Annotated in this window: 93 protein-coding genes, 5 tRNA genes and 1 pseudogene; 53 read left to right on the top strand and 46 right to left on the bottom strand. The window is 71.4% G+C overall.

All coding sequences use genetic code 11. From position 1 onward, the window contains the following. From RBXJA2T_RS19255 to RBXJA2T_RS20895, 6 genes and pseudogenes are all read left to right on the top strand, one after another. Window positions 1-697, top strand: a pseudogene (locus RBXJA2T_RS19255) (cobyrinic acid a,c-diamide synthase); the annotation flags it as partial. Next, entirely contained in the window at window positions 694-1,581 is an 888-nt protein-coding gene (locus RBXJA2T_RS19250; RefSeq protein WP_009859107.1) for an ABC transporter substrate-binding protein, read from the top strand. The pseudogene RBXJA2T_RS19255 and the gene RBXJA2T_RS19250, both read left to right, overlap by 4 nt. Beyond that, window positions 1,578-2,498: an adenosylcobinamide-phosphate synthase CbiB gene (gene cbiB, locus RBXJA2T_RS19245; protein WP_009859106.1), complete on the top strand. Its 921-nt coding sequence runs from the start codon at window positions 1,578-1,580 to the stop codon at window positions 2,496-2,498. Before RBXJA2T_RS19250 ends, cbiB begins: the two co-directional genes overlap by 4 nt. Next, a complete protein-coding gene (locus RBXJA2T_RS19240; RefSeq protein ID WP_009859105.1) occupies window positions 2,486-3,487 on the top strand; it encodes an aminotransferase class I/II-fold pyridoxal phosphate-dependent enzyme in 1,002 nt (333 codons plus the stop codon). Before cbiB ends, RBXJA2T_RS19240 begins: the two co-directional genes overlap by 13 nt. A gap of 96 nt (window positions 3,488-3,583) precedes the next feature. After that, entirely contained in the window at window positions 3,584-3,886 is a 303-nt protein-coding gene (locus RBXJA2T_RS19235) for a hypothetical protein (RefSeq protein ID WP_009859104.1), read from the top strand. An 11-nt stretch (window positions 3,887-3,897) separates the two neighbouring features. Beyond that, window positions 3,898-4,032, top strand: coding sequence for a hypothetical protein (locus RBXJA2T_RS20895; protein ID WP_009859103.1), 135 nt, complete (start codon window positions 3,898-3,900; stop codon window positions 4,030-4,032). 2 nt (window positions 4,033-4,034) lie between these two features. Here RBXJA2T_RS20895 and RBXJA2T_RS19230 read toward each other — a convergent pair whose 3' ends face one another. Both RBXJA2T_RS19230 and murI read right to left on the bottom strand, forming a co-directional pair. After that, window positions 4,035-4,658, bottom strand: coding sequence for a YitT family protein (locus RBXJA2T_RS19230; RefSeq protein ID WP_009859102.1), 624 nt, complete (start codon window positions 4,656-4,658; stop codon window positions 4,035-4,037). A gap of 116 nt (window positions 4,659-4,774) precedes the next feature. Then, window positions 4,775-5,599: a glutamate racemase gene (gene murI / locus RBXJA2T_RS19225; protein WP_029718314.1), complete on the bottom strand. Its 825-nt coding sequence runs from the start codon at window positions 5,597-5,599 to the stop codon at window positions 4,775-4,777. Between the two features lie 155 nt (window positions 5,600-5,754). Between murI and RBXJA2T_RS19220 the strand changes: the two genes are divergently transcribed. Genes RBXJA2T_RS19220 through RBXJA2T_RS19210 form a run of 3 tightly spaced genes read left to right on the top strand, consistent with a single transcriptional unit; the run spans window position 5,755 to window position 10,257 of the window. After that, a complete protein-coding gene (locus tag RBXJA2T_RS19220) occupies window positions 5,755-7,824 on the top strand; it encodes a c-type cytochrome (protein WP_009859100.1) in 2,070 nt (689 codons plus the stop codon). A gap of 52 nt (window positions 7,825-7,876) precedes the next feature. After that, window positions 7,877-9,634 carry a sensor histidine kinase gene (locus RBXJA2T_RS19215; protein ID WP_009859099.1) on the top strand — a complete coding sequence of 586 codons (1,758 nt, stop codon included), beginning with the start codon at window positions 7,877-7,879 and terminating at the stop codon, window positions 9,632-9,634. Further along, window positions 9,631-10,257 carry a response regulator transcription factor gene (locus RBXJA2T_RS19210; protein ID WP_009859098.1) on the top strand — a complete coding sequence of 209 codons (627 nt, stop codon included), beginning with the start codon at window positions 9,631-9,633 and terminating at the stop codon, window positions 10,255-10,257. Before RBXJA2T_RS19215 ends, RBXJA2T_RS19210 begins: the two co-directional genes overlap by 4 nt. Window position 10,258: 1 nt before the next feature. Here the strand turns inward: RBXJA2T_RS19210 and RBXJA2T_RS19205 are convergent, their stop codons facing one another. Beyond that, window positions 10,259-10,621, bottom strand: a complete 363-nt coding sequence (locus RBXJA2T_RS19205; protein WP_009859097.1) for a hypothetical protein — start codon at window positions 10,619-10,621, stop codon at window positions 10,259-10,261. A gap of 56 nt (window positions 10,622-10,677) precedes the next feature. Next, entirely contained in the window at window positions 10,678-11,379 is a 702-nt protein-coding gene (locus RBXJA2T_RS19200) for a glutathione S-transferase N-terminal domain-containing protein (RefSeq protein ID WP_009859096.1), read from the bottom strand. 277 nt (window positions 11,380-11,656) lie between these two features. Here RBXJA2T_RS19200 and RBXJA2T_RS19195 point away from each other — a divergent pair, with 277 nt between their 5' ends. Together RBXJA2T_RS19195 and RBXJA2T_RS19190 are read left to right on the top strand one after the other, a co-directional pair. Beyond that, the gene (locus tag RBXJA2T_RS19195) at window positions 11,657-13,684 is read left to right on the top strand and encodes a sensor domain-containing diguanylate cyclase (RefSeq protein ID WP_230247798.1); all 2,028 of its coding nucleotides are present in this window, start codon (window positions 11,657-11,659) and stop codon (window positions 13,682-13,684) included. A 216-nt stretch (window positions 13,685-13,900) separates the two neighbouring features. Further along, the gene (locus RBXJA2T_RS19190; RefSeq protein ID WP_029718315.1) at window positions 13,901-15,313 is read left to right on the top strand and encodes a PucC family protein; all 1,413 of its coding nucleotides are present in this window, start codon (window positions 13,901-13,903) and stop codon (window positions 15,311-15,313) included. A 583-nt stretch (window positions 15,314-15,896) separates the two neighbouring features. On the opposite strand, the gene RBXJA2T_RS19185 is transcribed toward RBXJA2T_RS19190, so the two are convergent. The 10 genes from RBXJA2T_RS19185 to RBXJA2T_RS19145 form a co-directional block, all read right to left on the bottom strand. After that, window positions 15,897-16,112 (bottom strand): light-harvesting protein, encoded by a 216-nt coding sequence (locus RBXJA2T_RS19185; RefSeq protein ID WP_009859093.1) that lies wholly within the window; start codon window positions 16,110-16,112, stop codon window positions 15,897-15,899. 21 nt (window positions 16,113-16,133) lie between these two features. Continuing rightward, the gene (pufB, locus tag RBXJA2T_RS19920) at window positions 16,134-16,289 is read right to left on the bottom strand and encodes a light-harvesting antenna LH1, beta subunit (RefSeq protein WP_009859092.1); all 156 of its coding nucleotides are present in this window, start codon (window positions 16,287-16,289) and stop codon (window positions 16,134-16,136) included. A gap of 296 nt (window positions 16,290-16,585) precedes the next feature. Next, complete coding sequence (locus RBXJA2T_RS19180; protein WP_009859091.1) at window positions 16,586-18,220, bottom strand: CHAT domain-containing protein; 1,635 nt, start codon at window positions 18,218-18,220, stop codon at window positions 16,586-16,588. Between the two features lies 1 nt (window position 18,221). Beyond that, entirely contained in the window at window positions 18,222-20,576 is a 2,355-nt protein-coding gene (locus RBXJA2T_RS19175; protein WP_138938936.1) for a PAS domain-containing protein, read from the bottom strand. Window positions 20,577-20,587: 11 nt separating this feature from the next. Beyond that, a complete protein-coding gene (locus RBXJA2T_RS19170; protein WP_009859089.1) occupies window positions 20,588-21,877 on the bottom strand; it encodes a toll/interleukin-1 receptor domain-containing protein in 1,290 nt (429 codons plus the stop codon). Window positions 21,878-22,029: 152 nt separating this feature from the next. Continuing rightward, window positions 22,030-23,655: an NAD(P)-binding protein gene (locus RBXJA2T_RS19165; RefSeq protein ID WP_009859088.1), complete on the bottom strand. Its 1,626-nt coding sequence runs from the start codon at window positions 23,653-23,655 to the stop codon at window positions 22,030-22,032. Between the two features lie 2 nt (window positions 23,656-23,657). After that, window positions 23,658-24,644, bottom strand: coding sequence for a thiamine pyrophosphate-dependent enzyme (locus tag RBXJA2T_RS19160; protein WP_009859087.1), 987 nt, complete (start codon window positions 24,642-24,644; stop codon window positions 23,658-23,660). 2 nt (window positions 24,645-24,646) lie between these two features. Next, window positions 24,647-25,900, bottom strand: a complete 1,254-nt coding sequence (locus tag RBXJA2T_RS19155; protein WP_009859086.1) for a transketolase C-terminal domain-containing protein — start codon at window positions 25,898-25,900, stop codon at window positions 24,647-24,649. Next, window positions 25,894-26,475 carry a 2-oxoacid:acceptor oxidoreductase family protein gene (locus RBXJA2T_RS19150; protein ID WP_009859085.1) on the bottom strand — a complete coding sequence of 194 codons (582 nt, stop codon included), beginning with the start codon at window positions 26,473-26,475 and terminating at the stop codon, window positions 25,894-25,896. The genes RBXJA2T_RS19155 and RBXJA2T_RS19150 overlap by 7 nt, the downstream gene beginning before the upstream one ends. Before the next feature lie 94 nt (window positions 26,476-26,569). Further along, window positions 26,570-26,791 carry a hypothetical protein gene (locus RBXJA2T_RS19145; RefSeq protein ID WP_009859084.1) on the bottom strand — a complete coding sequence of 74 codons (222 nt, stop codon included), beginning with the start codon at window positions 26,789-26,791 and terminating at the stop codon, window positions 26,570-26,572. A gap of 286 nt (window positions 26,792-27,077) precedes the next feature. On the opposite strand from RBXJA2T_RS19145, the gene RBXJA2T_RS19140 reads away from it, so the two are divergent. Together RBXJA2T_RS19140 and RBXJA2T_RS19135 are read left to right on the top strand one after the other, a co-directional pair. Continuing rightward, complete coding sequence (locus RBXJA2T_RS19140; RefSeq protein WP_009859083.1) at window positions 27,078-27,485, top strand: response regulator transcription factor; 408 nt, start codon at window positions 27,078-27,080, stop codon at window positions 27,483-27,485. Between the two features lie 87 nt (window positions 27,486-27,572). Then, window positions 27,573-28,943 carry a CHASE3 domain-containing protein gene (locus RBXJA2T_RS19135; protein WP_009859082.1) on the top strand — a complete coding sequence of 457 codons (1,371 nt, stop codon included), beginning with the start codon at window positions 27,573-27,575 and terminating at the stop codon, window positions 28,941-28,943. A gap of 49 nt (window positions 28,944-28,992) precedes the next feature. On the opposite strand, the gene RBXJA2T_RS20990 is transcribed toward RBXJA2T_RS19135, so the two are convergent. The 4 genes from RBXJA2T_RS20990 to RBXJA2T_RS19915 are packed head-to-tail and all read right to left on the bottom strand — an operon-like array spanning window position 28,993 to window position 30,165. Next, a complete protein-coding gene (locus RBXJA2T_RS20990) occupies window positions 28,993-29,433 on the bottom strand; it encodes a BON domain-containing protein (RefSeq protein ID WP_009859081.1) in 441 nt (146 codons plus the stop codon). Next, window positions 29,430-29,597, bottom strand: coding sequence for a hypothetical protein (locus RBXJA2T_RS20485; protein ID WP_155983580.1), 168 nt, complete (start codon window positions 29,595-29,597; stop codon window positions 29,430-29,432). The genes RBXJA2T_RS20990 and RBXJA2T_RS20485 overlap by 4 nt, the downstream gene beginning before the upstream one ends. Before the next feature lie 8 nt (window positions 29,598-29,605). Then, entirely contained in the window at window positions 29,606-29,989 is a 384-nt protein-coding gene (locus RBXJA2T_RS19125; protein ID WP_009859079.1) for a hypothetical protein, read from the bottom strand. A gap of 11 nt (window positions 29,990-30,000) precedes the next feature. Beyond that, window positions 30,001-30,165: a DUF1328 domain-containing protein gene (locus tag RBXJA2T_RS19915; RefSeq protein ID WP_009859078.1), complete on the bottom strand. Its 165-nt coding sequence runs from the start codon at window positions 30,163-30,165 to the stop codon at window positions 30,001-30,003. 321 nt (window positions 30,166-30,486) lie between these two features. On the opposite strand from RBXJA2T_RS19915, the gene RBXJA2T_RS19115 reads away from it, so the two are divergent. Then, window positions 30,487-30,672, top strand: coding sequence for a DUF1328 family protein (locus RBXJA2T_RS19115; RefSeq protein WP_009859077.1), 186 nt, complete (start codon window positions 30,487-30,489; stop codon window positions 30,670-30,672). Further along, window positions 30,669-31,004: a hypothetical protein gene (locus RBXJA2T_RS20545; RefSeq protein WP_009859076.1), complete on the top strand. Its 336-nt coding sequence runs from the start codon at window positions 30,669-30,671 to the stop codon at window positions 31,002-31,004. The genes RBXJA2T_RS19115 and RBXJA2T_RS20545 overlap by 4 nt, the downstream gene beginning before the upstream one ends. 228 nt (window positions 31,005-31,232) lie before the next feature. Here RBXJA2T_RS20545 and RBXJA2T_RS20480 read toward each other — a convergent pair whose 3' ends face one another. Then, on the bottom strand, window positions 31,233-31,397 hold the full coding sequence (locus tag RBXJA2T_RS20480; RefSeq protein ID WP_009859075.1) for a hypothetical protein: 165 nt from the start codon (window positions 31,395-31,397) through the stop codon (window positions 31,233-31,235). A 366-nt stretch (window positions 31,398-31,763) separates the two neighbouring features. Between RBXJA2T_RS20480 and RBXJA2T_RS20475 the strand changes: the two genes are divergently transcribed. Both RBXJA2T_RS20475 and RBXJA2T_RS19105 read left to right on the top strand, forming a co-directional pair. Further along, window positions 31,764-31,907: a hypothetical protein gene (locus RBXJA2T_RS20475; protein ID WP_155983581.1), complete on the top strand. Its 144-nt coding sequence runs from the start codon at window positions 31,764-31,766 to the stop codon at window positions 31,905-31,907. Window positions 31,908-32,169: 262 nt separating this feature from the next. Next, window positions 32,170-32,664 carry a hypothetical protein gene (locus RBXJA2T_RS19105; RefSeq protein ID WP_009859072.1) on the top strand — a complete coding sequence of 165 codons (495 nt, stop codon included), beginning with the start codon at window positions 32,170-32,172 and terminating at the stop codon, window positions 32,662-32,664. Between the two features lie 60 nt (window positions 32,665-32,724). Here the strand turns inward: RBXJA2T_RS19105 and RBXJA2T_RS19100 are convergent, their stop codons facing one another. Beyond that, window positions 32,725-33,609 (bottom strand): fructosamine kinase family protein, encoded by an 885-nt coding sequence (locus tag RBXJA2T_RS19100; RefSeq protein WP_009859071.1) that lies wholly within the window; start codon window positions 33,607-33,609, stop codon window positions 32,725-32,727. Between the two features lie 38 nt (window positions 33,610-33,647). Between RBXJA2T_RS19100 and mnmL the strand changes: the two genes are divergently transcribed. Continuing rightward, the gene (gene mnmL, locus RBXJA2T_RS19095; protein WP_009859070.1) at window positions 33,648-34,559 is read left to right on the top strand and encodes a tRNA modification radical SAM protein MnmL/YtqA; all 912 of its coding nucleotides are present in this window, start codon (window positions 33,648-33,650) and stop codon (window positions 34,557-34,559) included. Here mnmL and RBXJA2T_RS19090 read toward each other — a convergent pair whose 3' ends face one another. Next, window positions 34,560-35,648: an FUSC family protein gene (locus RBXJA2T_RS19090; RefSeq protein ID WP_009859069.1), complete on the bottom strand. Its 1,089-nt coding sequence runs from the start codon at window positions 35,646-35,648 to the stop codon at window positions 34,560-34,562. Continuing rightward, on the bottom strand, window positions 35,645-36,454 hold the full coding sequence (locus tag RBXJA2T_RS19085) for an AraC family transcriptional regulator (protein WP_009859068.1): 810 nt from the start codon (window positions 36,452-36,454) through the stop codon (window positions 35,645-35,647). The genes RBXJA2T_RS19090 and RBXJA2T_RS19085 overlap by 4 nt, the downstream gene beginning before the upstream one ends. A gap of 138 nt (window positions 36,455-36,592) precedes the next feature. On the opposite strand from RBXJA2T_RS19085, the gene RBXJA2T_RS19080 reads away from it, so the two are divergent. After that, a complete protein-coding gene (locus RBXJA2T_RS19080; RefSeq protein ID WP_009859067.1) occupies window positions 36,593-37,534 on the top strand; it encodes a DMT family transporter in 942 nt (313 codons plus the stop codon). Window positions 37,535-37,585: 51 nt separating this feature from the next. Here the strand turns inward: RBXJA2T_RS19080 and RBXJA2T_RS19075 are convergent. Together RBXJA2T_RS19075 and RBXJA2T_RS19070 are read right to left on the bottom strand one after the other, a co-directional pair. Then, window positions 37,586-37,676 (bottom strand) — tRNA-Ser (locus RBXJA2T_RS19075). A gap of 17 nt (window positions 37,677-37,693) precedes the next feature. Continuing rightward, window positions 37,694-38,068, bottom strand: a complete 375-nt coding sequence (locus tag RBXJA2T_RS19070) for a DUF2237 family protein (protein WP_009859066.1) — start codon at window positions 38,066-38,068, stop codon at window positions 37,694-37,696. 113 nt (window positions 38,069-38,181) lie between these two features. Between RBXJA2T_RS19070 and RBXJA2T_RS19065 the strand changes: the two genes are divergently transcribed. Then, window positions 38,182-40,449, top strand: coding sequence for an arginine/lysine/ornithine decarboxylase (locus RBXJA2T_RS19065; RefSeq protein WP_009859065.1), 2,268 nt, complete (start codon window positions 38,182-38,184; stop codon window positions 40,447-40,449). A gap of 120 nt (window positions 40,450-40,569) precedes the next feature. Here the strand turns inward: RBXJA2T_RS19065 and fabI are convergent, their stop codons facing one another. Then, a complete protein-coding gene (fabI, locus tag RBXJA2T_RS19060) occupies window positions 40,570-41,352 on the bottom strand; it encodes an enoyl-ACP reductase FabI (protein ID WP_009859064.1) in 783 nt (260 codons plus the stop codon). A gap of 332 nt (window positions 41,353-41,684) precedes the next feature. On the opposite strand from fabI, the gene rimP reads away from it, so the two are divergent. From rimP to RBXJA2T_RS19025, 7 genes are all read left to right on the top strand, one after another. After that, window positions 41,685-42,269 carry a ribosome maturation factor RimP gene (gene rimP, locus RBXJA2T_RS19055; RefSeq protein ID WP_009859063.1) on the top strand — a complete coding sequence of 195 codons (585 nt, stop codon included), beginning with the start codon at window positions 41,685-41,687 and terminating at the stop codon, window positions 42,267-42,269. Then, window positions 42,266-43,744 carry a transcription termination factor NusA gene (gene nusA, locus RBXJA2T_RS19050; RefSeq protein ID WP_009859062.1) on the top strand — a complete coding sequence of 493 codons (1,479 nt, stop codon included), beginning with the start codon at window positions 42,266-42,268 and terminating at the stop codon, window positions 43,742-43,744. Before rimP ends, nusA begins: the two co-directional genes overlap by 4 nt. 55 nt (window positions 43,745-43,799) lie before the next feature. Then, window positions 43,800-46,712: a translation initiation factor IF-2 gene (gene infB, locus RBXJA2T_RS19045; protein ID WP_009859061.1), complete on the top strand. Its 2,913-nt coding sequence runs from the start codon at window positions 43,800-43,802 to the stop codon at window positions 46,710-46,712. Between the two features lie 103 nt (window positions 46,713-46,815). Further along, window positions 46,816-47,181: a 30S ribosome-binding factor RbfA gene (gene rbfA, locus RBXJA2T_RS19040; protein WP_009859060.1), complete on the top strand. Its 366-nt coding sequence runs from the start codon at window positions 46,816-46,818 to the stop codon at window positions 47,179-47,181. 10 nt (window positions 47,182-47,191) lie between these two features. Further along, window positions 47,192-48,199: a tRNA pseudouridine(55) synthase TruB gene (gene truB / locus RBXJA2T_RS19035; protein WP_009859059.1), complete on the top strand. Its 1,008-nt coding sequence runs from the start codon at window positions 47,192-47,194 to the stop codon at window positions 48,197-48,199. Further along, entirely contained in the window at window positions 48,196-50,025 is a 1,830-nt protein-coding gene (gene typA / locus RBXJA2T_RS19030) for a translational GTPase TypA (RefSeq protein WP_009859058.1), read from the top strand. Before truB ends, typA begins: the two co-directional genes overlap by 4 nt. Window positions 50,026-50,162: 137 nt before the next feature. Further along, complete coding sequence (locus tag RBXJA2T_RS19025; protein WP_009859057.1) at window positions 50,163-51,044, top strand: DMT family transporter; 882 nt, start codon at window positions 50,163-50,165, stop codon at window positions 51,042-51,044. 1 nt (window position 51,045) lies between these two features. On the opposite strand, the gene RBXJA2T_RS19020 is transcribed toward RBXJA2T_RS19025, so the two are convergent. From RBXJA2T_RS19020 to RBXJA2T_RS19010, 3 genes are all read right to left on the bottom strand, one after another. Then, window positions 51,046-52,371, bottom strand: coding sequence for an ABC1 kinase family protein (locus RBXJA2T_RS19020; RefSeq protein ID WP_009859056.1), 1,326 nt, complete (start codon window positions 52,369-52,371; stop codon window positions 51,046-51,048). Window positions 52,372-52,447: 76 nt separating this feature from the next. Next, window positions 52,448-52,720 carry a hypothetical protein gene (locus RBXJA2T_RS19015; protein ID WP_009859055.1) on the bottom strand — a complete coding sequence of 91 codons (273 nt, stop codon included), beginning with the start codon at window positions 52,718-52,720 and terminating at the stop codon, window positions 52,448-52,450. A 55-nt stretch (window positions 52,721-52,775) separates the two neighbouring features. Continuing rightward, the gene (locus RBXJA2T_RS19010) at window positions 52,776-54,947 is read right to left on the bottom strand and encodes a sodium-translocating pyrophosphatase (protein WP_029718319.1); all 2,172 of its coding nucleotides are present in this window, start codon (window positions 54,945-54,947) and stop codon (window positions 52,776-52,778) included. A gap of 261 nt (window positions 54,948-55,208) precedes the next feature. Between RBXJA2T_RS19010 and ppa the strand changes: the two genes are divergently transcribed. Next, complete coding sequence (gene ppa, locus RBXJA2T_RS19005; protein ID WP_009859053.1) at window positions 55,209-55,751, top strand: inorganic diphosphatase; 543 nt, start codon at window positions 55,209-55,211, stop codon at window positions 55,749-55,751. Window positions 55,752-55,768: 17 nt separating this feature from the next. Here ppa and RBXJA2T_RS19000 read toward each other — a convergent pair whose 3' ends face one another. Then, window positions 55,769-56,956: a GNAT family N-acetyltransferase gene (locus tag RBXJA2T_RS19000; protein WP_029718320.1), complete on the bottom strand. Its 1,188-nt coding sequence runs from the start codon at window positions 56,954-56,956 to the stop codon at window positions 55,769-55,771. 15 nt (window positions 56,957-56,971) lie between these two features. On the opposite strand from RBXJA2T_RS19000, the gene RBXJA2T_RS18995 reads away from it, so the two are divergent. Beyond that, a complete protein-coding gene (locus tag RBXJA2T_RS18995; RefSeq protein ID WP_009859051.1) occupies window positions 56,972-58,630 on the top strand; it encodes an NAD+ synthase in 1,659 nt (552 codons plus the stop codon). Between the two features lie 39 nt (window positions 58,631-58,669). Continuing rightward, on the top strand, window positions 58,670-59,008 hold the full coding sequence (locus RBXJA2T_RS18990) for a P-II family nitrogen regulator (protein WP_009859050.1): 339 nt from the start codon (window positions 58,670-58,672) through the stop codon (window positions 59,006-59,008). 78 nt (window positions 59,009-59,086) lie between these two features. Here RBXJA2T_RS18990 and RBXJA2T_RS18985 read toward each other — a convergent pair whose 3' ends face one another. From RBXJA2T_RS18985 to RBXJA2T_RS18960, 6 genes are read right to left on the bottom strand one after another with little or no spacing between them, the layout of a single operon-like run. Then, entirely contained in the window at window positions 59,087-59,689 is a 603-nt protein-coding gene (locus RBXJA2T_RS18985; protein WP_009859049.1) for an LOG family protein, read from the bottom strand. A gap of 13 nt (window positions 59,690-59,702) precedes the next feature. Then, entirely contained in the window at window positions 59,703-60,113 is a 411-nt protein-coding gene (locus RBXJA2T_RS18980; protein ID WP_009859048.1) for a diacylglycerol kinase, read from the bottom strand. Window positions 60,114-60,117: 4 nt separating this feature from the next. Continuing rightward, window positions 60,118-60,639 (bottom strand): RDD family protein, encoded by a 522-nt coding sequence (locus RBXJA2T_RS18975; protein WP_009859047.1) that lies wholly within the window; start codon window positions 60,637-60,639, stop codon window positions 60,118-60,120. Window positions 60,640-60,648: 9 nt separating this feature from the next. Further along, the gene (locus RBXJA2T_RS18970) at window positions 60,649-61,356 is read right to left on the bottom strand and encodes a DUF3106 domain-containing protein (protein WP_009859046.1); all 708 of its coding nucleotides are present in this window, start codon (window positions 61,354-61,356) and stop codon (window positions 60,649-60,651) included. Then, window positions 61,353-61,775 carry a DUF3619 family protein gene (locus tag RBXJA2T_RS18965; protein WP_009859045.1) on the bottom strand — a complete coding sequence of 141 codons (423 nt, stop codon included), beginning with the start codon at window positions 61,773-61,775 and terminating at the stop codon, window positions 61,353-61,355. Before RBXJA2T_RS18965 ends, RBXJA2T_RS18970 begins: the two co-directional genes overlap by 4 nt. After that, the gene (locus RBXJA2T_RS18960) at window positions 61,772-62,338 is read right to left on the bottom strand and encodes an RNA polymerase sigma factor (RefSeq protein ID WP_009859044.1); all 567 of its coding nucleotides are present in this window, start codon (window positions 62,336-62,338) and stop codon (window positions 61,772-61,774) included. The genes RBXJA2T_RS18965 and RBXJA2T_RS18960 overlap by 4 nt, the downstream gene beginning before the upstream one ends. Before the next feature lie 252 nt (window positions 62,339-62,590). Between RBXJA2T_RS18960 and RBXJA2T_RS18955 the strand changes: the two genes are divergently transcribed. The 6 genes from RBXJA2T_RS18955 to pbpG all read left to right on the top strand — a co-directional run bounded on the left by RBXJA2T_RS18955 (window position 62,591) and on the right by pbpG (window position 70,057). Then, window positions 62,591-64,363 (top strand): acetolactate synthase 3 catalytic subunit, encoded by a 1,773-nt coding sequence (locus RBXJA2T_RS18955; protein ID WP_029718321.1) that lies wholly within the window; start codon window positions 62,591-62,593, stop codon window positions 64,361-64,363. 164 nt (window positions 64,364-64,527) lie between these two features. Next, the gene (ilvN, locus tag RBXJA2T_RS18950; RefSeq protein WP_009859042.1) at window positions 64,528-65,019 is read left to right on the top strand and encodes an acetolactate synthase small subunit; all 492 of its coding nucleotides are present in this window, start codon (window positions 64,528-64,530) and stop codon (window positions 65,017-65,019) included. A gap of 92 nt (window positions 65,020-65,111) precedes the next feature. Continuing rightward, window positions 65,112-66,128, top strand: a complete 1,017-nt coding sequence (ilvC, locus tag RBXJA2T_RS18945) for a ketol-acid reductoisomerase (protein WP_009859041.1) — start codon at window positions 65,112-65,114, stop codon at window positions 66,126-66,128. A gap of 104 nt (window positions 66,129-66,232) precedes the next feature. Next, entirely contained in the window at window positions 66,233-67,069 is an 837-nt protein-coding gene (locus tag RBXJA2T_RS18940; RefSeq protein ID WP_009859040.1) for a CDP-alcohol phosphatidyltransferase family protein, read from the top strand. 198 nt (window positions 67,070-67,267) lie between these two features. Continuing rightward, entirely contained in the window at window positions 67,268-68,809 is a 1,542-nt protein-coding gene (locus tag RBXJA2T_RS18935; RefSeq protein ID WP_009859039.1) for a 2-isopropylmalate synthase, read from the top strand. A gap of 186 nt (window positions 68,810-68,995) precedes the next feature. Then, the gene (gene pbpG / locus RBXJA2T_RS18930; protein ID WP_009859038.1) at window positions 68,996-70,057 is read left to right on the top strand and encodes a D-alanyl-D-alanine endopeptidase; all 1,062 of its coding nucleotides are present in this window, start codon (window positions 68,996-68,998) and stop codon (window positions 70,055-70,057) included. A 36-nt stretch (window positions 70,058-70,093) separates the two neighbouring features. Here the strand turns inward: pbpG and RBXJA2T_RS18925 are convergent, their stop codons facing one another. The 4 genes from RBXJA2T_RS18925 to hpnC form a co-directional block, all read right to left on the bottom strand. Then, entirely contained in the window at window positions 70,094-70,861 is a 768-nt protein-coding gene (locus RBXJA2T_RS18925; protein WP_029718322.1) for an IclR family transcriptional regulator, read from the bottom strand. A gap of 178 nt (window positions 70,862-71,039) precedes the next feature. Next, window positions 71,040-72,332 (bottom strand): hydroxysqualene dehydroxylase HpnE, encoded by a 1,293-nt coding sequence (gene hpnE, locus RBXJA2T_RS18920; protein WP_009859036.1) that lies wholly within the window; start codon window positions 72,330-72,332, stop codon window positions 71,040-71,042. Then, window positions 72,329-73,177, bottom strand: coding sequence for a presqualene diphosphate synthase HpnD (hpnD, locus tag RBXJA2T_RS18915; RefSeq protein WP_009859035.1), 849 nt, complete (start codon window positions 73,175-73,177; stop codon window positions 72,329-72,331). The genes hpnE and hpnD overlap by 4 nt, the downstream gene beginning before the upstream one ends. Next, on the bottom strand, window positions 73,174-74,004 hold the full coding sequence (gene hpnC / locus RBXJA2T_RS18910; protein ID WP_009859034.1) for a squalene synthase HpnC: 831 nt from the start codon (window positions 74,002-74,004) through the stop codon (window positions 73,174-73,176). The genes hpnD and hpnC overlap by 4 nt, the downstream gene beginning before the upstream one ends. 97 nt (window positions 74,005-74,101) lie before the next feature. Between hpnC and RBXJA2T_RS18905 the strand changes: the two genes are divergently transcribed. The 10 genes from RBXJA2T_RS18905 to RBXJA2T_RS18860 all read left to right on the top strand — a co-directional run bounded on the left by RBXJA2T_RS18905 (window position 74,102) and on the right by RBXJA2T_RS18860 (window position 84,903). Further along, a complete protein-coding gene (locus tag RBXJA2T_RS18905; protein WP_009859033.1) occupies window positions 74,102-75,190 on the top strand; it encodes an efflux RND transporter periplasmic adaptor subunit in 1,089 nt (362 codons plus the stop codon). After that, entirely contained in the window at window positions 75,190-78,354 is a 3,165-nt protein-coding gene (locus RBXJA2T_RS18900; RefSeq protein WP_009859032.1) for an efflux RND transporter permease subunit, read from the top strand. Before RBXJA2T_RS18905 ends, RBXJA2T_RS18900 begins: the two co-directional genes overlap by 1 nt. Window positions 78,355-78,498: 144 nt before the next feature. After that, window positions 78,499-78,585, top strand: a tRNA-Leu gene (locus tag RBXJA2T_RS18895). A 30-nt stretch (window positions 78,586-78,615) separates the two neighbouring features. Further along, window positions 78,616-79,926, top strand: coding sequence for a trigger factor (tig, locus tag RBXJA2T_RS18890; protein ID WP_009859031.1), 1,311 nt, complete (start codon window positions 78,616-78,618; stop codon window positions 79,924-79,926). Between the two features lie 14 nt (window positions 79,927-79,940). Beyond that, the gene (clpP, locus tag RBXJA2T_RS18885) at window positions 79,941-80,549 is read left to right on the top strand and encodes an ATP-dependent Clp endopeptidase proteolytic subunit ClpP (protein WP_009859030.1); all 609 of its coding nucleotides are present in this window, start codon (window positions 79,941-79,943) and stop codon (window positions 80,547-80,549) included. 118 nt (window positions 80,550-80,667) lie between these two features. Continuing rightward, the gene (clpX, locus tag RBXJA2T_RS18880; protein WP_009859029.1) at window positions 80,668-81,939 is read left to right on the top strand and encodes an ATP-dependent Clp protease ATP-binding subunit ClpX; all 1,272 of its coding nucleotides are present in this window, start codon (window positions 80,668-80,670) and stop codon (window positions 81,937-81,939) included. A gap of 90 nt (window positions 81,940-82,029) precedes the next feature. Beyond that, the gene (gene lon / locus RBXJA2T_RS18875; protein WP_009859028.1) at window positions 82,030-84,453 is read left to right on the top strand and encodes an endopeptidase La; all 2,424 of its coding nucleotides are present in this window, start codon (window positions 82,030-82,032) and stop codon (window positions 84,451-84,453) included. A gap of 82 nt (window positions 84,454-84,535) precedes the next feature. Further along, a tRNA-Gly gene (locus tag RBXJA2T_RS18870) sits at window positions 84,536-84,611 on the top strand. 64 nt (window positions 84,612-84,675) lie between these two features. After that, a tRNA-Cys gene (locus tag RBXJA2T_RS18865) sits at window positions 84,676-84,749 on the top strand. A 62-nt stretch (window positions 84,750-84,811) separates the two neighbouring features. Next, window positions 84,812-84,903, top strand: a tRNA-Leu gene (locus tag RBXJA2T_RS18860). On the opposite strand, the gene RBXJA2T_RS18855 is transcribed toward RBXJA2T_RS18860, so the two are convergent. The 6 genes from RBXJA2T_RS18855 to RBXJA2T_RS18830 form a co-directional block, all read right to left on the bottom strand. Further along, complete coding sequence (locus RBXJA2T_RS18855) at window positions 84,904-85,491, bottom strand: DUF2894 domain-containing protein (protein WP_009859027.1); 588 nt, start codon at window positions 85,489-85,491, stop codon at window positions 84,904-84,906. Then, window positions 85,488-86,135 (bottom strand): OmpA family protein, encoded by a 648-nt coding sequence (locus RBXJA2T_RS18850; protein ID WP_009859026.1) that lies wholly within the window; start codon window positions 86,133-86,135, stop codon window positions 85,488-85,490. Before RBXJA2T_RS18850 ends, RBXJA2T_RS18855 begins: the two co-directional genes overlap by 4 nt. Then, the gene (locus RBXJA2T_RS18845) at window positions 86,132-88,207 is read right to left on the bottom strand and encodes a DUF802 domain-containing protein (RefSeq protein ID WP_009859025.1); all 2,076 of its coding nucleotides are present in this window, start codon (window positions 88,205-88,207) and stop codon (window positions 86,132-86,134) included. Before RBXJA2T_RS18845 ends, RBXJA2T_RS18850 begins: the two co-directional genes overlap by 4 nt. Beyond that, window positions 88,204-88,857 carry a DUF3348 family protein gene (locus RBXJA2T_RS18840; RefSeq protein ID WP_029718323.1) on the bottom strand — a complete coding sequence of 218 codons (654 nt, stop codon included), beginning with the start codon at window positions 88,855-88,857 and terminating at the stop codon, window positions 88,204-88,206. The genes RBXJA2T_RS18845 and RBXJA2T_RS18840 overlap by 4 nt, the downstream gene beginning before the upstream one ends. 115 nt (window positions 88,858-88,972) lie before the next feature. After that, complete coding sequence (locus RBXJA2T_RS18835) at window positions 88,973-89,293, bottom strand: BON domain-containing protein (protein ID WP_009859023.1); 321 nt, start codon at window positions 89,291-89,293, stop codon at window positions 88,973-88,975. Between the two features lie 160 nt (window positions 89,294-89,453). Then, window positions 89,454-90,848: an aminotransferase-like domain-containing protein gene (locus tag RBXJA2T_RS18830; RefSeq protein WP_009859022.1), complete on the bottom strand. Its 1,395-nt coding sequence runs from the start codon at window positions 90,846-90,848 to the stop codon at window positions 89,454-89,456. 142 nt (window positions 90,849-90,990) lie between these two features. Here RBXJA2T_RS18830 and RBXJA2T_RS18825 point away from each other — a divergent pair, with 142 nt between their 5' ends. The 5 genes from RBXJA2T_RS18825 to RBXJA2T_RS18805 all read left to right on the top strand — a co-directional run bounded on the left by RBXJA2T_RS18825 (window position 90,991) and on the right by RBXJA2T_RS18805 (window position 96,924). Then, entirely contained in the window at window positions 90,991-92,286 is a 1,296-nt protein-coding gene (locus RBXJA2T_RS18825) for an MFS transporter (RefSeq protein ID WP_009859021.1), read from the top strand. A 164-nt stretch (window positions 92,287-92,450) separates the two neighbouring features. After that, window positions 92,451-93,200, top strand: a complete 750-nt coding sequence (locus RBXJA2T_RS18820; protein WP_009859020.1) for an electron transfer flavoprotein subunit beta/FixA family protein — start codon at window positions 92,451-92,453, stop codon at window positions 93,198-93,200. 1 nt (window position 93,201) lies between these two features. Next, entirely contained in the window at window positions 93,202-94,134 is a 933-nt protein-coding gene (locus RBXJA2T_RS18815; protein WP_009859019.1) for an electron transfer flavoprotein subunit alpha/FixB family protein, read from the top strand. A gap of 61 nt (window positions 94,135-94,195) precedes the next feature. Continuing rightward, entirely contained in the window at window positions 94,196-95,971 is a 1,776-nt protein-coding gene (locus RBXJA2T_RS18810; protein ID WP_009859018.1) for an acyl-CoA dehydrogenase, read from the top strand. Then, window positions 95,971-96,924, top strand: a complete 954-nt coding sequence (locus RBXJA2T_RS18805; protein ID WP_009859017.1) for an NAD(P)H-dependent flavin oxidoreductase — start codon at window positions 95,971-95,973, stop codon at window positions 96,922-96,924. Before RBXJA2T_RS18810 ends, RBXJA2T_RS18805 begins: the two co-directional genes overlap by 1 nt. A gap of 16 nt (window positions 96,925-96,940) precedes the next feature. Here the strand turns inward: RBXJA2T_RS18805 and RBXJA2T_RS18800 are convergent, their stop codons facing one another. Continuing rightward, on the bottom strand, window positions 96,941-97,291 hold the full coding sequence (locus tag RBXJA2T_RS18800; RefSeq protein ID WP_009859016.1) for a hypothetical protein: 351 nt from the start codon (window positions 97,289-97,291) through the stop codon (window positions 96,941-96,943). Window positions 97,292-97,596: 305 nt separating this feature from the next. On the opposite strand from RBXJA2T_RS18800, the gene RBXJA2T_RS18795 reads away from it, so the two are divergent. Then, window positions 97,597-100,455, top strand: coding sequence for a 2-oxoglutarate dehydrogenase E1 component (locus tag RBXJA2T_RS18795; RefSeq protein WP_009859015.1), 2,859 nt, complete (start codon window positions 97,597-97,599; stop codon window positions 100,453-100,455). Window positions 100,456-100,562: 107 nt separating this feature from the next. After that, the coding region (locus tag RBXJA2T_RS18790; protein ID WP_310731951.1) for a biotin/lipoyl-containing protein at window positions 100,563-100,814 on the top strand (252 nt) is incomplete at its 3' end.

The raw sequence follows: 100,814 nt of genomic DNA, 5'->3' as shown, positions 1-100,814 counted from the left end.
CTGGGCGCGCGGGGCCCTGGCCGACTGGCCGCAGTGGGTGCCGCCGCCGGTCGCCGCGCCGGCCGCGCCGCACCGCCGGCTCGACGGCCGGCGCATCGCCGTCGCGCACGACGCGGCGTTCGCGTTCGTCTATCCGGCGAATCTGCAGACCCTGCACGCGCTCGGCGCCGAGACGGTGTTCTTCTCGCCGCTGGCCGGCGATGCGCTGCCCGACTGCGACGCCGTCTGGCTGCCCGGCGGCTACCCGGAGCTGCACGCCGAGGCGCTGGCCGCCCGCCGCGACCTGGCGGCGCAACTCGCGGCGCACCTGGCGGCCGACCGCCCGGTCTGGGCCGAGTGCGGCGGCATGATGGCGCTGGCCGAGACCCTCGTCGACGGCCAGGGCCGGCAGCACCGCCTCTGGGGCCTGCTGCCCGGCCGCGCGGTGCTCGGCCAGCGTGTCGCCGCGCTGGGCCCGCACCGCCTCGTCTTCGGCCGTGGCGAGCTGCGTGGCCACAGCTTCCACTGGTCGCGCTTCGAGACCGGGCTGGTGGCCGCCCTGCACACCGAACCGGCGCGTGCCGGCGCCGGCCTGCCGCTGCCGCCGGGCGAGCCGGTGTACGAACTCGGCGCGCTGAAGGCGAGCTGGTTCCACCCGTGGTTCGCCTCGTCGCCCGAACTGACGGCGCGGCTGTTCTCGCCGGGAGCGCTCGCATGATCCGGCGCCTGCTGATCCTGCTGGCGGCGCTGGCGCTGGCGGCCGGGGCGGCCGCGGCGCCGGTCGTCGTGCGCGACGCACGCGGCACCGAGCTGCGGCTGCAGGCGCCGCCGCAGCGCATCGTCTCGCTGCTGCCGTCGCTGACCGAGACGGTCTGGGTGCTCGGGGCCGGCGACCGGCTGGTCGGCGTCGACCGTTTCTCCAACTGGCCGCCGGCGCTGGCGGCGCTGCCGCGTGTCGGCGGCATGGAGGACGCGATCATCGAGGCGGTGGTCGCGCTGCGGCCCGACCTGGTGCTGGCGTCCGATCGTTCGCGCGCCAGCGACCGGCTCGAAGCGCTGGGCCTGCGCGTGCTGCGTGTGCACGCCGAGCGCCATGACGACATGGTCGAGGCGATGCGCACGCTGGGCCAGGCGCTCGGCCGGCGTGCCGAGGCCGAGCGCCTGCTCGTGCGGCTGGACCGCGAGCTGGCCGCCGCGGCGGCGCGTGTGCCGGCGGCGCTGCGCGGCCGGCGCGTGTACTTCGAGATCCACGGCGGCAGCTGGGGCGCCGGCGCCGGGTCCTTCGTCGGCGACACGCTGGCCCGGCTGGGCCTGGTGAACGTCGTGCCGGCCGAGCTCGGCCCCTTCCCCCGGCTCAACCCGGAGTTCGTCGTGCGCGCCGACCCCGACCTGCTGCTGATGCAGCAGCGCGACGTCGCCGGGCTGGCCGCGCGGCCGGGCTGGGCGGCGATGTCGGCGGTGCGCGGCGGCCGCGTCTGCGGTTTCGCCCCGGAGCGCTTCGAACTGCTGATCCGCCCCGGCCCGCGCCTGGGCGAAGGCGCCGCGGCGATCGTCGACTGTCTGCAGCGCCTGGCCTCCGAGCCCGCTGCCACGACACGATGAACACGGCCCTCGTCCTCGCCGCCGCGCTGCTGCTGGCCTGGTGGATCGACCGGCGCTTCGGCGAGCCGCGCGACGCCTGGCACCCGGTGGCCTGGCTGGGCCACGCGATCATGCCGCTGCACCGTCGGCTGCCGACGCTGGCGCCGCGCGCCGCGCTGCTGGCCGGCACGCTGGCGTGGTGGGCGGTGGTCGGCGGCGTCGCGGCGCTGGCCTGGGCGCTGCAGGCGGCGCTGTTCATGCTGCCGGCCTGGGCCGCGGTGCCGCTGCTGGCGCTGGCGCTCAAGCCCTCGTTCGCCTGGCGCATGCTGCGCGACGAGGTGGCCGGCGTCGATGCCGCGTTCGCCAACGGCGGCCTGCCGGCGGCACGGCAGCGGCTGCGCAGCCTGTGCAGCCGCGACGTCGAGCAGCTCGACGCGCGCGAGGTCCGCGAGACGGCGATCGAGACCCTGGCCGAGAACCTCAACGACTCGTTCGTCGCGCCGCTGTTCTGGTTCTGCGTCGCCGGTCTGCCGGGCGCCTGGGCCTGGCGCGCGGTCAACACGCTGGACGCGATGTGGGGCTACCGCGGCCGCTGGGAATGGGCCGGCAAGTGGTCGGCGCGTGCCGACGATCTGCTCGGCTGGCTACCGGCGCGGCTGACCGCGGCCCTGCTGTGGCGGCCGTCGCTGGGCTGGGCGCCGCTGGCGCGCGAAGCCGCGCGCACGCCGTCGCCCAACGGCGGCTGGCCGATGGGCGCGATGGCGCTGCGCCTGGGGGTACGCCTGGGCAAACCGGGCGTCTACACGCTCAACGATCAGGGAGCCGAGGCCGACACGACGGCGCTGGCGCGGGCGCTGGCGTTCGCCGGCCAGGCCGCCGGCGCCGCGCTGGCCGTGGCGCTGCTGTGGCTGCTGCTGGAGTTTGCATGGACCGCCTGAGGACCTTGCCGGAGCCCGACCGGGTGCACGGCGGCCCCGACCGCCACGGGCCCGCGCCCTGGGACTTCTCGACCTGCGCCAACGCCGCCGGCCCTTGTCCGGCCGCCGTCTCGGCCTTGCAGCGTGTCGACCCGACACGCTACCCCGACCCCGGTTACCACGCGCTGCGCGAGCGCCTGGCCGACTGGCACCGTGTCGAGCCCGCGCGCATCGTGCTGGCGGCCAGCGCGAGCGAGTTCATCCAGCGCGTCACCGTCGTCGGTGCGCGCCTGGCGCCGGGTGCCGTGGCGCTGCCGGCGCATGCCTACGGCGACTACGCGGCCGCGGCGCGCGCCGCGGGGCGTGGCGTCACCACCGGCTCCGACGCCACGCTGCGCTGGATCGGCGAGCCCTCGAGCCCGCTGGGCCAGGACGCGCCGCCGCCGCGCGACCTGGCGCGTGTGCCGACCGTGCTCGATTCGGTCTACGCCCCGCTGCGCCTGGGCGGCGCCAGCCGCTGGAGCGCTGCCGACCGCCATGCGGCCTTCGTGCTGCACAGCCCGAACAAGGCGCTGGGCCTGTGCGGGCTGCGCGGCGCCTACGTCGTCGCGCCGGCTCCCGAAGCCGTCGACTGGGATGTCGGTGCCTGGGTTGCGGCGCTGGCCGCGGCCGAGCCCTCGTGGCCGCTGGGCGCGCACGCCGTCGCGATGCTCGAGACCTGGGTCGAGCCGGCGACGCAGCGCTGGCTGGCCGGCGCCCGGCTGACGCTGGGCGAGTGGATGGCCGGCTTGCGCCTGGCGCTGGAGCAGCTCGGCTTCGAGGCCGAGCCTGGAGTCGCCAACTTCCTCTGCGCACGCCCGCCGGCCGGCGTGCCCGACGCGGCGGCCTTGCGTGCGCACGGCGTCGCGGTGCGCGACACCACCTCGTTCGGCCTGCCGGGACGGTGGCGGCTGTCGGCGCAGCCGCCGGCGGCCGTCGAGGCACTGCGCGTGGCGCTGCGCCGCGGCTGATGCACCCGGCAGGGTCACCGCCTCGACGTCAGGGATACGGTTGCAGTTGAGAACGGTTCTCAATACGATGAGATCGCCGTTTGCTCCTGCCGCACCATGCACGCCGATCCTCTTGCCGACCCCGACGTCGCCGACGCCCTGCTGGCCTCCACCTCCGTGCTGATGGCGACCTGGGTCGCGCTGGGCCGCTGCGCGAGCACCGCGCACGGCGGCGAGCGTGGCCTGGTGGCCTCTCGTGTCGTCGAGAACCTCGCCTTCGTCGACTCCCGGGCCGAGGCGCTGGCGCCGCCGGTGCGCCAGTCGGTGCGCCGTGCGCTGGCGCAGTGGCGCGAGATCGCGGCGCGTCCGCCGGTGCCGCCGCCGGGCGAACCCAGCGGCCTTGCCGCGCGCATGCACTGACGGAGCTGGTGATGAACGACCCGATCCGCCTGTCGATCCAGCGTCTGGAATGGCGCCGCCGCCAGCGCCGGCTGGACCTCACGGCTGCCGTGCTGCTGGGCGCCGCGGTCAGCCTGGTCTACTGGGCCGTGCCGCTGATGGCCTGAGCCTAGACGCCGAGGTAACGCCCGGGCCGGTGGTTCAGCGTCAGGAAGGCGCCGATCGCCACCGCGCCGACGGCCGACTGCAGCACCCTTTCGGGCGAAACGGTCGCCAGTGCCGCGAGCACGACGCAGACGTCGACCGACATCTGCACCTTGCCGGCGCTGAAGCCGCGTTTCTGCTGCAGGAACTGCGCGAGGATGTTGACGCCGCCGACGCTGGCACGGTGGCGCAGCAGCGCCAGCAGGCCGAAGCCGATCAGCAGCCCGCCGACGATCGAGGCCACCCACGGGTCCAGCAGCTCGAAGCGCACGAAACGCGGCGCCGCCGCCGTGAACGCCGAGACCAGCGCGACGGCGACGAAACTCTTCAGCGTGAACTCGCCGCCGAGCTGGCGCCAGGCCAGCCAGTAGAACGGCAGGTTCAGGACGAAGAAGGCGAGCGACAGGTCGACGCCGAAGGCGTAGCGCAGCAGGTAGGCGACGCCGGCGACACCGCCGGTCAGCAGCCCGACGTGGGCGAACATCGTCATGCCCAGCGCGACGAACAGCGAGCCGGCGATCAGCGCGTGTGCGTCGTCGAGCCGGCTGTGGGCGACGGGGGGATGGGGAGCGGAGGAACTGGCGGCCATGTGCGTGGGTGGGGCACGTGTTCACCGCCTTGGGGCTTGTGGCCCCGGCGGCGCGAAAGGACGGGATTGTCCCGATTTCCGGCGAGCAGGATTTGCGCCAGCGGTGGCGGCGCCGATCAGCCGTCCTGCGGCAGCGTGTGCACGACGGCGCCCGGCCGCCCCATCAGCTCGAGAAAACGGCGCAGCGCCTCGGGGTCGCCCGAGCTGTAGTAGCAGGTCGACGCTCCCGCCGCGCCGGCCGGCGCCAGCGCCGGGCCGAGCCGGTGCACGAGCTGGCGCGCGACGGCATCCGACGGCTCGATGACCTGCACCGCCGCGCCGGCCAGGCGCCGGATCTCGTCCTGCACGAAGGCGTAGTGCGTGCAGCCGAGCACCACCATGTCGGCGCCGGCGTCCAGCGCCGGGCGCAGATAACGTTCCAGCAGCGTGCGTGTCGCCGGGTCGGCGAAACGCCCCTGCTCGATCAGCTCGACGAGGCCGGGGCAGGGCTGCAGCAGGATCTCGACCTCGCGCCCCCAGATGCGGCACAGGCGCTCGACCGCCGGGCTGTGCACCGTCGCGGTGGTCGCCAGCACCAGCACGATGCCGCTGCGTGTCGCGGCGACGGCGGGTTTGATCGCCGGCTCCATCGCGACGATCGGCAGCGCATGGTGCGCGCGCAGCGTCTCGGCGGCGACGACGCTGATCGTGTTGCAGGCCAGCACCAGCGCCTTGGCGCGCTGGGCGACGAAGAAGCCGGCCACCGCGCCGGCGCGGCCCAGCAGGTAAGGCCGCGGCCGGTCGCCGTAAGGCGCGTGGCCGCTGTCGGCGACGTAGACGAAACGTTCGGCCGGCAGGCGTGCGCGCAGCGCACGCAGCACCGACAGGCCGCCGACGCCGGAGTCGTAGACCCCGATCGGCGCGTCCCGGGCGGGCAGGGGAGGAGTGGGAACGGCAGGCAAGGCGGGCGCGATCTTAGGCCAGCACGACGGCCGATCGCCGAGCGCCGGGCTCGGGAAACCCGGGGAAACCCGGGTTCGGCGGCGTGGAAGCCCGGCTCGCCGCGACTCAGGGAGAACCCTAGGCTCGAACCACGAGAACCAGAAGTCCCCGGACCATGACCACCACCCCCTCCCGACTCCCGCGGCGCCTGGCGCTGGCCGCGGCGGCGATCGTGCTCGCCGGCGGCGCCGCCGCGGCCTGGATCGCGCGCGCCCCGGCCGTCGTCGAAGGCGCGGCCGTGCCGCAGCACGATGCCGCGCTGATCGAACGCGGCCGCTACGTCGCCCAGCTCGGCGACTGCGTCGCCTGCCACACCGCGCCCGGCGGCGCCGCGCTCGCCGGCGGGCGCGCGCTCGAGTCGCCCTTCGGCACGATCTGGTCGACCAACATCACGCCCGACGCTGCCACCGGCCTGGGCGGCTGGAGCTTCGGCGCCTTCGAGCGCGCGATGCGCCACGGCGTCGCCGCCGACGGCCACCGCCTGTATCCGGCGATGCCTTACCCGTCCTACGCCAAGCTCAGCGACGAGGACATGCGCGCGCTGTGGGCCTATCTGCGCGACGAGGTGACGCCGGTGGCTGCGGCCAACCGCGAAGCGACGATGCGCTTCCCGTTCAACCTGCGCGCCGGTCTGGCGCTGTGGAACGCGGTCTTCGCCGACACCACGCCCTTCGTGCCCGATGCGACGAAGGACGCGCTGTGGAACCGCGGCGCCTACCTCGTGCAAGGCCCGGGCCACTGCGGCGCCTGTCACACGCCGCGTGGTCTGGCCTTCCAGGAGAAGGCGATGCAGGGCGGCGGCTCGGGCGGCCGGCAGTTCCTCGCCGGCTCGGTCGTCGAGGACTGGCACGCCGTCGACCTGCGTGGCCTGGGCCCGGTGGCCGACACCGTCGAGCTGCTGAAGACCGGCCAGAACCGCTTCGGCGCCGTCTCCGGCAGCATGACCGAGGTCATCCTGCACTCGACCCAGCACTTCCGCGACGAGGACCTGCTGGCCATCGCGACCTATCTGGCCGCGCTGCCCGGCGAGCGCCCGGCGCCGGCCGAACGCACGGCTTCGCGCGGCACGCCCGAGACGAGCTACACGACGCGCGGCGGCCTCGGCTACACGCAGTTCTGCACCGACTGCCACCGCGCCGACGGCCGCGGCGTCAAGGGCGTGTTCCCGGCGTTGGACGGCAACCCGACGGTCGCCGCACGCGACCCGGCGACGCTGCTGCACCTGACGCTGACCGGCTGGAAGACCGCCGCCACCGAGCGCCACCCGCGCGTCTACACGATGCCCGGCTTCGCCCGCCTGGGCGACGACGAGATCGCCGAGATCCTGAGCTTCGTGCGCGCCAGCTGGGGCGGCGGCGCCGGCCCGGTCAGCACCGAGCAGGTCAGGCAGGCGCGCACGCGCCTGGATCCGACGGTCGAGGCCTCGAAGTTCGAGACGCCGCGCCTGGCCGCACTGCTGGCCGAGCCCAATGCAGAACAGCTGGTGCGCGGCATGCGGCTCAATGCCCAGACGCGCGAGCTGCTGCCCGAACACGTCGGCGCCGACATGAACTGCTCCTCGTGCCACCTGAACGCCGGCACGGTGTCCGGCGGCTCGCCTTACGTCGGTGTCGCCGCCTTCTTCCCGTCGTACGCGCCGCGCGCCGGCAAGGTCATCACGATGGAAGACCGCATCAACGGCTGCTTCCGCCGCTCGATGAACGGCAAGCCGCTGCCGGCCGACTCGCCCGACCTGAAGGCCATGGTCGCCTACTTCGACTGGATGCGCGGCGCGACGCAGAAGGGCGACCAGGTGCCCGGCCGCGGCATCGGCAAGATCGACCCGAAGCTGGTGCCCGACCCGGTCAACGGCGAGAAGGTCTACGCCGCGCAGTGCGCCGTCTGCCACGGCGCCAACGGCGAGGGCCTGCACGACGAAGCCGGGCGCATGGTCTACCCGCCGCTGTGGGGCGAACGTTCGTTCAACCTCGGCGCCGGCATGGCCCGCACCTACACGGCCGCCGCCTTCGTCAAGCGTAATATGCCGGTCGGCTTCCACGAGAAGTTCCCGCTGGGCCAGGGCGGGCTGTCGGACCAGGAGGCGCTGGACGTGGCCGAGTACTTCTCGCACCAGCCGCGGCCCGACTTCCCCGACAAGGTGAAGGACTGGCCCAAGGATCCCAAGCCCAAGGACGCACGCTACTGACCTGCGGGGCCGGCTCGACGAGCCGGCCTTTTCGTTTCTGCTTCCTTCCGCCGTGCGCCTGCTGATCGTCTTCTGCTGCCTGCTCGCCGCCGCCGTCGCCCGCGCCGACGAGGTGCGCATCGGCGTGCTCGCCTACCAGGGTTCGGAACGTGCGGCACGCGACTTCGAGCCGACGGTGGCGCAGCTGCGGCGCACGCTGCCCGAACACCGCTTCACGATGCTGCCGCTGGACGCGGCGGCGATCGCCGCCGCCGTCGGGCGTGGCGAGCTCGACTTCGTCGTCACCAACCCGGGCTACTACGTCGAGCTGGAGTCGGCGCACGGCGTCACGCGGCTGGCGACGCTGGAAAGCCGCGAGCACGCGGTGCCGACCGACAGCGTCGGCTCGACCGTCGTCGTGCCCAACCGGCCCGGCCACGCCGAACGTTTCGAGGACCTCGCCGGGCGCCGTGTCGCCGTCGTCGCGGCCGATGCCTTCGGCGGCTGGCGTGTCGTCTGGCGCGAGATGGCCGAGGCCGGCGTCGAGCCGACGCGGCTGGCGGCGCTGGTCGAGACCGGCTTCCCGATGGAACGCGTGATCGACGCGCTGCGCAGCGGCCGCGCCGACGCCGGCGTGCTGCGCACCTGTCTGCTGGAAGAGCAGATCGCCGCCGGCCGCGTGCGTGCCGACGAGTTCGCCGTCGTCGGCGAACGCGCGGCCGGCAGCTTCCCGTGCCGGCTGTCCTCGCGCCTGTACCCCGACTGGCCGTTCGCGCGCCTGGCCGGCACCTCGCCCGACCTCGCCAAGGCGGTCACCGCCAGCCTGCTGACGATGGCCCCGGTCGACGGCCGCGCCTGGACCGCGCCGCAGGACTACAGCTCGGTGCATGCCTTGTTCCGTACGCTGAAGATCGGCCCCTACGAGTACCTGTCGCAGACCACGCTGCGCGGCCTGGTCGCCGGCTACTGGCCGTGGTTCGCGGCGGCTGCGGCGGCGCTGGCCTGGTGGCTGGTGCACGTCGCGCGGGTCGAGAGCCTGGTGCGCCGGCGCACCGCCGAGCTGACACGCGAGATCCAGGAGCGCGAGAAAGCCGAGCAGGCCGCGCGCCTGCACCGCGAGCAGCGCGACCAGTTCTCGCGCCTGGGCATCCTCGGCGAGATGGCCTCGAACATCGCCCACGAGCTGAACCAGCCGCTGGCGGCGATCACCAACTACGCCGAAGGCATGACACGCTACATCGACGCCGGCCGCAGCGACACCGCCTTCCTGCGCGACGGCGCACGCGGCATCGCCGGCCAGGCCGAACGTGCCGCGGTCATCATCCGCCGCATCCGCGGCTTCGTGCGCCGGCGCGACGCGCGGCGCGAGCCGCTGGACCTGGATGTCGTCGTCGGCGAGACGCTGCCGCTGTTCGCGCACGCCGCCGCGCGCCGCGCGATCCCGCTGGTCTGGCGTCCGCACGGCGCGCTGCCGGCGGTCAACGCCGACCGCATCGAGATCGAGCAGGTGCTGTTGAACCTGCTGCAGAACGCGCTCGACGCGACGCCCGACGGCGTGGCGCACGAACGCGGCATCGTCGTCACGACGGCGCAGGGCGAGGCCGGCGTCGAGCTCACCGTGCGCGACCACGGCAGCGGCCTGCCGCCCGAGGTCCAGGCGCGGCTCTTCGACCCCTTCTTCACGACCAAGCCGCAGGGCCTGGGGCTGGGGCTGTCGATCTGCCGCACGATCGTCGAGAGCCACGGCGGCCGGCTGACCGCCAGCGCCGAAGCCGACGGCGGCGCGACGATGCGCGTCGTGCTGCCGCCCGCCACCGAGGAGCCGAGATGAGTGCCGCCGAAGACACGCCGCTGATCCTCGTCGTCGACGACGACGACGCGATGCGCCGCTCGATGCAGTTCCTGTTCGCCTCGGTCGGCCTGGACTCGGCCTGCCACGCCGGGGCCGACGAGTTCCTCGCCGCGCTGCCGCTGCGCGAGGCCCAGCGCCCGGGCGCGCTGGTGCTGGACGTGCGCATGCCGGGCATGAGCGGGCTGGAGCTGCAGCGCCGGCTGGCCGAACGCGACTTCCCGCTGCCGATCCTCGTCGTCACCGGCCACGGCGACGTGCCGATGGCGGTGGAGGCGCTGAAGGCCGGCGCCTACGACTTCATCGAGAAGCCGTTCCAGGAGCAGTACCTGCTGGACCGCGTCGCCGCGGCCATCGAGCTGTCACGCGAGACGCTGGCGCGGCAGACGCGCCGGCGCACGATCGAGGAGCGCCTGGCGCGCCTGGGCCGGCGCGAACGCGAGGTGCTGGGCGGCATCCTCGCCGGCAAGCTGAACAAGACCGTGGCCTGGGAGCTGGAGCTGTCGGTGAAGACGGTCGAGGCCTACCGCGCGTCGATCATGGCGAAGATGGAAGCCGGCTCGGTGGCCGAGCTGGCGCGCATGGTGGCTTCGGTCGAGGGCTGATTCAGTCCTCGACCACCAGCCGCTGCCGCCCGCGCTCGTCCTGCTCGAAGCTGAAGCGGCCGCTGGCGACGACCTTGCCGCCGACACGCGCCGTCCAGCGGTAGGCGCCCGGCGCGAGGTAGCCCTCGAAGTCGGCCGGATAACGCACCAGGCCGAAGGCACCGCCTTCGACGGTGATCGCCTTCGTCTCGCGCCGGCCTTCGGGGCCGACGACGACGAACTCGGCGCGGAACGGGGTCTCGCCGTACTTGTCGCGCACGCCGAGCTCGACCTCGGCGCTGGCCGACTGCTGCCAGATCGGCGCCGCGATCGTGGCCAGCGGGGCGGCGCAGAGCAGGGTGGTGAACAGGCGGCGCGGGGACATGGCGGGCTAGGCGAAGTGCGGTGCTGCCGATGCTAGCGCCGCCAGCCCGAGCGGACTCAGCGTGTCGCCGGCACCTTCATGCCGCGCGCCACGCCGGGCCGGTTCATGAAGGCTTCGAGCACGCGCTGCACGTTGGCGAAGCCGCTGAAGCCGACCAGGTCGCCGGCGTCGTAGAAGCCGACGAGGTTGTTGACCCAGGGGAAGATCGCGATGTCGGCGACGCTGAACTCGTCGCCCATCATCCAGGCGCGGGCCGCGAGGTGGCCGTCGAGCACGGCGAGCAGCCGGCGCGACTCGCTGGCGTAGCGCTCGCGCGGGCGCTTGTCTTCCCAGTCCTTGCCGGCGAACTTGTGGAAGAAGCCGAGCTGGCCGAACATCGGCCCGACACCGCCCATCTGGAACATCAGCCACTGCACGGCCTGCCACCGGGCCGCCGGGTCGCGCGGCAGGCACTGGCCGGTCTTCTCGGCCAGGTACAGCAGGATCGCGCCCGACTCGAACAGCGCCAGCGGCCTGCCACCCGGGCCGTCGGGGTCGAGGATCGCCGGGATCTTGTTGTTCGGGTTCAGCGCCAGGAACTCGGGCGAGAGCTGGTCCTGCTTGTCGAAGGACACGCGGTGCACCTCGTAGGGCAGGCCGGTCTCCTCCAGCATGATCGAGACCTTCACGCCGTTGGGCGTCGGCAGCGAGTACAGCTGCAGCCGCTCGGGGTGCCGGGGCGGCCACTTGGTGGTGATCGGGAAGTCGTGCAGCGTCATGTCGGCATCTCCTGTGCAGCCATTCTGGCGCGCGAGTTGCCCGCCGTCTCGGCGGCCGGCCCGGCGTCCCGGGCCGACCTTGGCCGCGGCCGGGGGGCGGCAAACGAGACTTTCGTCGCACCACGTCCCTCCGGCCGGCGAGATGGCGGGTCGCCTGCCGTCTTTTCGCCGCCGCAGTCTGGCCGCATCTGTCCAGAATCGCGGCACGCGTGGGCCGTCCGGTCGGCGCGGGCAGGAGCGTGGGAGGCGACGGTTGCAGGCTTGGGCGGGTTCCTCGGTGGCGGCGGATGACGCGGCGCGGGCGGTGCAGGGCCGCCGCGTCGGCGTTGTCGCGCGCTGGCTGCCGACGCTCAAGGCGCGACTGGCGGTCGGCTCCACGCTGGTGCTGTTCGCGACCATCGTGCTGACGCTCGCGCAGATGCTGCGGGTGGCCGAGGAGCACACCGAGGCCGCGGTCGAGCAGCAGCAGCAGTTCGAGGTGCAGCACAACGCCGACATCGTCGGCCGCCGGGTGCGTTCGATGCAGCTCGCGCTGTCGGCGACGGCGCCGCTGCTGTCGCCCGAGCTGGTGGCCGACACCCGCCGGCTGCGCGAGTTCCTGCTCTCGCAGGCCTCGCTGCGCGCGAGCTTCGTCGCCGTCGTCGTCGCCGACGGCGAGGGCCGGGTCGTGCTGGCCGCCACGCGCGACGGCGTCGCCGTGCCGCAGGCCGACGTCGCCCGCACGGCGACCTTCGAGCGGGCCCGGCGCCTGCGCCGGCCGGTGATCTCCAGTCCCACGCTCGGCGTGGTCAGCGGCCGGCCGGTGGTCGTGCTGGCGCATCCGCTGATCGATGCCGAGGACCGTGTCTACGGCGTGCTGTTCGGTTCGCTGGCGTTGATGGAAGGCGGCCTGGCTGCCGACCTCGCTGATTCGGAAGGCTCGAACACCGAAGACGGCGAGGTGACCGTCGTCACCGACGCCGAAGGCCGCATCGTCTCGCATCCCGATCCGGCCTTCGTGCTGCGGCCGGCGTCGGCCGAACCCCGGCTGGCGCCGGCCCATGCGCGCTGGGTCGAGGCCGGGCGGCCGCTGTCGGCCCAGGCCGGCACCTGGTCGGACGAGGCGGGGGTCGTCGCGATGGCCGGCGAGCCCGAGACCGGCTGGCAGGTCTGGCGCATCCTGCCGCGTGCGCAGCTGCAGGCGCCGCTGCGTGATGCGCGCGCCGAGGCCTTCCGCGTCGGCATGCTGTTCTCGCTGGCGATGGCGCTGCTGCTGGTGTGGTTCCTGAGCCTGCAGCTCAGGCCGCTGGAGCGCCTGCAGCGCCGCGCCGCGCAACTGCTGGCCGGCGACCAGCGTGCCGCCTGGCCGGAGGCCGACGGCGAGATCGGCCGCCTGGCGGCGACGCTGCGCCAGGTCGTCGCCGAGCGCATGCGCGCCGAGGAGGCCCGGGCCGTCGTGCTGCGGCGTCTGGGTTCGGTGCTGGAGGCGTCGCCGGTGGGGCTGATGTTCGAGCGTGACGGCCGGCTCGAGCTCGTCAGCGCCGAGGTCTGCCGGTTGCTGGGCCGCGACGAGTCGCGCCTGATCGGCGCCTCGACCGAGATTCTGTTCGCCGTGCCGGCCGAGGACCGCACGATGCGCCAGGAGGCCGCCGCCGCGTTTGCCGCCGGCGGCGTCTACGAAGGCGAGTGGCGCCTGGTCGGTGCCGACGGCCTGCTGTTCTGGAGCCGGCTGCGTGCCCGCCCGGTCGACGCTGCCGACCCCCGCGCCGGCACGATCTGGTGCATGTACGACATCAGTGGCCAGGTCGACGCCCGCCAGCAACTGGAGCACGCGGCCCGCCACGATCCGCTCACCGGCCTGCTCAACCGCGACGGCCTGGCCAAGGCGGTGCAGCAGGTGCTCGCCGCGCGCGCCCAGGCCGGCGCCGACGCCCGGCCGGCGACGCTGGTGATGATCGACCTCGACCGCTTCAAGCCGGTCAACGACCTGGCCGGCCATGCCGCCGGCGACACCATGCTGCGCCGTGTCGCCGCGGCGATCCTGGAGAGCGTGCGCAGCAGCGACTCGGCGGCGCGCATCGGCGGCGACGAGTTCGCGCTGCTGCTGCCGCACTGCGACGGCCGCCAGGGGCAGGCCGTCGCCGCCAAGGTCGGCCGGGCGATCTGCGCGCTGCAGCTGGTCCACGACGGCCAGCCGCTGCAGGTCGGCGCCAGCCTCGGCGTGGCCGAACTGTGCGCCGGCAGCAGCGCCGACCAGTGGCTGGCGGCGGCCGATGCCGCCTGCTACGACGCCAAGCGCGCCGGCGGTGGCGTGGCGATGGCCTGATCGGCCGCGTACCGGCTGCAGCGCGGCGACGCCGCGGCGGCCCCGCGCCACGCGCGGCACCGTGTCGCGTGAACGACTCGCCCCGGCACGCCCGACGGGCCGGCCGCGTCGGCCTTCCGTCTCGGTTTGACAAAAAGCATGCCTGTCGCGGCCGGCCCGGGTTAGCGTCCGGCGGTTGTCCATGCCGGCGCTGGTGCTGGCGGAGCGCTTCACCCGATGAGCACGATTGGCCGGAAACTGATGCAGGTCTGGACGGGGTTCGGTACCCGTTACCTGCCCTTCGCCGACGCGGCGACGCCTGAACTCCCGCTGTCCCGGCTGCTGCGGCTGTCCCTGTTCCAGATCACCGTCGGCATGGCGGTGACGCTGCTGGTCGGCACGCTGAACCGGGTGATGATCGTCGAGCTCGGCGTGCCGGCGACGATCGTCGCGGTGATGGTGGCGCTGCCGCTGCTGTTCGCGCCGTTCCGGGCGCTGATCGGCTTCAAGTCCGACAACCACCAGTCGGCGCTGGGCTGGCGCCGCGTGCCCTACATCTGGAAGGGCACGCTGCTGCAGTTCGGCGGCTTCGCGATGATGCCGTTCGCGCTGCTGGTGCTTTCCGGTGGCGGCGAGTCCGGGCACCTGCCGCCGTGGATCGGCCAGCTCGGCGCGGCGATCGCCTTCCTGCTCGTCGGCGCCGGCATGCACACCGTGCAGACGGTGGGCCTGGCGCTGGCCACCGACCTCGCCGAGCCCGAGGCGCGGCCCAAGGTCGTCGGCCTGATGTACGTGATGCTGCTGGTCGGCACCATCGTCAGCGCGTTCTTCTTCGGCTGGATCCTCGTCGACTTCACGCCCGGGCGGCTGATCCAGGTGATCCAGGGCGCGGCGCTGACGACGATGATCCTCAACGTCATCGCGCTGTGGAAGCAGGAGTCGCGTTTCCCGCGCCGCGGCGCGCAGCGGCGCGACGACGACCCGTCCTTCCTCGAGGCCTGGCGCCACTTCGTCGGCAGCGGCGACCAGGTCGTGCGCCGCCTGCTGACCATCGGCCTGGGCACGGCGGCCTTCACGATGGAGGACGTGCTGCTCGAGCCGTATGGCGGCGAGGTCCTGGGCATGGCGGTGGGCGAGACGACCCGGCTGACGGCGACGCTGGCGCTCGGCGGCCTGTTCGGCTTCGGCCTCGCCTCGCGCGTGCTGAGCCGCGGCATGGACCCGTTCCGCATGGCCTGCTACGGCGCCCTGGTCGGCATCCCGGCTTTCGTGCTGGTGATCATCGCGGCGCCGCTGAACTCGCCGCTGGTGTTTGCCGCCGGCGTCGCGCTGATCGGTTTCGGCGGCGGCCTGTTCGGCCACGGCACGCTGACCGCGACGATGAACATGGCGCCGCCCAACCAGGCCGGCCTGGCGCTGGGCGCCTGGGGTGCGGTGCAGGCCACCGCGGCCGGCCTCGGCATGGCGCTCGGCGGCATCCTGCGCGACGTCGTCCAGGCGCTGGTGAACGACCACCCGTTGACGCACTGGATCTCGGTGCCGGCCACCGGCTATGTCGTCGTCTACGTGATCGAGCTCGGCCTGCTGTTCGCCACGCTGGCGGCGATGGTGCCGCTGATCGGCCGCACGCTGCGGCGCGCCCCGGCCTGATGGCGGCCTGAGCCTCCCGTTTCCACTGCCGGCGCCCCGCCTCGTGCGGGGCGTTCGTTTTGGGGCGGCTGGTTCCCGCGGTTCGCCGCGCGCGGAGTCCTGGTCGGAGCCGGCGGGGGCAGCGGCGGTGGCCGATCGTCGGGAGTGGCCGTGTGTCGGCGGCCCGCTTGGTGGGGCGACAGGTCTGGGGCACGCGCCGGGCGCGACGAAGGGCCGGGATCCGGGGCGAGGCCCTGGAGGACTCGCCTCCCGTCGGCCAGCCTGCTGACCTGGAGGCCGTGTCCGGATGCGGGGCCGGGAGCGCGCCGACGGCGCAGGCTGCGCCGTGATCGTCGACCGGCGGGCGCGCTTCGGCGCCTGACGGCCGTCAGACGCGGAAACAGAAACGCCGGCACGAGGCCGGCGCTACCGAGGGCGATGGTGGGGAGAACTTCGTTTGCCGGGCTCAACCCGCCAAACGTGTCCGGTTCATGTGGCGGCGCCTTTTCACAGAAGCCAGGGGCACTGCGCCGCTCTTGAAACTACATGGGGCCGAGGTCCGCGAACCTCAGCCCCATGCCGGACATACGCTGACAGACGCTTTTTACTGCGCCGGGGCCTGCGGGGCCGCGACCGGGGCCGGGGCGGCGGCGGCAGCAGCCGCGGCAGCCTTCTTGCCACCGTTCCAGTAGGCCGGGAACCAGTCGGTGTTGGCCATCAGGCCGCCGTGCAGGATCAGGCCGGTGACGGCGACGGCGCCCAGGTAGACGGGGATACCAACGGTCGGCTTGACGACGCGCCAGATTTTGCCTTGGTTCATTTTTTAGTTCCTGCTAGTGACTTAGTGGAGCCACGGCGTATAGGCATACGCCAGGATGTGAGCCAGAACAGCGATGACACCGAAAACACGGGTGCCATCAACCAGACCCTTTTGCAGCTCTTCGGCTTCCGCCGTGGTCAGGCCGGACGGCCAAACCTTGTTTGCATCATCTGCCATTGCGTTTCTCCTTCAGAGACATGGACCAGTTTCCGTGCTCTACCCGCACGTGGGTTGGCTTCTGTAGCCCTCGGGGATCACTCCCTACCGACATGTGTAACGCTACGCTGACAGGGTGGAGGCGTCAACATGCCGTGACACCCCCGCAACGCTGAATGTGTCGCGAAACTGATCTATCACAAAGTGCCGGGGTCACAAGCGCCGTTTTGGCGCTTTCCGGCGGTGTCGGACGCGCCCAGCGAGCCCGTCGCGGGCACGGCGCGTGACGGCGCGGAAACCGCCGCGGCCGGGCCGCGTCAGTCCATCTGCATCACGAGCACCGGCGAGATCCAGGAGTGGTCGCGCAAGGCGTCCTCGATCCCGGCGCCGGGGTCCGCGCCGTCGGCCATCAGCCGTGCCTCGGCGTCGTGCACCGCTTCCTCGTAGGCGCGGCGACGGGCCCGCATGAAGGCGTACTCGAGGTAGCGGTACGAGGGCGCACCGCGCTCGAACAGCGCGCCGTAGAACAGGCGCGCGAAGTTGCAGGCGCGTTCGTCGCGCACCTTCCACTGGTAGCCCAGCACCGCCGGCACCTGCTGTTCGAGGGCCCGCAGCACCGTCGGGTCCTTGGTGCTGTGGCAGGCGCTGAGGAACAGGAACTGCGTGTGGGCCAGCGCCGTCGCCAGGCGGTGCACCGGCAGCGCGCCGCCGCGGTCGGCGCGCAGCACCAGGCTCGCGCCCAGCGGCCGGACGTTGACGGCGTGGCCGCAGAAGTGCACCAGATGCCAGCCCTGCGGCGGCGCTTCGTCGACCAGCGCACGCAGCAGCCGCTCGGCCGGTGGCGCCGGGTCGGCGTCGCCGAGGTCGAGCCGGCGCACGCTGCCGCCGGCATGCCGGCGCAGCAGCGCCTCGAGTTCGGCGGCCTCGGTCGCGGCGTGCGGCAGCTCGTCGAGCTCGAGCACGTGGTCCTCGCCCAGCGGGATGTTGCCCGGCGCCGCGTCGGCCTGGACGACGAGCGCGTTGACCGGCCCGTTGCGGCTCTCGGCGTCGCGGAACAGCGGCTCGTTGCCGCGCGGCATCGCGTGGCGGTACATCGGCGCGTTGAGGATCCAGCAGTCGGCCAGGCTGGCGGCGCTCGGGTCGCGCAGCGCCTCCAGCATCAGCGTGTGCATCTCGTCGTCGACGGTGACGCGCACGCGCATGTGGCCCATGCCGCCGGCTTCCTCGCGCTGGCGGCTGAACTTGCTCCAGCAGTCGGCGTTGTCGGCCGCGCCGCTGAACAGCAGATCCGACAGGTCGCGCGACAGCCGCGCGAACGAACGCGGGCGGAAGCTGTTCTGCGAGACCTCGGCGTCCAGCCGCGCCGACTCGTCGAGGATGTCCTCGAGCTTGCGGCTGTCGATGGCCAGCGTGCCGCTGGCGCGAAAGGTGCGCAGCTTGGCGCCGCCGGTGCGCAGCATCTCCCAGCTGGCGCTGCGCCGGTCGCGCAGGTGGATGTGCAGCCGCACGCAGGCCGAGCTCAGCCGCGGCTGGCCGCCGACCAGCGTGCGCACCGCCTCGCGCAGGGTCTCGGCCAAGCGGGCGTCGGCGGCCAGCAGCGCCGTGCGGTCGTAGGCCTCGAGGAAGCCGGCCAGGCGTTCGTCCGGCGCATTGGAGATCACGACCACCGGCAGCTGCTGCCAGAAGCCCTTGATCTGGCGGACGAACTGCATCGTCGGATCGCGCCCGGTCAGGCCGATGCTCGAGGCCGCATCCGCGGGCGTGCTCGAGCCGATGACGACCAGGCTGCAGGTGTCCAGCCCGTGGTCCTCCAGCGCCCGGCCGGCACGGTCGATGTTGCCCTTGTCGATCGGGCGCGCGGGCAGGCGCAGCGAGGCGAAGGCGGCACGCACGCCGTCCTCCAGCATCTCGCGCATGTCCTCGTCGTGGTGGACGATCAGCTGCCACAGCACCTCAGGCTCCTTCGGCGGCGCTCAGCCGCAGCGCCAGCGACAGCCCGGCGTGCTGCTGCAGCACGAGCTGGCCGCGCATGCGCCGCATCAGCGTGCGCACCACGCCTTCGGCGAGCGCGAACTCGCGTTCGTCGTCGCTGCGCGGCGCCAGCCGCGTCGGGCTCGGGTCGCCGCGTTCGTCGGCGAGCTCGAAGCACAGCCGCGGCTGGGCATGGCTGGCGTCGACGCGGATGCGGATGCGGTCGTCCTGGGCGCGCATGCGCAGCAGGAAGGCGAGCAGGCTCGAGGCGCAGAACGCCAGCTCGGGCGGCGCCGCCAGCACCGGCGGCGCCAGCGGATCGGGCAGCACGTCCACCGTCTTCTGCTGGCCGCGCGGCAGGTCGTCGTGCAGCTGCGCGGCGAGCTGGTCCAGGCTGACGATGCGCAGCGGCAGCTCGCCGTCCTCGGGCGTCGAGGCCAGCCGCGCGACACGCTCGAGCGACAGGTCGGCACGCACCAGCTGGCGCAGCGACTTGTCGAGCACGTCGGCGCCGTGGCCGCCTTCGCCGGCGTGGGTGCGCAGGTAGGTGGCGGCCAGCGACAGCGGCACGCGGATCTCGTTGGCCACCTGGGCGTAGACGTGGCGCAGCGCGTCCATGCGCTGGGCCTCGCGCCTGAAGCGCAGGTCGCTGGCGACGTAGACCTTGCCGCCGATCTGCGGCGGCAGCGACGCGCCCGACAGCAGCACCGGCAGGTGGCTGCCGTCGGCGGCGAGCAGCTCCACCTCGCTGGACAGCAGGCGAGGCATCGCCACCAGGCGCTCGGCGTAGCCGGGCGGGTCGGGGTCGGCGCCCGGGGCGCCGATCAGGTCGGCGAGCCGGCGGCCCGGCAGCGAGCCCGGCTCGAAGCCCAGCAGCGCCTCGCAGGCCGGGTTGACGGCCTGGATCTCGCCGCGCGCGGTGGTCTGGATCACCGCGTCGGCCACCGTGTCGAGCACCGCGGTGTTGAACTCCAGCGCCCAGGAGCGGTCGAGGATCAGCCCCGCGACCTTCAGCGTGCGTTCGATCGAGTGCTGCTCGGCCGCGGCGAAGGCGTGGGTCTTGGACGACTCCAGGTTCAGGATCCAGCGCACCGGCTGCCCCGGCACCGGCAAGCACATCTCCGAGCGCGTGCCGGCCACGCTGCCGGTGTAGCGCTGGCGCGTGCGCACGTCGTCCAGCCGCACCGCGCGCGCCCACAGCGCGACCTCGCCGAGCACGCCTTCGCCGAGGTCCTGGCGGTAGTCGGCGGGCAGTTCGGCGCCCGGCTGCGCCGACTGGTGCACCAGCGACACGCGGCCCTCGTCGTGGTCGACCCGGAACAGCGAGACGTGGTCCCAGCCGCGCGTGTGGCGCAGGCCGTCGACGAGCACGCGGGCCACGTCCGACAGGTTGCCCGCGGCCTGGCCCATGCTGCCGATGAGCTCCAGCTCGAACTCCAGCGCGCGCTGGCGGTCCAGCGCCAGCGCCATGTTGACAGCCTCGCCGACCGGCAGCCGGCCGAGCTGCGTGGTCTCGCGTTCGTCGAAACGCCGGTCGTCGCGCCGCAGCAGTGTCAGGATCGCCGCCAGCGCACCGTCGCGGAACACCGGCCGGCGCAGCAGGTGGCGCCAGCCCTGTGCGAGGAACTCCCGGGTCGCGTCGTCGTCGCGGGCGAGCGCGGCGTAAGGCTCCTCGGCGAAGAGCTCGGCGACGGCGTCGGCGCGCGGCAGCAGCAGCCGGTCCAGGTCGGCGCTCACCATCGCCGGCATCGGCCACCAGCCCCAGGACGGCGACACCGCGACGCCGGGATGGGCGTGCAGCAGGCGCACCGCGGCGCGGTCCTCGCTGATCATGCTGACCAGCATCGCGTCGAAGTGCATCACCTCGCCCAGGCGCGCGGCCAGCGCGTCGAGCAGGCGCTCGCAGTCGTCGGCGATGCCGATCGCCTCGTGGATCGCCAGCGTGGCGCGCTCCAGCGTGCGGTCCTCGATGAAGCCCAGCGAGCCGGCCAGCGCACCGGCCGCGTCGTACTCGGGCACGCCGACGACGCCCAGGTGCACCCGCACCCCCGGGCCGAGATCCGGGCGTTCGAGCGTCAGCGCGTAGCTGCCGGCGCGCTGGGCGCGGTGGCGGCGCTCGATCTCGCTGTCCAGCCGCCGCGCGCTCTCGGCGTCGAAAGGCAGCCCGCGCAGCGCCGCGCCGGGCTGCAGCTCCGGGCCCGCGAGGCGGGCGGCGGCGCGGTTGACGTAGCGGATGCGGCCGTCCAGCCCCAGGCGCAGCACGCCGAACGGCAGGTCGTCGAGCGCGTCGGCGCGCACGCGCAGGCCCAGCATCGTGTCCCCGGCTCCATCGTCCATCGCCTTCCCCTTCAGCTCGGGCTGCTGCCGCGGCGCTGCGCCTCGGCCTGGCGCAGGTCCATCATCGGGTCACCCAGGTGCAGGTGGGCCAGGGCGCGCGGCGGCGCCACGCCGTTGTCCAGCGGGTGGATCTGCAGGCACTGCTCGCCCAGGCGCTCGATCGCGCGCTCGTACTCCCAGCGCACCCAGCCCGACTTGGCCGCCGCCGCCGACCAGAACAGCAGGAACAGCTCGCTGGCGTCGATCTCGCGTTCGAGCTGCGGCTGCCAGGCCTTGCCCGGGTGCAGGTCGTGGCAGTCGAGGAAGACGCGGATGCCGGCGGCGAGCCGGATCGACGCGACGCGGTCGAGCACCCGCAGCCGGTCGGCCGAGGCGTAGGACGCGAAGGCCCGCCGGGCGATCGCCGCCTCCTCGGCCTGCACCGGCGGCGGGGCCGCCGGCGCGCCGGCGGCCACCTCGATCGGCAGCCGCACGCGGGCGACGACGATGCCGTCGATCGCGACGTCCAGGCGCAGCAGTGACTCGCCGTGCGCGCCGTCCGCGGCCTGCAGCGCCCAGGCCAGCTTGACCGGCGTGCCCTGCCAGACGAAGGACTGGCGTGCGCTCTCGCCGTCGGCCGGCATGAAGCCGCTGCCACGCACTTCGACGTCCAGGCGCGTGCCGTGCTGCAGCGGCGTGGCCGCGCCGACCTCCAGCGTCGCGTGCGGCCGCGACAGCAGCGCACGCGCCTGCTCCTGCGCCCCGGCGGGGTAGGCGACGAACTCGGCGATGAACTCGCGGCCGGGCGGCACGACGGCCGGTGCGCTGGCGCCGAAGCGGGCGTCGTCCATCGGCACCGCGGTCTCGGGAGCAGCCGGCTCGGGCGGCGCACGGTCGGCCGCCGCCTCGGGCAGCTCGAAGACCGGCGCGGTGGCGAGGTAGGCGAACTGCGGCGGCGGCGAGGGCATCGGCGGCGCTGCCGACGGCGGGGGCGAACGTTTCGCCGGCTCGGCCCCGCGGCCGTGTCCGGCCAGCACCGCCGCGGCCCGGGCGGCGGCGGCCAGCCACGCCGCCACGCGCTCCTGCAGCGGCGGCGGCAGCGTGTCCTGCAGCGCCTGCCAGGCGCGGCTGCACTCGCGCTGCGCCGCCTGGGCCGGATGGGCGCCGGGCCCGCCTTGCGCCGGCAGCGCCAGCGTCGCCGCGAGGAACTCCAGCGCGTCGGCCAGGCGCATCAGCGCGGCGCGGCGGGCCAACGGCTGCCCGAGGTCGTCCTGCAGGCGGCGCAGTGCCGCGACGATCGCGGTGGTTTCGGCCGGGTCCATGAACTCTCCATCGGAGTGATGAAGGCATTGAACCGCCGTGCCGCTTGACGCGACATCCGCGAGCGTAGGGAACAAAGGTAACGGAGTGCGTCAGCGCGCCGCCGTTGCCGCAGGCGCGGCCGACGCCGCCTGGCCCGGCTTCAGGGGCTGCCTCAGGTGCTCTCGGCCACCATGTCGATCGCGCCGCAAGGGCACTCGACGGCGCACAGGCCGCAGCCCTTGCAATAGTCGTAGTCGACCGCGTAGCGCCCGGGAGCGAGCTTCTTCACCGCGTTGTCGGGGCAGACGCCGTAGCAGTTGTCGCACTGCAGGCAGTTGCCGCAGCTCAGGCAGCGCCGCGCCTCGAACAGCGCGTTCTCCTCGGTCAGGCCATGCTGCACCTCGTCGAAGCCGTCGGTGCGGCGGGCGAGTTCGAGCTGCTCGCGTTCGGTCTTCGGCGCGTCGCTGTAGTACCAGGGGTTCAGGCGCTCGAACAGCGCCGGGCCGTGTTTGGCCGCCGGCTCCAGCACCGTGCCGCGCAGCCAGGCGTCGATGTGGCGCGCGGCGCGTTTGCCGTGGCCGACGGCGACCGTCACATTGCGTTCTGCCGGCACCATGTCGCCGCCGGCGAACAGGCCCGGGTGGCCGGTCATCATCGTGCGCGGGTCGACCTGCACGACGCCGTCGCGCACGTCCAGCCCGGGCACGCCGGCCAGCAGGCCGAGGTCGACGTCCTGGCCCAGCGCCAGCACCAGCGAATCGGCCTCCAGCGTCTCGTACTCGCCGGTCGGCTGCGGCTTGCCGTGTTCGTCCAGGCGCATCTTCTCGATCGTCAGCGCGCCGGCCTCGGCGTGGGCGACGGTCGACAGCCACTTGACCTGCACGCCTTCTTCGAGCGCCTCCTCGACCTCGAGGTCGTGCGCCGGCATGCGTTCGCGCGTGCGGCGGTAGACGATGACGGCCTCGGTCGCGCCTAGCCGCTTGGCGGTGCGTGCGACGTCCAGCGCGGTGTTGCCGCCGCCGTAGACGGCGACACGCCGGCCCAGGAAAGGCGGCTCGCCGTCTTCCATCGAGCGCAGCACGGCGACGGCGTCGAGGATGCGCGCCGAGTCGCCGGCCGGGATGAAGGCGCGTTTGGCGATGTGCGCGCCGACGGCGAGGAAGGCGGCGTCGTAGCCGCCGGCCTGCATCGCCTCGGCGATGCGGTCGACGCGGGTGCCCAGCTTCAGCTCGACACCGAGCGCGACGATGCGCGCGACCTCGGCGTCCAGCACCTCGCGCGGCAAGCGGTACTTCGGGATGCCGTAGCGCATCATGCCGCCGGCCGCCGTGCCGGCCTCGGCGACGGTCACCGCGTGGCCCAGGCGGCGCAGATGGTAGGCCGCCGACAGCCCCGAAGGCCCGGCGCCGACGACGAGCACCCGCTTGCCGCTGTCGGCGGCCGGCGGGTCGAAGGCCCAGCCGCGGCGGATCGCCTCGTCACCGAGGAAACGTTCGACCGAGTTGATGCCCACCGCCTCGTCGAGCTTGGCGCGGTTGCAGGCTCCCTCGCAGCCGTGATAGCAGACGCGGCCCATCACCGCCGGCAGCGGGTTGTCGCGCACCAGGTGGCGCCAGGCGGCTTCGTAGTCGCCGCTCTCGGCGCGGAAGAGCCAGCCCTGGATGTCCTCGCCGGCCGGGCAAGTGGCGTTGCAGGGCGGCAGGCGGTCGGTGTAGACGGGGCGTTCGGTGCGCCAGCTGCCGGTCTTGTTGGCCAGCGAGGAGCCCGGGTCCAGCGTGATCGCGAAGGGCTTGTCCATCGTCAGTCCTCCAGCGCGAAGCGGCGCACGTTGCGGTCGGCGCCGGCCTGGATCGCGGCCAGCATCTCGGGGTGGCCGGGCTCGCCGAACAGGTGGGCGAAACGTTTCTGCAGCCGCAGGTACTCGGCCGCCGGCACGCGGCGGCGGATCTTCGAGACCGCCGTCAGCTCGCCATGTTCGGCCTCGAACACCGGGAAGATGCCGCTCTCCTTGGCCAGCCGCGCCAGGCGCACGGTGTCGTGGCTGGCCGCGCCCCAGCCCAGCGGGCAGGGCACCAGCACGTGCAGGTAGCGCGCGCCGTGCAGCGCCATCGCGCGCTCGACCTTGGCCTCCAGGTCGTGCAGGTCGGCCACCGTCGCGGTGGCGACGTAGGGAATGGCATGGGCCATCGCGATCAGCGGCAGGTTCTTGCCCTGGCCGAAGGGCGCGCCGGGCTCGGGGCCGACGGCCATCGTCGTCGCGGTGCGGGCGCCCGGCGGCGTCGCCGAACTGCGCTGCACGCCGGTGTTCATGTAGCCCTGGTTGTCGTAGCAGACGTAGAGCACGTCGTCGTTGCGCTCGAACATGCCCGACAGGCAGCCGAAGCCGATGTCGGTGGTGCCGCCGTCGCCGCCCTGGGCGATGACACGCACGTCGCGCCGGCCCTTGACCTTCAGCGCCGCGGCGATGCCGGTGCCCACCGCGGCGGCGTTGCCGAACAGCGAGTGGATCCACGGCAGCTGCCACGAGGTCTCGGGGTAGGGCGTCGAGAACACCTCCAGGCAGCCGGTGGCGTTGGCGGCGATCAGCCGGCCCTCGGCGGCGCGCAGCGCGGCGTCGACGACGTAGCGTGCGCCGAGCGCCTCGCCGCAGCCCTGGCAGGCGCGGTGGCCCGAGTTCAGCGCGTTGCCGCGCTGGCGCGAGGCCTGCACGGTGCGCTGCTCCTTCGGCAGCAGGCGGTTGCCGACGGTGAAGGTGCCGGTCTGGTAGAACTTGACGGGCTCGTCCATGCTCAGCTCCCGCGCGGCGCGGCGGCGCCCAGGTCGCGCAGCAGGTTCTCGGCGATCGGGCCGCTGCGGCGCACCGCGGCCTCGCGTGCCAGCTGGCGCTCGACGATGCGCCAGTCCAGGTCCATGAAGGTCAGGGGCCCCAGCTTGCCGGCGACCGCGTCGCGCAGCGTGCGCTCCAGCGAGGCCTGCGTGATCGGCCGCCCGCCGAGCCCGGCGACGACGGTGTGGCCGTGCAGCGCCAGGCCCGACAGCGCCAGCCGCACGTCGGTCGAGACGACGCCGCCCAGCCCGACCGAGAAGCTCTTCTCCAGCACGACGACACGTTCGGCGCCTTCCAGCGCCGCGCGCACCGCAGCCAGCGGGAACGGTCGGAACGACGTGATGCCGAGCACGCCGACCGCCACGCCGTCGGCGCGCAGCACGTCGACCGCGTCCTTCAGCGTGCCCAGCACCGAGCCGAGCGCGACGACGACGGTCTTCGCGCCATCGAGCCGGTAGCCGCGCACCAGGCCGCCGGAGTCGCGGCCGAAACGCGCCTGGAACTCGGCGGCGATCTGCGGGATGCGGTCGAGGGCCATCGTCTGCTTGGCGTGGGCGATGTAGCGCACCTCCATGAAGGCCTCGGGGCCGACCATCGCGCCGATCGACACCGGCTCGGCCGGGTCCAGCAGCTGGCGCGGCTCGTAGGGCGGCAGGAAGGCGTCGACCTCGGCCTGCTCCGGCAGGTCCACACGCTCGACGGCGTGGGTCAGGATGAAGCCGTCCATGCAGACCATCACCGGCATCGACAGCTCCTCGCCGAGCTTGAAGGCCTGCAGGTGCAGGTCGGCGGCCTCCTGGTTGGTCTCGGCGAAGAGCTGGATCCAGCCGCAGTCGCGCTGGCTCATCGAGTCGCTGTGGTCGTTCCAGATGTTGATCGGCGCGCCGATCGCGCGGTTGGCCACCGTCATGACGATCGGCAGCCCCAACCCGGAGGCGTTGTAGACCGCCTCGGCCATGAACAGCAGGCCCTGGCTGGCGGTGGCGGTGTAGCTGCGCGCGCCGGCGGCGCTGGCGCCGATGGCCACGCTCATCGCCGCGAACTCGCTCTCGACGTTGACGAACTCGCACGGTGCCAGCGCCCCGGACTTCACCAGCTCGCCCAGCCCCTCGACGATGTGCGTCTGCGGCGAGATCGGGTAGGCGCAGATGACCTCGGGGCGGGCCAGCGCCACCGCCTGCGCGACGGCGCGCGAGCCTTCGATCTGCTTCAGCATGACACCGCTCCTTCGGCATGCTCCAGCACCCAGGCATGGGCCTCGGCGGCGGCGAGGATGTTGGCGTCGGCGACGCGGCCGGCGAAGGTGTGGCGGACGGCCTGGGCCACCGCCTCCAGCGTCACGATGCCGGCCAGCGCCGCCAGCCCGCCAAGCAGCGCGGCATTGGGCAGCGGCCGGCCCAGGCGGGCGAGCGCGATCTCGCTCGCCGGCACGGTGGCCGCGTGGCCCGGCGGCAGCCGTGCTGCCAGTTCGGCCAGGCCCAGCGCGGCGAGGTCGCGGCCGGAGTTGATCAGCACCCAGCCGTCGGGCTTGAGCCCCTGGAAGACGTCGACCTGGTGCAGCAGCGTCGGGTCCTGCACGACGAGCACGTCGGGCGCCATCACCGGCTCGCGCGAGCGGATCTCGCGCTCGCCGATGCGGCAGAACGCGACGACCGGCGCACCGGTGCGTTCGGAGCCGAAGCTGGGGAAGGCCTGGGCATGGCGGCCTTGCTCGAAGGCCGCGAGCGACAGCATCTCCGCTGCCGTCACCGTGCCCTGGCCGCCGCGCCCGTGCAGTCGGATCTGCAGCATGTCGCTCCTCCGCGGATGGATCCGCGGGCCATTCTTCGCCGGTCTCGGGGCTTGACTTTGAGCGACGTCAAGCGGCCCGGGGCCGCGCCCCGGATCAGGGCACGACGATGAAGGCGAGGTGCGAGTCCGGGATCGACGCCGCAGGCGCCTGCGCGGCGGGTGGTCCCTGCCGGTCGGCGCCCGACCGCGGCGCCGCTTCGCGCTCGACGGCCGAGATCAGCAGGTGCACGCAGGCGGCGAGCAGGGCCGGCACGAGGGCCGCGCCAAACAGCAGCCACGGCGTCGTCGCGTGCAGACGGATCAGGTGCAGGTTCATGGCGGCTCCAATGGGCGCCTGCACTGTCGCGCCGCGGCCGCGGCCGCCGTATCGGAGTCCGGCGCGGCGGCGTGTAGGACGAGCGGAAGCCCCGGAGCCCGCCGTGAGCCGAACCCGCCGCCTTGCCGCCGTCGCCTGCGCCGTGGCCGCGCTGACGTAGGACGTTTCCGACATCCGATGGCGGCGGGTGGTGATGGCCGCCTCGGCCGTCATCCGCCACACTGCAGTCCGAGTGCCCCGGAGCCCCGTTCCCGACCCTGCGGCAGCCGCGAGCTGCCGGCCCCCCATGCCCGAAGTCAACGCCTTCATCGTCGAAGACAGCCCCATCATCCTCGAGAGCCTCGTCGCCACGCTCGAGGAGCTCGCGCCGGTGAAGGTCGTCGGCACCGCCGCCGACGAGTCGAGCGCGCTGCAGTGGCTGCGCACCCGCCCCGAGGACTGCGACCTGCTGATCATCGACATCTTCCTGAAGTCGGGCTCGGGCCTGGGCGTGCTGCGCCAGGCGGCGCAGTCCGGCGTTCGCGGCCGCCGCGTCGTGCTGACCAACTACGCCACGCCCGACATGCGCGAGAAGTGCCAGGCGCTCGGCGCGCACCGCGTGTTCGACAAGTCCAACGAGCTCGACGAACTGATCAGCTACTGCCTGCGCCTGTCCGAAGGCGGCGGCGCGACGGTGCCCGGCGCGCTGAACTGAGCTGGCGCCGGCACCGTCCGCCACCCGGACGGCGCCGCGGCGCGTACAACACGAACGGGCGCCAGGGCGGCGCGGGAGGATGTGGCGATGCGTTTCGGTCTGGTCTCGCGCTTGCGCCGCAGCGCGCTGGCGCTGCCGCTGGCGGCGGTGGCGGCGCTGGTCATCCTCTTCATCAACGAACTCGCCTACCGCGACTCGGTGGCCTCGCTGGACCAGCTGGGCACACGCGGCAGCGCCCGCGTCGAGCTGCAGATGCTGCGCGGCGCGCTCGTCGATGCCGAGACCGGCGAGCGCGGCTACCTGCTCACCGGGCGCAAGGAGTACCTGGACCCGTACGAGAAGGCCGCGGCCTCGGTGCCGGCCAGTGTCGAGCGGCTGCGCACCTACTTCGCCGGCGACCCGGAGGCCACCGCGCTGATGCAGGGCATCGTCACCACCGTCGACCAGCGCCTGTCGGACCTGGCCACCGCGGTGCGGCTGTACGACGAAGGCCGCCACGAGGCCTGGCACGAGCTGCTGATGTCCAACATCGGCCTGGACAAGATGGAGCGCATCCGCACGCTCGGGCAGCAGCTGCTCGACCACGAGTCGCAGCTGATCCGGGCCGACCGGGCCGACGTCTACGAGACGCTGCGCCTGCAGCGCATCGGCGTCAACGCGATGACCGCGCTGAGCCTGCTGGCGCTGATGCTGTTCCTGCGCCAGACGGCCAGCTTCGACGAGGTCCAGCGCCGCCATGCGCTGGCGCTGCAGGCCGAGAAGGACCATCTCGAGACCGAGGTCGCGCGCCGCACCCGCGACCTCACCGACCTCGCGAACTACCTGCAGACCGCACGCGAGGACGAACGCAGCCGCCTGGCGCGCGAGCTGCACGACGAACTCGGCGCGCTGCTGACGGCGGCCAAGCTCGACGCCGCGCGCCTCAAGCGCAGCCTCGGCACGATGTCGCCCGAGGCCGAGGCGCGGCTCAAGCACCTCAACGACACGATCAACGACGGCATCGGCCTGAAGCGCCGCATCATCGAGGACCTGCGGCCTTCGTCGCTGAGCAACCTGGGCCTGGTCGCGGCGCTGGAGATCCAGGCGCGCGAGTTCTCGCAGCGCTCGGAGCTGCCGGTGCAGGTCGAGCTGGAGGACGTGCCGCTGGCCGACAGCGCGCAGATCACCACCTTCCGCCTCGTCCAGGAGTCGCTGACCAACATCGCGAAGTACGCCGCCGCGCGCCGCGTGACGCTGACGCTGGCGCTGGCGCGCGACGGCGATCGCGCACGCATCGCCGTGCGCGACGACGGCCGCGGCTTCGACCCCGAGACCGTCAGCGGCACGGCGCACGGCCTGATGGGCATGCGCTATCGCGTCGAGTCGCAGGGCGGGGCGATGCGCGTGCACTCGCGGCCCGGCGAAGGCACGCTGATCGAGGCCTGGCTGCCGCTGGCCGCCGAGACCGCCACCGCCTGATCCGCGGAGTCCGCCGGATCGGGGCGGCGGCGGGCCGCCGCCTGCGGCCTCAGCTCTTCACTTCCAGACGGTTGTCGACGCCCTTGACGCCGTCGACCCGCGCGGCGATCTGCGTCGCCCGTTCGCGTGCCGCCACGTCGGGTGCGCTGCCCTTGAGCACGACGCGGCCGGACTCGGTGTCGACGTCGATGCGCAGCGCGCTGAGGTCGGGGTCCTTGGCCAGCTCGGCGTTGACACGCGCGGTGACCGTCGCGTCGTCGATCGCCGCGCCGGCACGCTCGGAGGCGTTGCCGATCGCCTCGCCGGTGCGTTCGGCCGCGTTCTCGATGGCGTTGCCGGCGCGTTCGGCGGCGTTGCCGGCGGCGGCGGTGGCCGAGTCCAGCTTCTCGCCGGCGGTCTGCTCGTCCTGGCGGCCGCAAGCCGTCAGGGCCAGGGCTGCGACGGCGGCGGCGATCACGGTGGCGGCGAGCGGGCGTCGGGGGGTGTTCATCGGGCTTCCTTTCGTTGGTGGGCGCAATCGGATGCGGGCGGGCTGCGGCGCGCCGCCGGGGCGTCGCGCGTGGCCGGTGCGGGCAGGAGGTCGCCGGCCGGCGGCGAGCCGCCGTAGTACCAGCGGCGCACGTCGTCCAGCCAGGCGTCTCGGTCGTCTTGCATCGGCGGCCTCAGCGCAGGTGGCGCGAGCCGTCGCGGCGCTGGGAGGCCAGCGCGCCGAGCAGCAGCGCGACGAGGGCGCCGGCGGTCGCGGCGACCAGCACCGCCTTCACCGGCTGCTCCTGGATCTTCGCCGTCGTGCGCTCGCCGGCCAGGTCGACGCGGTGGCGCACGCTGGCGCCGAGTTCGCGGGCGCTGTCCCAGCCGCGCCGGGCGGCGTCGCCGACCTGGCTGCGGGCGCGGCCGAAGGCCTCGGCGGCCTCCTGGCGTGCCGCGCGTGCCCCGTCGTCCAGGGCTTCGTGCGCCTCGCTGGCGAAGCGGCGGCCTTCGTCCCAGGCCGATTGCGCGCGCGAAGCGAGTTCGTCGGTGCGGTTGGAGTGCTCGTGTCGGTTCATCGGGGTCTCCTTCAGGGTTTGCGCATCAGGCTGGCGACGAAACCGCCGATCGCCAGCACCAGGAAGACGAAGAACAGGATCTTGGCGATGCCGGCGGCGCCGGCCGCGATGCCGCCGAAGCCGAGGACCGCGGCGATCAGGGCCACGACCAGGAAGGCGAGCGCGTAGTGAAGCATCGGGGTCTCCTCTGTGCGTCATGCGGCAGGCTGCCGCGGTGAAACCATTCTTGGAGCGCCGCCGCCGGCGCGGCAGCGGCCTCGGCCCCGCGGCCGTGTCGGCGCGCGAAGCGGCCGCCGGTAGGAGGCGGACTACCTCGCCGCCGGCGCTCGACCCGCCGGCCCCGCCCCTCGGCCGCGTGATCGGCCGCCTCCTACAGGGCCGCTCGCAGGCCACCGACAGCGGCGTGTGGCCGCTTCCCACCCGGGCTGCCGCCGGCGCTGCCTACGCTGTCGACCCGGGGCCGGACACCCTGGCCCCAGCCGGACGCGAGGTGGCTCATGCTGCAACTGGCCGTCGTCTTCTTCGTCATCGCGCTGGTCGCGGGCGCGCTGGGCTTCACCGGTGTGGCCGTCGGCGCCGCGCAGGTGGCGCAGCTGCTGTTCGTGCTCTTCCTGGTGCTGGCGCTGGGCAGCTTCGCGCTTGACCTGCTGCGCCGGCGCCGGGCACGCAAGGTGTCGCGATGAACGCCGCCGGCCGCCTGGCCATCGTGCTGCTGCTGCTGCTGCTGCCGCTGGCGGGCGCCACGCTGGCCGCCGAGCCGCGCAGCGCGGTGCCGGACCTGCGCACGTCGCGCCATCCGCCCGCTGCCGGGCCGCGTCTGATGATCGTGCCCGAGCCGGCATTCGCATCGCCACAGGCCGCGCTGGCCGCGCGCCCGGTGCTCGCGTTCGAGGACGGCGAGGGGCCGGTCGTGCTGCCGCGTGGCGCGCTGCGGGTGCAGCTGTCGGGTGACGCCTCGTTGACGCTGCGGCCGCGCCGCGACGGCCTGGCGATCGCCTGGCGCAAGCGCTTCTGAACGGCCCCGCGAAAAAAGGCCCCCGCACCGGAGGCCGGGCGGGGGCAGTCGGGCGACCGGGTCGCCCGGCGCATGACGCGCGTTGTGTTCCGCTTGCCGGCACGTGCCCCGGGGCCGGTGGCGGGGCCGGCCGCCAGGCCACAGGTGGCCCCGCTGAACGCTGCCGGCTGCGACTGCAAGCGCGATGGGAGCCGTCTGCCGCCGCTTCGTCGCGCCGGGTGCGGGGTTTCAGTCCCGGTGCGGCAGCCGTTGCGCGCCGCGGCCGTCGTCCTGCGGCGCGCCGGCGTCGGTCAGGAAGGGCAGGGCGGCTTCGCAGCCCAGCGCCCAGGCGGCGTCTTCAGGGTCCCAGGGCTCGTCGGCGGGGCGGGGGTCGTCGTGCTGGCCCTCGTTCATCTGCGGCTCCTCTGCTGCGGGCCCGGACGGGCCACGGTGGTGCACATCGTCGGCGGCCAGGCCGGGTGGCCGGCGTCGGGAGGCGCCGCCGTGCCTTGTCGGACAAGACGCCGTCAGGCCGGCGAGGGCCGCAGCCGGCGGCAGACGAAGCGTGCGCTGGCCTGCGGTGCTGGGTTGAAGCTCGACAGCATGACCGCATTGACGCCGTCCATCGGCAGGTTGCCGATCTGCTCGACGCCCAGCGCCGCGGCCGGCAGTTGGTGCGCATCGGGGGCCGCGGCGAGGCCTGCTGCAGCGCCCGCATGCCGGTGTCGCGCAGGAAGCCTGGCAGCGGGCCGCTACGCGCCTCCTGCTCGGCGAATCAGGATGAAAACCAGGAAGACCAGCAACACGGAGTCGCTGGCCAGCGGCGTCAGCACCGGCAGCGCGATGTCGGCCAGCGCCCGCAGCGGCGAGGCCGGCCTCGGGTCGACACGCACCGGCAGCCAGGGCCGGCATGGCCGGGCCTGAACTTCGGAAGGAGGCGGCGATAGGGCGCTCTGCGGACACCGCACGCGTGTCGGTCTGGAGCCAGCCCCCCTGAAGGAAGCTGCCTTGCGTCCCCGCAATCGCGTGGTGCCGCCCCGTGGGGGGCTTGGCGCCCATCAAGTTCACGCTGGTTCACGTTCAGTAACGTCGCGCTCCGCAAGCGCCGACGTGGCGGCCGCTCCGGCAGCCGGACGCGTGCACCGTTAGTACCTTCGGGAGAGAGAGAAGAATGTTGAAGAAAACGATGGCAATCGCCGTGCTGGCCGCAGCGCTCACCGGCTGCGCGACGATCATGGGGTCGCCGACGCAGACCTTGCCCATCGGCAGCACCCCCAGCGATGCCGACATCATGATCACCGACGAGTCTGGCGTTCAGGTCTTCGCCGGCAAGACCCCGACCTCGGTCACGCTCAACAAGAGCACCGGTCGCTATTGGGGTGGCAAGAAGTTCACCGTGACCATCTCCAAGCCGGGCTACAAGACCCAGGTCATCCCAGTCGCCGCAGGTGCCAACGGCTGGTACATCGCGGGCAACCTGATCTTCGGCGGCCTCATCGGCTGGTTCGTTGTCGATCCGCTGTCGGGCAACATGTACACGCTGTCGCCTGAGAGCGTCGCTTCCAGCCTGCCGGCCGACCCCACCGCGCACAACAACAAGACCAGCGACGGCAGCATCTCGATCGTGCTGCTGCAGGACGTGCCGGCCTCGCTGCGCGAGAACCTCGTGCGCGTGAACTGAAGCACGCTGCATACCCGACAGAAGGCCGGACCCGCTACGCCGGGGCCGGCCTTTTTTCTTTCAGGCGGCGCGTAAGAGCCGCTTGGCCAGCCGCAGCGACTGCGTGACGTAGCCGCCGCCGAACAGCAGCGCGTGGTTCAGCAGGTGGTGCAGCTGGTACAGCGGCCGGCGCCGCTCGTAACCCGGGGCCAGCCCGGCCGTGGCGCGGTAGGCTGGCCAGAAGCCCGGCGGCGGCGAGTCGAAGAGTTCCAGCATCGCCAACTCGGCTTCGGCATCCGAGACCGAGACCGCGGGGTCGTAGATCACCGGCGTGCCGTCGGCCAGCGCGCCGTGGTTGCCGCTCCACAGGTCGCCGTGGATCAGGCTGGCACGCGGCACGTGGCCGTCGTCGAAGAAGCGCGGCAGCGCCGCGACGACCGGTTCGACCGCGTGACCCAGCGCCGCCGCTGCGCCGGTGGCGGCCAGCGCGTCGTGCATCGCCATCAGGCGTCGCTGGCCAAAGAACTCGATCCAGCCGTCCTGGCCGCCGGCGGCGCTCCAGGAATTGCGTTGCACGGTGCTGCCCAGGCGGTTGTCACGCCGCCAGCCGAAGCGGCCTCCGCCTTCGGCCGGCGCGGCGTGCAGCGCGCCCAGCGCGGTGCCCAGGCGCGCGCCGTCGACGCTGGCGCGCAGCTCCAGCCACTCCAGCGCAAGCAGGGCCAGGTCGTCGTCGAGCCAGCAGCCGGCGACCGCGGGCACGCGCACGGTGGTCGTGGCGGCCAGCGCCTGCAGCCCGTCGGCTTCGGCGGCCAGCATGTCGGCTTCGGCTGCCGGCAGCGTCTTGATGAACAGCGGGCCGCCGCCGTCGGCCCGCCAGTTGGCGGTGAAGCCGCTGGCGCCGAGCGCGCACACGCGCCAGTGCCCGCCCAGGCGGGAGGCGAGCGCGGCGGCGACGCGGCAGTCCATTGCCCGATGATGCCGCGCCACGGCGGACAATCGCGGCCGTGAATCTCGATGACCTCGTCAACACGCTGGGCCGCCACCTGAAGGCGCGCTACGGCGAACGTGTGCGCAAGCTGTCGCTGAACGCCGGCTTCGGCTGCCCCAACCGCGACGGCACGCTGGGCCGCGGCGGCTGCACCTTCTGCAGCGTGCTGTCCTTCGCCGCCGACGACGGTGACGCGCCGCTGGCGCGGCAACTGGCCGACCGCCGCGCCGAGCTGAAGCGCGCGGCGCGCTACATCGCCTACTTCCAGGCCTACACCAACACCTATGCGGAGGTCGAGACGCTGACGCGGCTGTACGCCGAGGCCACCGCCAGCCCCGATGTCGTCGGCCTGGCGGTGGGCACGCGGCCCGACTGCGTGCCCGACGCGGTGCTGGCGCTGCTGGCCGGCTACCGCGAACGTGGCTACGAGGTCTGGCTGGAGCTGGGCCTGCAGAGCGCGCACGACGAGACGCTGGCGCGTGTGAACCGCGGCCACGGCTGGGCGGCCTATGCCGATGCGGTGGCGCGCGCGCGCGCCGCCGGCGTGCCGGTCTGCACCCACCTGATCCTCGGCCTGCCCGGCGAGACCGACGCCCACGCCTTCACGACGCTGGAGCGTGTGCTCGACGCCGGCGCCGAGGGTCTGAAGCTGCACCCGCTGATGATCACGCGCGGCAGCCGGCTGGCCGTGGCGCACAAACGCGGCGAGATCGCGCCGCCCGAGCTGCCGGCCTACGCGGCGCTGGTCGGCGAGCTGATCCGGCGCACGCCGCCGGAGCTGGTGTTCCACCGCGTCAGCGCCACCGCGCGCGCGCCGACGCTGGTCGCGCCCGCCTGGTGCAGCACGGTCTGGCCGGCGATGCAGGCGATCCGCGCCGACCTCGACCTGCACGGCGGCCAGGGCGCGCATCTGCCCGCCCCGGCCTGATCAGCGCAGCAGCCGCGGCGGGATCAGCCGCCGCATCGGCCGCCCGACCAGCACCCGGAAACGCCGGTCGTGCAGGCAGGCCGCGCCGGCCAGCGCGACGGCGCAGCCCAGCGCGGTGTCGATGAAGCGTGCCTGCACCAGCGGCCCCGGCGCCACCGCGCCCAGGTGCGCGGCGTCGGCCAGCAGGATGGTCAGCGGCGTGATGAACATCACCGCCAGCCCGTAGTGGCGCACGACGCAGATCTCGATGACGAAGCTGAGTCCCATCAGCACGAAGGCCACGCTCCACGGCCCCAGCGGCAGCGACAGGATGGCCCAGGCGACCAGCAGCCCGGCGGCGGTGCCCAGAACGCGGTGCAGCTGGCGGATCCACACCGCGCGCAGCGACGCACCCTGGATCACCGCCAGGCAGGTGATCGGCACCCAGTACGGCCGCGACAGCCCCAGCACCTGCGCCAGGGCCAGCGACAGGCCGACGAAGGCGCCGATGACGACCGAGTCGAAGACGACGTCGTCGAAGCTCGGCGGCGCCGGCGCGGGCGGCGCCTGCGGCGCACGCAGCCGCAGCGCCCAGAGGCTGTAGACGAAGGCGATCAGCACCGCCAGCAAGGCGCCGAGGAACAGCAGGCCCACCGCACGCGGCAGGTCCTCCACCTGCACCGGCGTGTAGGCGCCGATCGCCGCGGCCATCACGAAGAACAGGCTGCCCGGCGGCCCCATCGCGTACAGCCGCACCAGCATCGTCACGACGGCGGTGAGGAAGGCGATCGCCGGCACCGCCCAGCCGGGCGCGAAGTGGCACAGGACGCCGGTGGCGTAGCAGGCCGTCATCGCGAAGGCGCAGGCCATCAGCACGACCATGCGGTGCTGCATCGGCGTGTTCGGCGTGTGCACGAAGACCAGGCCGCCGAGCGAGGACACGAGGCCGAACTCGAGGTGGCCGAACCAGGCGCCGACGAGCAGCGGCAGCCCGGTGGCCAGCGCCGCGGCCACCGGCATCTGCCAGAGGCGGTCGCTGCGCTGGATCTTCGTCAGGTGCTGCCATTCGGCACGCGCCAGCTCGGCCAGGCGGGTGGGCCAGGCGCTCATCGGCAGGCCCCCGGCTCGGCACGCCGGCTGCGGTAGTCGTCGGGCGTGGTGCCCATCAGCCGGCGGAACATCGCGATGAAGGCCGACGCACTGGCGTAGCCCAGGTCCAGCGCGATGGCCTCGACCTTGCGCCCGTCGTCGAGCAGCGCCAGCGCGCGCAGCACGCGCAGGCGCTGGCGCCAGGCGGCCAGCGGCATGCCCAGTTCACGCTGGCAGCGCCGCGCCAGCGTGCGTTCGGTCGTGCCCACCGCGGCGGCGAGTTCGGCGACGCTGCGTTCGTCGGCCGGGTCGGCCTGCAGCGCCTGCAGCACCGGCGCCAGCAGCGGGTCGCGCGAGACCGGCAGATAGCTGCCCGAACGCGGCGCGGCGACCAGGCGGTCGACCAGCACCTGCAGCAGGCGCGCCTCGGCCTCGGTGGGCGGCTCGGCCGGCGGATGGCGGTCCAGATGGGCGAGCAGCGCGCGCAGCAGCGGGTCGACGGTGATCGCCGCGGCCTCGCCCGGCATCGTCGCGCACAGCGCAGCGGCGACGTAGACCGAGGCGTGGTGCGCCTCGCGCCGGTTCAGCGCGCGGTGCTCGACGCCCGGCGGCAGCCACAGCGCGTACTGCGGCGGCGCGAGGTACAGCGCGCCGGCGATCTCGATCTCGAGCACGCCGCTGAAGGCGTAGACCAGCTCGCCGCCGTCATGGCGGTGCGCCGGATAGCCGGCGTCGGCCGGCACGCGTGCAGCGCGGAACCAGACCGGCGTGTCGATCGTGCCGGCGTAGGGCTGCAGCAGGTGGCGCGGTGGGTCTTCGGTGTCCATTGCGGAGGTGGCGGGCGTGGCGCGGCTGGCTGGCCCTCGCTGCACATTGTCCGATATTCGTTATGCGTCGAGCTTCTGACAGCATGACACTGGGGGCGTTCTCTCTCGCCTTGCGCGTGCGACGCGCTGCTCCCCCCGATGGATTCCCGCAAGAACCTCGACGGCCTCGCCGTCGGCGTGATGGTGCTGCTGTGCATGCTGTGGAGCCTGCAGCAGATCTCGCTGAAGGCCGCCGCGGCCGACGTCTCGCCGATGCTGATGGTGGCGCTGCGCTCGGCCGTCGCGGCGCTGCTGGTGGCCGGCGTGATGGCCTGGCGGCGCGAGCGTGTGGCGCTGGCGACCGGGCGCTGGCGCGCCGGGCTGGTGGTCGGGCTGCTGTTCGCGCTGGAGTACCTGTTCGTCGCCGAGGCGCTGCGCCACACGCATGCCTCGCACGTGGTGGTCTTCCTCTACACCTCGCCGATCTTCGCCGCGGTCGGGCTGCACCTGCGGCTGCCGGCCGAGCGGCTGCGGCCGCTGCAGTGGGCCGGCATCGCCATCGCCTTCGGCGGCATCGCGCTGGCCTTCGGCGGGCGCGGTGGCGGCACGGCGATGGGCATGACGATGCTCTGGGGCGACCTGCTGGCGCTGGCCGCCGGCGCGTCCTGGGGGGCGACGACGGTCGTCATCCGCTGCTCGCGGCTCAGCGAGGCACCGGCCACCGAGACGCTGCTGTACCAACTGCTCGGCGCCTGCGTGCTGCTGGGCGCCGGCGCGCTCGTCACCGGCCAGACCGCGCTGCAGGCGACACCGGCGTTCTGGGCGCACCTGGGTTTCCAGGCGCTGATCGTCTCGTTCGCCAGCTTCCTGGTCTGGTTCTGGCTGCTGCGCCACTACCTCGCGTCGCGCCTGGGCGTGCTGGCCTTCCTGACGCCGATCCTCGGTGTCGTCTTCGGCGCCTGGCTGCTCGCCGAGCGCCTGGACGCGGCCTTCGTCGCCGGCGCCGGGCTGGTGCTGGCCGGGGTGCTGGTCGTCAGCGCGCACGGCTGGCTGGAAGGGCTGCTGCGCGGGTGGGCGTCGCGCGGCGCGGCGAGCCGCTGAGCCGGCCCGGAAAAACAAAACGGCCCGCAGAGGGGCCGTTTTGCTTCGATCTGGCGGAAGGGGCGGGATTCGAACCCGCGGTGGGCTGTTAACCCACACACGCTTTCCAGGCGTGCGACTTAAACCGCTCATCCACCCTTCCGGAAAGAACCCGGGAGTCTACCTCAGCTCCGCAGCGTTGCTGCGCTGAAGCCAGGAAAGTGGTACGAAATCGAGCGCTGCGGCGTGCGTGCTTTCCAACACCGCCGGCGGCGCGCAGCCGGCTTCGTAGGCCTCGCGCCAGCGCAGCACGCAGACGCACCAGCGGTCGCCGGGCTTCAGGCCGGCGAAGCGCAGCTCGGGCCGGGGCGTGATCAGGTCGTTGCCCTGTTCCATCTGGAAGTTCAGGAAAGCCAGCGTCATGCGCGCGCAGACGAGGTGGCGGCCGGGGTCGTCGGCGTCGCCGTGGCAGCAGCCGTCGCGGCGCCAGCCGGTCAGCGGGTCATAGGAGCAGGGCACGAGCTTGCTGCCGAGCACGTTGAGGTCTTGGGGCATGGTGCGGGCCGGGTCATGCAGACGCGCCGATTGTTCGTCACGGCGTTCGTCCCCGTCGGCCTCTACACTTCGCGCCTCGTTTCACCCCTGTCGCTCCGACGAGGCCCCGGCCCATGCTGCGCTTTCGCTTTCCCATCGTCATCATCGACGAGGACTTCCGCTCCGAGAACACCTCGGGTTTCGGCATCCGCGCGCTCGCCGAGGCCATCGAGAAAGAGGGCTTCGAGGTCGTCGGCGCCACCAGCTACGGCGACCTGTCGCAGTTCGCGCAGCAGCAAAGCCGCGCCAGCGCCTTCATCCTGTCGATCGACGACAACGAGTTCACGCCCGGCCCCGAGCTCGACCCGGCGGTGCTGAACCTGCGCAAGTTCATCGAGGAGATCCGCTTCAAGAACGCGGACATCCCGATCTACCTGTACGGCGAGACGCGCACCAGCCAGCACATCCCGAACGACGTGCTGCGCGAGCTTCACGGCTTCATCCACATGTTCGAGGACACGCCGGAGTTCGTCGCCCGGCACATCATCCGCGAGGCCCGCAGCTACCTCGACGGCCTGGCGCCGCCGTTCTTCAAGGCGCTGATGGACTACGCCCAGGACGGCTCGTACTCCTGGCACTGCCCGGGGCACTCCGGCGGCGTGGCCTTCCTGAAGAGCCCGGTGGGCCAGATGTTCCACCAGTTCTTCGGCGAGAACATGCTGCGCGCCGACGTCTGCAACGCCGTCGAGGAGCTCGGCCAGCTGCTCGACCACACCGGCCCGGTGGCCGCGTCGGAGCGCAACGCGGCGCGCATCTTCAACGCCGACCACTGCTTCTTCGTCACCAACGGCACCAGCACCAGCAACAAGATGGTCTGGCACCACATGGTGGCGCCGGGCGACGTGGTCGTCGTCGACCGCAACTGCCACAAGTCGATCCTGCACTCGATCATCATGACCGGGGCGGTGCCCGTGTTCCTGACGCCGACGCGCAACCACTACGGCATCATCGGACCGATCCCCGAGAGCGAGTTCTCGCGCGAGGCGATCGAACGCAAGATCGCCGCCAACCCGCTGCTCGCCGGCGTCGACCCGAAGACGGTCAAGCCGCGCATCCTGACGCTGACGCAGAGCACCTACGACGGCGTGCTCTACAACACCGAGACGATCAAGCACGCGCTCGACGGTTACGTCGACGCGCTGCACTTCGACGAGGCCTGGCTGCCGCACGCCGCCTTCCACCGTTTCTACGGCCCGTTCCACTCGATGGGCAAGAAGCGCGCGCGGCCGAAGGACCAGCTGGTCTTCGCGACGCAGTCGACGCACAAGCTGCTGGCCGGCATCAGCCAGGCCAGCCAGGTGCTGGTGCAGGACGCGACCGAGCGCAAGCTCGACCGCCACCTCTTCAACGAGGCCTACCTGATGCACACCAGCACCTCGCCGCAGTACGCGATCATCGCCAGCTGCGACGTCGCCGCGGCGATGATGGAGGCGCCCGGCGGCCCGGCGCTCGTCGAGGAGAGCATCGTCGAGTCGCTGGACTTCCGCCGCGCGATGCGCAAGGTCGAGGGCGAGTTCGGCGGCGGCGACTGGTGGTTCAAGGTCTGGGGCCCGGACGAGCTGGCCGACGACGGCATCGGCCGGAGCGCGCAGTGGATCCTGGAGGCCGACGCCGAGTGGCACGGCTTCGGCGCGCTGGCCGACGGGTTCAACATGCTGGACCCGATCAAGTGCACGCTGATCACGCCGGGGCTGGACCTGTCGGGCCGCTTCGCCGAGACCGGCATCCCGGCGTCCATCGTCACCAAGTTCCTCGCCGAACACGGCGTCGTCGTCGAGAAGACCGGGCTCTACTCGTTCTTCATCATGTTCACGATCGGCATCACCAAGGGCCGCTGGAACACGCTGCTGACCGCGCTGCAGCAGTTCAAGGACGACTACGACCGCAACGCGCCGATGTGGCGCGTGCTGCCCGAGTTCTGCGCCGCGCATCCGCGCTACGAGCGCATGGGGCTGCGCGACCTGTGCCAGGCGATCCACGAGCAGTACGCCAAGGGCGACATCGCGCGCCTGACGACCGAGATGTACGTCTCGGAGATCGTGCCGGCGATGAAGCCGACCGACGCCTTCGCCTACATCGCGCATCGCCGCACCGAACGCGTCGCCATCGACGACCTGGAAGGGCGCATCGCGACCTCGCTGCTGACGCCGTACCCGCCGGGCATCCCGCTGCTGATCCCGGGCGAGCGCTTCAACAAGCGCATCGTCGACTACCTGCGTTTCACGCGCGAGTTCAACGCCGCGTTCCCGGGCTTCGCCACCGACGTGCACGGTCTCGTGGAGGACACCACGGACGACGGCCGCAAGCGCTACTACGTCGACTGCGTGCGCGAGGAGGCCTGACGCCGGCCGCCCGCGAGGGCGGTGCGCAGGCGGCAACGCGCGGACGCAAAAACAGCCGGGGGCTCGCGCCACCCGGCTGTCTATTTTCAGGAGCTGCCGCGGCCCGGCCGCGGCGCGAGCTCACTCCTCGTTGCGGACCACCGCCTCGCTGAAGCCGCCGTCGACGTAGGTGATCTCGGCGGTCACGCCCGAGGCCAGGTCCGACAGCAGGAAGGCCGCGACGTTGCCGACCTCCTCGATCGTCACGTTGCGCTGCAGCGGGTTGCTGCTGGCGACGATGGACAGCAGCTTGCCGAAGTCCTTCACGCCGCTGGCCGCCAGCGTCTTGATCGGGCCGGCGGAGATGCCGTTGACGCGGATGCCGCGCGGGCCCAGGCTGGCTGCCAGGTAGCGCACGCTGGCTTCCAGCGAGGCCTTGGCCAGGCCCATCGTGTTGTAGTTCGGCACCGCGCGGATCGCGCCCAGATAGCTCATCGTCAGCAGCGCGGCATTCGGCTTGAGCATCGGCAGCGCGGCCTTGGCCAGTGCCGGGAAGCTGTAGGCCGAGATGTCGTGGGCGATGCGGAAGGCCTCGCGCGACAGCCCCTCGAGGAAGTCGCCGCCGATCGCCTCGCGCGGCGCGAAGCCGATCGAGTGCACGAAGCCGTCGAACTGCGGCCAGTGCTCGGCCAACTGCTTGAACATCGCCTCGATCTGCGCGTCGTCGCCGACGTCGCATTCGAAGACGAGCTCCGAGTCGAACTCGCGCGCGAATTCGGTGATGCGGTCGCGGAAGCGTTCGCCGACATAGCTGAAGGCGAGTTCGGCCCCTTGGGCGCGGCAGGCCCTGGCGACGCCGTAGGCGATCGAGCGGTTCGAGATGAGGCCGGTGATGAGCAGGCGCTTGCCGGCAAGGAAACCCATGTTGACTCCGTTCTTGGGGAAGGCGTGGATTTTGGCATCTTGGCGCGGCCGATGTTCTGCCCTTGCTCAGGGTTTGGCCCGTGGCTATAATGCCGTTTTCCCGGGAAAAGCTGGCGTGGGCGGATTCTTCCAGCCCATTTTTTTGCTCGAACGCCTTTGCCCGGGGTCGTGGTCGTGTTTGCCGGGCATCGGATGCCCATCGCAGATGCCGCCGTCGGCCCCGGATCACATGCAGGCGGCAGGCAAGACGCCTCGGCGGCCCCGGGGGCGACGCCGACGCCGGGAAACCGGGCGGCGATGGGCGGGCAACCGGTACAGGACACGGGGCACTTTTGAGCGGAACGGACACGGCAGACAAGGCAGGCGCCGCGGGCGACGAACGTCGCACCAGCTGGCGCGACACGATCGAGCGCACGGTCACCGGGTTGAGCTACGACCTGGTCGAGGTCGAGCGCGCCGGTCGCGGGCTGCTGCGTGTCACGATCGACCGCGTCCCCGGCCACGCCTATCCGGTCGAAGGCGAATTCGTCACGGTCGAGGACTGCGAGGCGGTCACGCGACAACTCCAGTACGTGCTCGAGGTCGAGAACGTCGACTACGAGCGCCTGGAGGTTTCGTCGCCCGGGCTGGACCGGCCGCTGCGCCGTGCCGCCGACTACGAGCGTTTTTCGGGCCAGGAGATCGAACTCACGCTGCGGCAGCCGTTCCAGGGCCGCAAGCATTGGAAGGGTCTTCTGGGCAAAGGGGAGGGCGAGGGCTGGAACCTCGTCTTCCAGGACGGCAAGGCCGAGCAGGTGCTGGCGTTCTCGCTCGACGAGGTGCGCGAAGCCCGGCTCGTCCCGGTTGTTGATTTCAAAGGCCGGCGCGGCCGCAAGGCCGGTACTGAGCCGGGGGTAGACGGAGGTCTGGAGCGATGAATCGCGAAATGCTGATGCTGGTGGACGCCATCTCGCGCGAGAAGACGGTCGATCGCGACGTCGTCTTCGGCGCGGTCGAGGCCGCACTGGCCTCGGCCACGAAGAAGCTGCACGGCGGCGAGGTCGACATCCGCGTGGCGGTCGACCGTGAGACCGGCGAATACGAAACCTTCCGCCGCTGGCACGTCGTGCCCAACGAGGCCGGGTTGCAGAACGCCGATGCCGAGGTGCTGCTGTTCGAGGCCCAGGAGCAGATTGCCGACATCGAGGTCGACGACTACATCGAGGAGTCGGTCGATTCGGTGCCGATCGGCCGCATCGGCGCCCAGGCGGCCAAGCAGGTCATCCTGCAGAAGATCCGCGACGCCGAGCGCGAGCAGCTGCTCAACGACTTCCTGGCGCGTGGCGACAAGATCTTCGTCGGCACCGTCAAGCGTCTGGACAAGGGCGACATCATCGTCGAGTCCGGCCGTGTCGAAGGGCGCCTGAAGCGCAGCGAGATGATCCCGAAGGAAAACCTGCGCTCGGGCGACCGCGTGCGGGCCTTCATCCTCGGCGTCGACCCGACGCAGCGCGGCCCGCAGATCATGCTGTCGCGCAGCGCGCCGGGCTTCATGGTCGAGCTCTTCGGCCAGGAAGTGCCCGAGATCGAGCTGGGCCTGCTGGAGATCAAGAGCTGCGCCCGCGACCCGGGCAGCCGCGCCAAGATCGCCGTCGTCAGCCATGACCGCCGCGTCGACCCGATCGGCACCTGCGTCGGCGTGCGCGGCTCGCGCGTCAACGGCGTGACGACCGAACTCGCCGGCGAGCGCGTGGACATCGTGCTGTGGTCCGAAGACCCGGCGCAGTTCGTCATCGGCGCGCTGGCCCCGGCCAACGTGCAGAGCATCGTCGTCGACGAGGAGCGCCACGCGATGGACGTCGTCGTCGACGAGGAGAACCTCGCGATCGCGATCGGCCGCGGCGGCCAGAACGTGCGTCTGGCGTCGGAGCTGACCGGCTGGCGCATCAACATCATGACCGCCGAGGAATCGCAGGCCAAGCAGGCCACCGAGACCGAGTCGGTGCGCAAGATCTTCGTCGAGAAGCTCGACGTCGACGAGGAAGTCGCCGACATCCTCATCGCCGAAGGCTTCACGAGCCTCGAGGAAGTGGCCTACGTGCCGCTGCAGGAGATGCTCGAGATCGAGGCCTTCGACGAGGACACCGTTCAAGAGCTGCGCACCCGTGCCAAGGACGCGCTGCTGACGATGGAGATCGAACGCGAGGAGAAGGTCGAGGAGGTGTCGCAGGATCTGCGCGACCTCGAGGGCCTGACGCCCGAGCTGATCGGCAAGCTGTCCGACGGCGGCGTCAACACCCGCGACGACCTGGCCGACCTGGCCGTCGATGAACTGGTCGAGATGACCGGCGTCGACGAGACGCAGGCGCGCGCTCTGATCATGAAGGCGCGCGAGCATTGGTTCACTGCCTGAACGACAGACCGTTGAACGCTCGCGCCCGCTGCAAAAAACCGAGGAATACCGCCCAATGGCCGTGACCACCGTCGCCCAGTTCGCCCTCCAGCTCAACCGCCCGACGGCGGCGCTGCTGGAGCAGCTGCAGTCGGCCGGCGTCGCCAAGAAGTCGCCCGACGACGCGCTGACCGATGCGGACAAGGAGCGTCTGCTCGAGTTCCTGCGTTCGTCGCACGGCACCGGCGGCGCCGAGCGCAAGAAGATCACCCTGACCCGCAAGTCGACCACCGAGATCAAGCAAGCCGATGCCAGCGGCAAGGCTCGCACGATCCAGGTCGAGGTGCGCAAGAAGCGTGTCTTCGTCAAGCGTGACGACATCCCCGGCGGCGAGATGACCGCCGGCCCGACGGCCGAGGAACTCGACCTGCAGCGCCGGGAGGAAGAAGCGCGCGCCGAAGCCGAGGCCCTGCGCCGCCAGGAAGAGGAACTCGCCGAACAGCGCCGCCGCCGCGAGGAGCAGGAGCGCCTGGCTCGCGAGGCCGCCGAGGCCGCCGCCAAGGCGGCTGCCGAAGCCGCCGCGAAGGCTGCCGCCGAAGCCGCCGCCAAGGCCGCTGCCGAGGAGGCCGCCAAGGCCGCCGCCGAGGCTGCCGCCCGCGCCCAGAACGATTCGGCCAAGCCCGCCGGCGCCGCCGCTGCCCCGGAGGCTGCGAAGCCCGTCGAGGCGGCCAAGCCGGTCGAGCCCGCGAAGCCCGCCGAGCCGCCGAAGCCGGTGCTGCGTGTCGTCAAGGCCGCCGACAAGGCGGCCGAGGACACCGCGCGTCAGGCCGAGCTCGAGCGCAAGCGCAAGGCCGCCGAGGCCGAGGCCGCCGCCATCCGGGCGATGATGGCCCAGCCGCGCAAGACGCTGGTCGCCAAGAAGCCCGAGGAGCCGAAGCCCGAAGCGGCCAAGGAAGCGATCAAGGGCACGATCCACAAGCCGGCCGCCAAGCCGGGCGCCCCGGGTGCCGCGCCGTCGTCGACGGCCGCCAAGCCGGGCGACAAGAAGCAGGTCAAGTCCGAGAAGCTGTCCTCGAGCTGGGCCGACGACGCCGCGAAGAAGCGTGCCGCGCTGAAGACGCGCGGCGACGCCGGTGGTGCGCGTCCGGGCTGGCGTGCGCCGCGTGGCGGCGTGCGCGGTGGCCGCGGCGACCGCGACGGCGGCTCCAACTTCACGCCGCCGCCCGAGCAGCAGATCCAGGAAGTGCACGTGCCGGAGACGATTTCCGTCGCCGACCTCGCGCACAAGATGTCCGTCAAGGCCAGCGAACTGATCAAGCAGCTGATGAAGCTGGGCCAGATGGTCACGATCAACCAGCAGCTCGACCAGGAAACGGCCATGATCCTCGTCGAGGAGATGGGCCACAAAGCGTTCGCCGCCAAGCTGGACGATCCGGAAGCCTTCACCGAGGAAGAGACCGCCGCGCACAACGCCGCCGAGGCGCTGCCGCGTCCGCCGGTCGTCACCGTGATGGGCCACGTCGACCACGGCAAGACCTCGCTGCTGGACTACATCCGCCGGGCGCGTGTCGCCGCGGGCGAAGCCGGCGGCATCACGCAGCACATCGGCGCGTATCACGTCGAGACGCCGCGCGGCGTCGTCACCTTCCTCGACACCCCGGGCCACGCGGCGTTCACCGCGATGCGTGCCCGCGGCGCCAAGGCGACCGACATCGTCATCCTGGTCGTGGCCGCCGACGACGGCGTCATGCCGCAGACCAAGGAAGCGATCTCGCACGCCAAGGCGGCCGAGGTGCCCATCGTCGTGGCGCTCAACAAGATCGACAAGCCGGACGCCAACATCGAGCGCGTGAAGAGCGAGCTCGTGGCCGAAGGCGTGGTGCCCGAGGACTTCGGCGGTGACTCGCCGTTCGTTCCGGTGTCGGCCAAGGCCGGCACGGGCATCGACAACCTGCTCGAGCAGGTGCTGCTGCAGGCCGAGGTGCTGGAGCTGAAGGCGCCGGTGGAAGCCGCCGCCCGCGGCCTAGTCATCGAAGCCCGCCTGGACAAGGGCCGCGGCCCGGTGGCCACGGTGCTGGTGCAGAGCGGCACGCTGAAGAAGGGCGACGTCGTGCTCGCCGGCTCGAGCTACGGCCGGGTGCGCGCGATGCTCGACGAGGACGGCAAGAACACCGAGTCCGTCGGTCCGTCGATGCCGGTCGAGATCCAGGGCCTGACCGAGGTGCCGCAGGCCGGTGACGAGTTCATCGTGCTGACCGACGAGCGCCGGGCGCGCGAGATCGCGACCTTCCGTCAGGGCAAGTACCGCGACGTCAAGCTGGCGCGCCAGCAGGCCGCGAAGCTGGAGAACATGTTCGACCAGCTCGGCGACGCCGCGCAGACGCTGCCGCTGATCATCAAGGCCGACGTGCAGGGTTCGCAGGAAGCGCTGGCGCAGAGCCTGCAGAAGCTGTCGACGGCCGAGGTCAAGGTGCAGATCGTGCACGCCGCGGTCGGTGGCATCAGCGAAAGCGACGTCAACCTGGCGATCGCCTCGAAGGCGGTGGTCATCGGCTTCAACACGCGGGCCGATGCCGGCGCGCGCAAGCTGGCCGAGGGCAACGGCGTCGACATCCGCTACTACAACATCATCTACGACGCGGTCGACGAGGTGAAGGCGGCGATGGCGGGCATGCTGGCGCCGGAGCAGCGCGAGGAAGTCATCGGCATGGCCGAGATCCGCCAGGTGTTCGTGGCCAGCAAGATCGGCACGGTGGCCGGCTGCATGATCACCGCCGGCCAGGTGACCCGCAACGCACGCTTCCGCCTGCTGCGCGACAACGTCGTCGTCTACACCGGCGAGATCGAGTCGCTGAAGCGTCTGAAGGACGATGTCCGCGAAGTCAAGGAAGGCTTCGAGTGCGGCATCAAGCTGAAGAACTACAACGACATCCGCGAAGGCGACCAGCTCGAAGTCTTCGAAGTCAAGGAAGTGGCCCGGACCCTGTGAGTCCCCCGGCTGCCGCCCGGCCCTCGCGCCGGACGGCAGCGTCATGACCTTGATCTCGAGCGGCCCCGCCTTGGCGGGGTCGCGTTTTTTTAGGAGCACCCCGATGCGTCACAAGAAGGCCCCCGTCAACCGCAGCTTCCGAGTCGCCGACCAGATCCAGCGTGATCTGGCCGAGCTGATCCGCGAGCTGAAGGACCCGCGCATCGGCATGGTCACGCTCAACAGCGTCGAGGTCTCGCCCGACTACGCGCACGCGCAGGTCTATTTCTCGGTGCTCGTCGGCAGTGCCGAGGACAGCGCCACGGCGCTCAACGAAGCCGCCGGCTTCCTGCGCAACGGCCTGTTCAAGCGCCTGGCGATCCACACCGTGCCGACGCTGCACTTCCATTTCGACCGCACGACCGAGCGCGCCGCCGACCTGTCGGCGCTGATCGTCAAGGCCAACGCCACCCGGGCCAAGGACGACTGAGTCCGCCGCGATGCGCAACGCCCGTCCGCCCCGCCTGCCGCGCCGTGCCCTGCACGGCGTGCTGCTGCTCGACAAGCCGATCGGCTGGACGAGCAACGACGCGCTGCAGAAGGCCAAGGGCATCCTGCGGGCGGAGAAGGGCGGCCACACCGGCACGCTGGACCCGCTGGCCACCGGCCTGCTGCCGCTGTGTTTCGGCGCCGCGACCAAGTTCTCGCAAGCCAGCCTGGACGCCGACAAGCGCTACACCGCGACGCTGCACCTGGGGCGCACGACGAGCACCGGCGACCTCGAAGGCGAGGTGCTCGAAGAGCGCCCGGTCGACTGCGACCGTGCCGCGATCGCCGCCGTGCTGGAGCGGTTCACTGGCGAGATCGACCAGCTGCCGCCGATGCACTCGGCGCTGAAGCACGAGGGCCGCGCGCTCTACGACTACGCGCGTGCCGGTGTCGAGGTCGAGCGCACGCCGCGCCGCGTGACGATCCGCTCGCTCGCGGTGCTGGACTGGACCGCGCCGACGCTGGTGCTCGACGTGCTCTGCACCAAGGGCACCTACGTGCGCACGCTGGCCGAGGACATCGGCCGCGCGCTGGGCTGCGGCGCGCACCTGGCGGCGCTGCGCCGCACCGCCAGCGGCCCGCTGACGCTGGACGGCGCAGTGACGATCGCCGAGCTCGAGACCCTTACGCCGGCGGCGCGCGACGCGCTGATCCGGCCGATCGACTGCCTGCTCGCCGACTGGCCCGCCCTGCGGCTGGCCGACGACGATGCCGGCCGCTTCCTGTCCGGGCAGCGCCGCCGCACCGCGCAGGCCGACGCGAGCGCCGTGCGCGTCTACGGCCCGGACCCGCGCGCCTTCCTCGGCAGCGCGCACATCACCCGCGGGGAGCTGATCGCCGACCGCCTGCTCAGCCCCGTCGAGGTGGCCGCGCAGCTCCAACCCATCCCGCCGGTCTCGATCCCCGAGACCGTCACCTCCACGCCCCAGACCGCCCACGGGCACGAGGCCACGACATGACCCGACAGATCCGCAACATCGCCATCATCGCCCACGTCGACCACGGCAAGACCACGCTCGTCGACCAGCTGCTTCGCCAGAGCGGCACCTTCCGTGACAACGAGAAGATCGCCGAACGCGTGATGGACAGCAACGACATCGAACGCGAGCGCGGCATCACGATCCTCGCGAAGAACTGCGCGGTGACCTGGCAGGGCACGCACATCAACATCGTCGACACCCCGGGGCACGCCGACTTCGGCGGCGAGGTCGAGCGCGCGCTGTCGATGGTCGACGGCGTCGTGCTGCTGATCGACGCCCAGGAAGGCCCGATGCCGCAGACGCGCTTCGTGACCAAGAAGGCGCTGGCGCTGGGCCTGAAGCCCATCGTCGTCGTCAACAAGGTCGACAAGCCCGGCTCGCGCCCGGACTACGTCATCAACGCCGCGTTCGACCTGTTCGACAAGCTCGGCGCCACCGAGGACCAGCTCGACTTCCCGGTGGTCTACGCCTCGGGCCTGAACGGTTGGGCGGCGCTGGAGGAAGGCGCTCCGGGCGAGGCCTGGGGCACGAACATGGCGCCGCTGTTCGAGACCGTGCTGAAGCACGTTCCGCCGCACGAGGGTGACCCGGCCGCGCCGCTGCAGCTGCAGATCTCCTCGCTGGACTACTCGACCTTCGTCGGCCGCATCGGCGTCGGCCGCGTCAACAGCGGCACGCTGAAGCCGGCGATGGACGTGCTGGTGATGGAAGGCCCGGACGGCCGCGCCTACAAGGGCCGCATCAACCAGGTGCTGACCTTCGAGGGCCTGAACCGCGTGATGGCCGACGAGGCCGGCCCGGGCGACATCGTGCTCGTCAACGGCATCGAGGACCTCGGCATCGGCGTCACGATCACCGATCAGGCCAACCCGCAGCCGCTGCCGATGCTGCGCGTCGACGAGCCGACGCTGACGATGAACTTCTGCGTCAACACCAGCCCCTTGGCCGGCCGCGAAGGCAAGTACGTCACCAGCCGCCAGATCTGGGACCGCCTGCAGAAGGAACTGCAGAGCAACGTCGCGCTGCGCGTCAGGGAGTCGGGCGAGGACGGCATCTTCGAGGTCTCGGGCCGCGGCGAGCTGCACCTGACGATCCTGCTGGAGAACATGCGCCGCGAAGGCTACGAGCTGGCGGTCAGCAAGCCGCGTGTCGTCTTCCACGACGACGGCGGCGAGCGCCAGGAGCCGATCGAGCTGGTGACGGTCGACGTCGAGGACCAGCACCAGGGCGGCGTCATGCAGGCCCTGGGCGAGCGCAAGGGCGAACTCGCGAACATGGAAGTCGACGGTCGCGGCCGCGTGCGCCTGGAGTACCGCATCCCGGCGCGCGGCCTGATCGGCTTCTCCAACGAGTTCATGAACCTGACGCGCGGCACCGGCCTGATCAGCAACATCTTCGACGGCTACGAGGCCTACAAGGGCGAGATCGCCGGGCGCAAGAACGGCGTGCTGATCAGCATGGACGACGGCGAGATCATCACCTACGCGCTGGGCAAGCTCGACGACCGCGGCCGCATGTTCGTCAAGCCGGGCGACCCGACCTACGAAGGCATGATCGTCGGCATCCACAGCCGCGACAACGACCTTGTCGTCAACGCCACGCGCACCAAGCAGCTGACCAACTTCCGTGTCAGCGGCAAGGAAGACGCGATCAAGATCACGCCGCCGATCGACCTGACGCTGGAGTACGCGGTCGAGTTCATCGAGGACGACGAGCTGGTCGAGATCACCCCGAAGAGCATCCGGATCCGTAAGCGCCATTTGAAGGAGCACGATCGCAAGCGTGCGTCTCGCGAAGGCGCTTGAGCGCGGGCGCTTGCGGATCCGGACGCTCTTCGGCGTTCGCCGTTCCGTGGGCTCCCCCGCAGCCCCCCTCCGGGAGGGGGGCGTCTAGCCAGGTCTTTGCCCGGCTCGCTGCGCGAGCCTCTTGAATCGTCCCCGCCGTGTCTCGTCGCAACGCCGTGCTGCTGATGATCGTCGCCACGCTGATGTGGAGCATCGCGGGCGTCGTCACGCGCCACCTGGAGGCGGCGCGCAGCTTCGAGGTCACGTTCTGGCGCAGCGCCTTCAATGCGCTGGCGCTGCTCGCGCTGCTGTCGTGGCTGCGCGGGCCGGTGCCGCTGTGGCGCTCGATCCGCGACGGCGGGCGCACGCTGTGGCTGTCGGGCGTCTGCTGGAGCGTCATGTACACGGCCTTCATGGTCGGCCTGACGCTGACCACGGTGGCCAACGTGCTGGTGACGATGGCGCTGGGGCCGCTGTTCACGGCGCTGCTGGCGCGTTTCGCCCTCGGGCACCGGCTGCCGGCGCGCACCTGGGGCGCGATCGCGGTGGCCGGCGCCGGCATCGCCTGGATGTACGGCCAGCATCTGCATGCCGGCGACGCGCGCCACTTGGCCGGCACGCTGGTCGCGCTGGCGGTGCCGGTGGCCGCGGCGATCAACTGGACGACGCTGCAATCGCGGCGCGACGACCCCGGGGCCGACATGCTGCCGGCGGTGCTGATCGGCGCGACGCTGTCGGCGCTGGTGACGCTGCCGCTGGCCTGGCCTTTCCAGGCCTCGGGCCATGACCTGGGGCTGCTGGCCCTGCTGGGCTCGGTGCAGCTCGCGGTGCCCTGCCTGATCGCGGTGGCCGTCTCGCGCGTGCTGCCGGCGGCCGAGATGTCGCTGCTCGGGCTGCTGGAGGTGATCTTCGGCGTCAGCTGGGCCTGGCTGGGCGCCGGCGAGGCGCCCGACTCGGCGGTGCTCGCCGGCGGCCTGCTGGTGCTGGGGGCGCTGGCCGCCAACGAGTGGCTGGGCATGCGCCGCCGCGTGCTGTCCTGAGCTAGAGCTGGGCGCCGAACAGGCGCGCCAGGTTCACGCGCGCCTTCAGCCGCGTGCACAGCATGAACACGCCGACCATCTTGCGCTGCAGGAACACCAGATCCGGCGGCGGCGCGTGCGAGAAGCCGTCACCGAAGAACTGCTCGCGCCCGGCCTCGAAGCTGCGCTTGAAGAGATCCGAGCGCGCGAAGTCGAACGGCCGGTCGTGTGCCAGCGGTTCGCCGATCGTCAGGATCAGATTGACGACGCCGCGCGCCTGATCGGGCGGGTCGGTCTCGGCGATGAAGCCGGCGCGCCGCGCGGCGCGCGTCATCGCGTCGGCGTCCTGGTCGCGCATGGCGCGGCCCAGGGCGCGCAGGTGCTCGACACGCTGCAGGCTCACGGTCTGCGTCGCGCCGAAGTCCAGCAGCGCGACGCGCCGCGTCTCGGGGTCGTAGAGGTAGTTGGCGAAGTTCGGGTCGGTCTGCACCAGGCGCAGCTCGAAGATCTCGCGCACGACCAGGTGGCACAGCGCCTCGGCGACACGGTCGCGGTGGGCCTGCGGCACGCCCGGCGCCGCGAGGTGGTCGATCGTGTCGCCGGGCTGGAAGCTGGTCGCCAGGATGCGCCCGGTCGAGTGTTCGGCGTCGACCTCGGGCACGACGAAGAGCTCGTCGTCGCCGAGGCGCTCGCGGTACTCGGCCAGCGCGCGGGCCTCGGCGACGTAGTCGGTCTCCTGATGCAGCACGCGGCGCACACGTTCGAACAGCGGGGCCGGGTCCAGCCCGGCGGGCACAAGGCCCGGCGTCTTGGCCAGCAGCGCGAGGTTGGCGACGTCGCTGTCGATGCTCTCGCGCACGCCGGGGTACTGGATCTTCAGCGCCAGCACGCGGCCGTCGTGCGTCGTCGCGCGGTGCACCTGGCCGATCGAGGCCGCGGCGACCGGCTCGAAGCTGAACTGGCGGAAGCGCCGGTGCCAGCCGACGCCGTACTCCTGTTCCAGCACCTCGGCGAGCTGCGAGGCCGGCATCACGTGGGCCTGGTCGCGCAGCGAGCCCAGCAGCTCGGTGAACTGCGGCGGCAGCACGCCGTGGCCGTCCATCGACATCAGCTGGCCGAACTTCATCGCCGCGCCGCGCAGCCGCGACAGCCGGTTGGCGAGCCGGCTCGCGTTGGCCGGCGTCAGCATCATCGCCGAGGCCTTGGGCACCTGGCCGCGGGCCAGCCGCGACAGGCCCTCGGCGGCCGCGCCCGCGGCCAGTTCACCGACGGCGCGGCCGAAGTGCAGCAGCCGGCGGGTGCGGCCTTGGGGAACGGTGGCGGTGCGGGGCGGGCGTTTGGCGGTCATCGGGAGGCGGGCAGGGCGATGCCGGCATTGCACACGGCTGCGGCCGGCGTGTCGGTGACCTGGAGCACGCAGCGGCTCAGCGTGCAGCGGAGGCGGCAGCGCTCGGCGCGTCGGGGGCCAGCAGCAGCACCTGGGCCTTGCCGCCGACGCAGTTGACGCCGCGGCCGGTCGGGCATTCGCGCACCTGGGTGTCGCGCGGGTGTTCGGGGCGGCCGGGCGGGTCCAGCAGCATCGACACGACCGTGATCGCGGTCGCGATCGCCAGCGCGACGAGCAGCAGCCGGCGCCGGCGCGGGATCGGGCGGAATCGCGGCAGCTCGGGGGCGACCTCGGGAGGCTTCTCGGACATCGGAAAAAAGGCCGGCGCCCCGAGGGCGCCGGCACGTGCGGGAAAGACCGCGAGCTTACTGCGAGGCCGCCGGGGCCGAGGGCTCGGCCGTCGGCGCGGCCGGCATCGCCGGCGCGGTCTCGGCCGGCTGCACGATCGGTGCCGGTTCGGCGTGCGTGGCCTTGGCCGGGGAGGTGGCCATCGGCAGCAGCGGCACGATCAGCAGCGCGACGATGTTGATGATCTTGATCAGCGGGTTGACAGCCGGCCCGGCGGTGTCCTTGTAGGGGTCGCCCACGGTGTCGCCGGTGACCGCGGCCTTGTGGGCATCGCTGCCCTTGCCGCCGTGGTTGCCGTCCTCGATGTACTTCTTGGCGTTGTCCCAGGCACCGCCGCCGGTGCACATCGAGATCGCGACGAACAGGCCGGTGACGATGGTGCCCATCAGCAGGCCGCCCAGCGCCTCGGCGCCCAGCGCCATGCCGACGACGACCGGCACCGCGACCGGCAGCAGCGACGGGATCATCATCTCCTTGATCGCCGCGACGGTCAGCATGTCGACCGCCTTGCCGTACTCGGGCTTGGACGTGCCTTCCATGATGCCCGGGATGTCGCGGAACTGGCGGCGCACTTCCTGCACCACCGAGCCCGCGGCGCGGCCCACGGCCTCCATCGCCATCGCGCCGAAGAGGTAGGGGATCAGGCCGCCGAGGAACAGCCCGACGATGACCTTCGGGTTGCTCAGGTCGAACGAGGCCATGATGCCGCGCGCCTCGAGCGAGTGCGTGTAGTCGGCGAAGAGCACCAGCGCCGCGAGGCCGGCCGAGCCGATCGCGTAGCCCTTGGTGACGGCCTTGGTCGTGTTGCCGACGGCGTCCAGCGGGTCGGTGATGTCGCGCACGCTGTCGGGCAGTTCGGACATCTCGGCGATGCCGCCGGCGTTGTCGGTGATCGGGCCGTAGGCGTCGAGCGCGACGACGATCCCGGCCATGCTCAGCATGGAGGTCGCGGCGATCGCGATGCCGTACAGGCCGGCCAGCCAGTAGGCGGCCAGGATCGACAGGCAGACGAAGATCACCGGCCAGGCCGTCGACTTCATCGACACGCCGATGCCGGCGATGATGTTCGTCGCGTGGCCGGTGGTGCAGGACTGCGCGACGTGCTTCACCGGCGCGTAGTCGGTGCCGGTGTAGTACTCGGTGATCCAGACCATCGCCGCCGTCAGCAGCAGGCCGACGACGCAGGTGCCGAACAGCGCCGTCGTGCCGATGACGCTGCCGTCGGCCAGCGTCAGGCCGGCGGGGAACATCATCGTCGTGACGACGTAGAAGGCGATCAGCGACAGCACGCCGGCGACGATCAGGCCCTTGTACAGAGCCGGCATCACGTTCTTCATGCCGGGGCTGGCCTTGACGAAGGCGCAGCCGACGATCGACGCGATGATCGACACGCCGCCGAGCAGCAGCGGATAGACCACCGCCGCGCCCCCGCTGCCGACGACCATCAGCGCGCCCAGCGCCATCGTCGCGATCAGCGTCACGGCGTAGGTCTCGAACAGGTCGGCGGCCATGCCGGCGCAGTCGCCGACGTTGTCGCCGACGTTGTCGGCGATCACCGCCGGGTTGCGCGGGTCGTCCTCGGGGATGCCGGCCTCGACCTTGCCCACCAGGTCGGCGCCGACGTCGGCGCCCTTGGTGAAGATGCCGCCGCCCAGGCGCGCGAAGATCGAGATCAGCGACGAGCCGAAGGCCAGGCCGAGCAGCGGCTTGAGCGTCGCGCTGTCCGGGTTGGCGACGCCGCCGATCAGCAGGAAGAAGATGCCGACGCCCAGCAGCCCCAGGCCGACGACGAGCATGCCGGTGATCGCACCGCCCTTGAACGCGACGTCGAGCGCCGGGCCGATGCCCTTGGTGGCGGCCTGCGCGGTGCGCACGTTGGCGCGCACCGAGACGTTCATCCCGATGAAGCCGCAGGCGCCGGAAAGTACGGCCCCCAAAACGAACCCGGCGGCCGTTAGGCCGCCGAGGAAGAAGAAGATCAGGATCGCGAGCACCGCGCCGACGATGGCAATTGTCTTGTATTGCCTCGCCAGGTACGCCGCAGCGCCTTGCTGGATGGCGCCGGCGATTTCCTGCATTCGTGCATTGCCGGCGTCCTGCGCGAGGATCCATCCCCGCTGGATGAACCCGTAGAGCACGGCCACCAGGCCGCACCCCAGCGCTATGTACAGCGCCAAACTCGTCGTCATGGAAAGAGCTCCTTCCTCTCGTTCGGGCCTAGTCTCTTCTCTCTATCTCCTGCACGCCGCCCGGGCGCTTCGGGCCGGCTGGCGCGGCATGCTATGTGAAGGCTATCACGCTCGGTTGGGGGTTTTCCTATGTCCGAGTGCCTGCCTGAGCCGGGTCAAGGCCGTCGCGCGTCAGGCGAGGGCAAGCGTGGCGCCTAGAATCGCGCCCCGATCTTTCTCTCGCTCTCTCCTCTCTTTTCTCCTCCTGCCCGAGACCGTTGCATGAGCCTGCACAACGTGACCCCCGGCGCCAAGGCGCCCGACGAGTTCAACGTCATCATCGAGATTCCGATGAACGGCGACCCGATCAAGTACGAGGTCGACCACGACTCGGGGGCGCTGTTCGTCGACCGCTTCATGAGCACGGCGATGCACTACCCGTGCAACTACGGCTACGTGCCGAACACGCTGGCCGACGACGGCGACCCGGTGGACGTGCTCGTCATCACCCCGGTGCCGCTGATCCCCGGCGTGGTCGTCACCTGCCGCCCGATCGGCGTGCTGAAGATGGACGATGAAGCCGGCGGCGACAACAAGCTGCTGGCGGTGCCGACGGCCAAGATCCTGTCGCTGTACTCGTCCTGGCAGAAGCCGGAAGACCTGAACCCGGCGCGCCTGAAGGCGATCCAGCACTTCTTCGAGCACTACAAGGATCTCGAGGAAGGCAAGTGGGTCAAGGTGCTGGGCTGGGAAGGCCCGGAGTCGGCGCGCGAGGAAGTGCGCACCGGCATGGCCAACTGGGCCAAGGAACACCCGGGCGCCTGAGCGTCCTGCGCGCGGGCTCAGCCCTCGGGTTCCCCGCGTTTGAACGGGCTGCGCTCGCGCAGCTCGTCCTCCCAGGCCGCCACGCCCTCGCCCTCGCGGGCGAGGAATTCGGCCACCGCGCCGGCAAAACGTTCGTCGCGCAGCCAGTGCGCCGAGCTCGTGCGCACCGGCAGCAGCCCGCGGGCCATCTTGTGCTCGCCCTGGGCGCCGCCTTCGAAGCGACTGAAGCCATTGGCCAGGCACCAGGCCAGCGGCTGGTAGTAGCAGGCCTCGAAGTGCACGAAGGGCAGCGGCTCGACCGCGCCCCAGTAGCGGCCCCAGGCGGCGCCGCGTTCGCGGTCGATCGCCACCAGCGAGGCCGCGACCGGCCGGCCGTCGCGGCGGCCGACGAACACCAGCCAGTGGCGCGCCATCGTCGCCTGCATGCGGGCGAAGAAGTCGCGTGTCAGGTAAGGCGTCGACTGGTGCGCCGCGTAGGTCAGCGTGTAGCAGCGATGGAAGAAGTCCCACAGCGCGGTGTCGATCGCCTCGCCCTCGTGGACGCTGAACTCGATGCCGAGTTCGGCGACGCGGCGGCGTTCCTGCTGGATCTTCTTGCGCTTGTCGCGCTGCAGCCGGGCGAGCAGGGCGTCGAAGTCGGCCGCGGGGTCGGCTTCGTCGCGCGTCCAGTGGAACTGCAGGTTCTCGCGCAGCATCCAGCCGGCGCGTTCGAAGGCCGCGCGGTCGGCGTCGTCGACGTAGAGCACGTGGGCCGAGGACAGCCCGGCTTCGTCGGCGAACTCTCGGATCGTGGCGACGAGCGCCTCGCGTGCCGGCTCGTCGCGCGCCATCAGCCGCGTGCCGGGCACCGGCGTGAACGGCACCGCGCCGAGCAGCTTGGGGTAGTAGCGCAGCCCGTGGCGGCGGTAGGCGTCGGCCCAGGCCCAGTCGAAGACGTATTCGCCCCAGGAATGGGTCTTCAGGTACAGCGGCGCGGCGCCGGCCAGTTCGCCGGCCGCGTCGTGCAGCGTCAGGAAACGGGGTGTCCAGCCGGTGGCCGGCACCGCGCTGGCCGACGCGTGCAATGCCGCGAGGTACTCGTGGCGCAGAAAGGGTGTCGGTGCGGGCTGCATGTCGAGCAGCGTGTTCCAGGCCCGCGCGTCCAGCCGTCCCGGGTCGGCCTCGACCCCGATGTGATAATCCTGTCCCGTGAGCCCTCGTGACATTCAGCGGAGCCGTCGATGAAGGTCGCGCTGGCCCAGTTCAACGCCGTCGTCGGTGATCTCGCCGGCAACTCCCGTCGCCTCGAAGACGCCGCCCGCCGCGCCTACGCGCAGGGTGCGCGCCTGGTGCTGGCCCCTGAGCTGGCGCTGACCGGCTACCCACCCGAGGACCTGCTGCTGCGCCCGGCCTTCATGCAGGCTTGCGCCGACGCGCTGGCGGCGCTGGCCGATGTTTTGCGGGACTGCGAAGGGCTGCATCTGGTCGTCGGGCACCCGCACCAGTTCGGCGAGCGCGGCGATCTTAGGACCAAGTCCGTGACCGTGCAGCAGCGCTACAACGCGGCCTCGCTGCTGGCTGGGGGACGCGTGCAGGCCACCTACTGCAAGCGCGAACTGCCCAACTACCAGGTCTTCGACGAACGCCGCTACTTCGCCTCCGGGCGCGACGCCGGCCTGCCGCCGCTGGTCTTCGATTGCGAAGGCCTGCGTTTCGGTGTCGTCATCTGCGAGGACGCCTGGTTCGACGAGCCCGCGCGCCTGGCGCGCGACGCCGGCGCCCAGGTGCTGTGCGTGCTCAACGCCTCGCCGTTCCACCTCGGCAAGGCCGAGGAACGCCAGGCCCGCATGGCCGAGCGCGCGCGCGACGTCGGCCTGCCGCTGCTGTTCTCGCACCTGGTCGGCGGCCAGGACGAGGTCGTCTTCGACGGCGCGTCGTTCGCGCTCGACGCGGCGGGCGAGGTGAGGGCGCGGGCCGCGACCTTCGCCGAGGAACTGCTGGTCGTCGACTTCGACGCCGACGCCCGCCCCGTCGGTCCGGTCGCCGAAGCGCCCGACCTCGACCGCCAGGCCTGGGACGCGCTCGTCACCGGCGTGCGCGACTACCTCGGCAAGAACGGCTTCCCCGGCGCGATCATCGGCCTGTCCGGCGGCATCGACTCGGCGCTGGTGCTGGCCGTCGCCGTCGACGCGCTCGGCGCCGACAAGGTGCGCGCGGTGATGATGCCGTCGCCGTACACCGCCGACATCTCCTGGATCGACGCGCGCGACATGGCCGCGCGCCTGGGCGTGCGCTACGACGAGATCGACATCGCGCCGATGTTCGACGCCTTCCGCACCGCGCTGGCGCCGCAGTTCGCCGGGCTGGCCGAGGACACGACCGAGGAGAACCTGCAGGCGCGCATCCGCGGCACGCTCTTGATGGCGCTGTCGAACAAGACCGGCGCGATCGTGCTGACCACCGGCAACAAGAGCGAGATGGCGACCGGCTACTGCACGCTGTACGGCGACATGGCCGGCGGCTTCGCGGTCATCAAGGACGTCGCCAAGACGCTGGTCTACCGCCTGGCGAACTGGCGCAACGCGCAAGGCGCCGAGGTCATCCCGCAGCGCATCATCACGCGCCCGCCGTCGGCCGAGCTGCGCCCGGACCAGACCGACCAGGACAGCCTGCCGCCCTACGAGGTCCTCGACGCGATCCTGGCGCGCTACATGGAAGACGACCAGAGCGTCGAGCAGATCGTCGCCGCCGGCTTCGAGCGTGCCGACGTCGAACGTGTCACCCGGCTCATCAAGATCAACGAGTACAAGCGGCGTCAGGCGCCGGTCGGCATCCGCATCACCCATCGGGCCTTCGGACGCGACTGGCGTTACCCCATCACGTCGAGGTTCCGTGCTTAAATTCCCGTCAGTCCATCGTCTTTTCCCGGAGTTCCCCGCATGAAGCAGATCACCGCCGTCATCAAGCCGTTCAAGCTCGAAGAAGTCCGCGAAGCACTGGGCGAGGTTGGCGTCTCGGGTCTGACCGTCACCGAGGTCAAGGGTTTCGGCCGCCAGAAGGGCCACACCGAGCTCTACCGCGGCGCCGAGTACGTCGTCGACTTCCTGCCGAAGGTGAAGATCGAGGTCGTCGTCAAGGACGCCGACGTCGAGCGCTGCCTCGACGCCATCGTCAAGGCCGCCAAGACCGGCAAGATCGGCGACGGCAAGATCTTCGTCACCTCGGTCGACCAGGTGGTGCGCATCCGCACCGGCGAGACCGACGAGTCGGCGGTCTGAGGTCGGCCCGGCCGTGGCCGGGCGCTGTCCAGAACAACGGGGCGCTGCGCGAGCAGTGCCCCGTTGTCGTTCAAGGGCTCAGATGCGGCCGAAGTGGTCGGGGCCGCCGGCGCGCTGCGCCAGCGCCGCCAGCCGGTCCAGCAGCGCCAGCGGGTCGGTCTCGACCTGCAGCACCGCCTGCTGGGCTTCCGAGAGAAAACCTTCGTCGACGGTGCGTTGCATGAAGGCCAGCAGGCCCTCGTAGAAGCCGTCGACGTCGAGCAGGCCGATCGGCTGGTCGTGGTAGCCCAGCTGGCGCCAGGTCCAGACCTCGAACAGCTCCTCCAGCGTGCCGATGCCGCCCGGCAGCGCGACGAAGGCGTCGGCGCGCTCGGCCATCATCTGCTTGCGCTTGTGCATCGTCGGCACGACGTGCAGTTCGCTGAGGCCGGGGTGGCCGACCTCGCGCTTCATCAGCGACTCGGGGATCACGCCGACGACACGGCCGCCGGCGGCCAGCACCGCGTCGGCGACCTCGCCCATCAGGCCGACCTTGCCGCCGCCGTAGACGAGCTGCCAGCCGCGTTCGCCGATCGAGCGGCCGAGCACGCGGGCGGCTTCGGTGTAGGCGCTGCGCCGGCCGTGGCGCGAGCCGCAGTAGACGCAGACGGTGAAGGGGGGCGGGGGCGCGATGTCGTTCATGGCCCGGATTGTCTCAGGCCAGACGCTGCCACAGCGCTCCCAGCCAGATGCCGCCGGCGAGCAGCAGCGACAGCATCACCGCCGCGCTGCCCAGGTCCTTGGCCCGCTTGGACAGCTCGTGCAGCTCGAAGCCGACGCGGTCGACGACGGCTTCGATCGCCGAGTTCAGCAGCTCGACGATCAGCACCAGCACGACGCTGCCGGCGAGCAGCGCGACCTCGACCCAGCAGCGCCCGAGCCAGAACGCCGCCGGCAGCAGCAGTGCCGCGGCGAAGACCTCCTGGCGGAACGCGCTCTCGCCGCGGAAGGCGGCCGACAGGCCTGCGGCCGAATAGCCGGCGGCGCGCCGGATGCGGTCCAGGCCGGTGCGTCCCTTGTGCGGGTTCGCCTGGCCGCCCCGCGGCGGCGGGCTGCCGGGATCCATGGGCTCAGTCCTTGGACTTGGCACGCCACGCGACGAGCCGCGTGCCGCAGAGCGCGTCGTGCCAGAACTGGCGGTCCGGGTGCAGCCGCGACAAGGCCGCCCAGACGACGATGCCCAGCGTCAGCAGCCCGAAGACCTGGCCGTTGCTGTGCAGGCCGGCGAAATGGGCGATCGCCAGCCAGGGCAGGAACCAGACCCAGCAGACGAGGTAGCGCACGATGCCGCGGCCCACGCTCACCGGCTGGCCGTCGCGCTGCACGAGGCGGATGTGCCAGGTCTGCATCGCCAGCGTCTGGCCGGTGCGGCTCCAGAACCAGACGAAGTACAGGCCGAAGACGAGGAACAGGAAGACCTGCAGCCCCAACTGCCCCTGCAGCGCGCTGCGCTGGTTGGTGGCCAGCGAGTAGACGAGGCCGGCGGCCATCACGACACCGAAGAGCAGGATGCCCTCGTAGACGAAACAGGCGAGGCGGCGGATCAGCGCCGGGGTCGGGTGGTCACCCGCGGCGGGAGGCAGAACGATCATCGAGACGGGTCAGCGCGGTTCGGAGGCAGCCTGCGAGCGTACCGCAGCGCCCTGCGGGCCGCGGCGCGGCAGCATCGTCACCGGGTTCACGAAATCGTCGGTGGCGATGATCTTGGGCATCCCGGACTGGTGGTGCGCAGGCGAGGAGGGGCGGGAGGTGATCAGCGTCGTCGTCGCCCCCGGGGCGGCCTGGATGACGGCCGGCGCGACGGGTTTGGGCGACGGCGGGCGCGGCGACGTGACGATGTTGCGCTTGGGCTTTCCGTCCTCGTCGTCGCCTTCACGCACACGCGAGGGCGTGCGTTTGGGCGGCACGGCGCGTTCGGCGAGCTGCTTGCGCTGGTCGTCGGGCAGCGCCCTGTAGGCGTCCCAGCGGGCCTGGCGGTCCTCGGCCGAGAGCTGGCGCACCTGCTGGAACTGCAGCCGCGCGCGGGCACGCTCCGACGGCGTCATCTGGGTCCACGCCGCCATGCGCTCCTGCACGCGCTGGCGCTCGGCCTGGCTCATCTTGGGGAAACGCGCGGCGACGCTCAGCCAGCGTTCCTTGCCGGTCGAGTCGATGTTCGGCCAGTCCTGCTGCAGCGGTGCCAGCGCGCGCCGCTGCGCCGCCGACAGCTGGGCCCAGGACGGGTCGGCCTCGGCCGCATGCGCCGGCGCGGCCGTGGCGAACACGGCCGCGATCACGAGGGCGGCGATGACGGCCGGGCGGAAGGTCACGGTTGCTGCGTCTTCAGGAACTCGGCGAATCCGGGGTCGGAGTAGGCGTCCGGCGGGAGGTCGTCGGCGAGCAGCACGGAGTCGATGTCGGCGGCGGCCATGATCTGCTCGCGCAGGTCGTGCTCGCGGATCAGCACCAGACCGGCGACCAGCATCACCAGCGGCAGCACGATGGCCAGCCGCTGCCACCACGGCGGCCCGCTCCGGGCGGCGGCGCCGCCGGCAACGCTCACCACGGACTCGGCCGCGACCTCGCGGCGCACGGCGCGCGCACGGGACAGCGCCTGCTCGCGGGCCACGCGCAGGCGTTCCGTCAGGTCGTGCGGAAGCTCGTCGGCACGCTCGGTCAGGCTGGCGGCGATGCGCGCCGCGAAGCGCGCGCGCAGGACGTCCGCGTCGGTGAAGCTGGTTTGGGTCATGGCGCGATTCCCTTGAGTCGGAGGGCCTTGGCCAGCGAGTGGACCGCACGGGAACAATGGGTCTTGACGCTGCCTTCGGAGCAGCCCATCGCCGCCGCGGTCTCGGCCACGTCGAACTCCTCCCAGTAACGCAGCAGGAAGGCTTCGCGTTGACGGTCGGGCAGGCCGGCCACTTCGTGCTCGATGAGACGCAAGATCTGGTCCCGCGACACCGATTCGGCGGCACTCTCGGTGCCCAGGGTGTCCTCGACGACCTGCAGCGTCTCGAGCAGGTCGAAGTCGCCGTCCCCGTCCTCGCCCTCGAAGTCCGAGAGGTTCTGGATGACCGCGTTGCGCACCTTCTGGCGACGGAACCAGTCCATCGTCGCGTTCGACAGGATGCGCTGGAAGAGCATCGGGAACTCCGCCGCGGGCCGCTCGGCGTACTTCTCGGCCAGGCGGATCATCGAGTCCTGCACGATGTCCAGCGCCGCGTCCTCGTCGCGCACGGCGAAGGCGGCGCGCTTGAACGCGCGCCTCTCGACGCTCTTGAGGAAATCGGAAAGTTCTTTGTCGGAAGCCAACGCGCGGACGGGGTTCTGCACCCCGGTTTCGGGCGCGGCGCATTATGCACGCGGGGCCCGCGGCGGGCACCTTGGCGGGGCGACGCCCGGCGCCGGTGCATAATCCCCGGTCGCACAACGCTCTTTTGGTCTCGCTCGCCGTCCGACCCGGACGGCAGTTCCCAGACCGCGCGCAGTTCCGAATCCGCCTCACGAGGGCGCGAGGAGGGGCACCGATGGATTTTCGTCAGAGAAATTCGCAAAGGTTCGGAAATGGACATCTCCGCCGCGGAAGTCAAGCGTGCCGCTTCGGCACAACCGTCTTCTCCTCCCGCCGTGCTCAACGGCGCTGAAATCCTGGTTCGCAGCCTGCAGGCCGAAGGGGTCCAGTACCTCTGGGGCTATCCCGGCGGATCGGTTCTCTACATCTACGACGCGCTGTACAAGCAGGACAGCATCCAGCACGTCCTGGTACGCCACGAACAGGCCGCGGTGCATGCCGCCGACGGCTATGCCCGCGCCACCGGCAACGTCGGCGTCGCCCTCGTCACCTCGGGCCCGGGTGTCACGAATGCCGTGACCGGCATCGCGACGGCCTACATGGACTCGATCCCGATGGTCATCATCACCGGTCAGGTGCCGACGGCCGCGATCGGGATGGACGCCTTCCAGGAATGCGACACCGTCGGCATCACGCGCCCGGTGGTCAAGCACAACTTCCTCGTCAAGGACGTGCGCGAGCTGGCCTCGACGATCAAGAAGGCCTTCCACATCGCGCGCACCGGCCGCCCGGGCCCCGTCGTCATCGACGTGCCCAAGGACGTGTCGCTGAACACCGCGCCGTTCCAGTACCCGCAGACCGTCGAGCTGCGCTCGTACAACCCGGTTCGCAAGGGCCACAGCGGCCAGATCCGCAAGGCCGTTCAGCTGCTGCTGCAGGCCAAGCGCCCGTACATCTACACCGGCGGCGGCGTCGTGCTCGGCGAAGCCGCGGCCGAACTGCGCCAGCTGGCCGACCTGCTCGGCTTCCCGGTGACGAACACGCTGATGGGGCTGGGCGCGATTCCCGCCAGCGACCCGAAGTTCCTGGGCATGCTCGGCATGCACGGCACCTACGAAGCCAACATGACGATGCAGCACTGCGACGTGCTGCTGGCCGTCGGCGCGCGCTTCGACGACCGCGTCATCGGCAACCCGGCGCACTTCGCCCAGGTCGAGCGCAAGATCATCCACGTCGACATCGACCCGTCGTCGATCTCCAAGCGCGTGCGCGTGGACATCCCGATCGTCGGCGACGTCAAGGACGTGCTGCAGGAGCTGATCGCCCAGATCAAGGAGTCGCACGCCCGTCCGGACACCGTGGCGATCTCCTCCTGGTGGGGCCAGATCAACGAGTGGCGCAAGCGCGAGTGCCTGGCCTACGAGCCCAGCGATGACGTGATCAAGCCGCAGATGGTGGTGCAGACGCTGGCCCGCCTGACGCGCGGCCGCGATGCCTACATCACCTCCGACGTCGGCCAGCACCAGATGTGGGCGGCGCAGTTCTACGGCTTCGAGGAGCCGCGGCGCTGGATCAACTCCGGCGGCCTGGGCACGATGGGCGTGGGCCTGCCGTACGCGATGGGCATCAAGCTCGCCAAGCCGGAGTCCGACGTCTTCTGCATCACCGGCGAAGGCTCGATCCAGATGTGCATCCAGGAGCTGTCGACCTGCCTGCAGTACAAGACGCCGGTGAAGATCGTCTCGCTGAACAACCGCTACCTGGGCATGGTGCGGCAGTGGCAGGAGCTGATCTACGGCGGCCGCTACTCGCACAGCTACATGGACGCGCTGCCCGACTTCGTCAAGCTGGCCGAGGCCTATGGCCACGTCGGCCTGCGCGTCGACCGGCCGGCCGACGTCGAAGGCGCGCTGAAGGAGGCGATGCGGCTCAAGGACCGCACCGTGTTCCTCGACGTGCGCACCGACCCGACCGAGAACGTGTGGCCGATGGTGCACGCCGGCAAGGGCATCAGCGAGATGCAGCTCAAGTCCGAAGACCTGTGACCGGCACGGGCCGCGTCGGCGGCGACGGCGTTACCGCGCCGCCGCCGGCCGCCGCAGCCGGTGCCGCGAACCCCTGCGGACTGCATCTTCCCAACGATCCAACGGCGCGGTGAAGGGCCGGCGGTTACCGCCGCAGGCTCGAGGATCCGCGCAAGGACGAGACCATGAAACACATCATCGCGGTGCTGCTCGAGAACGAAGCCGGCGCCCTGTCCCGTGTCGTCGCGCTGTTCTCGGCGCGCGGCTACAACATCGAGAGCCTGACGGTCGCCCCGACCGAAGACCCGTCGATGTCGCGCATGACCATCGTCACCACCGGCAGCGACGACGTCATCGAGCAGATCACCAAGCACCTGAACCGGCTGATCGAGGTCGTCAAGGTCGTCGACCTGACCGAAGGCAGCTTCGTCGAGCGCGAGCTCATGCTCATCAAGGTGCGCGCCGTCGGCAAGGAGCGCGAGGAGATGAAGCGCATGGCGGAGATCTTCCGCGGCCGCATCATCGACGTCACCGAGAAGAGCTACACGATCGAGCTGACGGGCGACTCGTCCAAGCTCGACGCCTTCCTCGTCGCGATCGACCGCGCGGCGATCCTGGAAACCGTGCGCACCGGTGCCAGCGGCATCGGCCGCGGCGAAAGAATCCTGCGCATCTGAGGCGGCGCCCCGGCGGCCCCGTGGCCGCCCATCGCCCGGAAACCTGCCCGGCCAATCGCGGCCGGGCGTCTGACTAGAGAACGGAGAACCCCATGAAGGTCTATTACGACAAGGACGCCGACCTGAGCCTCATCAAGGGCAAGAACGTCACCATCATCGGCTACGGCTCGCAAGGCCACGCCCACGCCCAGAACCTGAACGACAGCGGCTGCAAGGTCACCGTCGGCCTGCGCCGCAGCGGCGCGAGCTGGGCCAAGGCCGAGGCCGCCGGCCTGAAGGTCGCCGAAGTCGCCGAGGCCGTGAAGGCCGCCGACGTCGTCATGATCCTGCTGCCCGATGAGCAGATCGCCAGCGTCTACGCCAACGACGTCGAGCCCAACATCCGCGAAGGCGCCTCGCTCGCGTTCGCGCACGGCTTCAACGTGCACTACAACCAGGTCGTGCCGCGTGCCGACCTCGATGTCTGGATGGTCGCGCCCAAGGCCCCGGGCCACACCGTGCGCAACACCTACAAGCAGGGTGGCGGCGTGCCGCACCTGATCGCCGTGCACGCCGACAAGTCGGGCAAGGCGCGCGACCTGGCGCTGTCCTACGCCGCGGCCAACGGCGGCGGCAAGGCCGGCATCATCGAGACCAGCTTCCGCGAAGAGACCGAGACCGACCTGTTCGGCGAACAGGCCGTGCTGTGCGGCGGCACCGTCGAGCTGATCAAGGCCGGCTTCGAGACGCTGGTGGAAGCCGGCTACGCGCCCGAGATGGCGTACTTCGAGTGCCTGCACGAGCTCAAGCTGATCGTCGACCTGATCTACGAAGGCGGCATCGGCAACATGAACTACTCGATCTCGAACAACGCCGAGTACGGCGAGTACGTCACCGGCCCGCGTGTCGTCACCGAGGACACGAAGAACGCCATGCGCCAGTGCCTGAAGGACATCCAGACCGGCGAGTACGCGAAGAGCTTCATCCTCGAGAACAAGGCCGGCGCCCCGACGCTGACCTCGCGCCGTCGCCTGACCGCCGAGCACCCGATCGAGGTCGTCGGCGAGCAGCTGCGCGCGATGATGCCGTGGATCAAGGCCAACAAGCTGGTCGACAAGTCGCGCAACTGACGCGGTCTTGAACGGCAGCCCCGCGTGCGAGACACGCGGGGCGCTGGCCGAAGTGCAAGTCCCCGGGGCCGCATGCGGCCCCGGTCGCGTTTATGCTCGACCGGATGACCGACGACACCCAGGTTCCCGGCGACGACGACGCCGAGGCCGACGCCGCCCCCGCGCGACGGCCGCGCCGGGGCCTCTACGTGCTGCCCAACGCGATCACGCTCGCGGCGCTGTTCTCCGGCTTCTACGGCGTCGTGATGGCGATCAACGGCCGCTTCGAGGCCGCCGCGATCGCGATCTTCGTCGCGGCCGTGCTCGACGCGATGGACGGCCGCGTGGCGCGCATGACGCGCACGCAGAGCGCCTTCGGCGAGCAGATGGACAGCCTCTCGGACATGGTCTCGTTCGGCGCCGCGCCGGCGCTGATCGTCTACGTCTGGGCGCTGAAGGACCTGGGCAAGCTGGGCTGGATCCCGGCCTTCGTCTACGTCGCCGGCGCCGCACTGCGGCTGGCGCGCTTCAACGTCAACATCGGCGTCGTCGACCGGCGTTTCTTCCAGGGGCTGCCCAGCCCGGCGGCGGCGGCGCTGGTCATCGGCATGGTCTGGGTCTTCGACGACGCGGGCTTCCGCGACGTCTACTCGATCCCCTGGCTCGAATGGACGGCGTTTGCCGTCACGCTGTATGCCGGGCTGTCGATGGTGACCAACGCGCCGTTCTACAGCTTCAAGACGCTCGGTGGCCGGCGCACCGTGCCTTTCGTCGTGCTGGTCGCGGTGATGCTGGCGATCGCGCTGATCGCGCTGGACCCGCCGCGCGTGCTGTTCGGTATCTTCGTGCTCTACGGGCTGTCGGGTTACGCGGTGTTCGCCTGGCGGCGTTTCAAGGGCCAGCCGGCGAGCGTGATCTCGACCTCCACCGACGATCCCGACGAGAAGGGCCTGCATCCGTGAGCACGGCGCTGTGCTACATTCGTCGCGTGACGACGATCCACGCCTTCATCCTGCTAGCGCTACCGCAACCGCGGGTGCGCTGATCGTCTTCGTCCGTCCTTTTTCCGATCAACGGCCCGCCAGCGCAACGCAGCGGGCCGTTTTTCATTTCCGTCTTCCAAGCTGCTTGCGACCCCAATCTCTCGCAAAGGCACGACCATGACCGACAAGCTCATCATCTTCGACACCACGCTTCGCGACGGCGAACAGTCGCCCGGCGCCTCGATGACGCGCGACGAGAAGCTGCGCATCGCCCGCCAGCTGGAGCGCCTGCGTGTCGACGTGATCGAGGCCGGTTTCGCGGCGTCGAGCAACGGTGACTTCGAAGCCGTGCGCGCCATCGCCCAGGCGGTGCGCGAGTCGACGGTGTGTTCGCTGGCGCGCGCCAACGACCGCGACATCTCGCGCGCCGCCGAGGCGCTGCGCCCGGCCGCGCGTTCGCGCATCCACACCTTCATCGCCACCAGCGAACTGCACATGGAGAAGAAGCTGCGCATGACGCGCGAGCAGGTGCTCGAGCAGGCGCGGCTGGCGGTGCGTTTCGCGCGCAACGTCTGCGAGGACATCGAGTTCAGCCCGGAAGACGGCTACCGCTCCGACCCCGAGTTCCTGTGCCGCGTCATCGAGACCGTCATCGCCGAAGGCGCGACGACGATCAACATCCCCGACACCGTCGGCTACGCGATCCCCGAGCTCTACGGCCACTTCATCCGCATGCTGCGCGAGCGCGTGCCCAACAGCGACAAGGCGGTGTGGTCGGTGCACTGCCACAACGACCTCGGCATGGCGGTCGCCAACTCGCTGGCCGGCGTGAAGATCGGTGGCGCGCGCCAGATCGAATGCACGATCAACGGCCTGGGCGAACGCGCCGGCAACTGCAGCCTGGAAGAAGTCGTGATGGCGGTGAAGACGCGCCGCGACCACTTCGGCCTCGAGGTCGGCATCGACACCCACCAGATCGTGCCGGCCTCGCGCATGGTCAGCCAGACCACCGGTTTCGTCGTCCAGCCGAACAAGGCCATCGTCGGCGCCAACGCCTTCGCGCACGCCAGCGGCATCCACCAGGACGGCGTGCTGAAGGCGCGCGACACCTACGAGATCATGCGCGCCGAGGACGTGGGCTGGACGGCCAACAAGATCGTGCTCGGCAAGCTCTCGGGCCGCAACGCGTTCAAGCAGCGCCTGCAGGAACTCGGCATCGAGATGGCGTCGGAAGCCGAGATCAACGCCGCCTTCGCGCGCTTCAAGGACCTCGCCGACCGCAAGAGCGAGATCTTCGACGAAGACATCATCGCCCTCGTCGGCGACGAGAGCGTCACCGCGGTGCAGGAGCACTACCGCCTGCTGTCGCTGGCGCAGCGCTCGGAGACCGGCGAGCGCCCGCACGCGACGATCGCGTTCGCCGCCGGCGACGTCGAGCACCGCGTCGAGAGCGACGGCAACGGCCCGGTCGACGCGACGCTGAAGGCGATCGAGTCGAAGGTCTGCAGTGGCGCCGAAATGGTGCTCTATTCGGTCAATGCCATCACCTCGGGCAGCACAGAATCCCAGGGCGAGGTCACCGTTCGGCTCCAGCACGGCGGGCGCATCGTCAACGGGGTGGGGGCCGATCCGGACATCGTCGTCGCGTCGGCCAAGGCCTATCTCTCGGCGCTGAGCAAGCTGCAGAGCAACGCCGAACGGGTGCCGGCGCAAAGCTGACGGGCCGACGGGCGGATGCACCGCGGGGGCCTGGCACGGCTCCTGCGATGGACCACTTGAGAAATCGTGCGCAAGTTCTTGATCTTGCGCATGTTCTTCAGGTGAACTACACTTTGGTGCATTCTCTCCGGGGTCGATTCAGTGGGCTGGTTCGGTAGTTTTCAGCGGCTCGCGGCAGTCGCATTCGTGGCGGCGGCGCTCACTGGCGGCGGTCTTTCGCCGTCGACGGCGCTCGCAGCCAGCGCCACCTCCGCGTCGTCCAAGGCGAAAGCCAAGACCAAGACCAGCAAGAAGGCCGGCAGCACGGCTTCGCGCGGCACGGCAGCGGCCAAGGCCCGCGGCAAGAGCCCGGTGCGCAGTGCCAAGGCCGTCCCGGCGCGCACCGTCGCCAAGGTCTCGCCGCGCAAGTCGGTCGTCGTCGCGGTCGAGCCGGCCAAGGCCTCGTTCGGCCAGATGTACGGCCTGCACCGCACCGAGGATCCGCTGGACCTGAAGTCCAGCGTCGCGCTCGTCGTCGATCAGGAGACCGACCAGATCCTGCTCAGCAAGAACTCGAACGCGGTGCTGCCGATCGCCTCGATCACCAAGCTGATGACGGGGCTGCTCGTCACCGAGGCCCAGCAGCCGCTCGACGAGGTGCTGACGATCACCCAGGACGATGTCGACACCGAGAAGGGCAGCCACTCGCGCCTGCAGGTCGGCACCCAGCTGACGCGCGGCGAGATGCTGCACCTGGCGCTGATGTCCTCCGAGAACCGTGCCGCCAACGCGCTGGGGCGCCACTACCCGGGCGGGCTTTCGGCCTTCGTCCAGGCGATGAACGCCAAGGCCAAGCTGCTGGGCATGCACGACACGCGTTATGTCGAGCCCACCGGGCTGTCGAGCAACAACCAGTCGAGCGCGCGTGATCTCGCGGTGCTCGTCAAGGCCGCCTACCAGCATCCGATCCTGCGCGAGCTGTCGACGTCCACCGACGCCAGCGTCGCCGTCGGCCGCCGCCAGCTGCAGTTCCACACGACCAACGGCCTGGTGCGCAACCCGAGCTGGGAGATCGGCCTGCAGAAGACCGGCTACATCTCCGAGGCCGGCCGCTGCCTGGTGATGCAGGCCCAGCTGGCCGGGCGCAACCTCATCATGGTGCTGCTGGATTCGGCCGGGAAGTACTCGCGAATCGGCGACGCCGAACGCATCCGCAAGTGGCTCAACAGCGAGGCCTCGCCGGTGCTGGACGCCGGCATGCGCCCGTAGCCGCGGGGCAGGCGCGCGGCGCTGTCCGCGCCGGTTTCAGCCCCTGAAGCCCAGCGCCGCCGAGATCTGCGACGCGGTCAGGCGGACCTTCTCCATCCAGTTCTCTTCCAGCCGGTCTGCCGGCGCCGACACCGACAGCCCGGCCACGAGCTTGCCCTGGTCGTCGTAGACGCCGGCGGCCATGCAGCGCACGCCGAGCTCGAGTTCCTCGTCGTCGCGGGCGCAGCCCTGCGCGCGCACCGCGGCCAGTTCGCGCTCCAGCCGCGCGACGTCGGTGATGCTGTTGCGCGTGTGCCCGGTGAGGCCGGTGCGTGTCGCGTAGGCGCGCACGCGCTGCGGCTCCTCGTGCGCGAGGAACAGCTTGCCGACCGAGGTCAGGTGCAGCGGGGCGCGGCCGCCGACGGCACGCACCACCTGCATGCCCGAGCGCTCGCTGTAGGTGCGTTCGATGTAGACGATCTCGTCGCCCTGGCGCACCGACAGGTTGACCGGCTGGTGCGTCAGCTTGTGCAGCTCGCGCATCGGGCCGAGTGCCGCATCGCGCACGTCCAGCCGGGCCTTCACGAGGTTGCCCAGCTCCAGCAGCCGCATCCCGAGCCGGTAGCTGCCGGCCTGCGGCCGGTCGACCAGGCGGCCGATCGTCAGGTCGTTGAGGATGCGGTGCGCGGTCGACGGATGCAGCCCCGTGCGTTCGCTGATCTCCTTCAGCGAGACCGGGTCCGGGTGGGCGGCCAGCATGTCCAGCAGCGCGAACGTGCGCTCCAGCACCTGGATGGTGGGGCTCTGCTGATCCTTGAGACTCATGAATGCGAGGGGCCGAAAACGATGTCCCGATTTTGCATCGCGGAAGGGCGATTTGCTTGTCGGAAGGAGAAAACTCGTTGCAGCGGCGCCGCGCACGGCGTCGCCGCTTGAGCGCCGGGGCCGCCGGCACGGCGGCGGATTCGTGCGTGCCGACGTCGTCTCTCGACGTGCGGCGGCGTCAGGCGGCTGGATGGCGCCCGTCCGGGGCGTCGAGCTCGTGCAGCACGCCGGCCGCGGCGTTCTCCCCGGCGCGCACCGCGCCTTCGAGCGTGGCGGGGTAAGGCCCGGCCACGTAGTCGCCGGCGGCCCACAGCCGCGGCGCGATGGCGGCCGGCGGACGCCGCAGCCCGGGCGTGCAGCGGAAGGTCGCGCGTTTGTCGGCCACCGTGCGGCACACCGTGGCCGCCGGCAGCATCGGCCGGGCTTGCTCGAGCACGGCGGCGGCGCAGGCCTCGAGCCCGCGGTCGATCCAGGGGCGGGCTCCGCTGACGACCCAGGCCGAGCGCCCGCTCCTGCCGCCGAGCCGGCCGTGGTCGAAGGCGAACTGGGCCGGCGCGTCGGGGCCGTCGCGCAGCGTGGTCATCACGCAGGGCAGGGTGCCGCCGGGAGCGTCCAGGTAGACGGTGACGATCGGCTCGTAACGCAGCGACCGCGCCTCGGCGGACCAGGCCGGCGCCAGGGCGGCCGTCAGGCGCGCCGCCTCGGTGGCGCTGGCGGCCAGCACCACCGCGTCGAAGGTTTCGCCGTCGATCACCCAGCCGCCGGCGGCCGCTGACAGCGAGCTCACGCGCCGAGCGCAGCGCAGCTCGGCGCCGCGTGCCCGCAGCCAGGCCGCGGCCGGATCGGGCAGCAGGCCGGACAGCGGGTGGCGCGGCAGCAGCAGGTCGGCCGCACCGGCGCCGCCGAACAGCGCGTCGCGCAGCACGCGCAGCATCACCTCGCCGCTGGCTTCGTGCGCCGGGGTGTTCAGCGCGGCCACGCACAGCGGGTCGATCAGCTCGGTGCGCACACGCGGGGCCAGGCCGCGGCACAGCGTGGCGACGGTCGCCCCGGGCGGGCAGCGGAAGCCGCCGGCGGCCCAGCCCGCGGCGGTGCGCAGCAGCGAGGCCTTGTCGCGCCAGGTCCAGCCGCGTGCGGCGAGCACCGCGCGCACGAAGGCGAGGGCCGGCGGGCCCGGCGGCAGCGCCAGGCCGCTGCCGTCGGGGCGCGTGAGCGCCAGCGGGCGGCGTTCGAGCAGCGTTCCCGGATCGGCGCCGACCTCGCGCATCAGCGCCAGCGTGCGCGAGTAGGCGCCGATCAGGATGTGCTGGCCGTTGTCCAGGCCCTCGTCGCCGTCGCCCAGGCTGCGTGCCCGGCCACCGCCGCGCGGCGCCATCTCGAAGACGGTCGGCTGCAGGCCGGCGGCCGTGAGGCGGACCGCGGCGGACAGCCCGGCCCAGCCGGCGCCGACGACCGCGACGCGCGCCGTCACCGTGCCAGCACGTGCGTGCGTGCGGCGATCCACAGCTTGCGCAGCGGCGTCAGCGAGGTGCGCTGGTGCAGCACCTGGAAGCCGCCGGCCTCGATCTCGCGCAGCAGCGCGCGGTAGATGTTGGCCATCATCAGTCCGGTCTTCTGCTTCGCGCGGTCGGCCTCGGGCAGCAGCGCCAGCGCCTCGTCGTAGGTGGCGTGCGCGCGCTCGGCCTGGAAGCGCATCAGCGCCGTGAAGCGCTCGCTGTAGCCCCAGGGCGACTCGCGCTTGAGGATCTCGTGCGCCTTGACGTCGAAACGCTGCAGTTCGGACACCGGCAGGTAGATGCGGCCCCGGCGCGCGTCGTCGCCGACGTCGCGGATGATGTTGGTGAGCTGCAGCGCGCGGCCCAGCGTGTGGGCGTAGCGCACCGTCTGCTCGCTGCTGCGGCCGAAGATGTTGGCCGCAACCTCGCCGACGACGCCGGCCACCAGGTGGCAGTAGCGCGACAGCGCCGGGAAGTCCAGGAAGCGGGTCTGCTCGAGATCGACCTGGCAGCCTTCGACGATCGCGTGCAGGTGCGCCGGCTCGATGCGAAAACGCGCCGCCAGCGGCATCAGCGCCTGCGTCACCGGGTGCGTCGGCGCGCCGGCGAACGCGGCGTCGACCTCGCCGCGCCACCACTGCAGCTTGCGCGCGGCGACCGACGGGTCCTGCATCTCGTCGACGACGTCGTCGACCTCGCGGCAGAAGGCGTAGAAGGCGGTGATCGCGGCGCGCTCGGGCGGCGGCAGGAACAGGAACGCGTAGTAGAACGAGGAGCCGCTGCCGGCGGCCCGCTTCTGCACGTACTCGGCCGGGGTCATCGGGCGTGCCGCATCGTCGCCGCGCGCCACAGCAGCGCCGGCAGGTCTGCGGCGCCGATCGTCGGGCGCGCGCTCATCGTCGCATGGTCCATGCGGCCGATTTTCTCCAAAACACGCAGCCCGCCCTGCGCGACCAGGCGCAGCTCCCAGCCGGCGCGCCCGGGCACGTCCAGCGCCAGCGGCGCGCCTTCGCGCAGCAGCGACTCGGCCCAGGCGCAGAGCTCGCGCACCAGGCGGCGCAGTGCCGGGCTGTCGCGGCGCGCCAGCACGTCGTCCATCGTCAGCCCGGCCGCGGCGAGCTCGTCCTGCGGCAGGTAGACGCGGCGGCGCCCGGCGTCGACGCCGAGGTCCTGCCAGAAGTTGGCCAGCTGCAGCCCGGTGCAGACGGCGTCGCTGCGGCGCTCGGACTCGGCGTCGCGCACGCCGTACAGGTGCAGGAGCAGCCGCCCCACCGGGTCGGCGGAGCGGCGGCAGTAGGCGAGGATCTGCTGGCGGTCGGCGTAGACCGGGTTGTCGACGTCCTGCTCGAAGGCGTCGAGCAACCGGTGCAGCCACACCGGCGGCAGCGCGTAGCGCTCCAGCGCCGCGGCCAGCGGCACGAACACCCTTGCCCAGCGTTCACCCGGTGCGCAGCCGCGCACGACGGCCTCGAGGTCGGCGCGGTAGGCGGCCAGATCGGCATGGCGCTGCGCCGCGGGTGCGTCGCCTTCGTCGGCGATGTCGTCGGCGGTGCGCGCAAAGTGGTACACGGCGACGACGGCGGGCCGGATCGTCGGCGGGCACAGCACCGAGGCGACGGGGAAGTTCTCGTAGTGGTCAACGCTCACGGGGCGCGATTGTGGCGGCACGGCCGGAGTCCCGGACGTTGACAGCGCACAAACGCCCGGACTACATTAATGACCAGTGAGTCATTAAAGCCGGCGCATGCGTTCTCTTCCGTTCGTCCCGGTGGCGGCCCTGCTGGCGGCCGTCGCTCTCTCCGCCTGCTCGCGGCAGGAGCCCGCGCCCGACCCGGTGCGCGCGGTGCGCACCGTCGTGCTGGCCCCGTCCGGCTCGGGCGAGGTCCAGGAGTTCGCCTCCGAGGTGCAGGCGCGCACCGAGTCGCCGCTGGGGTTCCGTGTCGCCGGCAAGCTGGTGCGCCGCCAGGCCGAGGTCGGCCGCCACGTCGGCGCCGGCGAACTGCTGGCCCAGCTCGACCCCGAGGATCTGCGCCTCGCGCAGGCAGCGTCGCTGGCCACGGTGCGTTCGGCCCAGGTCAACGCCGAGATGGCCGAGGCCGACTTCAGGCGCTTTCGCGAGCTGTACGAGCAGGGCTTCATCAGCGCTGCCGAACTCGACCGCCGCGAGACCACGCTGAAGGCCGCGCGGGCCCAGCTCGAGCAGGCCCGCGCCCAGGCCGGCGTGCAGGCCAACCAGGCGGCCTACAGCGACCTGCACGCCCCGGCCGCCGGCGTCGTCACTGCGGTGGTGGCCGAGCCGGGTGCGGTGCTCGCCGCCGGCACGCCGGTGCTGCGTCTGGCGCACGACGGCCCGCGCGACGCCGTCTTCGCGGTGCCCGAGAACGAGGTCGCGCGTGTGCGCTCGATGATCGGCCGCCCGGGTGTCGTGCGCGTGCGGCTGTGGGGGCGCGAGGACACGCTGCCGGCCACGGTGCGCGAGGTCGCCGCGGCCGCCGACCCGGCGACGCGCACCTTCGTCGTCAAGGCCGATCTCGGCAGCGCCCCGGTGCAGCTGGGGCAGACCGCGACGGTGCTGATCGAGCGCCCCGGCGTCGCCGGCGTCCTGACGCTGCCGCTGGCCGCCGTCGTCCAGCACCAGGGCCGGAGTTCGGTCTGGGTGCTCGACCGCGCGACGATGACGGTCAAGCCGCAGCCGATCGAGATCGGCGGCAGCGACGGCAACAGCGTCGTCGTCGCCAGCGGGCTGGTCCCCGGTGCGGTCGTCGTCACGGCCGGCGTGCACGTGCTGGCCCCGGGCCAGAAGGTGCGCCTGTACCAGGACAGCGGGCGCTGATGGAACCGCAGGTCCACGACGCCGCGGCGGCCCCGGCCCGCGAGCGTTTCAACATCTCGCGCTGGGCGCTCGAGCACGCGCCGCTGACGCGCTACCTGCTGGTGGTGCTGATGGTGCTGGGCATCGCCGCGTACTTCCAGCTCGGCCAGGACGAGGACCCGCCGTTCACCTTCCGCGCGATGGTCGTGCAGGCCTGGTGGCCGGGCGCCAGCGCCGAGCAGGTGGCCGAGCAGGTGACCGACAAGATCGAGCGCACGCTGCAGGAGGTGCCGTACGCCGACCGCATCCGCAGCTACACCAAGCCCGGCGAGTCGGTGACGACGCTGTTCCTGGCCGAACACTCGCCGCCGGCCGAGGTGCGCGACGCCTGGTACCAGGTGCGCAAGCGCATCGGCGACATGCGCTCGACGCTGCCCGAAGGCGTCGTCGGCCCGGTCTTCAACGACGACTTCGGCGACGTCTACGGCTCGATCTTCGCGCTGTCGGCCGACGGCTTCAGCCAGGAGGAGCTGCGCGAGTTCGCCGACGACGTGCGCCAGCGCCTGCTGCGCGTGCCCGACGTCGCCAAGGTCGAGATCTTCGGCAGCCAGCCGGAGAACATCTTCGTCGAGGTCTCGCGCAAGCGCATGGCCGAGCTCGGCCTGGACGCCGGCGAGGTCGTCGCCCAGCTCGGGGCGCAGAACGCGATGGAAGGCGCGGGCACGCTGCAGGCCGGCGCCGAGCAGCTCCAGCTGCGCGTGGGGGGGCAGTTCAGCTCGGTCGAGGAACTGGCGCGTTTCCCGATCCGGGCGGTCAACCCGCAGACCGGCCGCGCGAGCACGATCCGGCTGCAGGACATCGCCGAGATCCGCCGCGGCTACGTCGATCCGCCGACGACGATGGTGCGCCACCAGGGCCGCCCGGTGCTGGCGCTGGGCGTGTCGATGGCCTCCGGCGGCGACATCGTCACGCTGGGCAAGGCGCTCGCCGCGGCGACGGCCGAGCTCCGTGCCGGATTGCCGGTGGGCATCGAGCTCGAGCAGATCCAGAACCAGCCGAAGGTCGTCTCGGCCTCGGTCAAAGAATTCGTCGGCGTGCTGCTGGAGGCCGTGGTGATCGTGCTGGCCGTCAGCTTCCTCAGCCTGGGGCTGCACACGCGGCCGCTGCGGGTGGACATCTGGCCGGGCATGGTGGTCGCGATCACGATCCCGCTGGTGCTGGCGATCACCTTCGTCGTGATGCACTTCTGGGGCATCGGCCTGCACAAGGTGTCGCTGGGCGCGCTGATCATCGCGCTGGGCCTGCTGGTCGACGACGCGATCATCGCCGTCGAGATGATGGTGCGAAAGCTCGAGGAGGGCTACGACAAGCTGCGCGCCGCGACCTTCGCCTACGAGATCACGGCGATGCCGATGCTCACCGGCACGCTGATCACTGCCGCCGGCTTCCTGCCGATCGGGCTCGCGAAGTCGGAGACCGGGGAGTACACCTTCGCGATCTTCGCCGTGACGACCGCCGCGCTGCTCGTCTCGTGGCTGGTCTCGGTCTACTTCGTGCCCTACCTGGGCACCTGGCTGCTGCACACGCGCAGCAAGCTCGGTGATGCCGGCGGGCCGGGGGTGGGACCGCACGAGCTGTTCGACACCCCGTTCTACAACCGCTTCCGCGCCGCGGTCGACTGGTGCGTGGCGCACCGCTGGATCACGATCGGCATCACCGTCGCCTCGTTCGCGCTCGGCCTGTTCGGCATGACGCGCGTGCAGCAGCAGTTCTTCCCGGAGTCGGCACGGCCCGAGCTGCTGGTCGACCTGTGGCTGCCCGAGGGCGCGACGATCCGTGCCAGCGACGAGGTCGCGCGCCGCGTCGAGGCCAGGCTGCTGGCCGACGAGCGCATCGCCAGCGTCAGCACCTGGGTGGGCTCCGGCGTGCCGCGCTTCTACCTGCCGCTGGAGCAGATCTTCCCGAACAGCAACGTCAGCCAGATGATCCTCGTGCCCAAGGATCAGGACGAGCGCGACGGGCTGCGGCGCGAGCTGCCGGCGCTGCTGGCGGCCGAGTTTCCCGAGGTCCGTGCGCGCGTCACCGCGCTGCCCAACGGCCCGCCGGTGGCCTATCCGGTGCAGTTCCGCGTGCTCGGGCCCGACGCCCGCGAGGTGCGCCGCTGGGCCGACGAGGCCAAGTCGCTGATGCGCTCCAACGCCCATGTGCGCGGCGTCAACGACGACTGGAACGAGGCCATCAAGGTGCTGCGCCTGGAGATCGACCAGGACAAGGCGCGTGCGCTGGGCGTCACCAGCCGCCTCGTCGCGCAGACCTCGCAGACCCTGCTGTCGGGCAGCACGGTGGCCCAGTATCGCGAAGGCGACAAGCTCGTCGATGTCGTGCTGCGCCTGCCCGAGTCCGAGCGCGACACCATTGCCGACCTGTCCAGCACCTACGTGCAGACGGCCAGCGGCCGCGCCGTGCCGCTGACGCAGGTGGCGCGCGTGCGTCTGGACTGGGAGCCCGGCGTCCTGCACCGGCAGGGACGCGAGTACGCGGCGACGGTGCAGGCCGACGTCGCCGATGGCGTGCAGGGTGCGACCGTGACGGCCCAGCTCGAGCCGGCGATGCGGGCGCTCGAGGCGCGCATGCCGCAGGGTTACCGCATCGAGACCGCGGGTGCGGTGGCCGAGAGCAGCAAGGGCCAGCGCTCGATCGTCGCCGGCGTGCCGGCGATGCTGTTCATCATCTTCACGCTGCTGATGCTGCAGTTGCGCAGCTTCGCCCGTTCGATGCTCGTCTTCCTGACCGGCCCGCTGGGCATCGCCGGGGCCGCGGCGGCGCTGCTGCTGCTGGGCCAGCCCTTCGGCTTCGTCGCGCTGCTGGGCGTCATCGCGCTGGCCGGCATGATCATGCGCAACTCGGTGATCCTGATCGACCAGATCGAACTCGACCGGGCGCGCGGCGTGCCGGCCTGGGACGCGATCATCGAGGCCGCGGTGCGGCGCTTCCGGCCGATCGTGCTGACCGCTGCCGCGGCGGTGCTGGCGATGATCCCGTTGTCGCGCAGCATCTTCTGGGGGCCGATGGCGGTGTCGATCATGGGCGGTCTGGTGCTCGCCACCGTGCTGACGCTGCTGGCGCTGCCGGCGATGTACGCGGCCTGGTTTCGCGTGCGCCGCGAAGGCGGAGAAGGGCGCTGAACGGCCCCGCGTCCGCGGCCGGCACCGGTGCGCTCCGTGTGCCGGCTAGAATGCGCGGTTTACCGATCGAGTTATCCGGGAACGGCGATCGACGACCCCCGCGGGATTCGCGCCGCGGGGTGTCGCGCGGCGACGTTTTTGAGCGCGCGGGTGGCGAAATTGGTAGACGCACCAGGTTTAGGTCCTGACGCCTTCACGGGCGTGCCGGTTCGAGTCCGGCCCCGCGCACCAGACATTCACTGAAGCCTTAGAGAGCCCCACATGGCCGTCAACGTCGAAACCCTCGAAAAACTGGAACGCCGCATCACGCTGACGCTGCCGGCGACCGTGATCAACAGCGAAGTCGAGGCCCGCCTGCGCAAGCTCGCCCGCACCGTCAAGGCCGACGGCTTCCGTCCGGGCAAGGTCCCGATGTCGGTCGTCGCCCAGCGCTACGGCTACTCGGTCCAGTACGAAGTGGTCAACGACCGTGTCGGCCAGGCCTTCGCCGACGCCACCGCCGAAGCGCAGCTGCGCGTCGCCGGCGCGCCGCGCATCACCCAGAAGGAAGAGTCTGCCGAGGGCGAGATCGCCTTCGAGGCGACCTTCGAGGTTTACCCCGAGGTCAAGCTCGGCGACCTGGCCGAGATCGAGGTCGAGCGCGTGGCCGCCGACGTCACCGATGAAGCCATCGACCGCACGATCGAGATCCTGCGCAAGCAGCGCCGCACCTTCGCCCAGCGTCCGGCCGCCGAAGGCGCCACCGAAGGCGACCGCGTGACGATCGACTTCGAAGGCAAGATCGACGGCGAACCCTTCGCCGGCGGCAAGGCCGAGGGCTTCCAGTTCATCATCGGCGAAGGCCAGATGCTGGAGCAGTTCGACAAGGCCGTGCGCGGCATGAAGGTCGGCGAGAACAAGACCTTCCCGCTGCAGTTCCCGGCCGACTATCACGGCCAGGACGTCGCCGGCAAGGAAGCCGACTTCCTCGTCACGATGACCAAGTGCGAGGTCCAGAACCTGCCGACCGTCGATGACGAGTTCGCCAAGTCGCTGGGCATCGCCGAAGGCACGATCGACGCGCTGCGCGCCGACGTCAAGAAGAACCTCGAGCGCGAGGTCAAGTTCCGCGTGCGTTCGCGCAACAAGGCCGCGGCGATGGACGCGCTGGCCAAGGCGGCCGAGCTCGAGCTGCCCAACGCGCTGGTCGCCAACGAGCTCCAGCGTCTGGTCGCTGGTGCCCGTGCCGACCTCAAGCAGCGCGGCGTCAAGGACGCCGAGAACGCGCCGATCCCCGAGGAGATCTTCCGCCCGCAGGCCGAGCGCCGCGTGCGCCTGGGTCTGGTCGTCGCCGAGCTGGTGAAGGCCAACAACCTGCAGGCCCAGCCCAACCAGCTGCGTGCGCACATCGAGGAGCTCGCCCAGAGCTACGAGAAGCCCGCCGAAGTGGTGCGCTGGTACCTCGGCGACCGCCAGCGCATGGCCGAGGTCGAGGCCGTGGTCATCGAGAACAACGTCACCGAGTTCATCCTGGCGAAGGCCAAGGTCACGGACAAGGTGCTACCGTTCGACGAACTGATGTCGGCAGCCTGAGGAAACAGCCCCTTATGAGCGTGATCGAGACGACCGGCCTGGGCATGGTGCCCATGGTCATCGAGCAGTCCGGGCGCGGTGAACGCGCCTACGACATCTACAGCCGCCTGCTGCGCGAGCGGATCGTCTTCCTCGTCGGCCCTGTCAATGACCAGGTCGCGAATCTCGTCTGCGCTCAGCTGCTGTTCCTGGAGTCCGAGAACCCGGACAAGGACATCTCGCTGTACATCAACTCGCCGGGCGGCAGCGTCAGCGCGGGCCTGTCGATCTTCGACACGATGAACTTCATCAAGCCCGAAGTGTCGACGCTGTGCATGGGCATGGCCGCCAGCATGGGCAGCTTCCTGCTGATGGCCGGCGCCAAGGGCAAGCGCTTCGCGCTGCCGAACTCGCGGGTGATGATCCACCAGCCCTCGGGCGGCGCCCAGGGGCAGGCCAGCGACATCGAGATCCAGGCCCGCGAGATCATCAAGACGCGCGAGCAGCTCAACCGCATCTATGCCGAGCGCACCGGGCAGTCGATCGAGAAGATCGCCGCCGACATGGAGCGCGACATGTGGCTTTCGCCCGGCGAAGCCAAGGACTACGGTCTGATCGACCAGGTCCTCGAAAAGCGCGGCTGACGCGTTTCCCGACCCCTTCTCGAACCCCTGAAAAGGCCTCCTTTTCGCCGCCCGGCGGGCGGCGGGAGTTGGTCTATGATGGGGTTCGGATCCCTTTTCCCTCCGCGCAAGACGAGACATGGCCGACAAGAAGGGCGCCTCCGGCGAGAAAGTCCTTTACTGCTCCTTCTGCGGCAAGAGCCAGCACGAGGTGAAGAAGCTCATTGCCGGGCCCTCGGTGTTCATCTGCGACGAGTGCATCGAGCTCTGCAACGACATCATCCGTGACGAGGTTCCGGCCGAAGGCGGCGCGGCGAAGGCCGCGAAGTCCGACCTCCCCGTCCCGAGCGAGATCAAGACCAGCCTGGACCAGTACGTCATCGGCCAGGACGTCGCCAAGCGCACGCTGTCGGTGGCGGTCTACAACCACTACAAGCGCCTGAAGCACATGGGCGCCGGTGGCAAGGACGAGGTCGAGCTCACCAAGAGCAACATCCTGCTGATCGGCCCCACCGGCTCGGGCAAGACGCTGCTGGCGCAGACCCTGGCCAAGCTGCTCAACGTCCCCTTCGTGATCGCCGACGCGACCACGCTGACCGAGGCCGGCTACGTCGGCGAGGACGTCGAGAACATCATCCAGAAGCTGCTGCAGAACTGCAACTACGACGTCGAGCGGGCGCAGCGCGGCATCGTGTACATCGACGAGATCGACAAGATCAGCCGCAAGGCCGACAACCCGAGCATCACGCGCGACGTGTCGGGCGAAGGCGTGCAGCAGGCGCTGCTGAAGCTCGTTGAAGGCACGATGGCCAGCGTGCCGCCGCAAGGCGGGCGCAAGCACCCGAACCAGGACTTCCTGCAGATCGACACGACGAACATCCTGTTCATCTGCGGCGGCGCGTTCGACGGCCTCGAGAAGGTCATCCAGGGCCGCACCGAGAAGTCGGGCATCGGCTTCGGTGCCACCGTGCACAGCAAGAGCGAGAAGCGGGTCTCCGACCTGTTCCGCGAGGTCGAGCCCGAGGATCTGATCAAGTTCGGCCTGATCCCCGAGCTGGTGGGCCGGCTGCCGGTCGTCGCCACGCTGGGCGAACTGACCGAGGACGCGATGGTGCAGATCCTGACCGAGCCGAAGAACGCGCTCGTCAAGCAGTACCAGAAGCTCTTCGGCATGGACGGTGTCGAGCTCGAGATCCGTCCTTCGGCGCTGTCGGCCATCGCGCGCAAGGCGCTGGCACGCAAGACCGGCGCCCGCGGCCTGCGTTCCATCATGGAGCACGCGCTGATCGACACGATGTTCGACCTGCCGACGCTGGACGGCGTGGCCAAGGTCGTGATCGATGAACACATCATCGAAGACGGCGCCAAGCCGCTGCTGGTCTACCGGGAACAGGCCAAGGCCAGTGCCTGATCCCGTCCGGTCCGCGCCCGCACGCGGCGGCCCGCCACTTGCATTTGCCCTCTCGGGCCCCACGTGGGCCTGAGAAAGAGAGGTACACCGATGTCCGGACATCCCACCCTGCCGAGCGACCCGATCACGCTGCCGCTGCTGCCGCTGCGTGACGTCGTGGTGTTCCCGCACATGGTCATCCCGCTGTTCGTGGGGCGCCCGAAGTCGATCAAGGCGCTGGAAGCGGCGATGGAGTCGGGCCGGCAGATCATGCTCGTCGCCCAGAAGGCCGCCGGCAAGGACGAGCCCAAGGCCGACGACATGTTCGAGATCGGCTGCGTGTCGAGCATCCTGCAGATGCTCAAGCTGCCCGACGGCACCGTGAAGGTGCTGGTCGAAGGCCTGCAGCGCGCCCGCACCGTCACGATCACCGACTCCGGCGAGCATTTCGTCGGCACCGTCGCGCCGATCACCGCGCCGGCCGACAGCTCGCCCGAGATCGAGGCCCTGCGCCGCGCCGTGACGCAGCAGTTCGACCAGTACGTCAAGCTCAACAAGAAGATCCCGCCCGAGATCCTGACCTCGATCGCCGGCATCGACGATCCGGGCCGCCTGGCCGACACGATCGCCGCGCACCTGCCGCTCAAGCTCGAGGCCAAGCAGGCCGTGCTCGACCTGTTCGCCACCGCGCAGCGGCTGGAGAAGCTGCTCGAGCTGCTCGAGCACGAGGTCGACATCCTCCAGGTCGAGAAGCGCATCCGCGGCCGCGTCAAGCGGCAGATGGAGAAGAGCCAGCGCGAGTACTACCTGAACGAGCAGGTCAAGGCGATCCAGAAGGAACTCGGCGACGGCGAAGAAGGCGCCGACCTCGAGGAACTCGAGAAGAAGATCGCCGCCGCGCGCATGACCAAGGAAGCGCGCAAGAAGGCCGAGTCGGAGCTGAAGAAGCTCAAGCTGATGTCGCCGATGTCCGCCGAGGCGACCGTCGTGCGCAACTACATCGACACGCTGGTCAACCTGCCCTGGGCGAAGAAGTCCAAGATCAAGCACGACCTGGCGAACGCCGAGACGGTGCTCAACGAGGATCACTTCGGCCTGGAGAAGGTCAAGGACCGCATCCTCGAGTACCTCGCGGTGCAGCAGCGCGTCGACAAGGTCAAGGCGCCGATCCTGTGCCTCGTCGGCCCCCCGGGCGTCGGCAAGACCTCGCTCGGCCAGAGCGTGGCGCGTGCCACCGGCCGCAAGTTCGTGCGCATGGCGCTGGGCGGCATGCGCGACGAGGCCGAGATCCGTGGCCACCGCCGCACCTACATCGGCTCGATGCCGGGCAAGGTGCTGCAGAGCCTGAGCAAGGTCGCGGTGCGCAACCCGCTGTTCCTGCTCGACGAGATCGACAAGCTGGGCATGGACTTCCGCGGCGACCCGTCGTCGGCGCTGCTGGAAGTGCTCGACCCCGAGCAGAACCACACCTTCAGCGACCACTACGTCGAGGTCGACTTCGACCTGTCCGACGTGATGTTCGTCGCCACCTCCAACTCGATGAACATCCCGCCGGCGCTGCTCGACCGGATGGAAGTCATCCGCCTGGCCGGCTACACCGAGGACGAGAAGCTCAACATCGCCCAGCGCTACCTGCTGCCCAAGCAGCAGAAGAACAACGGCGTGGCCGACGGCGAGATGGAAGTCACCGAGTCGGCGCTGCGCGGCATCATCCGCTATTACACGCGTGAAGCCGGCGTGCGTTCGCTCGAGCGCGAGATCTCCAAGATCTGCCGCAAGGTGGTCAAGGGCATCCAGCTCAAGACCTACGAGGGCAAGGTCGTCGTCACCGAGGACAACCTCAACGACTTCCTGGGCGTGCGCAAGTACGACTTCGGCCGCGCCGAGAAGCAGAACCAGGTCGGCCAGGTCGTCGGCCTCGCCTGGACCGAGGTCGGCGGCGATCTGCTGACGATCGAGGCGGCGGTGATGCCCGGCAAGGGCAACATCATCCGCACCGGCCAGTTGGGCGACGTGATGAAGGAGTCGGTCGAGGCGGCCCGCTCGGTGGTGCGCTCGCGTGCCCGCCGCCTGGGCATCAAGGACGAGCTCTTCGAGAAGCGCGACATCCACATCCACGTGCCCGACGGCGCGACGCCCAAGGACGGGCCGAGCGCGGGTGCGGCGATGACGACGGCTTTCGTCTCGGCGCTGACCGGCATCCCGGTGCGGGCCGACGTCGCGATGACCGGCGAAATCACGCTGCGCGGCGAGGTCACGGCGATCGGCGGCCTGAAGGAGAAGCTGCTCGCGGCGCACCGCGGCGGCATCAAGACGGTGCTGATCCCGGAAGAGAACGTCAAGGATCTCCAGGAGATTCCGGAGAACGCGAAGAACAACCTCGAGATCGTGCCGGTGCGCTGGATCGACCGCGTGCTCGAGATCGCGCTGGAGAAGGTGCCCGAGCCGCTGCCGGAAGACGAGGTCGCGGCCAAGGACGCCACACCGGAAGCGGCGGTGGCGCCGGTCGTCGGTTCCGATGCGCTGCCGCACTGAAAAGGTCTTGCCAACCGCGTAAAAATCGGTCTATACTGTCGGTCTTGATTCGTTGCAGCCAATGCAGGAAGTCAAGGGCAAAGCGGGAATAGCTCAGTTGGTAGAGCGCAACCTTGCCAAGGTTGAGGTCGCGAGTTCGAGCCTCGTTTCCCGCTCCAAGACATCCGAAGGGAAGCCCAGGCTTCCCTTCTTTTTGGGCAGAATCCGGGTTTTCTGTCCCGCGGCGCGATAGCAAAGCGGTTATGCAATGGATTGCAAATCCATCTAGTCCGGTTCGACTCCGGATCGCGCCTCCAGTATTCCGATCGTCAAAGGGCTCCCGTGTGGAGCCCTTTGTGCATCGAGAACCCGTTGAGCCGCCCGGATGGCGAAACTGGCAGACGCAGCGGACTTAAACTCCGCCGCCTCTCGAAAGAGGGCATGCGGGTTCGATCCCCGCTCCGGGCACCATCAGCGCTGACGGCGTCTCTCGCCTCGCGCTTCGCGCCCCGCCGGCCGCAGGCCGGCTTCGAACGCCCTCTCCAGCTCGGCCAGCGCCTCGACGCTGGCGCTCAGTGCCTGCAGATAGGCCGGCGCGTCGGCGTGCAGCGTCTGCAGCATGCGGTGGACCACACGCGACGAATGCAGCGGCCCGGCGTTCTCGGGTACCTGGGCACGCGCCTGGCGCAAGCGGTGCTCGGTCTTCAGCCGGCCGACGGTGGGCTGCAGCGCGGCGACGGTCTTCAGCAGCGGCGGCGCCGGCGCGCGCACCTGGCGGCGTGGCGGCGGCGCTTCGGCGCGGCCCAGGCGGTCGACCAGCGACGACAGGCCGGCCCAGGGCGGCGGCAATGCGGCGGCGGGCGCGGCAGGCGGCACGTTGGCAATGGCGTCGATGCGCCGCTGCAACTGCGCCAGCAGCAGCCGTCGCGTCTCGCCTTCGGCCGCCGCGGCACGGCGCGCCAGCGCTTCGGCGACGGCCAGTGCGACCGGCTCGGCGCCGGGCACGGCGCGGCGCGCGGCCAGCGCCGCGAATACGTCTTCGTCGGCCGCTGCGTTCATCGAGCCGTGTCGGCCGCCCGCCGCGGCGTCGGCGCGATCTCGACACGCCGGTTCAAGGCGCGCCCGGCGGCGTCGGCGTTCGAGGCCACCGGCTGCTCGGCGCCGAAGGCCGCGGCGAACACCGCCGACGACGGCACGCCGTCCTCGATCAGCGCGCGTGTCACCGTCAGCGCACGCTGGGCCGACAACTCCCAGTTGTCAGCAAAACGCGCCCGGCCGCCGTCGCGCACCTGCCGGTCGTCGGTGAAGCCGCTGACCATCAGCACCTCGTCGCGCGCCGACAGATAGGCCGCCAGCGGGCCGGCCAGGCTCTTCAGCAACTGGCGTCCCTCGGGCTGCAGCTCGGCGGAGTTGAAGGCGAACAGCACGTTGCCGCTGATGCCGATGCGCCCGCCGGCCAGCGTCACGCGGCCGGCGGCCAGCGGGACGGCCAGCGCGTGCTCCAGCGCCTCGCGGCGCTGGGCCTCGGCCTGGCGCTGCTGCACCTCGGCGCGCAGGCGTTCGGCCAGGTCCAGCTGCAGCCCGATGGCGCAGACCAGGATCAGCACGAAGGCGCCGAGCAGCCCCGACATCAGGTCGCCGAAAACCGCCCAGACCGGCGCGCCGTGTTCGGCGTCGCCGTCGATCTCGTCGTCGGCGGTCATGCCCCGGCCTCGGCGGCGCGGCGCTGCAGCGCGGCCACCGCCTGCTGCTGGGCGCCCAGCGTCAGGTCGACGATCTCGCGCGCCTGGGCGACGTAGTAGGCGAGCTGCTCGTCGCTGCGCGCGCCGGCCTGGGCGAGCGCGGCCTCTATGCGCTGCAACTGCGCCGTCGTCTGCTCGCTGCTGCGCGCGAAGAGCTCGACCGCCTGGCCGAAACCTTCGCCCAGCGCGGCGAGTTCGCCGGCGCCGGCCTCGACCTGGGCCGCGGTCGTGCGCAGCGCCTGGGCTTCGCTCTCGACCTGGGCGGCGAAGCGTTTGCCGGCGTCTTCCAGCAGCGTGCCGGTGCTCTCGACCAGCGAGGCGATGGTCTCGCGCTGCTCGTGCCCGGCGCGCTGCACGGTGTCGAGCAGTTCGCCCAGCGTGCCCAGCAGGCGGTTGCGTTCTTCCAGCGCCGCGTTGTCGCGCACCAGGCTGTCCGACAGCGCCTGGCGCAGCTCGGCGATGACCTCGGCGGCGGCGCGCGGCGCCTCGCCAGCGGCCTGCACCAGGCGGCCGATCTGGGCGATCGTCGCCTCGGCCTGCTCGCGCGTGCGTGCCGAGACGGCGTCGGCGGCGGCGTCCAGCGCGGCGCAGACACGCTGCTGGTGGCCGGCGGCGTCGGCGGCGGCACGGCGTGTCTCGTCGGCCAGTCGCTCGGCCAGCGCCTGCAGCGTGGTCTCCATCGCTGCGCGGCGTTCGGCTTCGCGGGCAGCGGCGGTTTCGTCGGCGGCAGCGCGGGCCGCGGCCAGTTCGGCCTGCAGCGTGGCGGCGTGGCGCTGCAGCACCTCGCCGGCCGCGGCGACGGTCTCGCGGCCGGCGGCGGCCAGTGCGGCCTGGGCGTCGTGCTGCATTTCCAGCGTCTGCTGCCAGGCGGCCGACCAGCGTTCGCTGCCGGTCTGCAGCCTGGCGTCCAGGCCGTCGAGCAGCGTCGCCGAGCGTGTCTGCAGGTCGCCGCCGAAACGTTCCAGCGCCGCGCCCAGGCGGTCGAGCTGGGCCTGCTGGCGCGCCTGCTGCGCGTCCAGCGCCTCGCGGCCGTGTTCGGCCAGGCGTTCGGCCGTGGCGTCCAGGCGTTCGGCGACGCCGGCCAGATGCTGCTGCACCTGGCCTCGCAGCGTCTCGTTCAGCGTCACCGACTGGCGCTCCAGCGCCGCCATCGTCGACTGAACCGCCGGCTCGACCGCCGCAGCGGCTTGCCGGGCACTGGCGGCGGCGGTCTCGGCCAGCGTCGTGGCGACGGTGGCCGACAACTCGCGCCAGGCCTGGCCGGCGTCGTCATGGAAACGCTGCTGGCCGGCGAGCAGGCGCTCGTCCAGCGTGCGGCCGCGTTCCTCGATCGTCGTCGCCAGCGCCTGAAGCCGCTCGGCAAGCGCCGGCAGCCATTGCGCCTGGGCCTGCAGCAGCGCCAGCGAGGCTTCGCGCTGCTGCGTGCGCGAGAAGGCGCGCAGCGGGCCGGCGATCACGGCGTCGAGCCGGCGGCCGGCACGGCGGCGTTCGCGTCGCAGCAGCGCCGACATCAGCCCCAGCATCGCCGACGCGGCGACGCCGGCCACCGAGCTGCCGAACGCCAGCCCCAGGCCGCGCACCGGCGCCGCCAGCGAGGCGCGGATCGCCTCGACGTCGGCGGCGTGCTCCAGCGCCTGGCCGGTGCCCTGCAGCGTGACGACCATGCCGAGGAAGGTGCCGAGCATGCCCAGCAGCACCAGCAGGCCGGCGAGGTAGGGCACCAGCGCCGGGCCGGGCAGCGCGGCGCGTTCGCCTTCGACACGCAGGCGCACGGTGTCGCGCAGCCCTGCCGGCACGCCGTCCAGCCAGGCGGCCAGCGACGGCGGCTCGGCCGTCGTCGCGCCGAGCTGGGCGTTCAGCGCCTCGGTCTCGGCGGCGAAGCGCCGCAGTTCGAGTGCGCCGACGATGAAGAAGACCGCGATCAGGGCCACCAGCGTCAGCGCCAGCGGGTTGGAGGCGCCATAACCGGCGCCGACCCAGATCAGGGTCAGCATGCCGGCAGCGAAGGCCGCGTGGGGAAGCAGTCGGTTCATCTCGCCTCGTGATCGTGCAGCGTCTGCAGCAGGCCTTGCGCCGGCAGCAGCCGGTGCGCCAGTTCGGCCCGCATCACCTCGTCCAGATCCTCGCGGAAGGCGGCCAGCCAGCCCGCGTCGTCGCCGTGTTCGCGGCCCAGGCGCTCGAAATGCGCCATCAGCCGCTGCGGCACCAGCGCCAGCACGCGGCGTTCCTGCGCCGCCAGCGCCGGCTCCAGCGCGGCGTCGATCGCCGCGACGCGTGCCAGCGCTGCCGAGCGCCGCGACAAGGCGTCACGCAGCCGCCGCCGCAGCGCGGCGACGGCGTCGTGCATGCCCTGCTGGAGCCCCAGGCAGTGGCGATGGAACGGGCCGAAGTCGTCCGGGCTCGTGGCCGGCTCGGCGGGCCCGGCGGCAATCGCCGCCTCCAGGGCCGCGCACACGCGCCGGAAGTCCGCGTCCTCGCTGCCGGCCGTGCGGCCCGCGGCGGGCACGGCCTGTCCGGCGGAGAGCGCCGAAGCGAGCGAGATGGCGCCCGCCCATCCGAGCCAGTGGCCCAGTCGCTCGGCGAAGGCGGGTCGCCCTTCGGCCGGCGGCCCGTCGGCAAGACGGGCGAGGAGGCGGGTGAGCTCCGAACCGGCAACGCCCGGGCTGGCAGACCCGTGCAGCATGAGCCAGTCGAAGGATCGGTAAAGGGCGCGCAGTGTACCGCCTGCGCCGCCGGGCGGCCGGCGCGGGCAAAAGAAAGGGCGCCCGAAGGCGCCCGTCGTGGCGGCAGGCCGAAGTTCAGCCGCGCACCTCGAGCTTGTTCTTCACCTGCTTGACGCCCTTGACGCTGCGCGCCAGCGTCTCGGCACGCTCCTTTTCCGTGCCCGACTTGGCGAAGCCCGACAGCATCACCTCGCCACGCAGCGTCTCGACGCTGATGGCGGAGGCGTCGACGGTCTTGTCCTCGACGAACCTGGCCTTCACGGCGGTGGTGATCGCGCTGTCGTCGATGTATTCGCCGACGGTGCTCTGGTCGCGCGTGACGGCGCAGCCCGGCAGGACGACGAGGGCGGCGACGGCCGTGATCGTGGCGGCGAGCGTGTTTCGGATGGTGTTCATGCGATGCGTTCTCCTTGTTCCTCGTGGCGAAGGCCGCAGCCGGCGGCTTTCGTGAGCAGCATCGTGTCCTCGCGCCGGTGCCGCCGGCGTGGGGCTCGGGCGCGACCGGCTGTCGGTGCACCCGCGTGCTGCGCTGTCGGACGTGTCCGACAGCCGACGCTCAGCCGCCGAGCAGCGCGCCGAGCTGTCGCAGCCCCTCCTCGCGCTCGGCGTCCAGCGGATGGGCGGCGCTCAGCCGCAGCCCGCCGGCCAGCGCCGCGCCGCTGCCGAATGCCGCCCCCGGCACGAAGCCGTAGCCGCGCTCGCGCAGCCGCGGCAGCAGCGCGGCGCTGTCGGCGCCCGCCGGCAGTTCGACCCAGATCACGTAGCCCCCTTCGCCCGGCGTGACGCGTGTGCCGGGCGGCAGCCAGCGGCGCGCCGCCGCCACCCAGGCCTCGGTCTGCGTCGCCAGAATTCGCCGCAGCCGGCGCAAATGGGTCTCGTAGCCGCGGTCGGCCAGGAAGCCGGCCAGCGCGGCGTCGGTCAGCGGCGACAGCAGCTCGCCGTGCACCGCGCGCGCGGCGCGCAGCTGCAGCCGGTGGCGCCGGCTGGCCACCCAGCCGACGCTGATGCCCGGCCCGGTGACGCAGGCCAGGCTGGCGCAGTACAGCACCCGGTCGTCGTCGTCCCAGGCCTTGACCGGGCGCGGGCGCTCTCCGGTGCGCTGCAGCTCGCCCATCAGCTCGCACTCGATCAGCGGCAGGCGGTGCTGGCGCAGCAGCGCGGCGAGCTGCTCGCGCGCCGCGTCGGGCATGCGGCTGCCGCGCACGCTGTCGAAGCTGGGCTCGGCGATGCAGCAGCGCACGTCGTGGTGCTGCAGCGCGAAGGCCAGCGCCGGCACCGAGAAGCCGCCGTCCTGCGGCGCCGGGATCGCCAGCGGCTTCAGGCCCAGGCTGGCGACGAGTTCCAGCGTGCGCGGCGACGCCGGCTCGGGCACCGCGACGGTGTCGCCGGGGCGGGTGAGCAGCCGCAGGCAGAGCTCCAGCGCCTCGCCTTCGCCGTGCGTGACGACGACGTCCTCGGCGTCGACCGCGCAGCCGGCGCGCAGCATGCGGTGCGCCAGCGCCCGGCGCAGCGCCTCGCTGCCGTAGACGCTGCCGATCGCCAGCAGCGTGCGGTCGGCCGCCAGCGCCAGCTGCAGATGGCGCTGCAGCGCCGGCAGCGGCAGCAGCGCCGCCGGCAGCGCCAGATGGCTCAGCGACAGGCTGTCGGGCCGTGTCGTCGCCAGCTCGATCAGGCGCTTGCGCCGGCCTTCGAGTTCCAGCGCCTCGCCGCCGGCCGGCACCGGCGCGCGCACCGCGCCGCGCACGAAGTGGCCGCGCCGCGCGCGCGCCTCGATCAGCCCGGCGTCCTCCAGCTCGTGCAGCGCGTGCGTGACGGTCGCCAGGCTGGCGCCGTGTTCGGCGCAGAGCTGGCGCACCGACGGCAGTTGCGAGCCCGGCGGGTAGCGTCCTTCGTGCAGCGCACGCGCCAGGTCCTCGGCCAGGCTGCGGTAGCGGGTGGGGCGTTCGGGCATGGCGTGACGATACGCCGATGCAGCGCTTCTGGATCGATACAGAGATCCGTCGCCTGGGTCGATACAGCGGCCGCTGCATGCGGCGCCGGAGGCGGCTGCTGTGGCTTACGCACGCCGGCCGCGCTGCCTAGAGTGCAGTGCCATGACGGAACGCCTGCTCCCGACCCTGCCCGCCGCCTGGCGCTCGATTCCGGTGCCGGTGCGCCGGCTGATGCTGGGCGAGCTGTTCGGGCTGCTGGCCGCCGCGGCCATGCATCTGGCGCTGGCCTGGTGGATCAGCCGCGAAGGTGGTGCTGACGCGCTGGCGCGCTACGGCGCGGTCACCGCGCTGGCGGCGCTGCTGGCGACGCCGCTGCTGTCTCCGGCCGGCGACCGCTGGCCCAAGCGGCGGCTGATCCGCCTGGGCAAGCTGGTGCTGGTGCTCGATGCTCTGGCCATCACGCTGCTGTGCGGGGCCGGCGTCTACGACCTGCGGCTGATCTGCCTCTGCAGCCTGCTGTCGGTGGCGACGACGGCGCTGCTGTGGCCGGCCGAGGCGAGCATCCTGCCCGAGCTGGTGCCGGCGGACGAACTGCCGGCGGCGATCCGCTGGCGCCGCGGTGCCCAGGCGCTCGGCGGGCTGCTCGGGCCGGGCGTGGGCGGCGTCGTACTGGCCGCCGCGGGCTTGCCGGCCGCGATGCTGCTGAACCTGCTGCTGTTCGGCGTGGCGGCGCTCGCGGCCTGGAATGTCGGTTCGGCCGTGCGGCCGGCCGGCGCTGCGCCCAGCCGCGGCTGGTTCGACGAGATGGCCGACGGCCTGCGTGCCAAGTGGCAGGTGCGGCTGGACCGCTGGTGGACGTTGGTCGGCGCCTTGATGATGCTGTGCCTGCTGCCGGCCACCGGGCTGCTGCTGCCGCTGCGCATCCAGGGGCTGGGGCTGTCGGCGGCGTGGTTCGGGGCCTGCAGCGGGGCGCTGTCGCTGGGGTTGCTGGCCGGTGTCGCCGGGCTGGCGCCGGCGCTGATCGAACGCGTCGGGCGGCTGCGGGCGCTCGCCGTCGCGACGCTCGCCTGCGCTGCGGCGATCGCCGGCGTCGGCTGGGGCGAGCGGGCGCCGCTGCTGGTCGCGCTGTTCGCCGTCATCGGCCTGGCGCTGTCGGTGACGCAGCTGGTCGGCCAGACGCACCGCATGCTGGCGATGCCCGACGACTACCGCGCCCGCATGAGTGCGGCGCACCTGGCGATCGCCCATCTGGCGGCGGCACTCGCGCCGGCGCTCGGCGGCGCGCTGCTGGGGGTCGTCGCGGTGCCGACGGTCTACCTGATGCTGGCGGCGGGTTTTGCCTTCAGCGGCCTGTTGCTGATGGCGGTACCGGGGCTGGCGCACTTCCTTCGCCAGGACCACGAGGGCGCGCGTGGCTGGTACGGACGCCATTACCCTCGGGCGTTTACGCGTTCCTGAATCTGGCGCGGGCCTCGGGGCAGGGGGAATCCTAGTGTTCACCCTGATGGGGTTCGCCCAAAATAGAACGATCGTTCGATTTCTGGGGGCTCCGGTCGATGCGTTCGGGAACCCCCCACTAGAATCGTCGGGTAACGTCAACGTCAACTCCCAGGAGCTGAGGCATGAAGGTGCTGGTCCCCGTCAAGCGGGTGGTCGATTACAACGTCAAGGTCCGCGTGAAGAGCGACGGCACCGGGGTCGACATCGCCAACGTCAAGATGAGCATGAACCCCTTCGACGAGATCGCCGTCGAGGAGGCCGTGCGTCTGAAGGAGAAGGGCGTCGCGACCGAGATCGTCGTCGTGTCCTGCGGCGTCACGCAGTGCCAGGAGACGCTGCGTACCGCGATGGCGATCGGCGCCGACCGCGCGATCCTCGTCGAGACCACCGAAGAGCTGCAGCCGCTGGCCGTCGCCAAGCTGCTGAAGGCGCTGGTCGACAAGGAGCAGCCGGGCCTCGTCATCGTCGGCAAGCAGGCGATCGACGACGACGCCAACCAGACCGGCCAGATGCTGGCCGCGCTGGCCGGCCTGCCGCAGGCGACCTTCGCCAGCAAGATCGAGATCGCCGACGGCCGCGCCAAGGTGGCGCGCGAGATCGACGGCGGCGCCGAGACCGTGGACCTCAAGCTGCCGGCCGTCGTCACCGCCGACCTGCGCCTGAACGAGCCGCGTTACGTCACGCTGCCGAACATCATGAAGGCCAAGAAGAAGCCGCTGGAGACCGTCAAGCCGGCCGACCTGGGTGTCGACGTGACGCCGCGGCTGAAGACGCTGAAGGTCGCCGAGCCGCCCAAGCGCGGCGCCGGCGTCAAGGTGCCCGACGTCGCCACGCTGGTGGCCAAGCTGAAGAACGAAGCGAAGGTGATCTGAGATGGCTGTCCTCGTCATTGCCGAACACGACAACGCGACCGTCAAGGGCGCGACCCTGAACACCGTCACCGCGGCGCTGGCCTGCGGCGGCGACGTGCACCTGCTGGTCGCCGGCGAGAACGCCGGCGCGGCGGCCCAGGCCGCGGCGCAGATCGCCGGTGTCGCCAAGGTGCTGCACGCCGACGGCGCGGCGCTGGCCCATGGCCTGGCCGAGAACCTCGCCGCCCAGGTCGTCGCCATCGCCAAGGACTACAGCCACGTGCTGTTCCCGGCCACCGCCGGCGGCAAGAACGTCGCCCCGCGTGTCGCCGCGCTGCTGGACGTCGCCCAGATCAGCGACGCGACGAAGATCGTCTCCGCCGACACCTTCGAGCGCCCGATCTACGCCGGCAACGCCATCGCCACCGTGCAGAGCGCCGACGTGATCAAGGTCATCACCGTGCGCACGACCGGCTTCGACGCCGCGGCGGCGACCGGCGGCAGTGCCGCGGTCGAGTCGATCGCGGCCGTGGCCGATGCCGGCCTCTCGGTCTACGTCGGCAGCGAGATCGCCACCAGCGACCGCCCCGAGCTGACGGCCGCCAAGATCATCGTCTCCGGCGGCCGCGCGTTGGGCTCCAGCGACAAGTTCAACGAGGTGCTGACGCCGCTGGCCGACAAGCTGGGTGCCGCGCTCGGCGCCAGCCGCGCTGCGGTCGACGCGGGCTACGCGCCCAACGACTGGCAGGTCGGCCAGACCGGCAAGATCGTCGCGCCGCAGCTCTACATCGCCGCCGGCATCAGCGGCGCGATCCAGCACCTGGCGGGCATGAAGGACAGCAAGGTCATCGTCGCGATCAACAAGGATCCCGAGGCCCCGATCTTCAGCGTCGCCGACTACGGCCTGGAGGCGGACCTGTTCGCCGCGGTGCCGGAGCTGGTCGCCGCCATCTGAAGAACAACAAGATCCCGAGGCGCCCTCCGTGGCGCCTTTTTTCCATCTGGAGACGAAAACCATGACGTACCGTGCCCCGGTCAAGGACATGCTGTTCGTGATGAAGGAGCTCGCCGGCCTCGACGCCGTCGCCGCGCTGCCCGGATTCGAGGACGCCGGCTTCGACACCGCTGCCGCCGTGCTGGAGGAGTGCGCGCGCTTCAACGAGAACGTCGTCGCGCCGCTGAACCGTGTCGGTGACCTCGACCCCTCGTCGTTCGCCGACGGCCAGGTGCGCGCCACGCCCGGCTTCAAGCAGGCCTTCCAGCAGTTCGCCGAAGGCGGCTGGCAGGGGCTGCAGCACCCGGTGGAGTTCGGCGGCCAGGGCCTGCCCAAGCTGATCGGCGCGGCCTGCGGAGAGATGGTCAACAGCGCCAGCATCAGCTTCGCGCTGTGCCCGCTGCTCAGCGATGGCGCCATCGAGGCGCTGCTGACCGCCGGCAGCCACGAGATGCAGCAGGCCTACATCCCGAACCTGATCTCGGGGCGCTGGACCGGCACGATGAACCTGACCGAACCGCAGGCCGGCAGCGACCTGTCGCTGGTGCGCACGCGCGCCGAGCCGCAGGGCGACGGCACGTACAAGGTCTTCGGCACGAAGATCTTCATCACCTGGGGCGAACACGACATGGCCGAGAACATCGTCCACCTCGTGCTCGCGCGTGTCACCGGCGCGCCCGAAGGCGTGAAGGGCATCTCGCTGTTCGTCTGCCCCAAGGTGCTGGCCGACGGCACGCGCAACGACGTGCACTGCGTCAGCATCGAACACAAGCTGGGCATCAAGGCCAGCCCGACCGCGGTGCTGCAGTTCGGCGACCACGGGGGTGCGGTGGGCTACCTCGTCGGCGAAGAGAACCGCGGCCTGGAGTACATGTTCATCATGATGAACGCCGCGCGCTTCGGCGTCGGCGTGCAGGGCATCGCGCTGGCCGAACGTGCCTACCAGCAGGCCGTGGCCTACGCCCGCGACCGCGTGCAGAGCCGCCCGGTCGACGGCTCGACGCCGGGCGCTGCGGCCATCATCCGCCACCCCGACGTGCGCCGCATGCTGATGACGATGCGCGCCCACACCGAAGGCTGCCGCGCGATGGCGCTGGTGGCCGCGGCCGCCTACGACGCCGCGCACGCACACCCGGACGCCGCCGCGCGCAAGCAGAACCAGGCCTTCTACGAGTTCCTGGTTCCGCTGGTGAAGGGCCTGTCCACCGAGATGAGCCTGGACGTCGCCAGCCTGGGCGTGCAGGTGCACGGCGGCATGGGCTTCATCGAGGAGACCGGTGCCGCGCAGCACCTGCGCGACGCCAAGATCCTGACGATCTACGAAGGCACGACGGCGATCCAGGCCAACGACCTGGTCGGCCGCAAGACGGCGCGCGACGGCGGCGCCACCGCGCGTGCGATCGCGGCGCAGATCGAAGCCACCGAAGGCGAGCTGAACGCGTCGGGCAGCGCCGCCGCGCTGGCAATGGCGCGCCACCTGGGCGCCGCGCGCCGCGCCTTCCTCGACGTCGTCGACTTCGTGCTCGCCAAGGTGAAGAGCGAGCCGAACGCCGTGTTCTCCGGCAGCGTGCCCTATCTGATGCTGGCCGGCACGGCGGTCGCGGGCTGGCAGATGGCGCGTGCGCTGCTCGTCGCCGAACAGCGCCTGGCTGCCGGCGAGGACCCCGAGTTCATGAAAGCCAAGATCGCCACCGCACGCTTCTACGGCGACCATCTGCTGGTGCGCTGCGGCGGTCTGCGCGACGCCATCGTCGACGGCGCCGAGTCGGTCACCGCGCTCGAACTGGAGGCCTTCTGATGCTGCCGCCCGTGCTGCGACACCTGGCGCTCCCGGTCATCGGCTCGCCGCTGTTCATCATCAGCAACCCCAAGCTCGTCATCGAGCAGTGCAAGGCCGGCATCGTCGGTTCGATGCCGGCGCTCAACGCCAGGCCGGCCTCGTTGCTCGACGAGTGGCTGGCCGAGATCACCGAGACGCTGGCCGCCTGGGACCGCGACCACCCCGAGCGCAAGTCGGCGCCGTTCGCGATCAACCAGATCGTGCACAAGAGCAACGACCGGCTCGAGCACGACCTGGAGGTCTGCGCGCGCTACAAGGTGCCGCTGGTCATCACCTCGCTGGGTGCGCGCACCGACGTCAACGACGCGGTGCACGCCTGGGGCGGCATCGTGCTGCACGACGTCATCAACAACGCCTTCGCGCACAAGGCGGTGGAGAAGGGCGCCGACGGCCTGATCGCCGTGGCCGCGGGTGCCGGCGGCCATGCCGGCGTCAAGAGCCCGTTCGCGCTGATCCAGGAGATCCGCGCCTGGTTCGACGGGCCGCTGGCGCTGTCGGGCTCGATCGCCACCGGCGACGCGGTGCTCGCCGCGCAGGCGATGGGCGCCGACCTGGCCTACATCGGCTCGGCCTTCATCGCCACCGAGGAGGCGCGCGCCGCCGAGGCCTACAAGCAGTGCATCGTCGATTGCGACAGCGACGACATCGTCTACTCCAACCTCTTCACCGGCGTGCACGGCAACTACTTGAAGCCGTCGATCCGCAACGCCGGGCTGGACCCGGACCACCTGCCCGAGAGCGACCCGTCGAAGATGAACTTCGGCGGTGACGGTGCCAAGGCCTGGAAGGACATCTGGGGCTGCGGCCAGGGCATCGGTGCCGTGAAGGCGGTGTTGCCGGCCGGCGAACTGGTCGCGCGGCTGAAGCGCGAGTACGACGCGGCGCGCCAGCGCCTGGGCCTGACGGCCTGACTCGGCCCCGCCGGGCTCAGCGGGCCGGGTCGCCGTTCGCGGCGTCTCCGGCCTGTTGTGCGTCCAGCACCTCGTAGTCTGCGTCGCAGCCGACGCCGGCGGCGATCCAGCGCCGTGCCAGCCGTGCCGCCCAGGCCTCGGGCAGCCACGGCAGATGGCGGCCGGGCTCGGCGATCGCGCCGCAGCGGTAGCGGCCTTCTTCGGCCGCCCAGACCAGCGCCGCGCAGGCGCCGTGGCGGCGGCGCGAGATCCACACGCCCAGCGGGCAGGGCTCGGCGGCGCAGCAGACGCCGCAGCCGTTGCAGGGCTCGCCGGCCGTCGGCTTCGGTGGTGCCTCGGGAACGATGAGGACGCGGCGGGTGGACATGGCCGGCGCAGTGTGCGCCCGGACGCCGGGCCGCCAAGCGCCGATGAAGGCTGCCGCCGCGTGCCATTTGCCACGCCGTGCATGGGGTCGTCCGGGTTTGCGCTGGATCAGATCGCCCCACCCGAAATCCGCACGAGTGCTACAGTCCTTCGCTGGATACGGAACGTGTCTGGTCCTTCCCGTCCCCTTGCTGAGTCAGATGTGCAGCAAGGCGGGTCGCAATCCGCCAACCGGTGAAGCCGGGGCCGCGGAAGGTTGATCAACCCATCGTAGCCCTGGGAACCGGGGCGAAAGGTGCGCGAGAGATGATGCAGCAGTACAGGTCGAATTCGTACCTGTTCGGGGGCAATGCCCCGTACGTCGAGGAACTCTACGAGGCCTACCTCGACAACCCCGGCAGCGTGCCCGACAACTGGCGCGCCTACTTCGACAACCTCCAGCACGTGCCCGCGGTCGACGGCTCCGACAGCCGCGACGTCGCCCACGCCCCGGTCGTCGAATCCTTCGCCCAGCGCGCCAAGGCCAACGCCTTCGCGCTGAAGGCCAGCGCCGCCGACCTCGCCGTCGCGCGCAAGCAGGTCCACGTCCAGAGCCTGATCGCCGCCTACCGCTTCCTCGGTTCGCGCTGGGCCGACCTCGATCCGCTCAAGCGCACCGAGCGCCCGAAGATCCCCGAACTCGAGCCGGCGTTCTACGACCTGAGCGAGTCGGACATGGACATCGTGTTCTCGGCCGCGAACACGTACTTCAGCAAGGCCGAGAACATGAGCCTGCGGGACATCCTGCAGGCCCTGCGCGAGACCTACTGCGGCACGATCGGCGTCGAGTTCATGCACTGCACCGACCCGGCCGAGAAGCGCTGGTGGCAGGAGCGCCTGGAGTCCTCGCGCAGCAAACCCAGCTTCACCGCCGACGAGAAGAAGCACATCCTCGAGCGCCTGACCGCCGCCGAAGGCCTGGAGCGCTACCTGCACACCAAGTACGTCGGCCAGAAGCGCTTCTCGCTCGAAGGCGGCGAGAGCTTCATCGCGTCGATGGACGAACTTGTGCAGCGCGCCGGCGAGAAGGGCGTGCAGGAGATCGTCATCGGCATGGCCCACCGCGGCCGCCTGAACGTGCTCGTCAACACCCTGGGCAAGATGCCCAAGGACCTGTTCGCCGAGTTCGACCACACCGCGCCCGAGGCGCTGCCGGCCGGTGACGTCAAGTACCACCAGGGCTTCTCCAGCGACGTCTCGACGGCCGGCGGCCCGGTGCACCTGAGCCTGGCCTTCAACCCCTCGCACCTGGAGATCGTCAACCCGGTCGTCGAAGGTTCGGCCAAGGCGCGCATGGACCGCCGCGGCGACCCGCAGGGCAACCAGGTCCTGCCGGTGCAGGTGCACGGCGACGCGGCCTTCGCCGGCCAGGGCGTCGTGATGGAGACGCTGGCGCTGGCCAAGACGCGCGGCTACTTCACCGGCGGCACGCTGCACCTGGTCGTCAACAACCAGATCGGCTTCACGACCAGCGACCCGCGTGACAGCCGCTCGACGCTGTACTGCTCGGACGTCGTCAAGATGATCGAGGCGCCGGTGCTGCACGTGAACGGCGACGACCCCGAGGCCGTCGTGCTGTGCACCCAGCTGGCGATGGACTACCGCCAGCAGTTCAAGAAGGACGTCGTCGTCGACATCGTCTGCTTCCGCAAGCTCGGCCACAACGAACAGGACACGCCGAGCCTGACGCAGCCGCTGATGTACAAGAAGATCGCCCAGCACCCGGGCACGCGCAAGCTCTACGGCGACAAGCTCGTCGCCCAGGGCGTGCTGCCGCCCGAGGGCCCGGACCAGATGGTCAAGGCCTTCCGCTCGGCGATGGACGAGGGCCGGCACACGATCAACCCGGTGCTGACCAACTTCAAGAGCAAGTACGCGGTCGACTGGGCCCCGTACCTCGGCCGGAAGTGGACCGACGCCGCCGACACCGCGCTGCCGCTGGCCGAGATCAAGCGGCTGGCCGAACGCGTGACGACGCTGCCGTCGACCTTCAAGGTGCACCCGCTGGTCGAGAAGGTGCTCGCCGACCGCGCCGCGATGGGCCGCGGCGAGATCAACGTCGACTGGGGCATGGGCGAGACGCTGGCCTACGCGTCGCTGGTGGCCAGCGGCTACGCGGTGCGCCTGTCGGGCGAGGACTGCGGCCGCGGCACCTTCGTGCACCGCCACGCCGTGCTGCACGACCAGAACCGCGAAAAGTGGGACACCGGCACCTACGTGCCGCTGCAGAACGTCGCCGAAGGCCAGGCGCCGTTCGTCGTCATCGACTCGATCCTGTCCGAAGAAGCGGTGCTCGGCTTCGAGTACGGCTACGCCTCGGCCGAGCCGAACACGCTGACGATCTGGGAAGCCCAGTTCGGCGACTTCGCCAACGGCGCGCAGGTCGTCATCGACCAGTTCATCGCCTCCGGCGAAGTGAAGTGGGGCCGGGCCAACGGCCTGGTGATGCTGCTGCCGCACGGCTACGAAGGCCAGGGCCCCGAGCACAGCTCGGCGCGCCTGGAGCGCTTCATGCAGCTGGCGGCCGACAACAACATGCAGATCGTGCAGCCCACGTCGGCCAGCCAGATCTTCCACCTGCTGCGCCGCCAGATGGTGCGCCCGTTCCGCAAGCCGCTGGTGATCTTCTCGCCGAAGTCGCTGCTGCGTGCCAAGGACGCGACCTCGCCGCTCACCGAGTTCACGCGCGGCGAGTTCCGCACCGTGATGACCTCGCTGCACCCGGACGCCGAGGCCGACAAGGTCAAGCGTGTCGTCTGCTGCTCGGGCAAGGTGGTCTACGACCTGATCAGGAAGCGCGAGGAGAAGAAGGCCGCAGACGTCGCGATCATCCGCGTCGAGCAGCTCTATCCGTTCCCGCACAAGGCCTTCGCGGCCGAGATGAAGCGTTTCCCGAACGCCACCGAGGTCGTGTGGTGCCAGGACGAACCGCAGAACCAGGGCGCGTGGTTCTTCGTGCAGCACTACGTGCACGAGAACATGCTCGACGGCCAGAAGCTGGGTTATGCCGGCCGGCCGCCGTCCGCCTCGCCCGCGGTCGGCTACTCGCACCTGCACCAGGAGCAGCAGAAGGCGCTGCTCGAGCAGGCCTACGGCAAGCTCAAGGGCTTTGTTTTGACCAAGTGAGCGCGTGCCGGGTGCGCCGTGTGGCAGCGCCCGGCCCCGCCGCGAGGTCGACGGCCTGGACGGCCCTGTCACCCCGCGGTGCCCCGAACAAGACACCGAGATAGACCATGGCAATCGTTGAAGTGAAGGTCCCGCAACTGTCCGAATCGGTCGCGGAAGCCACCCTGCTGCAATGGAAGAAGAAGCCCGGCGACGCCGTCGCCGCCGATGAGATCCTGATCGAGATCGAGACCGACAAGGTCGTGCTCGAGGTGCCGGCGCCGGCCGCCGGTGTGCTGGCCGAGCTCGTCGAGGCCGACGGTGCCACCGTCGCCAGCGACCAGCTGATCGCCAGGATCGACACCGAGGCCAAGGCCGGC

This window comes from Rubrivivax benzoatilyticus JA2 = ATCC BAA-35 (assembly GCF_000190375.1).
Classification (GTDB): Bacteria; Pseudomonadota; Gammaproteobacteria; order Burkholderiales; family Burkholderiaceae_C; genus Rubrivivax; species Rubrivivax benzoatilyticus.
The sequence above is the reverse complement of the archived record's forward strand: the minus strand, read 5'-3'. Positions and strand labels throughout refer to the sequence as shown.

What these genes read in the sequence shown, in the direction of transcription:
- RBXJA2T_RS18975 (WP_009859047.1), bottom strand. Translation starts at nt 60,639, where the DNA reads ATGATCGTTCTGCCTCCCGCCGCGGGTGACCACCCGACCCCGGCGCTG.
- RBXJA2T_RS18840 (WP_029718323.1), bottom strand. Translation starts at nt 88,857, where the DNA reads ATGCTGCACGGGTCTGCCAGCCCGGGCGTTGCCGGTTCGGAGCTCACC.
- RBXJA2T_RS18940 (WP_009859040.1), top strand. Translation starts at nt 66,233, where the DNA reads ATGACCGACGACACCCAGGTTCCCGGCGACGACGACGCCGAGGCCGAC.
- RBXJA2T_RS19020 (WP_009859056.1), bottom strand. Translation starts at nt 52,371, where the DNA reads ATGACCGCCAAACGCCCGCCCCGCACCGCCACCGTTCCCCAAGGCCGC.
- RBXJA2T_RS18990 (WP_009859050.1), top strand. Translation starts at nt 58,670, where the DNA reads ATGAAGCAGATCACCGCCGTCATCAAGCCGTTCAAGCTCGAAGAAGTC.
- RBXJA2T_RS20990 (WP_009859081.1), bottom strand. Translation starts at nt 29,433, where the DNA reads ATGAACACCCCCCGACGCCCGCTCGCCGCCACCGTGATCGCCGCCGCC.
- pufB (WP_009859092.1), bottom strand. Translation starts at nt 16,289, where the DNA reads ATGGCAGATGATGCAAACAAGGTTTGGCCGTCCGGCCTGACCACGGCG.
- infB (WP_009859061.1), top strand. Translation starts at nt 43,800, where the DNA reads ATGGCCGTGACCACCGTCGCCCAGTTCGCCCTCCAGCTCAACCGCCCG.
- RBXJA2T_RS19115 (WP_009859077.1), top strand. Translation starts at nt 30,487, where the DNA reads ATGCTGCAACTGGCCGTCGTCTTCTTCGTCATCGCGCTGGTCGCGGGC.
- RBXJA2T_RS19210 (WP_009859098.1), top strand. Translation starts at nt 9,631, where the DNA reads ATGAGTGCCGCCGAAGACACGCCGCTGATCCTCGTCGTCGACGACGAC.
- RBXJA2T_RS18800 (WP_009859016.1), bottom strand. Translation starts at nt 97,291, where the DNA reads ATGTCCACCCGCCGCGTCCTCATCGTTCCCGAGGCACCACCGAAGCCG.
- typA (WP_009859058.1), top strand. Translation starts at nt 48,196, where the DNA reads ATGACCCGACAGATCCGCAACATCGCCATCATCGCCCACGTCGACCAC.
- RBXJA2T_RS18810 (WP_009859018.1), top strand. Translation starts at nt 94,196, where the DNA reads ATGACGTACCGTGCCCCGGTCAAGGACATGCTGTTCGTGATGAAGGAG.
- RBXJA2T_RS20480 (WP_009859075.1), bottom strand. Translation starts at nt 31,397, where the DNA reads ATGAACGAGGGCCAGCACGACGACCCCCGCCCCGCCGACGAGCCCTGG.
- RBXJA2T_RS18830 (WP_009859022.1), bottom strand. Translation starts at nt 90,848, where the DNA reads ATGCCCGAACGCCCCACCCGCTACCGCAGCCTGGCCGAGGACCTGGCG.
- RBXJA2T_RS18820 (WP_009859020.1), top strand. Translation starts at nt 92,451, where the DNA reads ATGAAGGTGCTGGTCCCCGTCAAGCGGGTGGTCGATTACAACGTCAAG.
- RBXJA2T_RS18815 (WP_009859019.1), top strand. Translation starts at nt 93,202, where the DNA reads ATGGCTGTCCTCGTCATTGCCGAACACGACAACGCGACCGTCAAGGGC.
- fabI (WP_009859064.1), bottom strand. Translation starts at nt 41,352, where the DNA reads ATGGGTTTCCTTGCCGGCAAGCGCCTGCTCATCACCGGCCTCATCTCG.
- RBXJA2T_RS19240 (WP_009859105.1), top strand. Translation starts at nt 2,486, where the DNA reads ATGGACCGCCTGAGGACCTTGCCGGAGCCCGACCGGGTGCACGGCGGC.
- RBXJA2T_RS19250 (WP_009859107.1), top strand. Translation starts at nt 694, where the DNA reads ATGATCCGGCGCCTGCTGATCCTGCTGGCGGCGCTGGCGCTGGCGGCC.
- RBXJA2T_RS18935 (WP_009859039.1), top strand. Translation starts at nt 67,268, where the DNA reads ATGACCGACAAGCTCATCATCTTCGACACCACGCTTCGCGACGGCGAA.
- RBXJA2T_RS20475 (WP_155983581.1), top strand. Translation starts at nt 31,764, where the DNA reads ATGAAAACCAGGAAGACCAGCAACACGGAGTCGCTGGCCAGCGGCGTC.
- clpP (WP_009859030.1), top strand. Translation starts at nt 79,941, where the DNA reads ATGAGCGTGATCGAGACGACCGGCCTGGGCATGGTGCCCATGGTCATC.
- RBXJA2T_RS20545 (WP_009859076.1), top strand. Translation starts at nt 30,669, where the DNA reads ATGAACGCCGCCGGCCGCCTGGCCATCGTGCTGCTGCTGCTGCTGCTG.
- RBXJA2T_RS18900 (WP_009859032.1), top strand. Translation starts at nt 75,190, where the DNA reads ATGGAACCGCAGGTCCACGACGCCGCGGCGGCCCCGGCCCGCGAGCGT.
- RBXJA2T_RS19000 (WP_029718320.1), bottom strand. Translation starts at nt 56,956, where the DNA reads ATGTCACGAGGGCTCACGGGACAGGATTATCACATCGGGGTCGAGGCC.
- tig (WP_009859031.1), top strand. Translation starts at nt 78,616, where the DNA reads ATGGCCGTCAACGTCGAAACCCTCGAAAAACTGGAACGCCGCATCACG.
- RBXJA2T_RS19175 (WP_138938936.1), bottom strand. Translation starts at nt 20,576, where the DNA reads ATGGACGATGGAGCCGGGGACACGATGCTGGGCCTGCGCGTGCGCGCC.
- RBXJA2T_RS18965 (WP_009859045.1), bottom strand. Translation starts at nt 61,775, where the DNA reads ATGACCCAAACCAGCTTCACCGACGCGGACGTCCTGCGCGCGCGCTTC.
- RBXJA2T_RS18905 (WP_009859033.1), top strand. Translation starts at nt 74,102, where the DNA reads ATGCGTTCTCTTCCGTTCGTCCCGGTGGCGGCCCTGCTGGCGGCCGTC.
- lon (WP_009859028.1), top strand. Translation starts at nt 82,030, where the DNA reads ATGTCCGGACATCCCACCCTGCCGAGCGACCCGATCACGCTGCCGCTG.
- RBXJA2T_RS19915 (WP_009859078.1), bottom strand. Translation starts at nt 30,165, where the DNA reads ATGCTTCACTACGCGCTCGCCTTCCTGGTCGTGGCCCTGATCGCCGCG.
- RBXJA2T_RS19135 (WP_009859082.1), top strand. Translation starts at nt 27,573, where the DNA reads ATGCGTTTCGGTCTGGTCTCGCGCTTGCGCCGCAGCGCGCTGGCGCTG.
- RBXJA2T_RS19185 (WP_009859093.1), bottom strand. Translation starts at nt 16,112, where the DNA reads ATGAACCAAGGCAAAATCTGGCGCGTCGTCAAGCCGACCGTTGGTATC.
- RBXJA2T_RS19100 (WP_009859071.1), bottom strand. Translation starts at nt 33,609, where the DNA reads ATGGACTGCCGCGTCGCCGCCGCGCTCGCCTCCCGCCTGGGCGGGCAC.
- RBXJA2T_RS19205 (WP_009859097.1), bottom strand. Translation starts at nt 10,621, where the DNA reads ATGTCCCCGCGCCGCCTGTTCACCACCCTGCTCTGCGCCGCCCCGCTG.
- RBXJA2T_RS19105 (WP_009859072.1), top strand. Translation starts at nt 32,170, where the DNA reads ATGGCAATCGCCGTGCTGGCCGCAGCGCTCACCGGCTGCGCGACGATC.
- RBXJA2T_RS19190 (WP_029718315.1), top strand. Translation starts at nt 13,901, where the DNA reads ATGAGCACGATTGGCCGGAAACTGATGCAGGTCTGGACGGGGTTCGGT.
- RBXJA2T_RS19170 (WP_009859089.1), bottom strand. Translation starts at nt 21,877, where the DNA reads ATGGACCCGGCCGAAACCACCGCGATCGTCGCGGCACTGCGCCGCCTG.
- RBXJA2T_RS19090 (WP_009859069.1), bottom strand. Translation starts at nt 35,648, where the DNA reads ATGAGCGCCTGGCCCACCCGCCTGGCCGAGCTGGCGCGTGCCGAATGG.
- RBXJA2T_RS19150 (WP_009859085.1), bottom strand. Translation starts at nt 26,475, where the DNA reads ATGCTGCAGATCCGACTGCACGGGCGCGGCGGCCAGGGCACGGTGACG.
- hpnD (WP_009859035.1), bottom strand. Translation starts at nt 73,177, where the DNA reads ATGACCCCGGCCGAGTACGTGCAGAAGCGGGCCGCCGGCAGCGGCTCC.
- RBXJA2T_RS18925 (WP_029718322.1), bottom strand. Translation starts at nt 70,861, where the DNA reads ATGAGTCTCAAGGATCAGCAGAGCCCCACCATCCAGGTGCTGGAGCGC.
- rbfA (WP_009859060.1), top strand. Translation starts at nt 46,816, where the DNA reads ATGCGTCACAAGAAGGCCCCCGTCAACCGCAGCTTCCGAGTCGCCGAC.
- RBXJA2T_RS19230 (WP_009859102.1), bottom strand. Translation starts at nt 4,658, where the DNA reads ATGGCCGCCAGTTCCTCCGCTCCCCATCCCCCCGTCGCCCACAGCCGG.
- truB (WP_009859059.1), top strand. Translation starts at nt 47,192, where the DNA reads ATGCGCAACGCCCGTCCGCCCCGCCTGCCGCGCCGTGCCCTGCACGGC.
- RBXJA2T_RS18850 (WP_009859026.1), bottom strand. Translation starts at nt 86,135, where the DNA reads ATGACCGCCGACGACGAGATCGACGGCGACGCCGAACACGGCGCGCCG.
- RBXJA2T_RS19015 (WP_009859055.1), bottom strand. Translation starts at nt 52,720, where the DNA reads ATGTCCGAGAAGCCTCCCGAGGTCGCCCCCGAGCTGCCGCGATTCCGC.
- RBXJA2T_RS19145 (WP_009859084.1), bottom strand. Translation starts at nt 26,791, where the DNA reads ATGAACCTGCACCTGATCCGTCTGCACGCGACGACGCCGTGGCTGCTG.
- RBXJA2T_RS18980 (WP_009859048.1), bottom strand. Translation starts at nt 60,113, where the DNA reads ATGGATCCCGGCAGCCCGCCGCCGCGGGGCGGCCAGGCGAACCCGCAC.
- clpX (WP_009859029.1), top strand. Translation starts at nt 80,668, where the DNA reads ATGGCCGACAAGAAGGGCGCCTCCGGCGAGAAAGTCCTTTACTGCTCC.
- cbiB (WP_009859106.1), top strand. Translation starts at nt 1,578, where the DNA reads ATGAACACGGCCCTCGTCCTCGCCGCCGCGCTGCTGCTGGCCTGGTGG.
- ilvN (WP_009859042.1), top strand. Translation starts at nt 64,528, where the DNA reads ATGAAACACATCATCGCGGTGCTGCTCGAGAACGAAGCCGGCGCCCTG.
- RBXJA2T_RS19085 (WP_009859068.1), bottom strand. Translation starts at nt 36,454, where the DNA reads ATGGACACCGAAGACCCACCGCGCCACCTGCTGCAGCCCTACGCCGGC.
- RBXJA2T_RS18985 (WP_009859049.1), bottom strand. Translation starts at nt 59,689, where the DNA reads ATGAACGACATCGCGCCCCCGCCCCCCTTCACCGTCTGCGTCTACTGC.
- RBXJA2T_RS20895 (WP_009859103.1), top strand. Translation starts at nt 3,898, where the DNA reads ATGAACGACCCGATCCGCCTGTCGATCCAGCGTCTGGAATGGCGCCGC.
- nusA (WP_009859062.1), top strand. Translation starts at nt 42,266, where the DNA reads ATGAATCGCGAAATGCTGATGCTGGTGGACGCCATCTCGCGCGAGAAG.
- RBXJA2T_RS18995 (WP_009859051.1), top strand. Translation starts at nt 56,972, where the DNA reads ATGAAGGTCGCGCTGGCCCAGTTCAACGCCGTCGTCGGTGATCTCGCC.
- RBXJA2T_RS19080 (WP_009859067.1), top strand. Translation starts at nt 36,593, where the DNA reads ATGGATTCCCGCAAGAACCTCGACGGCCTCGCCGTCGGCGTGATGGTG.
- RBXJA2T_RS18855 (WP_009859027.1), bottom strand. Translation starts at nt 85,491, where the DNA reads ATGAACGCAGCGGCCGACGAAGACGTATTCGCGGCGCTGGCCGCGCGC.
- RBXJA2T_RS19165 (WP_009859088.1), bottom strand. Translation starts at nt 23,655, where the DNA reads ATGGACAAGCCCTTCGCGATCACGCTGGACCCGGGCTCCTCGCTGGCC.
- RBXJA2T_RS19125 (WP_009859079.1), bottom strand. Translation starts at nt 29,989, where the DNA reads ATGAACCGACACGAGCACTCCAACCGCACCGACGAACTCGCTTCGCGC.
- RBXJA2T_RS18845 (WP_009859025.1), bottom strand. Translation starts at nt 88,207, where the DNA reads ATGAACCGACTGCTTCCCCACGCGGCCTTCGCTGCCGGCATGCTGACC.
- ppa (WP_009859053.1), top strand. Translation starts at nt 55,209, where the DNA reads ATGAGCCTGCACAACGTGACCCCCGGCGCCAAGGCGCCCGACGAGTTC.
- RBXJA2T_RS18795 (WP_009859015.1), top strand. Translation starts at nt 97,597, where the DNA reads ATGATGCAGCAGTACAGGTCGAATTCGTACCTGTTCGGGGGCAATGCC.
- RBXJA2T_RS18835 (WP_009859023.1), bottom strand. Translation starts at nt 89,293, where the DNA reads ATGAACACCATCCGAAACACGCTCGCCGCCACGATCACGGCCGTCGCC.
- RBXJA2T_RS18805 (WP_009859017.1), top strand. Translation starts at nt 95,971, where the DNA reads ATGCTGCCGCCCGTGCTGCGACACCTGGCGCTCCCGGTCATCGGCTCG.
- ilvC (WP_009859041.1), top strand. Translation starts at nt 65,112, where the DNA reads ATGAAGGTCTATTACGACAAGGACGCCGACCTGAGCCTCATCAAGGGC.
- RBXJA2T_RS18825 (WP_009859021.1), top strand. Translation starts at nt 90,991, where the DNA reads ATGACGGAACGCCTGCTCCCGACCCTGCCCGCCGCCTGGCGCTCGATT.
- RBXJA2T_RS19200 (WP_009859096.1), bottom strand. Translation starts at nt 11,379, where the DNA reads ATGACGCTGCACGACTTCCCGATCACCACCAAGTGGCCGCCCCGGCAC.
- RBXJA2T_RS19070 (WP_009859066.1), bottom strand. Translation starts at nt 38,068, where the DNA reads ATGCCCCAAGACCTCAACGTGCTCGGCAGCAAGCTCGTGCCCTGCTCC.
- RBXJA2T_RS19065 (WP_009859065.1), top strand. Translation starts at nt 38,182, where the DNA reads ATGCTGCGCTTTCGCTTTCCCATCGTCATCATCGACGAGGACTTCCGC.
- RBXJA2T_RS19010 (WP_029718319.1), bottom strand. Translation starts at nt 54,947, where the DNA reads ATGACGACGAGTTTGGCGCTGTACATAGCGCTGGGGTGCGGCCTGGTG.
- RBXJA2T_RS19155 (WP_009859086.1), bottom strand. Translation starts at nt 25,900, where the DNA reads ATGCTGAAGCAGATCGAAGGCTCGCGCGCCGTCGCGCAGGCGGTGGCG.
- RBXJA2T_RS19235 (WP_009859104.1), top strand. Translation starts at nt 3,584, where the DNA reads ATGCACGCCGATCCTCTTGCCGACCCCGACGTCGCCGACGCCCTGCTG.
- RBXJA2T_RS19160 (WP_009859087.1), bottom strand. Translation starts at nt 24,644, where the DNA reads ATGGACGAGCCCGTCAAGTTCTACCAGACCGGCACCTTCACCGTCGGC.
- RBXJA2T_RS18955 (WP_029718321.1), top strand. Translation starts at nt 62,591, where the DNA reads ATGGACATCTCCGCCGCGGAAGTCAAGCGTGCCGCTTCGGCACAACCG.
- RBXJA2T_RS19140 (WP_009859083.1), top strand. Translation starts at nt 27,078, where the DNA reads ATGCCCGAAGTCAACGCCTTCATCGTCGAAGACAGCCCCATCATCCTC.
- RBXJA2T_RS20485 (WP_155983580.1), bottom strand. Translation starts at nt 29,597, where the DNA reads ATGCAAGACGACCGAGACGCCTGGCTGGACGACGTGCGCCGCTGGTAC.
- RBXJA2T_RS19220 (WP_009859100.1), top strand. Translation starts at nt 5,755, where the DNA reads ATGACCACCACCCCCTCCCGACTCCCGCGGCGCCTGGCGCTGGCCGCG.